This window comes from Methylorubrum populi, assembly GCF_002355515.1.
Taxonomy (GTDB): Bacteria; Pseudomonadota; Alphaproteobacteria; order Rhizobiales; family Beijerinckiaceae; genus Methylobacterium; species Methylobacterium populi_A.
In genome coordinates this window covers 1,512,501-1,625,422 of the sequence record NZ_AP014809.1, presented here as the reverse complement: position 1 = coordinate 1,625,422, position 112,922 = coordinate 1,512,501, and the positions used below count along the sequence as shown (strand labels likewise).

The 112,922-nt window shown below is 71.6% G+C and carries 106 protein-coding genes, 1 tRNA gene and 1 riboswitch (2 of these 108 cut by a window edge); of the genes, 66 read left to right on the top strand and 41 right to left on the bottom strand.

Features of this window, described 5'->3' with window-relative positions:
• Both MPPM_RS07465 and MPPM_RS07460 read right to left on the bottom strand, forming a co-directional pair.
• Positions 1 to 408, bottom strand: partial view of a bifunctional metallophosphatase/5'-nucleotidase gene (locus MPPM_RS07465; protein WP_096484506.1) — the 5' portion only. Its footprint begins 1,095 nt before the window's first position; 408 of the gene's 1,503 nt are visible here — the first part of the coding sequence; it begins with the start codon at positions 406 to 408; the stop codon falls past the left edge of the window.
• A gap of 7 nt (positions 409 to 415) precedes the next feature.
• On the bottom strand, positions 416 to 1,402 hold the full coding sequence (locus MPPM_RS07460) for a class I SAM-dependent methyltransferase (RefSeq protein WP_096484505.1): 987 nt from the start codon (positions 1,400 to 1,402) through the stop codon (positions 416 to 418).
• 218 nt (positions 1,403 to 1,620) lie between these two features.
• Between MPPM_RS07460 and hemH the strand changes: the two genes are divergently transcribed.
• The 6 genes from hemH to MPPM_RS07430 all read left to right on the top strand — a co-directional run bounded on the left by hemH (position 1,621) and on the right by MPPM_RS07430 (position 8,105).
• Positions 1,621 to 2,691: a ferrochelatase gene (gene hemH, locus MPPM_RS07455; RefSeq protein WP_096484504.1), complete on the top strand. Its 1,071-nt coding sequence runs from the start codon at positions 1,621 to 1,623 to the stop codon at positions 2,689 to 2,691.
• 304 nt (positions 2,692 to 2,995) lie between these two features.
• Positions 2,996 to 3,565, top strand: coding sequence for a F0F1 ATP synthase subunit delta (locus MPPM_RS07450; RefSeq protein ID WP_096484503.1), 570 nt, complete (start codon positions 2,996 to 2,998; stop codon positions 3,563 to 3,565).
• 71 nt (positions 3,566 to 3,636) lie between these two features.
• Entirely contained in the window at positions 3,637 to 5,166 is a 1,530-nt protein-coding gene (atpA, locus tag MPPM_RS07445; RefSeq protein ID WP_017484869.1) for a F0F1 ATP synthase subunit alpha, read from the top strand.
• Positions 5,167 to 5,257: 91 nt separating this feature from the next.
• On the top strand, positions 5,258 to 6,148 hold the full coding sequence (locus tag MPPM_RS07440; RefSeq protein ID WP_096484502.1) for a F0F1 ATP synthase subunit gamma: 891 nt from the start codon (positions 5,258 to 5,260) through the stop codon (positions 6,146 to 6,148).
• Between the two features lie 25 nt (positions 6,149 to 6,173).
• Positions 6,174 to 7,625: a F0F1 ATP synthase subunit beta gene (gene atpD / locus MPPM_RS07435; protein WP_096484501.1), complete on the top strand. Its 1,452-nt coding sequence runs from the start codon at positions 6,174 to 6,176 to the stop codon at positions 7,623 to 7,625.
• A 78-nt stretch (positions 7,626 to 7,703) separates the two neighbouring features.
• Positions 7,704 to 8,105 (top strand): F0F1 ATP synthase subunit epsilon, encoded by a 402-nt coding sequence (locus MPPM_RS07430; protein ID WP_096484500.1) that lies wholly within the window; start codon positions 7,704 to 7,706, stop codon positions 8,103 to 8,105.
• 348 nt (positions 8,106 to 8,453) lie between these two features.
• Here the strand turns inward: MPPM_RS07430 and MPPM_RS07425 are convergent, their stop codons facing one another.
• The 5 genes from MPPM_RS07425 to MPPM_RS07405 all read right to left on the bottom strand — a co-directional run bounded on the left by MPPM_RS07425 (position 8,454) and on the right by MPPM_RS07405 (position 11,849).
• Complete coding sequence (locus MPPM_RS07425; protein WP_096484499.1) at positions 8,454 to 9,719, bottom strand: CCA tRNA nucleotidyltransferase; 1,266 nt, start codon at positions 9,717 to 9,719, stop codon at positions 8,454 to 8,456.
• Positions 9,716 to 9,973, bottom strand: coding sequence for a DUF6111 family protein (locus MPPM_RS07420; protein WP_096484498.1), 258 nt, complete (start codon positions 9,971 to 9,973; stop codon positions 9,716 to 9,718). Before MPPM_RS07420 ends, MPPM_RS07425 begins: the two co-directional genes overlap by 4 nt.
• A gap of 82 nt (positions 9,974 to 10,055) precedes the next feature.
• On the bottom strand, positions 10,056 to 10,727 hold the full coding sequence (locus MPPM_RS07415; protein ID WP_096484497.1) for a CoA pyrophosphatase: 672 nt from the start codon (positions 10,725 to 10,727) through the stop codon (positions 10,056 to 10,058).
• Positions 10,724 to 11,317 (bottom strand): DUF1285 domain-containing protein, encoded by a 594-nt coding sequence (locus MPPM_RS07410; protein WP_096484496.1) that lies wholly within the window; start codon positions 11,315 to 11,317, stop codon positions 10,724 to 10,726. Before MPPM_RS07410 ends, MPPM_RS07415 begins: the two co-directional genes overlap by 4 nt.
• 115 nt (positions 11,318 to 11,432) lie before the next feature.
• Positions 11,433 to 11,849 (bottom strand): PaaI family thioesterase, encoded by a 417-nt coding sequence (locus tag MPPM_RS07405; protein ID WP_096484495.1) that lies wholly within the window; start codon positions 11,847 to 11,849, stop codon positions 11,433 to 11,435.
• 198 nt (positions 11,850 to 12,047) lie between these two features.
• On the opposite strand from MPPM_RS07405, the gene MPPM_RS07400 reads away from it, so the two are divergent.
• From MPPM_RS07400 to MPPM_RS07385, 4 genes are all read left to right on the top strand, one after another.
• Positions 12,048 to 13,058, top strand: a complete 1,011-nt coding sequence (locus MPPM_RS07400) for an AAA family ATPase (protein WP_096484494.1) — start codon at positions 12,048 to 12,050, stop codon at positions 13,056 to 13,058.
• Between the two features lie 11 nt (positions 13,059 to 13,069).
• Positions 13,070 to 13,984, top strand: a complete 915-nt coding sequence (locus tag MPPM_RS07395; RefSeq protein ID WP_096484493.1) for a DUF58 domain-containing protein — start codon at positions 13,070 to 13,072, stop codon at positions 13,982 to 13,984.
• 13 nt (positions 13,985 to 13,997) lie between these two features.
• On the top strand, positions 13,998 to 16,832 hold the full coding sequence (locus tag MPPM_RS07390; RefSeq protein WP_096484492.1) for a DUF4159 domain-containing protein: 2,835 nt from the start codon (positions 13,998 to 14,000) through the stop codon (positions 16,830 to 16,832).
• An 82-nt stretch (positions 16,833 to 16,914) separates the two neighbouring features.
• Positions 16,915 to 19,002: a hypothetical protein gene (locus MPPM_RS07385; protein ID WP_096484491.1), complete on the top strand. Its 2,088-nt coding sequence runs from the start codon at positions 16,915 to 16,917 to the stop codon at positions 19,000 to 19,002.
• Between the two features lie 182 nt (positions 19,003 to 19,184).
• Here MPPM_RS07385 and MPPM_RS07380 read toward each other — a convergent pair whose 3' ends face one another.
• The gene (locus tag MPPM_RS07380; protein WP_096484490.1) at positions 19,185 to 19,964 is read right to left on the bottom strand and encodes an alpha/beta fold hydrolase; all 780 of its coding nucleotides are present in this window, start codon (positions 19,962 to 19,964) and stop codon (positions 19,185 to 19,187) included.
• Between the two features lie 155 nt (positions 19,965 to 20,119).
• A complete protein-coding gene (locus MPPM_RS07375; protein ID WP_096484489.1) occupies positions 20,120 to 20,698 on the bottom strand; it encodes a DUF308 domain-containing protein in 579 nt (192 codons plus the stop codon).
• A 161-nt stretch (positions 20,699 to 20,859) separates the two neighbouring features.
• Between MPPM_RS07375 and MPPM_RS07370 the strand changes: the two genes are divergently transcribed.
• Positions 20,860 to 21,765: an AraC family transcriptional regulator gene (locus MPPM_RS07370; protein WP_096484488.1), complete on the top strand. Its 906-nt coding sequence runs from the start codon at positions 20,860 to 20,862 to the stop codon at positions 21,763 to 21,765.
• 71 nt (positions 21,766 to 21,836) lie between these two features.
• Positions 21,837 to 24,737: a PAS domain S-box protein gene (locus tag MPPM_RS07365; protein ID WP_173807890.1), complete on the top strand. Its 2,901-nt coding sequence runs from the start codon at positions 21,837 to 21,839 to the stop codon at positions 24,735 to 24,737.
• 96 nt (positions 24,738 to 24,833) lie between these two features.
• Here the strand turns inward: MPPM_RS07365 and MPPM_RS07360 are convergent, their stop codons facing one another.
• The 3 genes from MPPM_RS07360 to MPPM_RS07350 all read right to left on the bottom strand — a co-directional run bounded on the left by MPPM_RS07360 (position 24,834) and on the right by MPPM_RS07350 (position 28,284).
• A complete protein-coding gene (locus MPPM_RS07360) occupies positions 24,834 to 26,030 on the bottom strand; it encodes a YeeE/YedE family protein (RefSeq protein WP_173807889.1) in 1,197 nt (398 codons plus the stop codon).
• Between the two features lie 44 nt (positions 26,031 to 26,074).
• The gene (locus MPPM_RS07355; protein WP_096484485.1) at positions 26,075 to 27,055 is read right to left on the bottom strand and encodes a sulfurtransferase; all 981 of its coding nucleotides are present in this window, start codon (positions 27,053 to 27,055) and stop codon (positions 26,075 to 26,077) included.
• Between the two features lie 344 nt (positions 27,056 to 27,399).
• Positions 27,400 to 28,284: an alpha/beta fold hydrolase gene (locus tag MPPM_RS07350; protein ID WP_096484484.1), complete on the bottom strand. Its 885-nt coding sequence runs from the start codon at positions 28,282 to 28,284 to the stop codon at positions 27,400 to 27,402.
• A 241-nt stretch (positions 28,285 to 28,525) separates the two neighbouring features.
• On the opposite strand from MPPM_RS07350, the gene MPPM_RS07345 reads away from it, so the two are divergent.
• On the top strand, positions 28,526 to 28,972 hold the full coding sequence (locus MPPM_RS07345) for a hypothetical protein (protein WP_096484483.1): 447 nt from the start codon (positions 28,526 to 28,528) through the stop codon (positions 28,970 to 28,972).
• 36 nt (positions 28,973 to 29,008) lie between these two features.
• On the opposite strand, the gene MPPM_RS07340 is transcribed toward MPPM_RS07345, so the two are convergent.
• A complete protein-coding gene (locus MPPM_RS07340) occupies positions 29,009 to 29,266 on the bottom strand; it encodes a hypothetical protein (RefSeq protein WP_096484482.1) in 258 nt (85 codons plus the stop codon).
• 234 nt (positions 29,267 to 29,500) lie between these two features.
• On the opposite strand from MPPM_RS07340, the gene fae reads away from it, so the two are divergent.
• The gene (gene fae, locus MPPM_RS07335; protein WP_096484481.1) at positions 29,501 to 30,040 is read left to right on the top strand and encodes a formaldehyde-activating enzyme; all 540 of its coding nucleotides are present in this window, start codon (positions 29,501 to 29,503) and stop codon (positions 30,038 to 30,040) included.
• Between the two features lie 357 nt (positions 30,041 to 30,397).
• Here the strand turns inward: fae and MPPM_RS07330 are convergent, their stop codons facing one another.
• On the bottom strand, positions 30,398 to 31,288 hold the full coding sequence (locus MPPM_RS07330; protein WP_096484480.1) for a LysR substrate-binding domain-containing protein: 891 nt from the start codon (positions 31,286 to 31,288) through the stop codon (positions 30,398 to 30,400).
• Positions 31,289 to 31,364: 76 nt separating this feature from the next.
• Between MPPM_RS07330 and MPPM_RS07325 the strand changes: the two genes are divergently transcribed.
• Positions 31,365 to 32,003, top strand: coding sequence for a LysE family transporter (locus MPPM_RS07325; protein WP_244573504.1), 639 nt, complete (start codon positions 31,365 to 31,367; stop codon positions 32,001 to 32,003).
• Positions 32,004 to 32,130: 127 nt separating this feature from the next.
• On the opposite strand, the gene cobO is transcribed toward MPPM_RS07325, so the two are convergent.
• Both cobO and cobU read right to left on the bottom strand, forming a co-directional pair.
• Complete coding sequence (gene cobO, locus MPPM_RS07320; RefSeq protein WP_096484478.1) at positions 32,131 to 32,733, bottom strand: cob(I)yrinic acid a,c-diamide adenosyltransferase; 603 nt, start codon at positions 32,731 to 32,733, stop codon at positions 32,131 to 32,133.
• Position 32,734: 1 nt separating this feature from the next.
• Positions 32,735 to 33,268, bottom strand: a complete 534-nt coding sequence (gene cobU, locus MPPM_RS07315) for a bifunctional adenosylcobinamide kinase/adenosylcobinamide-phosphate guanylyltransferase (RefSeq protein ID WP_173807888.1) — start codon at positions 33,266 to 33,268, stop codon at positions 32,735 to 32,737.
• Between the two features lie 66 nt (positions 33,269 to 33,334).
• Positions 33,335 to 33,535, top strand: a riboswitch (cobalamin riboswitch).
• A gap of 40 nt (positions 33,536 to 33,575) precedes the next feature.
• Here cobU and MPPM_RS07310 point away from each other — a divergent pair.
• From MPPM_RS07310 to MPPM_RS07240, 15 genes are all read left to right on the top strand, one after another.
• Positions 33,576 to 33,755, top strand: a complete 180-nt coding sequence (locus MPPM_RS07310; protein WP_012453356.1) for a CbtB domain-containing protein — start codon at positions 33,576 to 33,578, stop codon at positions 33,753 to 33,755.
• A gap of 30 nt (positions 33,756 to 33,785) precedes the next feature.
• Entirely contained in the window at positions 33,786 to 34,544 is a 759-nt protein-coding gene (locus MPPM_RS07305; protein WP_096484476.1) for a CbtA family protein, read from the top strand.
• Entirely contained in the window at positions 34,537 to 34,944 is a 408-nt protein-coding gene (locus tag MPPM_RS07300) for a DUF1636 family protein (protein WP_096484475.1), read from the top strand. The genes MPPM_RS07305 and MPPM_RS07300 overlap by 8 nt, the downstream gene beginning before the upstream one ends.
• Entirely contained in the window at positions 34,941 to 35,975 is a 1,035-nt protein-coding gene (gene cobW / locus MPPM_RS07295) for a cobalamin biosynthesis protein CobW (protein WP_096484474.1), read from the top strand. The genes MPPM_RS07300 and cobW overlap by 4 nt, the downstream gene beginning before the upstream one ends.
• Positions 35,972 to 36,865 (top strand): DUF4349 domain-containing protein, encoded by an 894-nt coding sequence (locus tag MPPM_RS07290; RefSeq protein ID WP_096484473.1) that lies wholly within the window; start codon positions 35,972 to 35,974, stop codon positions 36,863 to 36,865. The genes cobW and MPPM_RS07290 overlap by 4 nt, the downstream gene beginning before the upstream one ends.
• A gap of 13 nt (positions 36,866 to 36,878) precedes the next feature.
• On the top strand, positions 36,879 to 40,304 hold the full coding sequence (gene cobN, locus MPPM_RS07285) for a cobaltochelatase subunit CobN (RefSeq protein WP_096484472.1): 3,426 nt from the start codon (positions 36,879 to 36,881) through the stop codon (positions 40,302 to 40,304).
• Complete coding sequence (gene cobG, locus MPPM_RS07280; protein ID WP_096484471.1) at positions 40,301 to 41,590, top strand: precorrin-3B synthase; 1,290 nt, start codon at positions 40,301 to 40,303, stop codon at positions 41,588 to 41,590. Before cobN ends, cobG begins: the two co-directional genes overlap by 4 nt.
• Positions 41,587 to 42,219, top strand: a complete 633-nt coding sequence (locus tag MPPM_RS07275; protein WP_096484470.1) for a precorrin-8X methylmutase — start codon at positions 41,587 to 41,589, stop codon at positions 42,217 to 42,219. The genes cobG and MPPM_RS07275 overlap by 4 nt, the downstream gene beginning before the upstream one ends.
• Entirely contained in the window at positions 42,219 to 43,016 is a 798-nt protein-coding gene (locus tag MPPM_RS07270; RefSeq protein ID WP_096484469.1) for a precorrin-2 C(20)-methyltransferase, read from the top strand. Before MPPM_RS07275 ends, MPPM_RS07270 begins: the two co-directional genes overlap by 1 nt.
• Entirely contained in the window at positions 43,013 to 43,789 is a 777-nt protein-coding gene (gene cobJ, locus MPPM_RS07265; RefSeq protein WP_096484468.1) for a precorrin-3B C(17)-methyltransferase, read from the top strand. The genes MPPM_RS07270 and cobJ overlap by 4 nt, the downstream gene beginning before the upstream one ends.
• 413 nt (positions 43,790 to 44,202) lie before the next feature.
• Positions 44,203 to 44,625, top strand: a complete 423-nt coding sequence (locus MPPM_RS07260) for a hypothetical protein (RefSeq protein WP_096484467.1) — start codon at positions 44,203 to 44,205, stop codon at positions 44,623 to 44,625.
• Positions 44,588 to 45,853 (top strand): DNA-packaging protein, encoded by a 1,266-nt coding sequence (locus MPPM_RS07255; RefSeq protein WP_096484466.1) that lies wholly within the window; start codon positions 44,588 to 44,590, stop codon positions 45,851 to 45,853. The genes MPPM_RS07260 and MPPM_RS07255 overlap by 38 nt, the downstream gene beginning before the upstream one ends.
• Positions 45,854 to 45,903: 50 nt before the next feature.
• Complete coding sequence (locus tag MPPM_RS07250) at positions 45,904 to 47,064, top strand: phage portal protein (RefSeq protein ID WP_096484465.1); 1,161 nt, start codon at positions 45,904 to 45,906, stop codon at positions 47,062 to 47,064.
• 57 nt (positions 47,065 to 47,121) lie between these two features.
• Positions 47,122 to 47,592, top strand: a complete 471-nt coding sequence (locus MPPM_RS07245) for an HK97 family phage prohead protease (protein WP_096484464.1) — start codon at positions 47,122 to 47,124, stop codon at positions 47,590 to 47,592.
• 30 nt (positions 47,593 to 47,622) lie between these two features.
• Entirely contained in the window at positions 47,623 to 48,888 is a 1,266-nt protein-coding gene (locus tag MPPM_RS07240; protein ID WP_096484463.1) for a phage major capsid protein, read from the top strand.
• A gap of 6 nt (positions 48,889 to 48,894) precedes the next feature.
• On the opposite strand, the gene MPPM_RS07235 is transcribed toward MPPM_RS07240, so the two are convergent.
• Both MPPM_RS07235 and MPPM_RS07230 read right to left on the bottom strand, forming a co-directional pair.
• Positions 48,895 to 49,743 (bottom strand): S1 family peptidase, encoded by an 849-nt coding sequence (locus MPPM_RS07235; RefSeq protein ID WP_096484462.1) that lies wholly within the window; start codon positions 49,741 to 49,743, stop codon positions 48,895 to 48,897.
• Positions 49,744 to 49,880: 137 nt separating this feature from the next.
• Positions 49,881 to 50,645 carry a trypsin-like serine protease gene (locus MPPM_RS07230; RefSeq protein ID WP_096484461.1) on the bottom strand — a complete coding sequence of 255 codons (765 nt, stop codon included), beginning with the start codon at positions 50,643 to 50,645 and terminating at the stop codon, positions 49,881 to 49,883.
• Positions 50,646 to 50,678: 33 nt separating this feature from the next.
• Here MPPM_RS07230 and MPPM_RS07225 point away from each other — a divergent pair, with 33 nt between their 5' ends.
• The 18 genes from MPPM_RS07225 to MPPM_RS07145 all read left to right on the top strand — a co-directional run bounded on the left by MPPM_RS07225 (position 50,679) and on the right by MPPM_RS07145 (position 63,468).
• Positions 50,679 to 51,254 (top strand): head-tail connector protein, encoded by a 576-nt coding sequence (locus tag MPPM_RS07225; RefSeq protein ID WP_096484460.1) that lies wholly within the window; start codon positions 50,679 to 50,681, stop codon positions 51,252 to 51,254.
• 22 nt (positions 51,255 to 51,276) lie between these two features.
• Entirely contained in the window at positions 51,277 to 51,618 is a 342-nt protein-coding gene (locus tag MPPM_RS07220) for a head-tail adaptor protein (protein ID WP_096484459.1), read from the top strand.
• Positions 51,615 to 52,034, top strand: coding sequence for a DUF3168 domain-containing protein (locus MPPM_RS07215; RefSeq protein ID WP_096484458.1), 420 nt, complete (start codon positions 51,615 to 51,617; stop codon positions 52,032 to 52,034). Before MPPM_RS07220 ends, MPPM_RS07215 begins: the two co-directional genes overlap by 4 nt.
• A 29-nt stretch (positions 52,035 to 52,063) precedes the next feature.
• The gene (locus MPPM_RS07210) at positions 52,064 to 52,474 is read left to right on the top strand and encodes a phage major tail protein, TP901-1 family (RefSeq protein ID WP_096484457.1); all 411 of its coding nucleotides are present in this window, start codon (positions 52,064 to 52,066) and stop codon (positions 52,472 to 52,474) included.
• A gap of 2 nt (positions 52,475 to 52,476) precedes the next feature.
• Complete coding sequence (locus MPPM_RS07205) at positions 52,477 to 52,803, top strand: gene transfer agent family protein (protein WP_096484456.1); 327 nt, start codon at positions 52,477 to 52,479, stop codon at positions 52,801 to 52,803.
• Positions 52,800 to 53,030 (top strand): phage tail assembly chaperone, encoded by a 231-nt coding sequence (locus MPPM_RS07200; protein WP_096484455.1) that lies wholly within the window; start codon positions 52,800 to 52,802, stop codon positions 53,028 to 53,030. Before MPPM_RS07205 ends, MPPM_RS07200 begins: the two co-directional genes overlap by 4 nt.
• Positions 53,030 to 53,656, top strand: coding sequence for a phage tail tape measure protein (locus MPPM_RS07195; protein ID WP_096487765.1), 627 nt, complete (start codon positions 53,030 to 53,032; stop codon positions 53,654 to 53,656). The genes MPPM_RS07200 and MPPM_RS07195 overlap by 1 nt, the downstream gene beginning before the upstream one ends.
• An 11-nt stretch (positions 53,657 to 53,667) precedes the next feature.
• A complete protein-coding gene (locus MPPM_RS07190) occupies positions 53,668 to 54,309 on the top strand; it encodes a DUF2460 domain-containing protein (protein WP_096484454.1) in 642 nt (213 codons plus the stop codon).
• 22 nt (positions 54,310 to 54,331) lie between these two features.
• Positions 54,332 to 55,225: a phage/gene transfer agent baseplate hub protein gene (locus MPPM_RS07185; RefSeq protein ID WP_096484453.1), complete on the top strand. Its 894-nt coding sequence runs from the start codon at positions 54,332 to 54,334 to the stop codon at positions 55,223 to 55,225.
• 22 nt (positions 55,226 to 55,247) lie between these two features.
• A complete protein-coding gene (locus tag MPPM_RS07180) occupies positions 55,248 to 55,712 on the top strand; it encodes a C40 family peptidase (RefSeq protein ID WP_096487764.1) in 465 nt (154 codons plus the stop codon).
• A gap of 27 nt (positions 55,713 to 55,739) precedes the next feature.
• Entirely contained in the window at positions 55,740 to 59,672 is a 3,933-nt protein-coding gene (locus MPPM_RS07175) for a baseplate multidomain protein megatron (RefSeq protein ID WP_096484452.1), read from the top strand.
• 50 nt (positions 59,673 to 59,722) lie between these two features.
• Positions 59,723 to 60,313 (top strand): DUF2793 domain-containing protein, encoded by a 591-nt coding sequence (locus MPPM_RS28830; RefSeq protein WP_244573503.1) that lies wholly within the window; start codon positions 59,723 to 59,725, stop codon positions 60,311 to 60,313.
• Positions 60,310 to 60,804, top strand: coding sequence for a hypothetical protein (locus MPPM_RS28825; protein ID WP_244573502.1), 495 nt, complete (start codon positions 60,310 to 60,312; stop codon positions 60,802 to 60,804). The genes MPPM_RS28830 and MPPM_RS28825 overlap by 4 nt, the downstream gene beginning before the upstream one ends.
• Positions 60,805 to 60,950: 146 nt before the next feature.
• Complete coding sequence (locus tag MPPM_RS07165) at positions 60,951 to 61,523, top strand: hypothetical protein (protein WP_096484451.1); 573 nt, start codon at positions 60,951 to 60,953, stop codon at positions 61,521 to 61,523.
• Between the two features lie 62 nt (positions 61,524 to 61,585).
• Positions 61,586 to 61,939: a hypothetical protein gene (locus MPPM_RS07160; RefSeq protein WP_096484450.1), complete on the top strand. Its 354-nt coding sequence runs from the start codon at positions 61,586 to 61,588 to the stop codon at positions 61,937 to 61,939.
• Between the two features lie 20 nt (positions 61,940 to 61,959).
• Complete coding sequence (locus MPPM_RS07155; protein WP_096484449.1) at positions 61,960 to 62,193, top strand: hypothetical protein; 234 nt, start codon at positions 61,960 to 61,962, stop codon at positions 62,191 to 62,193.
• 188 nt (positions 62,194 to 62,381) lie between these two features.
• Positions 62,382 to 62,753 carry a PepSY domain-containing protein gene (locus MPPM_RS07150; protein ID WP_096484448.1) on the top strand — a complete coding sequence of 124 codons (372 nt, stop codon included), beginning with the start codon at positions 62,382 to 62,384 and terminating at the stop codon, positions 62,751 to 62,753.
• A gap of 37 nt (positions 62,754 to 62,790) precedes the next feature.
• Positions 62,791 to 63,468, top strand: a complete 678-nt coding sequence (locus tag MPPM_RS07145; protein WP_026105562.1) for a response regulator transcription factor — start codon at positions 62,791 to 62,793, stop codon at positions 63,466 to 63,468.
• A 4-nt stretch (positions 63,469 to 63,472) separates the two neighbouring features.
• On the opposite strand, the gene MPPM_RS07140 is transcribed toward MPPM_RS07145, so the two are convergent.
• Together MPPM_RS07140 and MPPM_RS07135 are read right to left on the bottom strand one after the other, a co-directional pair.
• Positions 63,473 to 63,784 (bottom strand): type II toxin-antitoxin system VapC family toxin, encoded by a 312-nt coding sequence (locus MPPM_RS07140; protein WP_244573501.1) that lies wholly within the window; start codon positions 63,782 to 63,784, stop codon positions 63,473 to 63,475.
• Positions 63,785 to 63,871: 87 nt separating this feature from the next.
• Positions 63,872 to 64,108, bottom strand: coding sequence for a type II toxin-antitoxin system VapB family antitoxin (locus MPPM_RS07135; RefSeq protein ID WP_096484447.1), 237 nt, complete (start codon positions 64,106 to 64,108; stop codon positions 63,872 to 63,874).
• A 92-nt stretch (positions 64,109 to 64,200) separates the two neighbouring features.
• Between MPPM_RS07135 and MPPM_RS07130 the strand changes: the two genes are divergently transcribed.
• From MPPM_RS07130 to MPPM_RS07095, 8 genes are all read left to right on the top strand, one after another.
• Complete coding sequence (locus MPPM_RS07130) at positions 64,201 to 65,616, top strand: ATP-binding protein (protein ID WP_096484446.1); 1,416 nt, start codon at positions 64,201 to 64,203, stop codon at positions 65,614 to 65,616.
• Positions 65,617 to 65,764: 148 nt separating this feature from the next.
• A complete protein-coding gene (gene ccmI, locus MPPM_RS07125) occupies positions 65,765 to 67,303 on the top strand; it encodes a c-type cytochrome biogenesis protein CcmI (protein WP_096487763.1) in 1,539 nt (512 codons plus the stop codon).
• A gap of 169 nt (positions 67,304 to 67,472) precedes the next feature.
• Positions 67,473 to 67,982, top strand: coding sequence for a cytochrome c maturation protein CcmE (gene ccmE / locus MPPM_RS07120; RefSeq protein WP_096484445.1), 510 nt, complete (start codon positions 67,473 to 67,475; stop codon positions 67,980 to 67,982).
• Between the two features lie 46 nt (positions 67,983 to 68,028).
• Entirely contained in the window at positions 68,029 to 70,029 is a 2,001-nt protein-coding gene (locus MPPM_RS07115) for a heme lyase CcmF/NrfE family subunit (RefSeq protein WP_096484444.1), read from the top strand.
• Entirely contained in the window at positions 70,026 to 70,484 is a 459-nt protein-coding gene (locus MPPM_RS07110; RefSeq protein WP_096484443.1) for a cytochrome c-type biogenesis protein, read from the top strand. The genes MPPM_RS07115 and MPPM_RS07110 overlap by 4 nt, the downstream gene beginning before the upstream one ends.
• Before the next feature lie 86 nt (positions 70,485 to 70,570).
• On the top strand, positions 70,571 to 71,248 hold the full coding sequence (locus MPPM_RS07105; RefSeq protein WP_096484442.1) for a DUF1007 family protein: 678 nt from the start codon (positions 70,571 to 70,573) through the stop codon (positions 71,246 to 71,248).
• On the top strand, positions 71,239 to 72,252 hold the full coding sequence (locus MPPM_RS07100) for a nickel/cobalt transporter (RefSeq protein WP_096484441.1): 1,014 nt from the start codon (positions 71,239 to 71,241) through the stop codon (positions 72,250 to 72,252). Before MPPM_RS07105 ends, MPPM_RS07100 begins: the two co-directional genes overlap by 10 nt.
• Positions 72,253 to 72,315: 63 nt before the next feature.
• On the top strand, positions 72,316 to 73,038 hold the full coding sequence (locus tag MPPM_RS07095) for a hypothetical protein (protein WP_096484440.1): 723 nt from the start codon (positions 72,316 to 72,318) through the stop codon (positions 73,036 to 73,038).
• Here MPPM_RS07095 and MPPM_RS07090 read toward each other — a convergent pair.
• Positions 73,029 to 73,637, bottom strand: a complete 609-nt coding sequence (locus tag MPPM_RS07090; protein ID WP_096484439.1) for a histidine phosphatase family protein — start codon at positions 73,635 to 73,637, stop codon at positions 73,029 to 73,031. The genes MPPM_RS07095 and MPPM_RS07090 overlap by 10 nt on opposite strands.
• A 242-nt stretch (positions 73,638 to 73,879) precedes the next feature.
• Between MPPM_RS07090 and MPPM_RS07085 the strand changes: the two genes are divergently transcribed.
• From MPPM_RS07085 to MPPM_RS07075, 3 genes are read left to right on the top strand one after another with little or no spacing between them, the layout of a single operon-like run.
• Complete coding sequence (locus MPPM_RS07085) at positions 73,880 to 76,084, top strand: marine proteobacterial sortase target protein (protein WP_096484438.1); 2,205 nt, start codon at positions 73,880 to 73,882, stop codon at positions 76,082 to 76,084.
• Positions 76,081 to 76,692, top strand: a complete 612-nt coding sequence (locus MPPM_RS07080; protein ID WP_096484437.1) for a class GN sortase — start codon at positions 76,081 to 76,083, stop codon at positions 76,690 to 76,692. Before MPPM_RS07085 ends, MPPM_RS07080 begins: the two co-directional genes overlap by 4 nt.
• 50 nt (positions 76,693 to 76,742) lie before the next feature.
• Positions 76,743 to 77,543, top strand: a complete 801-nt coding sequence (locus tag MPPM_RS07075; RefSeq protein WP_096484436.1) for a helix-turn-helix domain-containing protein — start codon at positions 76,743 to 76,745, stop codon at positions 77,541 to 77,543.
• 4 nt (positions 77,544 to 77,547) lie between these two features.
• On the opposite strand, the gene sugE is transcribed toward MPPM_RS07075, so the two are convergent.
• From sugE to MPPM_RS07060, 3 genes are all read right to left on the bottom strand, one after another.
• Positions 77,548 to 77,868 (bottom strand): quaternary ammonium compound efflux SMR transporter SugE, encoded by a 321-nt coding sequence (gene sugE, locus MPPM_RS07070; RefSeq protein ID WP_096484435.1) that lies wholly within the window; start codon positions 77,866 to 77,868, stop codon positions 77,548 to 77,550.
• Positions 77,869 to 78,006: 138 nt separating this feature from the next.
• Complete coding sequence (gene pbpC / locus MPPM_RS07065) at positions 78,007 to 80,268, bottom strand: penicillin-binding protein 1C (protein ID WP_432419841.1); 2,262 nt, start codon at positions 80,266 to 80,268, stop codon at positions 78,007 to 78,009.
• 1 nt (position 80,269) lies between these two features.
• Positions 80,270 to 85,576: an alpha-2-macroglobulin family protein gene (locus MPPM_RS07060; RefSeq protein WP_096484434.1), complete on the bottom strand. Its 5,307-nt coding sequence runs from the start codon at positions 85,574 to 85,576 to the stop codon at positions 80,270 to 80,272.
• Between the two features lie 322 nt (positions 85,577 to 85,898).
• Between MPPM_RS07060 and MPPM_RS07055 the strand changes: the two genes are divergently transcribed.
• Entirely contained in the window at positions 85,899 to 87,344 is a 1,446-nt protein-coding gene (locus MPPM_RS07055) for a trypsin-like peptidase domain-containing protein (protein WP_096484433.1), read from the top strand.
• Between the two features lie 15 nt (positions 87,345 to 87,359).
• Here the strand turns inward: MPPM_RS07055 and MPPM_RS07050 are convergent, their stop codons facing one another.
• The 7 genes from MPPM_RS07050 to dctP all read right to left on the bottom strand — a co-directional run bounded on the left by MPPM_RS07050 (position 87,360) and on the right by dctP (position 93,066).
• A complete protein-coding gene (locus tag MPPM_RS07050; RefSeq protein WP_012453303.1) occupies positions 87,360 to 87,512 on the bottom strand; it encodes a DUF3309 family protein in 153 nt (50 codons plus the stop codon).
• Positions 87,513 to 87,619: 107 nt separating this feature from the next.
• Complete coding sequence (locus tag MPPM_RS07045) at positions 87,620 to 88,666, bottom strand: cysteine synthase A (RefSeq protein WP_096484432.1); 1,047 nt, start codon at positions 88,664 to 88,666, stop codon at positions 87,620 to 87,622.
• Positions 88,667 to 88,722: 56 nt separating this feature from the next.
• Positions 88,723 to 89,235, bottom strand: coding sequence for a hypothetical protein (locus MPPM_RS28820; RefSeq protein WP_244573499.1), 513 nt, complete (start codon positions 89,233 to 89,235; stop codon positions 88,723 to 88,725).
• A 270-nt stretch (positions 89,236 to 89,505) separates the two neighbouring features.
• Positions 89,506 to 89,703 (bottom strand): hypothetical protein, encoded by a 198-nt coding sequence (locus MPPM_RS07035; protein WP_096484430.1) that lies wholly within the window; start codon positions 89,701 to 89,703, stop codon positions 89,506 to 89,508.
• 269 nt (positions 89,704 to 89,972) lie between these two features.
• A complete protein-coding gene (locus MPPM_RS07030; protein ID WP_096484429.1) occupies positions 89,973 to 91,325 on the bottom strand; it encodes a TRAP transporter large permease in 1,353 nt (450 codons plus the stop codon).
• Complete coding sequence (locus tag MPPM_RS07025; RefSeq protein ID WP_096484428.1) at positions 91,322 to 92,047, bottom strand: TRAP transporter small permease; 726 nt, start codon at positions 92,045 to 92,047, stop codon at positions 91,322 to 91,324. Before MPPM_RS07025 ends, MPPM_RS07030 begins: the two co-directional genes overlap by 4 nt.
• Positions 92,044 to 93,066 (bottom strand): TRAP transporter substrate-binding protein DctP, encoded by a 1,023-nt coding sequence (gene dctP / locus MPPM_RS07020; protein WP_096484427.1) that lies wholly within the window; start codon positions 93,064 to 93,066, stop codon positions 92,044 to 92,046. Before dctP ends, MPPM_RS07025 begins: the two co-directional genes overlap by 4 nt.
• A gap of 177 nt (positions 93,067 to 93,243) precedes the next feature.
• On the opposite strand from dctP, the gene MPPM_RS07015 reads away from it, so the two are divergent.
• Positions 93,244 to 93,903, top strand: coding sequence for a GntR family transcriptional regulator (locus MPPM_RS07015; RefSeq protein ID WP_173807887.1), 660 nt, complete (start codon positions 93,244 to 93,246; stop codon positions 93,901 to 93,903).
• A gap of 161 nt (positions 93,904 to 94,064) precedes the next feature.
• On the top strand, positions 94,065 to 95,489 hold the full coding sequence (locus MPPM_RS07010) for a carbohydrate porin (protein ID WP_244573563.1): 1,425 nt from the start codon (positions 94,065 to 94,067) through the stop codon (positions 95,487 to 95,489).
• Between the two features lie 45 nt (positions 95,490 to 95,534).
• On the opposite strand, the gene MPPM_RS07005 is transcribed toward MPPM_RS07010, so the two are convergent.
• The 7 genes from MPPM_RS07005 to MPPM_RS06975 all read right to left on the bottom strand — a co-directional run bounded on the left by MPPM_RS07005 (position 95,535) and on the right by MPPM_RS06975 (position 101,538).
• Positions 95,535 to 95,867 carry a type II toxin-antitoxin system VapC family toxin gene (locus tag MPPM_RS07005; protein ID WP_280176357.1) on the bottom strand — a complete coding sequence of 111 codons (333 nt, stop codon included), beginning with the start codon at positions 95,865 to 95,867 and terminating at the stop codon, positions 95,535 to 95,537.
• 102 nt (positions 95,868 to 95,969) lie between these two features.
• Complete coding sequence (locus MPPM_RS07000) at positions 95,970 to 98,147, bottom strand: TonB-dependent receptor family protein (protein WP_096484424.1); 2,178 nt, start codon at positions 98,145 to 98,147, stop codon at positions 95,970 to 95,972.
• Positions 98,148 to 98,190: 43 nt separating this feature from the next.
• Entirely contained in the window at positions 98,191 to 98,547 is a 357-nt protein-coding gene (locus MPPM_RS06995) for a hypothetical protein (protein WP_096484423.1), read from the bottom strand.
• A 143-nt stretch (positions 98,548 to 98,690) separates the two neighbouring features.
• Positions 98,691 to 99,338: an SCO family protein gene (locus tag MPPM_RS06990; protein ID WP_096487761.1), complete on the bottom strand. Its 648-nt coding sequence runs from the start codon at positions 99,336 to 99,338 to the stop codon at positions 98,691 to 98,693.
• Positions 99,328 to 99,873, bottom strand: coding sequence for a copper chaperone PCu(A)C (locus tag MPPM_RS06985; protein WP_096484422.1), 546 nt, complete (start codon positions 99,871 to 99,873; stop codon positions 99,328 to 99,330). The genes MPPM_RS06990 and MPPM_RS06985 overlap by 11 nt, the downstream gene beginning before the upstream one ends.
• Positions 99,874 to 100,011: 138 nt before the next feature.
• Positions 100,012 to 101,088 carry a copper chaperone PCu(A)C domain-containing protein gene (locus MPPM_RS06980; protein ID WP_244573496.1) on the bottom strand — a complete coding sequence of 359 codons (1,077 nt, stop codon included), beginning with the start codon at positions 101,086 to 101,088 and terminating at the stop codon, positions 100,012 to 100,014.
• Positions 101,089 to 101,136: 48 nt separating this feature from the next.
• Entirely contained in the window at positions 101,137 to 101,538 is a 402-nt protein-coding gene (locus tag MPPM_RS06975; RefSeq protein WP_096484421.1) for a hypothetical protein, read from the bottom strand.
• Positions 101,539 to 101,881: 343 nt separating this feature from the next.
• On the opposite strand from MPPM_RS06975, the gene MPPM_RS06970 reads away from it, so the two are divergent.
• From MPPM_RS06970 to MPPM_RS06955, 4 genes are all read left to right on the top strand, one after another.
• Positions 101,882 to 103,198: a L,D-transpeptidase family protein gene (locus MPPM_RS06970; RefSeq protein ID WP_096484420.1), complete on the top strand. Its 1,317-nt coding sequence runs from the start codon at positions 101,882 to 101,884 to the stop codon at positions 103,196 to 103,198.
• Between the two features lie 247 nt (positions 103,199 to 103,445).
• Positions 103,446 to 104,018 carry a sigma-70 family RNA polymerase sigma factor gene (locus MPPM_RS06965; RefSeq protein WP_096484419.1) on the top strand — a complete coding sequence of 191 codons (573 nt, stop codon included), beginning with the start codon at positions 103,446 to 103,448 and terminating at the stop codon, positions 104,016 to 104,018.
• 83 nt (positions 104,019 to 104,101) lie between these two features.
• The gene (locus tag MPPM_RS06960; protein WP_096484418.1) at positions 104,102 to 104,872 is read left to right on the top strand and encodes an anti-sigma factor family protein; all 771 of its coding nucleotides are present in this window, start codon (positions 104,102 to 104,104) and stop codon (positions 104,870 to 104,872) included.
• 907 nt (positions 104,873 to 105,779) lie between these two features.
• Positions 105,780 to 109,640, top strand: coding sequence for a glycosyltransferase (locus MPPM_RS06955; protein ID WP_096484417.1), 3,861 nt, complete (start codon positions 105,780 to 105,782; stop codon positions 109,638 to 109,640).
• A 95-nt stretch (positions 109,641 to 109,735) separates the two neighbouring features.
• Here MPPM_RS06955 and MPPM_RS06950 read toward each other — a convergent pair whose 3' ends face one another.
• The 3 genes from MPPM_RS06950 to MPPM_RS06940 all read right to left on the bottom strand — a co-directional run.
• Positions 109,736 to 112,072, bottom strand: a complete 2,337-nt coding sequence (locus MPPM_RS06950) for a xanthine dehydrogenase family protein molybdopterin-binding subunit (RefSeq protein ID WP_173807886.1) — start codon at positions 112,070 to 112,072, stop codon at positions 109,736 to 109,738.
• A gap of 212 nt (positions 112,073 to 112,284) precedes the next feature.
• A tRNA-Arg gene (locus MPPM_RS06945) sits at positions 112,285 to 112,361 on the bottom strand.
• A 132-nt stretch (positions 112,362 to 112,493) separates the two neighbouring features.
• Positions 112,494 to 112,922: the 3' portion of a YeeE/YedE family protein gene (locus MPPM_RS06940; protein WP_096484416.1), read on the bottom strand. The gene runs 15 nt beyond the window's last position; 429 of the gene's 444 nt are visible here — the last part of the coding sequence; the start codon falls outside the window, past its right edge — the gene reads right to left on this strand; the stop codon is at positions 112,494 to 112,496.

Genomic DNA, 112,922 nt, shown 5'->3' with positions numbered 1-112,922 from the left:
GGGGCCGCGCAGATTGGCGGCCAGGAACGGGAAGCGGGCCTCGCTCCGGCGCTCGGCGAACACCTTCGGCCCGAAATCGAACTCGTGGTTGCCCGGCACGAACAGGTCGGGCGGCGCCAGGTTCAGGAGCTCGACGATATGCGCGCCCCGGTCGAAGCCCGACATCAGCGAGGGCGAGAAGCTGTCGCCCGCATGGGCGTAGAGCAGCGGCACGCCGCGGGCGCGCTCGGCCTTCACCACCGCGTTGAGCCGGGGAAAGCCGCCGCGCCCCTCCACCGCGTCCATCGCGTAGATGTCGTTGACGAGGAGCAGGGTGAAGGTCGGCGTGCCGGCGAGCGCCGGGCCGGCGCCGGCGGCGAGGAGACCCGCGCCGAGACCGGCGACGGTCTGCCGACGGGTTGGGCGCATCACCGGCTCAGCGCCCGGCGTTTCCGTCCTTCGCGACCTCGTCCTTGGCCATCCCGTCCCGCACCGCCTTGGCATTGCGCCGGAGCGCCGGCAGGATCCAGGCGCCCGAGGCGAAGTAGAGCCCCGCCGACATCGGCTTCAGATCGACGGCGAGCCGGTCGGCGAGACCGGGGTTCGTCAGCGGCACGGCGGGCGCATCGGTCTTGCGGTAGACCACCGTGGTGTCCTCGCGCCAGTACTCGGTATGCGGCACGAGGCCGGCGCGGCGGGCGAGGAGATCGAAGGTCTCGCGCACGTAGCCGTGGACATGGGCGAAGTGGAAGCGCTCGTGCGGCGGCTTGCCGGTGGCGGCCATGTTCGGCACCGCGGCGTAGAGAATGCCGTCAGGCTTCAGCCAGCGGGCCAGCCGCTCCATCGTCTCGGCCGGGTTGCGCAGGTGCTCCAGCACGTGGTGCGTGGAGATCACGTCGAAATGGCCGGCGGGGAAGCGGTTCGGGTCCTCGGCCTCGTCGAGCACCTCGACGCCGTGATGGGTGCGGGCGTAGGTGGCGTAGTCGCGGCCCGGCTCGACGCCGATCACCTCGCAGCCGCGCCGCTTGGCCTCCGCCAGGAACTCGCCCGACCCCGAGCCGAAATCGAGCAGCTGCGCGCCGGGCGTCAGCTTCGGCGCCAGCAGGTCGGCGCGGAACCTGGCCTCGCGGGCCGAGCGGTTGAGGTGGTGGCGCGGCGGTCCGCCGGCGAAGGCGAGCTGGTAATCGGCCCGGTAGGCCGAGGCGTAGTACTCGGCCAGCTCGTCCGGCGTCGGCATCGGATCGGTGCGGATCAGGCCGCACTGGGTACAGGCGATCGAGCGCAGAATCTTGAGGCGCCGGTCGGTCTCGGCCACGGTGACGGCGTCGCGACATCCGCACAGGTTGCACGCGGCCGGCGCTCCCTCGTAGGGATAGCCGGTGAACGGCACGAAGTGCTTCAGGAAGTAGCGGGGGGACGGCATGTCGCGCTGGCCTCCGGAGCGATTTCGGGCAAAGGGTTTGCGCAAGATACAGGCCGGGCTCTCCCGCGAGAGTCTTCTCTTCCGGGAGGGTCTTGGCCTTGGAAAGCCGCCTGCTCTAGATCGAACGGCCGGCCCGCACAACCGGATCGCTTGCCGCCATGAGCTTGCTGCCATGAGGCCGCGTTGAGGAAGGCGGGACGCCCGTGACCGGAAATCCGATGAACCAACGCGTCGAACCTGACACCCTCCTGCGCAATCCCGTGCGGGTTGCGCCCACCGCCCTGCCGCCCGACCATCCGGCCGTAAGAACCGGCCGCGTCGGCGTGCTGCTGATGAACCTCGGCACCCCCGAGGGCACAAGCTACTGGCCGATGCGCCGCTATCTCAAGGAGTTCCTCTCCGACCGCCGGGTGATCGAGGTGCCGCGGCTGATCTGGTGGCCGCTCCTCAACCTCATCATCCTGACCAAGCGTCCGGGGCCGAAGGGTCGCGACTACGCCAGCATCTGGAACAACGAGCGCGACGAGGGACCGCTCAAGACCATCACCCGCGGCCAGTGCGAGAAGCTTCAGGCGGCGATGGGCGATTCCGTCGTGGTCGATTGGGCGATGCGCTACGGCAAGCCGGAGGTGAGCCTTCGCATCCAGGCCCTGCTCGACCAGGGCTGCGACCGCATCCTGCTCGTGCCGCTCTATCCGCAATATGCGGCGGCGACCTCGGCCACCGCCTGCGACCAGGCCTTCAAGGCGCTGATGCAGATGCGCTGGCAGCCGACCGTGCGGGTCTCGCCGCCCTATCACGACGACCCCGTCTACATCCAAGCCATGGCGGATTCGATCCGCGAGGGGCTGGCCAAGCTCGATTTCGAGCCGGAGGTGATCCTGACCTCCTTCCACGGCGTGCCGAAGAGCTACCTGCTCAAGGGCGACCCCTACCATTGCCAGTGCCTCAAGACCGGCCGGCTGATCCGCGAGGCGATGGGCTACACTCCCGAGCAGATGCGCGTGACCTTCCAGTCGCGCTTCGGCAACGAGGAATGGCTCAAGCCCTACACCGACGAGACCGTGCAGGCGCTGGCCAGATCCGGCGTGAAGCGCATGGCGATCGTGGCGCCGGGCTTCACCGCCGACTGCCTGGAGACGCTGGAGGAACTCGACGGCGAGAACCGCCACTATTTCGAGGAGAACGGCGGCGAGAAATACGCCTTCATTCCCTGCCTCAACGATTCCGACCTCGGCATGCGGGTGATCGAGCACGTGGTGCGGCGGGAGCTGCAGGGCTGGATCTAAAGACGATGGGCCGGCCGGATCGAACGACCCCCGCGCGCCGCCCGCGCGTAGGGATAAAGATCCGAGCCGGCTTCCCGTCCATCGTCATCCATGCGCGCGGGGCGGACGAAGCGCTCAACCATCGCCCTAACGTTGCCTTGCGCCCCCTCGGAACGCATGCTAGGCGACAGCCGCGCCGCGGGGAGACCGATCAAGGCCTTCCGTGCCCGGTGCAATTCCAATCCCCACGGGTCTCACGCCGTCGCCGTCACCAGGCGAGTTCAGGCTTGAGGGGCCGGCGGGCAAGGATAAGAGAGAGCGACGGGTGGCGCAGAACGGTTCCGAGGGTCCCCTGCTGGCCGGTGTGGCGGGCCGCTACGCTTTGGCTCTGTACGAGCTGGCCCGCGACGAGGGTCAGGTCGACGACGTTGCCAAGAACCTCGACGCGTTCGATGCGCTGTATCGCGAGAGCGCCGACCTTCGCCGCCTCGTGAAGAGTCCGGCCTTCTCGGCCGAAGAGCAGACGGTCGCCGTCGGCGCCCTGCTCGACCGCGCCGGCATCACGGGGCTGGCTGCCAACTTCATCAAGCTCTCGGCCGCCAACCGCCGCCTCTTCGCGTTGCCGGACATGATCCGCGCCTATCGCGAGAAGGTGCGCGAGGCCAAGGGCATCGTCCGCGCCGAAGTCCGCGTGGCGGAGAAGCCCTCCGACGCGGTCATCGAGGACATCAAGGCCTCGCTGCGCGACGTCGCCAAGTCCGAGGTCGAGATCGACCTCCACATCGACCCGAGCCTGATCGGCGGCCTCGTCGTCAAGATGGGCTCGCGCATGGTCGATGCCTCGCTCCGGACCAAGCTCAACAGCATCCGTCTCGCCATGCGGGAAGCCCGCTGAGGGGCCCGACCCCTCGCGAACTGACCCGACACCCGAACAGACACGCACCCGACCTTTAAAGAGGCCCGACGATGGACATCCGCGCCGCCGAGATCTCCGCGATCCTGAAAGAGCAGATCAAGAATTTCGGCCAGGAGGCCGAGGTGACGGAAGTCGGGCAGGTGCTCGCGGTCGGCGACGGCATCGCCCGCGTCTACGGCCTCGACAACGTCCAGGCCGGTGAGATGGTCGAGTTTGAGTCGGGCGTGCGCGGCATGGCCCTCAACCTCGAGCAGGACAATGTCGGCGTCGTGATCTTCGGCTCCGACCGCGAGATCAAGGAAGGCCAGACCGTCAAGCGCACCGGCGCCATCGTGGACGTACCGGTCGGCAAGGGCCTGCTCGGCCGCGTGGTCGACGGCCTCGGCAACCCGATCGACGGCAAGGGCCCGATCCAGTCGACCGAGCGTCGCCGCGTCGACGTGAAGGCGCCGGGCATCATTCCGCGCAAGTCCGTGCACGAGCCGATGGCCACCGGCCTCAAGGCGATCGACGCCCTGATCCCCGTCGGCCGCGGCCAGCGCGAGCTGATCATCGGCGACCGCCAGACCGGCAAGACCGCGATCGCGCTCGACACCATCCTCAACCAGAAGCCGGCCCATTCGGGCACCGACGAGAACGCCAAGCTCTACTGCGTCTACGTCGCCATCGGCCAGAAGCGCTCCACCGTCGCCCAGTTCGTGAAGGTGCTGGAGGACCAGGGCGCGATGGAATACTCCATCGTGATCGCCGCCACCGCCTCCGACGCCGCGCCGATGCAGTTCATCGCCCCGTTCGCCGGCTGCGCCATGGGCGAGTACTTCCGCGACAACGGCATGCACGCCGTGATCGTGTACGACGACCTCTCCAAGCAGGCGGTGGCCTACCGCCAGATGTCGCTGCTGCTGCGCCGCCCGCCGGGCCGCGAGGCCTATCCGGGCGACGTGTTCTACCTCCACTCGCGCCTGCTCGAGCGCGCCGCCAAGATGGGCGACGCCGCCGGCAAGGGCTCGCTGACCGCGCTTCCCGTGATCGAGACCCAGGCCAACGACGTCTCGGCCTACATCCCGACCAACGTGATCTCGATCACCGACGGCCAGATCTTCCTCGAGACCGACCTGTTCTACCAGGGCGTCCGCCCGGCGGTGAACGTCGGCCTCTCGGTCTCCCGCGTCGGCTCCTCGGCCCAGACCAAGGCGATGAAAAAGGTCGCCGGCAAGATCAAGGGTGAGCTGGCGCAGTACCGCGAGATGGCGGCCTTCGCCCAGTTCGGCTCCGACCTCGACGCCTCGACCCAGCGCCTCTTGAACCGCGGCGCCCGCCTGACCGAGCTCCTGAAGCAGCCGCAATTCTCGCCGCTGAAGATGGAAGAGCAGGTCGCGGTGATCTACGCCGGCGTCAACGGCTACCTCGACAAGCTCCCGGTCAACCAGGTCCGCGCCTTCGAGGACCAGCTCCTGAGCACGCTGCGCTCGAAGCACCAGGATTGGCTCGACTCGGTGCGCGACTCCAAGGACCTGTCGGACGCCAACGCCAACACGCTCAAGGGCGTGATCGAGACCGTCGCCAAGTCGTTCGCGTAAGGCGGTCGATTAGAAGAGTAACGCCAGACGGCCGCTTTCCCCGGGGAGCGGCCGTCGCCGAGACGTCCGCGAGCGATCTGGAAATCCGCCGATGCCGAGTTTGAAGGATCTGCGCAACCGCATCACCTCGGTGAAGGCGACGCAGAAGATCACCAAGGCGATGCAGATGGTCGCCGCCGCCAAGCTGCGGCGCGCCCAGAACGCCGCCGAGAACGGGCGCCCCTACGCCGAGAAGATGGCCCAGGTGCTCGGCAACCTCGCCGGCAACCTGATCGGCGGCGTCGGCGCCCCGCGCCTGCTCTCCGGCACCGGCCAGGACCGGGTGCACCTGCTCGTGGTCTGCACCGGCGACCGGGGTCTGGCCGGCGCCTTCAACTCCTCGATCGCGCGTCTCGCCCGCGACCACGCCAACCGGCTGATGGCCGAGGGCAAGACCGTCAAGATCATCACGGTGGGCAAGAAGGGTCTCGACATCCTGCGCCGCCAGTTCCGCGACCAGATCATCGCCTCGCGCGATATCCGCGGCAACCGGCCGGTCGACTATCCCTTCGCCGCCGAGATCGCCGACGACATCCTCGCCCGCTTCGAGGCCGGCGAGTTCGACGTCGCGACCCTGTTCTACTCGGAGTTCCGCTCGGTGATCTCGCAGATCCCGACGGCGCAGCGGATCATCCCGGCCGAGCTGCCGCAGACCGACGCGGCCGCCGCCAAGGCGCCCGGATCGGACGCGGCGATGGAGTTCGAGCCGAATGAGGAGACCATCCTCGAGACGCTGCTGCCGAAGAACCTCACCGTCCAGGTCTTCCGGGCGCTCCTGGAAAACGCCGCCTCGGAGCAGGGCGCGCGCATGAGCGCCATGGATTCCGCGACCCGCAACGCGGGCGAGATGATCAAGAAGCAGACGCTGGTCTACAACCGCACGCGTCAGGCCATGATCACCAAGGAACTCATCGAGATCATTTCGGGCGCGGAAGCGCTCTGACCGCCGCATAAAAGGATTGATCGCAATGGCGAACACCGCTTCCCCCACGGCCTCCAACTCCAAGGGCCGCATCACCCAGGTCATCGGTCCGGTCGTGGACGTGCAGTTCGACGGCTACCTGCCGGAGATCCTGAACGCCCTGGAGACCAAGAACCAGGGCAACCGCCTCGTGCTCGAGGTGGCGCAGCAGCTCGGCGAGAACACGGTGCGCTGCATCGCCATGGACACCTCGGAAGGCCTCGTGCGCGGCCAGGAGGTCTCCGACACCGGCGCGCCGATCAAGGTGCCGGTCGGCCACAACACGCTCGGCCGCATCATGAACGTCATCGGCGAGCCGATCGACGAGGCCGGCCCGATCCAGGCCGACACCTTCCGCGCCATCCACCAGCCGGCCCCGTCCTACGACGAGCAGTCGACCGAGGCGCAGATCCTCGTCACCGGCATCAAGGTGGTGGACCTGCTCGCCCCCTACGCCAAGGGCGGAAAGATCGGCCTGTTCGGCGGCGCCGGCGTCGGCAAGACCGTGCTGATCATGGAACTGATCAACAACATCGCCAAGGCGCACTCGGGCTACTCGGTCTTCGCCGGCGTCGGCGAGCGGACGCGCGAGGGCAACGATCTCTACCACGAGATGATCGAGTCCAACGTCAACAAGAACCCCAAGGAGAACAACGGCTCGGCCGAGGGCTCCAAGTGCGCGCTGGTCTACGGCCAGATGAACGAGTCGCCCGGCGCCCGCTCCCGCGTGGCGCTGACCGGCCTGACCATCGCCGAGCAGTTCCGCGACGAGGGCCAGGACGTGCTCTTCTTCGTCGACAACATCTTCCGCTTCACGCAGGCGGGCTCCGAGGTGTCGGCGCTCCTCGGCCGCATCCCCTCCGCGGTGGGCTACCAGCCGACGCTCGCCACCGACATGGGCGCGCTGCAGGAGCGCATCACCACCACGACCAAGGGCTCGATCACCTCGGTGCAGGCGATCTACGTGCCGGCGGACGACCTGACCGACCCGGCCCCGGCCACCTCCTTCGCCCACCTCGACGCCACGACCGTGCTCTCGCGCTCGATCGCCGAGAAGGGCATCTACCCGGCGGTGGACCCGCTCGACTCCACCTCGCGCATGCTCTCGCCGGCCATCCTCGGCGAGGAGCACTACGAGGTCGCCCGTAAGGTCCAGCAGACCCTGCAGCGCTACAAGTCGCTCCAGGACATCATCGCGATCCTGGGCATGGACGAGCTCTCGGAAGAGGACAAGCTGACGGTGGCCCGCGCCCGCAAGATCGAGCGCTTCCTCTCCCAGCCGTTCCACGTCGCCGAGGTGTTCACCGGCTCGCCGGGCAAGCTCGTCGCGCTCGAGGACACGATCAAGGGCTTCAAGGGCCTGGTCGAGGGCAAGTACGACGACCTGCCGGAGGCCGCCTTCTACATGGTCGGCTCCATCGAGGAGGCCCAGGAGAAGGCCAAGAAGCTCGCCGCCTAAGAGCGGCCCACGCTTCCCATCCGGCGCGCGGGACGGAGACGACCCGCGCGCCGCTCAACCTCTCGCGGACACTGACGCATGGCCACCTTCCAGTTCGATTTCGTCGGCCCCGAGCGGACGCTGTATTCCGGCGAGGTCGAGGCGGTGCAGCTTCCCGGCGTCGAGGGTGAGATGACCGTGCTGCCGGGCCACGCCCCGGTGCTGACCGCCCTCAAGGTCGGCGTCATCACGGTCACCGAGACCGCCGGCAACGGCAAGCGCATCTACGTCCAGGGCGGCTTCGCCGATATCGGTCCGACCTCCGTGACAGTGCTCGCCGAGCGCGCCGCGCCGATCGAAGAGCTGACCCCCGCCCTGCTCGACAAGGAGATCGAGGCGGCGGAGTTGGCCCGCGACGCGACCCAGGACTACGCCAAGCGCGAGGCCCTGAACGCCCAGATCGTCCAGATGCAGGAAGCCAAGCACACGCTGAGCCTCTGATTTTCGCGAACATTTCGATCTTCGAAGGGCGCTGGGAAACCGGCGCCCTTTTTTCATAGCTCGGCGGATGTGCCGGCCGTCTTTCGATCCGGCCCCAGGCCCGTCGCTAGACATGAAAAACCCCTCGCTCCAGGGGAGGAGGGGGTTATCACTCGCCGAAGCCCTTGAGTATCTCGCGTTGCGCGTGGACCGAAGCGGTTGCCCGTATCGGCGGCCCGGGGCTGTCTCAGGCGATCCGTCCCCGTTGATCGGGATAATAAGGGCTAACGCTTGGAGTTCAACCGCTTTGCCTCCTCGGCCGTCCCCGAACGGTGCTATGCCTGAACGTGCATCAGCGCTCGAAGCCAATCACGCCAGTTCCTTGGCAGCCTCCAGCGCCCGCGCGATCAGCCGTTCCCGCGCCTCCGCATCGTCCGGGCAGCCCTCGGCGAGCCAGAGTTCACGGGCGGCCTTGAGGCCGATGCCGACCCCCCGGCCCGGCGGCAGACCGCGCGCCACGAGGTCGGCGCCGGTCACGGGGAAGACCGGTCGGGTGCCCGCACGAGCCATCCGGTCAAGCGCCGCGCGGGCCTCCGCCGTGGCGCGGGGGCGCGGCTCGCCGTCGAGGGCGATCAGAAGTTCGCGGAAGAGTTCGGCGCCGTGGGTCGCCACCAGGGCCGGCACCGCCTCCGCCTCGATCACCGGCCGGTCGTGGAGCAGCGCCAGCGCCGCGGCGTAGCCGGTGAGGCGCGCGTGCTCGGCCCGCGACAGGCGCAGGCTCGCCTGCAGGCGGTCCGCGTCCTCGCTGGTGCGCACGGCCAGCGCCGCGAAGCGGGCGACGGCGTCGAGGGGCGGTTCGGCCGCCGCGGCGCGGGCGAGGCGGCCGAGTTCGCCGATGCCGCCGAGGATGCGCAGCAGCAGGCCGGTCTCGCTCAAGCACGCCACCGCCGCGACGGCGCGGGGGGCGAGCAGCAGCTTCAGGAATTCGGCCCGCACCCGCTCCCGCGAGAGCCGGTCGAGGCTGTCGCGGGCCGCGACCGAGGCGGCGAGTCCCTCGGCATCCGGCGCGCCGCGCCCGTAGCGGGCGTGGAAGCGGAAGAAACGCAGCAGCCGCAGGGCATCCTCGCGCAGGCGGGTCGCGGCGTCGCCGATGAACCGCACCCGGCCGGCGGCGAGGTCGGCGACGCCTCCCGTGGTGTCGTGCAGGCGCCCCTGCGCATCCAGCGAGAGCGCGTTGATGGTGAAGTCGCGCCGCTCGGCATCGCGGGAAAAATCGCGGCCGAAGCGCACCACCGCATGGCGCCCGTCGGTCTCCACGTCCTCGCGCAGGGTCGTCACCTCGTGCGGCGCGCCGCCCACGACGAGGGTGATCGTGCCGTGCTCGATCCCCGTCGGCACCGCCTTGATCCCCGCGGCACGGGCCCGCTCCATCACCGCCTCCGGCAGGAGCGTGGTGGCGAGATCGATATCGCTGACGGCCGACCCGAGCAGCGCGTCGCGCACGCAGCCGCCGACGAGGCGCGTCGCCTCGCCCGGTGCGTCGAGCGCCGCGAGGCAGGCCTGCACGCCCGCCCGCGCCAGGAGGCGGCCGGGGCCGTCCGCGTCGAGGGGCGGGGGAATCGCGTCGGCGCTCATCGGAAATGGCCCGGCACCAGCCGCCCGTCCTCGAAGCGCGGCAGCACATAGCCTCCGTCGTGGCGCGGTGCGGTCAACCCGGTCATGACCAGGGAGGCGATGACGATGAACGAGCCGGCCAGCACCAGCCGCGTCCATTGCGGCTTCCACTCCGCATGGTCGAGCGGCGAGCGCCGGGCGAACAGCAGCCACGCGGCAAACGCCAGGAAGGGCAGGGAGAACAGGAGAATTTCCTGGAGGACGAGGCGGAGCATCGAGGCTGCGATCTGCGGCGGGGGCGGCGGGTCGCCCAGGTGTTAGGACGAGTGGTCGGACGGGTGTTCGGAGAGGACGCCCTCAGGCGTAGAGACGTTCGTAGAGGTTATGCACGATCCCCGCCGTGACGCCCCAGATCAGGTGCTCCGCGAAGGGGATGGCGTAGAAATAGCGCGTCCGGCCCTTCCATTCCGCCGAACGGACGAGATGCCGCGCCGGGTCCATCAGGAAGGCGAGCGGCACCTCGAACACCGCCGCCACCTCCGCCGAGTTGGGGCGCAGCACGGCCTCGCGCGACACGAGGCCGACCACCGGCATCACGAGGAAGCCGGTGCCCGAGAGATAGGGGTCGAGATAGCCGAGCGGGCGCACCGCCCCGCTCTCCAGCCCGATCTCCTCCCACGCCTCGCGCAAAGCCGTGTCGATCGGCGAGGTGTCCTCGGCATCGACCTTGCCGCCGGGAAAGGCGACCTGTCCCGAATGCTCGCGCAGATGCGCCGCCCGCTTGGTGAACAGCAGCGTCACGCCGTCCGGCCGGTCGATCACCGGCACCAGCACGGCGGCGGGCCGGTGCGGCGTGGCCGGCGCGACGGAAAAACCCTCCGGCTGGAGATCGTGGTCGCCGCGCGGGTTCGACAGCGGCACGCCCGGCCCCGGCGCCACGTGGCTCAGCCGGTTCTCCGCCCGCGCGAGGAAGGCGTCGAGACCGGGATCGTCCGCGGGCGCGCCGGCGGCGCCTTCGGGCAGCCTCACGCGGCCTCCGCCGGGGCGATGCGGTGGAAATGCCCACCCGCCCAGAGGCCGAACCATCGCTGTCCGTCGATCGCGCGCTCCTCGCCCATCTCCACGAGGTCGTAGGTGAGGGGGCGGGTGACCAGGGCCCAGAGGTCGCGGCGCACGTGGAGATAGGGCTTCAGGCCCTCCGCCCCGTCGGCGAAGCGGAGAGGGTGCTCGGCATCGGCCGGAACGAGATCGTCCACGTTGGTGCGGAAGGCGAGGCGGCGCCCCTCGCCCTCGCCCTCCACCGCCATCTCGACCGCGGTGAAGGGCGCGTCGTCCACCTGGATGCGCACCCGCTCGGCCGGCGTGACGAGCACGATCGAACCGTCGGGCTCCTTGCGCAGGATCGAGGCGAACAGTTTGACGAGCTTGGGCCGCCGGATCGGTGAGCCGTTGTGGAACCACGTGCCGTCGGCGGCGATGCGGATATCGATCGCGCCGCAATGCTCCGGGTTCCAGCGCTCCACCGGCGGCAGCCCGCGCTTGGCCGTATCCTTGCCGATCTCGCCGAGGGCGGCGCTGAGGCGGGCCAGCGCCGGATCGTCGGAGGCGGGTTGGGTCATGATGTCTCGCCGGGCTAGAGCATCGTCCCGAAAGGCGGCTGCCGGCTTTCGGAAAAAACGATGCAAAAACGAGAGCCTAGAGCATCGTCCCGGATCCGATATCCGGGACGATGCTCTAGTCCCTCAGAACCTTCCAGATTCCCGTCACCGCCGCCAGCGGCCGGCCGCCGCTGGTCAGCGTCCCGCGCACGAAGACGAGGGAGGCCGTCTTCCGCACGATCTCCGGCACGGTCTCGACGAGATCGCCGATCTGCGCCGCGCCAACGAACTGGCTCTGCATCTCGATGGTGACGGCGCGGGCCCCGTCGCAGGCCTCGCGCACGACGATGCTGAGCGCCCGGTCGGCGAAGGTGAGCAGCATGCCGCCATGGACGATGCCGACGAGGTTGCCGTGCCGCTCGTCGGTCCGGAAGGCGAACTCCTTCGTGCCCGCGACCGTGCGGTGATAGACCGGCCCGACATGGGCGATGAAGCCCGGATCGGTGAAGGCCTCCCAGCCCTCGGGAAAGACCACGCGCTCCTCGTCCGTCATCCGCTCTCGCCTCCCGAGCCGCAGGGCGGAAATCGCGCCCGCGATGCACGATGTCGCGGGCATCCTGCTCTGCCCGCACGGCCCGCCATATAGTGCCGAACTGCCGCGCGGCAGCGCCGCGCTTGCGTTCGGCCGGCGTTCGGCGCCAGACTCAGGCACTTTCGGGCCATCGCGCCCGGTCATCGCAAGGTTCACTTCATGGCACAGGGCGCCGGACCGGCCAGCACGACGAGCCTCGACGACGGCATCGTCGCCACCGCCGAGACCTGCCTCGCCGCGATTCATGAGGCGCGGGAGGCGATCCACGGAGTCATCTTCGGCCAGGAGAAGATCGTCGATCTGGCCCTGGTCACGATCCTGGCCGGCGGCCACGGCCTGCTCGTCGGCCTTCCCGGTCTGGCCAAGACCAAGCTGGTCGAGACGCTCGGCACCGTGCTCGGGCTCGATGCGCGGCGGGTGCAGTTCACGCCCGACCTGATGCCCTCCGACATCCTCGGCACCGAGATTCTCGACGAGGATGCCGAGCGCCGCCGCTCGTTCCGCTTCGTCAAGGGGCCGGTCTTTACCCAGCTCCTGATGGCCGACGAGATCAACCGCGCCAGCCCGCGCACGCAATCGGCCCTGCTCCAGGCGATGCAGGAGCATTTCGTCTCGGTGGCGGGCGAGCGCCACGACCTGCCGCGCCCCTTCCACGTGCTGGCGACGCAGAACCCGATCGAGCAGGAGGGCACTTACCCGCTGCCCGAGGCGCAGCTCGACCGTTTCCTCCTGGAGATCGACGTCGGCTATCCCGACCGCGCCGCCGAGCGCCGCATCCTGATCGAGACCACCGGCGTCGAGGATGCGCGGGCCAAGACCGTGATGAACACCGAGCAACTGCTCACGGCGCAGCGCCTTGTGCGGCGCCTGCCGGTGGGCGATGCCGTGGTCGACGCCATCCTCGACCTCGTCCGCTCGGCCCGTCCCGAGGGTGGTGATCCGGCGATCGCGAAAAAGCTGCTCTGGGGGCCCGGCCCCCGCGCCAGCCAGGCGCTGACGCTGGCCGTGCGCGCCCGCGCGCTGATCGAGGGCCGCGTCGCCCCGTCCGTGGCCGACGTGAAGGCGCTGGCCGAACCGGTGCTCAAGCACCGCATGGCGGTGACCTTCGCAGCGCGCGCCGACGGCGAGACGGTGACCGGCCTGATCGGCCAGCTCGCCGCGAAGCTCTGAGTTCCGCGCGGATGGCCTCCACCCGGCTCGTCGAAGCCGAGAGCCGCCGCCCCGGCGGCGCGCAGACCGGTGGTGCGCTCGCGCTCGCCGAGGTGATGCCGCGGCTCGTGCTCGAGTCGCGTCGCGTCTCCGGCACCCTGGCGCACGGCCTGCACGGGCGGCGCCGGGCCGGGCCGGGCGAGAGCTTCTGGCAGTTCCGCCCCTTCGTCACCGGTGAGGCGGCGGCGCGCATCGACTGGCGCCGCTCCGCCCGCGACGACCGGCTCTACGTGCGCGAGCGCGAGTGGGAGGCTGCCCACAATATCTGGATCTGGATCGACCGCTCCGCCTCGATGGGCTTCGCCTCGGATCTGGCCCAGACCTCGAAGGTCGAGCGGGCCCTGGTGCTGGGGCTGGCGCTCGCCGACACTTTTGTGGAGGGCGGCGAGCGCGTCGGCCTGCTCGGGCTCAACCGCGCCAGCGCCTCCCGCGGCATCGTCGAGACCTTGGCTCAGGCGCTGGTCAACGACCGGGCCGGGCTGAGCCAGGATCTGCCGCCGCACGCGAGCCCCGGCCGCTTCGACGAGGTGGTGCTGGTGAGCGATTTCCTGACTCCCCTCGACCGGGTACGCGAGGCGGTGCAGGCCAATTCCGTCCACGGCAACCGCGGCCATCTCGTGCTGGTCGTCGACCCGGTGGAGGAGACCTTCCCCTTCACCGGCCAGGCGGTGCTGCACGATCCGGAAGGCGGCCTGAGCCTCGATATCGGCGAGGCCGGCGCCTGGGGCGAGGCCTATCGGAGCCGCATCGCGGCCCATCGCGACGGCCTGTCCGAGATCGCCCGGCAGCGGGGCTGGACGCTGACGATTCACCGCACCGACCGGCCGGCGAGCGAGGCGGCCCTGCGCGTCCTCACCCTCGTCGCCGCCGCGCGCGGGCTCGGCTGAAAGGCGAAGCGCATTGCTCGGGATTCCGCTCACCTTCGCCGCCCCCCTCGCGCTCGCCGCGCTCGTCGCGCTGCCGGCCCTGTGGGTGCTGCTGCGGGTCACGCCGCCGCGCCCGCGCCGCATCGCCTTCCCGCCGCTGGCGCTCGTCGCCGACCTGCTGCCGAAGCGCGAGACCCCGGCCCGCACCCCGCCCTGGCTGCTGATCCTACGCATCCTCGCCGCCGCCTGCCTGATCCTCGCCGTCGCCGGGCCGGTATGGAATCCCGGCGGCATCGGCGCCGCCGCGGGGCGCGAACCCCTGCTCCTCATCCTCGACAACGGCTTCGTCGCCGCCCACGATTGGCGCGACCGCCTGCGCGCGGCCACCGACGAGATCGAGGCCGCCGCCCGCGACGGCCGCCCGGTGGCCCTGGTCGCGAGCGCCGACGCGCCGGCCCCCTTCGAGGCGAAGGCCCCGGCCGCCGCGCTGGAGCGCCTGCGGGCGATCAAGCCCCGCCCGCATCTCGGCGACCGGGACGCGCATCTGGCCTCGATCGGCACCTTCCTGGAGCGGATGCCCGGCGCCTCGATCGTCTGGATCAGCGACGGCGTGCGCGGCACCGGCAAGGGTGATTTCGCGACAGCACTCGGGGATCTCGCCAGCCGCCACGGCAGCGCGATCACCGTGCTCAAGGCCGAGCGCTCCCCGGCGCTCGCCCTCGAAGGCTCGCCGATGCAGCCGGGCGAAAAGCTCTCGGCGCAGGTGCTGCGGGCCGCAGGCAACGGCCGCGATGCCGGGCTGGTGCGCGCCCTCGACCAGAAGGGCCTGCCGCTCGCCGAGAGCCGCTTCATGCTGGAGCCCGAGGCGCGGGAGACGAGCGTGAGCTTCGATCTGCCGGTGGAGCTGCGCAACGCCATCGCCCGGCTCGAGATCGAGGGCGAACGCTCGGCCGGCGCCGTGGTGCTGATGGACGAGCGCGGCAAGCGGCGCCGGGTCGGCCTCGTCTTCGGCGGCACGCTCGATCAGGCCCAGCCCCTGCTGGCGCCGACCTACTACCTTGCCAAGGCGCTCGCGCCCTTCGCCGACGTGCAGCAGCCCCGCGGCGGCCAGGGCACCGCCGAATCCATCGGCCAGATGCTCGACAACCAAGTCTCGGTGCTGGCGCTCGCCGATGTCGGCGCGCTGGACGAGCGCACCCTGGCGCGGGTCGAGAAATTCGTGGACGAGGGCGGGCTGCTGCTGCGCTTCGCTGGGCCGCGGCTCGCTGCCGGCAACGACCCGCTCGTGCCGGTGCGCCTGCGCCGGGGCGGGCGCTCGCTCGGCGGTACCCTCTCCTGGGACCGGCCGAAGACGCTCGCCGCCTTCGCCCCCGAGAGCCCCTTCGCCGGGCTGAGCCCGCCGACTGACATCGGCGTGCGCCGCCAGATCCTGGCCGAGCCCGACGGCGACCTGCCGGGCAAGACCTGGGCCTCGCTACAGGACGGCACGCCGATCGTCACGGCGGAGAAGCGCGGGCAGGGGCTGGTGGTGCTGTTCCACGTCACCGCCGACACCACGTGGTCGAACCTGCCCCTGTCGGGCCTGTTCGTCGACATGCTGCGCCGGGTCGTCGGGCTCGCCGGCCCCTCGGCCAAGCTCGGCGAGGGCGACGGGCGGCAGGCCAAGGCCGCGCTGCTCGCCCCGCGCCTGACCCTCGACGGGTTCGGCGCGCTCGGCTCGCCGCCGGCCAGCGCCACCGCCGTGCCGGCCGATTTCGCTGACCGCGCCGGTCCCGAGCACCCGCCGGGCTTCTACGGCACGGCGGAGGGCGGCATCGCCGTCAACGCGCTCGTGCCCGGCGACCGCCTCGAACCCCTCGACTTCACCGGATTGAAGGGCGCCCGCACGGGCTCGCTCGCCGGGGCCGAGACGCTGGATCTGCGCGCGCTGCTGTTCAGCCTCGCGCTGAGCTTGCTCGCCCTCGACACCCTGGCCGGCCTCTGGCTCGGCGGCTTTTTTCGGAATTTCGGCCGCAGCGGTGGCGGCCGGGCTGCGCCCGCCGCTTGGCTCCTGCCGGTGCTGCTCGGCCTCGCCCTCGTCTTCGCGCCGCCCCCGGCGCGGGCCGAGGCGCCGCCGGCCAACCGGCCGAACGGTATCGAATCGGCGCTGGCCACCCGGCTCGCCTTCGTCGTCACCGGCGACGCCGCGACCGATGCGGCGAGCCGCGCCGGCCTGTCGGGCCTGAGCCAGATGCTGGCCGCCCGCACCGCCCTGGAACCCGGCGAGCCCGCCGGCCTGAACCTGGAGAAGGACGAACTCGCCTTCTACCCGCTGATCTATTGGCCGATCGTCGCCGGGCGCCCGCAGCCCAGCGAGGCCGCGATCCGCAAGATCGACGCCTTCATGCGAAATGGCGGCACGGTGATCTTCGACACCCGCGACGCCCAGACCGCCCGCGCGAACGGCCCGCCGACCCCGGAGACGGCCTACCTGCGCAAGATGCTGGCGACCCTCGAAGTGCCGGAACTCGAGCCGGTGCCGCAGGACCACGTGCTGACCAAGGCGTTCTACCTCGTCGATTCCTTCCCCGGCCGTCTCAGCACCGGCCAGACCTGGGTCGAGACGATTCCCCCCGCGGGCGAGGGCGGCGAGCGCCGCCCGGCCCGGGCCGGCGACGGCGTCACGCCGATCATCATCACCGGCAACGATCTCGCCGCCGCCTGGGCGGTCGGGCGCAACGGCGAGCCGCTCTATCCCGTGAGCGGCGACCAGCGTCAGCGCGAGATGGCGTTCCGCGGCGGCATCAACATCGTGATCTACACGCTGACCGGAAACTACAAGGCCGATCAGGTCCACGTGCCGGCCCTGCTGGAGCGGTTGGGACAGTGACTTTGTTCAGCTCACGATTTCCTTCCTCTCCCTGCCCGGCGGGGAGAGGGGTTTTGCGCTTCATCACAGCAGGCCCTAGCCCATGCTGAGCCTCAGCTTCACCCCCCTCGTCCCCTGGCCGGTGCTCGCCGCCTTCGGCGGGCTCGCTGCGATCCTCGCCGTGCTGGCGGTGCTCGCCCGCGGGCGCACGGCGCTGCTGCGGGCGATCGCCCTCGGCCTCGTCCTCCTGGCGCTGGCCAACCCCTCGCTGGTGCGCGAGGACCGCGACCCGGTGAAGGACGTGGCCGCCATCGTCGTCGACCGCTCCGGCTCGCAGGCGCTGGGCGACCGCCCCGCCATGACCGACGCGGTCAAGGCCGAGCTGGAGCGCCGCTTCGGCACGCTCGCCAATATCGAGCCCCGCTTCATCGAGGTCGGCGACGCGCAAGGGGCGGAGGGCGACGACGGCACCAAGCTGTTCACGGCGCTCACCCAGGCGCTCGCCGACGTGCCGCCCGAGCGGATCGCCGGCGTGGTGATGCTCACCGACGGCGTGGTGCACGATATCCCCGCCTCCCTGGCGACGCTGGGGCTGAAGGCGCCGCTGCACGTCCTCGTCACCGGCCGTCCGGACGAGCGCGACCGCCAGATCAAGATGCTGGAAGCCCCCCGCTTCGGCATCGTCGGCCGGGACGTCACCCTGCGCGCCGAGGTGATGGAGCGCGGCGGCACCGGCACGGCGGTCGTCACCGTGCGCCGCGACGGCGAGGAGATCGACCGGCAGAGCATTGCCACCGGCGTGCCGTTCTCGCTCACCACGCATATCGAGCATGGCGGCCCGAACGTCGTGGAGATCGAGGTCGAGGCGCTGCCGGGCGAACTCACCACGGTCAACAACCGCGCCGTCCTTCCCATCGAGGGCATCCGCGAGAAGCTTCGGGTGCTGCTCGTCTCCGGCGAGCCGCACCAGGGCGAGCGCACGTGGCGCAACCTCCTGAAGTCGGACGCCTCCGTCGATCTCGTCCACTTCACGATCCTGCGCCCCCCGGAGAAGCAGGACGGCACGCCGATCTCCGAACTCTCGCTGATCGCCTTCCCGACCCGCGAGCTGTTCGTCCAGAAGATCAAGGACTTCGACCTCATCATCTTCGATCGCTACGCCAACCAGAGCGTGCTGCCGCAGGCCTATTTCGACAACATCGTCCGCTACGTGCGCGAGGGCGGGGCGCTGCTCATCGCCGCCGGACCGGAATTCGCCGGCCCCGCCAGTCTCGCCCGCACCCGGCTCGCCTCGATTCTTCCCGGCGACCCATCAGCCAAGGTGGTCGAGCAGCCGTTCAAGGCCGCGCTCACCGAGACGGGGCACCGCCACCCCGTGACCCGGGCGCTGCCGGGCTCGGAGGCCAACCCGCCGGCCTGGGGCGACTGGCTGCGCATCATCTCGGCCCAGACCCGGGCCGGCGTGCAGCCGATCCTGTCCGGCGCCAACGGCCTGCCGCTCCTGGCGCTCTCCCGCGAGGACAAGGGCCGCGTCGCCCTGATGCTGTCGGATCAGGCCTGGCTCTGGGCCCGCGGCTACCAGCAGGGCGGCCCCTATCTCGACCTGCTGCGGCGCCTCGCCCACTGGCTGATGAAGGAGCCGGCCCTCGAAGAGGAGGCTCTGCGGGCCCAGACCACGGGGCGCGGCCGCGAGGTGCGCGTCGAGCGTCAGACCATGGCCGAGGAGGCCGGGCCTGTCACGATCACCGGCCCGACCGGCAAGGAGCGCCAGCTCGACCTGTCGAAGGCGGAGACCGGCCTGTTCACCGCGACCTTCGAGGCGGAGAGCCTCGGGCTTCACACCCTCCGCTCCGGCAACCTCGTCGCCTTCGTCAGCGTCGGCCCGGCCAATCCGCGCGAACTCGCCGACGTGTTCAGCGATACCGAGCGCCTCAAGGGCGTGGCGGAGGGCTCCGGCGGCACCGTGCGCCGGGTGGCGGCCTCCGGCGGCATCGAGGTGCCGCGCCTCCAGATCACCCGTGGCGGGCGCCTCGGGGGCGCCGACTGGATCGGCTTCCGCCCGAGCGACAGCGCCACAATCCGCGGCGTCGAGGTCTATCCGCTCGGCATCGGCCTGTGGGCGCTCGCCGCGCTCGCCGCCGCCGTACTGGCGATGTGGCTGGTCGAGGGACGGCGCGGGCGCGCGGCTTAGAGCATCATCCCGAGAGGTGGTTTCCGGCTTTCGGAAAAAGATGATGCAAAAACAATAATCTAGCGCATCGTGCTGGATCCGATATCCAGCACGATGCGCTAGCAAGACCTGCCACCCTTCGCCCGGGAGGAGGGGTGAGCGACCGTCCCGGCAGGCGTTCGCACCGTCCGGTCGCGCGCTCCTCACGGGCGGTGTCGGGGCTGTCCGGCGGCCTCGAGGATGAGGTCTGCGATCGCCTGCGGCTGCGAGATCAGTGCCAGATGGCTCGCGGCCAACTCGATCGTGCGCGCCTTCATCCGGCCGGCCATGAAGCGCTGAAGGTCCGGGTTGATCGTCCGATCCTGCGTCGACACGGCGTAGAAGCTCGGCTTCGCGCGCCACGCGGCCTGTGTCGTCCGTGCCTGGAGCAGCTCTTTGCGGAACGGCTGCTGGACGGCGAACAGCACCTTCGCCCGCTCCGGGGGCAGGTCGCCGGCGAAGTCCTTCAGGAAGGCGGCTTCGGTGAGGCGCCCCTCGTCGCCGTCGAAGACGATCCCGGCGGAGGCTGGCGGCGTCGGATAGGTCTTGGCCAGTGCCGTGTAATCCTCGCCGGCATCGGGGGCCCGCGCCGCGACGTAGACCACGGCTGAGACCTTCGGATCGGCGCCGGCCTCGGTGACGATCATCCCGGAGAAGGAGTGCCCGACCAGGACGGTCGACCCCTCCTGCCGCGCCAGCACCCGCTGCGTGGCGGCGAGCGCCTCGTCGAAGGTGGTCAGCGGGTTCTGCACCGAGGTGACGGTGAGGCCCGCCGCCTGCAGCCGGGGGATCACCTCCGACCAGCACGAGCCGTCGGCGAAGAGGCCGTGTACGAGCACGACATTGCGCGCCCGCGGCGCGTCCTCGGCTCGGCTCGATCCGGGCAGCAGCGCCGCCGCAGTGAGGGCCGCGAGCGATCGGTTCAGGGTTCGGCGGGTCAACATGCCTGCAGCTCCTCTCAGGATCGGGATCGTTGCGCTTTGCGCCGGCCGGGCTCGCCGACAGGGGGGCGCCCGACGGCCTGTCCGCGGCGCCCCGGCGATGGCGGCCTCAGCGGCTCGCATCCCCGGTCGTCGTTCACGCTCGTCATTCACGCGCGTCATGCGAGATGTTCGGCCGATGCCTTTCGGAACATCGCAAGCCTCAGCCACACGGCGGAGACGAGGAAGTAGAAGGCACCGAACGCGGCATAGGGCGCAATGTCCGTGATGCCGGGGCTCGCGGCGCCCGCGGCCAGCGTGACGAAGAACCCGCCCGCGAGCGTCGACTGGGCCCCGCTCAGCACCATCGCCCATTGGGCACCCGCCTTCCAGCGGCGCAGACCGGTGACGAGCTGCAGCAGGCCCGAGAGGATCGCCCAGACGCCGAAGACCGCCAGCACCGCGTGGAGGCTCCAGCCGAGCGCGACGACGACCGCGACGGCGACGATGCCGCTGACCGCCGCGTTGAGGGACTGGCTGGGATTGGCCGCCAGACCGCCGCTGCGCCGCGCGTCGATGAGGTTGGCGGCGGCATCCCAGGCGGGATAGGCGACCAGAAGCACCGCTGCGGCGGGCGGCACGGCTTGTCCGATGGTGAGGGCCGCCGCCACCCAGCCGGCGGAAACGCCGGCGCGGAGGAAGGAGTAGGAACTCAGCCAGCGCGCGGTATCACGCTCAGAGGGCTGGACGATCGGCATCGGCGTATCCTTCATGTGCGTGCCGTGAGCGGCGCGGGGCAGCGGGCGACCACAGGGCAGACCGGCCGACAGGATTGCCGGCCTGCGCGAAAGAGGTGTTCTTTCAGGGCGTTACGCGCTGCGTCAGGGGCCATGTGTACAGCCGGGGGCCGACGACACCCATGACCGGATCTCTGGAAAACTTGACCGATCTTCCGGAGGGCGGACTGCGCGGCGGCGTCTCCGGCGATCTCCTCTCGCATGTGCTGGCGCAGATCCGGCTGACCGGGGACCATGTCCGCTCGCGCGAGATCGCGGCGTCCGAGCGTCTGGATCTGGAGGCCGGGGCGGCGCATGTCCTGGTGCTCGCCGACGGCGCGCTTCACATCGAGGACGCCGGCGAGGCGCCGGTCGTGATCGACGGGGGCGACCTCCTGCTTCTGCCCCGCGGGCTCGGCGCGGCGCGGCTGGTGGCGTCGCGGGCGCCGGCATCGGTGATCCTGTGCCGGTTCTGGTTCGATCCTCACAGCCTGCGCGGCATGATCGCGGCCCTGCCCGAGCGCATCCACATCCGGCGCGCGGAGGGCGCGGGCTGGCTCGACGGCATCGTGCCCTTCCTGATGGTCGAGGTGACCGACGACGAGCCCGGCGCGGCCCTGATGATCTCGCGGATCATCGACGTAATCGTCATCCGCACCCTCCGGACATGGGTGCAGCGCGGGCACACCACCGGATGGCTGGGCGGGCTGTCCGACGCCCGCATCGCCAGGGCGCTGAAGCTCGTGCACGAGCGGCCGCTGCAGCGATGGAGCATCGATGCCCTCGCCGACGCGGCCGGCATGTCGCGCTCGAGCTTCTGTGAACGCTTCGCCGCGCTCGTCGGCCGCTCGCCCCTGCGCTACCAGAACGAGTGGCGGCTCAACCTGGCCCGGGCCATGCTCGCCGCGGGCGACGCGCGGGTCGGCGAAATCGCATTGCGTGTCGGCTACGAGTCCGAATCCGCCTTCAGCCGTGCCTTCAAGGCCATGTTCGGCTACCCGCCGAGGGACGAAGCGCCATCGCCGGGCGAGGAACGGCGTCACGACTAGAAACGTGACCGGCCGAACCGGAACACTGCTCAGCTCTGGTGGCCGGGCGCGACCTGTGCAATCCCGGCTCGATGACCGAATCCCTCCCGTTCCTGGCCGGGGGCGGCGAGGCCGCCCGCATGATCGCCGAGCGCGACTGGTCGGATCACCCGCTCGGAGCTCCGCAGACCTGGCCCGAATCGCTGCGCACGGCGCTGAGTCTCATCCTGAATTCGCCCGAGAGCATGATCCTGGCCTGGGGGCCGGAGCTGCACTTCTTCTTCAACGACACCTACTTCCCGCTGCTGGGCCCTCGCCTGTCCTGGGCCATGGGCGAGCGCTTCGACCGGGTCTGGGCCGATGGCTGGGACCAGGCCAAGCCGATCATCGACGACGCCTTCGCCGGGAAGAGCCGCCGCTTCGAGGATCTGCCGTGGAAGCTCGCCACAGACCGGGGCGAGGCCGAGACGTGGTGGAGCTTCTCCTACTCGCGGGTGCTCGACGGCGAGGGCCGCATCGCCGGCCTGTTCATCTTCACCAACGAGACGACCAAGCGCGTCCGCACCGAGGCCCTGCAGCGGGAGAGCGAGGCGGCCCTGCGCCGCAGCGAATCCCTGCTCTCGGCGACGCTGGAGGGGCTCCCGGTCGGCGTGATCATCGCCGACGCGGACGGGCGGATCGTGCGCGACAACCCCGCCAACCGCGAGATCTGGGGCATCCCGCCGGAAACCGAGAGCTGGGAGGGCTACGGCGACTGGATCGGCTACTGGCCGGAAACCGGCGAGCGCCTGCGCGCCGAGGATTGGGGCATGGCCCGCGCCCTGCTGCACGGCGAGACCGTGCGCGGCGAACTCGTGGAGATCGAGCGCTTCGACGGCGGCGGGCGGCGGCTGTTCCTCAACAACGCCGCGCCGATCCGCGACCGCTCGGGCACCATCGTCGGCGGCGTCGTGGCCGAACTCGACGTGACCGCGCGGATCGAGGTCGAGCGGCGGCTGCGGGAGAGCGAGGCGCTGGCCCGGGTCAATGCCGAGCGGGTCCAGCTCGCCCTCTCGGCCGGGGCGATCGTCGGCACCTGGCTCTGGGACCTGCCCACCGACCGCTTCACCGTGGACGAGGCCTTCGCCCGCGCCTTCGGCCTCGATCCGGCGCTCGGCCGCGAGGGCCTGAGCCTCGCCCAGGTGGTCGAGACGGTCCATCCCGACGACAAGGCCGGGCTGGCGCAGGCGATCGGCGAGGCCATCGCCCGCGGCGGCGCCTACGCCCACCAGTACCGGGTGCGGCGCGCCGACGGGCGCTATTACTGGATCGAGGCCAACGGCCGGGTCGATCACGCGCCCGACGGCACGCCGCTGAGCTTCCCCGGCGTCCTGATCGACGTGGAGGAGCGCCGCGCCGTGGCAGAAGAGCGCGACCGGGCCATCGTGCTCCTGCGCCGGCTCAATGAAACGCTTGAGGAGCAGGTCGCCGCGCGCACCGCCGAGCGCGACCAGATCTGGCAGGCCTCCAGCGACCTCCTGGCCGTGGCCGATTTCGAGGGCCGCTTCGTCAGCCTCAACCCGGCCTGGAGCGCCACCCTCGGCTGGAGCGAGGCCGAGCTGAAGGCCGTCCCCTTTCTCGACTTCGTCCACCCCGAGGACCGGGATCAGACGCTTGCCGCCGCCGCCGACCTCGCCCGCGGCGAGATGCGGCTCGGCTTCGAGAACCGCTACCGCACCCGCGACGGCAGCTATCGCTGGTTCTCTTGGAACACCGTGCCGCGCGGAGGACTCATCTACGCCTCGGTGCGCGACGTGACCGCGATTAAGGAGCAGGCGCGGGCTTTGGCCGAGGCCGAGGAGGCGCTGCGCCAGAGCCAGAAGATGGAGGCGGTGGGCCAGCTCACCGGCGGGCTCGCCCACGACTTCAACAACCTGCTCGCCGGCATCTCGGGCAGCCTGGAGCTGATGCAGACCCGCATTGCCCAAGGCCGGCTCAAGGACGTCGATCGCTACATGGGCGCCGCGCAGGGCGCCGCCAAGCGCGCCGCGGCGCTGACCCACCGCCTGCTCGCCTTCTCCCGCCGCCAGACCCTGGATCCCAGGCCCACCGACGTGAACCGGCTGGTGATGGGGATGGAGGATCTGATCCGCCGCACGGTCGGCCCCACCATCACGATCGAAGTCGTGGGCGCGGCCGGGCTCTGGCCTTCCCTGGTCGATCCGCCGCAGCTCGAGAACGCGCTTTTAAACCTCTGCATCAACGCCCGCGACGCCATGCCGGAGGGCGGGCGCATCACCATCGAGACCGCCAACAAGTGGCTCGACGCGCACGCCGCGCGCCAGCACGAGGTGCTGCCCGGCCAGTACCTCTCGCTCTGCGTGACCGATACCGGCACCGGCATGAGCCCGGACGTGCGGGCCAAGGCGTTCGAGCCGTTCTTCACCACCAAGCCCACCGGCCAGGGCACGGGGCTGGGGCTGTCGATGATCTACGGCTTCGCCAAGCAGACCGGCGGGCAGGTCCGGATCTATTCCGAGCTCGGCGAGGGCACGACGGTCTGCCTCTACCTGCCGCGCTACCACGGCGAGGCCGAGTCACCGGATTCCCTCGGCCCGCTGGTGGATGCGCCCCGCGCCGAGCAGGGCGAGACGGTGCTCGTGGTCGATGACGAGCCCACCGTGCGGATGCTGGTGACCGAGGTGCTGGAAGACCTCGGCTACACCGCGATCGAGGCCGCCGACAGCGCCTCCGGCCTCAAGGTGCTGCAATCGGACGTGCGCATCGACCTGCTGATTTCCGATGTCGGGCTCCCCGGCGGCATGAACGGCCGCCAGATGGCCGATGCCGCCCGGGTCTCGCGGCCCGATCTCAAGGTGCTGTTCATCACCGGCTACGCCGAGAACGCGGCGGTGGGCAATGGCCAGCTCGATCCCGGCATGGCGGTGCTGACCAAACCCTTCGTGGTCGAGACGCTGGGCCTGCGCATCCGCGAGATTATTTCGCGGAGGTAGCCAGCCCGACGGCGAGGACGTCGTCCGAGGTCATGCCCCGAGGCATGCCAGAGGATCGCGGATCGGGAGCGGGACGGGAAGCCGCGCGGGTCGCCGTCAGGCGAGGAGCCCTGTTCGCCGCCCCAGCCACAGCGTCCCCGCCGCTCCGGCGAACATCGTCGCGCCGAACACCCAGCCCGACACGGCCCCGGCCATGATGCCGGAGAGCAGCGTGCCGACGCTGCAGCCGAGTCCCGTCATCGCGCCCCAGCCGAGCAGCACGCCGCCGGTCAGGCCGCGCACGACCTGTCCCCGCCGCGGCAGGGCGGGCCGGAACTGGCCGGCGACGAGCGCTGCGGCCAGGGCGGCGAGCACGAGGCCGCCGACGAACAGGCCGTTCGGCGTGAGAAGGGCATCGCGCACGGCCGTGGCGCAGCCGCGGAAGGTGTCGAGCCCCTCCAGCCGGTCGGGCAGCAGGCCGAGCGCCCCCGCCGCCTGCCGGGAGCGGCCGCCGATCTCCGCGGTGACGCCGAGCGGGCCGACCCGCAGATAGGCCAACGTTCCGAGCGCTCCGACCGCGAGGCCCCCGAGCCAGACCGGCCAGCGCGCCACGAACACGGCGTGCAGCGGGTCGCGCCGGACCGGCGCGTCCGGTGCGGGCAGTCGGCGCAGGAGCGGCCAGGCCAGGGCGGCGAGCAGGGCCAGCGAGAGCGCGAGGCTCGGCCCGTAGCCGAGATGGCGCGGCAGCCACAGCACGGGCGCCTCTGAGACGCTGGCGAGGTAGAGCGGGTTCCAGCTCGCGAAGCCGAGGACGAAGCCGAGGCCGGTGCCGATCAGCGCGAAGGGGGCCGTCGGCGAGCCCTCGCCGAGGCGGTAGAGATGAGCGCTGATGCAGGAGCCCGAGATCGCCATGCCGGCGCCGAAGGCGAGGCCGGCCAGGGCCAGGACCGGCCCGACGGGACCGATATGCGCGTCCGGCGGCAGGCGGGTGCCCGACGGGTCCGGCATCCAGGCGCCGAGCACCACGGCGTAGCCGGCCGCGCCGGCGGCCAGCGCCGCCAGGATGCCGAGCATCCCGCGCGGATCGCCAGCCACCAGAAGATCGCGCCACTGGCAGTAGAAGCAGAAGCGGCTGCGCTGGAGCACGAAGCCGAACACTGCGCCGAAGACGAGCGACAGGGCGAGGCGCGTGCCGCCCGGCTCGCCCGAGAGGCGCCAGGCCGCCGCGGCGAGCCCGGCGGCGATGGCGACGGCCACCGCCTTGGCGGCGACCGTCCGAACGGGGAGCGCGCGCCCGGTTCCGGGCGCGCCCACGCTTCGCGGCGGGAAAGGCAGCGCCTCGCCCGGAGGCGCGGTCGTCACTTGCCGCCCCAGACGGTGCCGGCGAGGTTGACCACCGGCACGCCGACGGCGTTGCCGTACTCGGTCCACGAGCCGTCGTAGTTGCGCGCGTCGTAGCCGAGGATGCGGCTCAGGACGAACCAGGAATGGCTCGAGCGCTCGCCGATGCGGCAGGAGGTGATGATCGGCTTCGACCCGTCGATTCCGGCCGCCGCGTAGAGGGTCTTCAGTTCCTCCTTGGACTTGAGCGTGCCGTCCGGATTCACCGCCTTGGCCCAGGGGATGTTGACCGAGCCGGGGATGTGGCCGGCGCGGATCGCGAGTTCCTGGATGCCGGGAGGCGCGATGACCTTGCCGCTGAACTCGTCGGGCGAGCGGATGTCGAGGATGTGCTCGTCGCGCTCCCGCTTGGCGACCGCCAGCACGTCGGCGAAGCGCGCCCGCAGCTTGCCCGAGGGCGCCTGCGCCGTGAAGGCCGAGGGGGCGACCTCGGCGGTGCGCGTGTCGAGGGGGCGCTTCTCGGCCTCCCACTTCTTGCGCCCGCCGTCGAGGAGCTTGACGTTGTCGACGAGGCCGTACTGGGCGAGCACCCAGGCGCCCCAGGCGGCGAACCAGTTGTTGTTGTCGCCGTAGAGCACCACGGTCGTGTCCCGGTCGATGCCGAGGCGGCGGGCGAGCGCCGTGAACTTCTCGGGCCCGGCGATGTCGCGGCTCACCGTCTCGACGAGATCGGTGTGCCAGACGACGTTCTGGGCGCCCGGGACGTGGCCGCGCTCGAACACCCCCGGTTCGACGCTGACCTCGACGATCCGGAGGTTCTTGGCGTCGAGGTTCTTCTCCAGCCACTCGGTCGAGACGAGGGGGCTATCCTGCGCCGCATTCGGTTTGGCCGCGTTCTCCTTGGGCGGTTTGGCCGCCGGGTCCGGCGCGGCGGACAGACCCGTCGGTGCGAGGAGGCCCGCGGCGATCGTGAGCAGGAAGGCGGATGTGCGCAGCACGGGACAAGCTCCGGAATGGGCAGCCGAGGTCGTCCGGAGTCGCAGGGGCTCCGGGAGGGCGTATTCGGTGAGGTTGGGGCCGTCCGGCGTCGCGTCTTCCTGCCGGAGATCAGTCCCGCTCGGAGGCTGTTCCGGGTGAATGCAGTCGAGGCCGGACCGCACCTCAATGTCGCCGTGTCGAGCGCATCGGGTCAACGGAATAATGATCCGTTTATCTCGTGCGACCGGCGAGATCGGTCCCGCAGACCCCGTTCGAAAATGAAGGATTATCTTGGGCCTTCGAACGTGCGGCCGGTTTCGTGCGATGGCGCCGCCGCGACCGCCCGCCTCGCACGGGGCACCTGTCAGCCGCCGATCCGCTCGAAGAAGTCCGCGATCGCCCGCGCCGCCGCGTCCGGCCGTTCCCGGTGTGGGAAGTGCCCGGCCCCCGCGAAGGGCGCGAGATCGAGATCGGAGAACGTCTCGCCGAGGCGATCGGTCCAGGCGTAGGGGAAGAGCGGGTCCTGCGTGCCCCAGCGGATGCCCGTCGGCACGCGGATCGGCGGCAGGGCGGGGGCCTCGCCCCGCAGCATGGCGAGCCGGGTCGCCTGCTGGCTCAGATACCAGTTGAAACCGCCCTGCAGGTTGCCCGGCGCGAGGAAGTTGTCGGTGAAGGCTTCGAGCACGTCGTCGAAGGCGGCCGGATTGCCGCCGGCCCAGTGGTGCAGGAAGTGGCCGATATAGGCGCGGCAGCTCTCGCGGCTGGCGCCGACCACCTGCGCCGCGAACGGCTTGAGGTGGAAGGACTGGTACCAGATCTCGGCCAGCATCTCCGGCTGCGCCAGCCGCGGGCCGATGCCGGGATAGGGGCAGTCGAAGAAGAACAGCCCGGTGAGCCGGTCCGGGTTCGCCCGGCCGAGAACCTGCCCGATGAAGGCGCCGACATCGTGCCCGACGACGCCGACGCGCCCGATGCCCAGGACATCGAGAAGGCCGACGATATCGGCGGCGTGAACCTCGGGTCCGGCCCTGTCGGAGGGGCCGTGATCGGGCTTCTCGCTGGCACCGAAGCCGCGCAGATCCGGTGCGATCAGGCTGAAGCGGTCGGCCAGCCGCGCCATCACCGGTTCCCAGGTGAGCCAGAATTCCGGCCAGCCATGCAGGAGCACCAGAGGCCGACCCGCGCCCGCTCGGGCGACGTGCAGCTGCACGCCGTTGGCCGTCACCGTGTCGTGCCGGATCTCCACCATGCCGCCCGTCCCTCTTCCCCGCGACGCCGTCCGTCCGGCAACGCGGCGGTCCCGCCCACCCGTTCCCCGGTGCCCGTCACTGGCGCGTCACAGGCGCGGGCGGCCGCGCCACCGCCAGAGGAGGCGGAAGGAACTCGGGCGCTGTCGCGCGCGCGACAGCTTGACCGGGCAAGCTGGACTGTTTCAATGCGCCGGTTCCCGCCCCGCGCGGGCGGGTATCGGCGCGCGTATGAGGCGGCAGATGGCGACGACAGTTCGGCGACTCGCGCTCCCGCTCGCGCTGGGCGCCAGCCTATCCGTCTCGGGCTGTACCGGTTTCGGCTACATCTCCCAGACCTACGTCTCCCAGGTGCCGCAGGTCGTCACGATCGGCTGCAACGAGCCCTACGAGATCTACGACAACCGCCAGCGCCGCCGGGTTCTGGTGGTCTCGAACGCCCTGCGCGAGGTGACGGGCTGCGATGTCGGTCAGGTGGGGGCCGGGCGTCCGCCTGCGGAAACGCGTGCCGCACGCTTCCGCACGGCGGCGCGCACCTATCTCGACGAGACCGTGCGCGAGGATTGCAAGATCACCGGCGAGACCGTGTTCAGCGACCTGCAGACCGAGTTCGCCTACGCCTGCGACGCGCCGGTGGAGCCGCGCGGCACGGTGGTGCCCCGCCTGCCCGGGCGGCGCACGCAGCGCTGATCCGAGCGGCGGTCCGGCCTCCTCCGGGCTCCTGCCTCAGGACTCGTGAGGGCCGACGAAGGTGCGCTCGGTGGCGTCGCCCGCCGCGGCCAGGAGCGCCCGGGCGAAGGCCCGCGCCTCGGCGCGGTCGAGGCTGATCACCGCGGTGACGGGGCGCCCGCCGAGGTCGGGCAGACCCAGTTCCAGGCGCACGCCCTCGCCCTCCGCCGTGGCGGAGAGGGTCCAGCCCGCGTCGCGTCCGGCCCGCTCGCCGCGCGTCGCGCCCCGTCTGTCGCCCTGGCCGCGCTCGCTCATCGAATCGGTCCTTTCGCTTCCGCGCGACCCTGTCATGGGCGATTCATGGGCGATTTTCCGGTCGCAGACCAGGGGAGGCGCCCGGGCGGCACGTCCGGCCGGCCCGGTCCCGCACGCGCCGCCGGGGGGGCTGCCGAGCGTCGGCAGGTAATTGACGCGCGGGGCCGGGGATGATGTCTGCGCGCCGACCGCCCGCCGGGCGCGACGTCACACGACACCTAAGGGATGACAGACATGTCCGAGATCTGGTTTCGCACCGGCGAGGCGACGGTGCTCGCCGCCGAGGGGCAGTTCACCGACGCGATGCCGGAGGTGCTGATCGGCTCCACCCGCGGCCCCGTGGGCCACGCCTTCGCCGGCATGCTCGGGCAGGTTCAGGGCCACACCCGCATGTTCGTGGTGCGCGACCTCAACCAGCTCGTGCGCCCCTCCACGATCATGACCACCAAGGTCACGATCCACACCGCCGAATACGCCGAGCTGCTCGGCGGCGTGGTCCAGGCGGCCACGGGCGACGCCACCGTCGATTGCGTGATCGAGGGCATCCTGCCGAAGGACGGCCTCGACGAGCTGTGCATGATCATCACGATCTGGCTCGACGAGCGCTGCGGCAAGGACGAGAACCTCGACCGCAAGGATCTCTACCGCACCAACTACGAGGCGACGAAGCTCGCCATCGCCCGCGCCATGAAGGGCGAGCCGACGATCGACGAGCTGATCGCCAACCGCAAGACGGTGAAGCACTACGCGCTCGAAGACATCATCGAGTACTGATTTTTTCGAAGACGGGGCGCGGCTCGGGCCGCGTCCCGGCCGTCCTGCCAGCGCCCCATCCCGCCGCGGGCGAAGCGGGGGATCCCGACGGGGGGCGCTCCCCGGCACCGGATGATGCGCCCGCTCGTAGGCCTCCGCGAGCGCGGCCAGCACGTCGAGCCTGTCGCCTTCCGGCGGGTCCCGCGGGGGGCGCCCCACAGCCGGTCGATTTCCTGCAAGGCCTCGGTCAGGTCGGCGGACGTGCGGATACCAATGGCAGGCTCCCGGCGTTCAAACCCAATCGGCTCGACCATATGAGGGAGCCGCTTTCGATCCTTCTGACGTTTCGGCACCGGGCCGGACGCATCGAATCCGGGATCAGCCAATGCCGGCCATCCAGGACCCGATCATCTCTCGTGCCCGGGCGACGCGTGACGGCGCCCCCTCGGACGATAGGAGAAGGTAGCGCGACCCGTCGGTCGTGAAACCGGCGGGCGCGGCCAGCACGCCGCTCGCGATGTCATCGCGCGCCATGTGCCATGACCCGATCGCGACCCCCAGGCCCGCGGCGGCGGCTTGCAGGGCGAGATAGAAGTGCTCGAACCTCCGAGTTGCGCTGGTGGGCAGTTTTGCGCCGGTGCTGCCGCTCCAGTTCGCCCATGCTTCGGGGCGCGACTGCGAATACAGGAGCTTAGCATCGGCTCGCAGCGTCGGCGTCGGACCGCTCCGGTCGAAGAAGTCGTCAATCATGTCGGCGCGGCAGATCGGTCCCATGCGCTCCTCGAAGAGGTCGTCTGCCCGGATGCCCGGCCCCAGAGGGAAGTCCGACCGCCGGATCGCCAGATCAATGCCGCCGCCGAACGTAACCGGCCCACCCGCCGCCACCAGATGCACGTCGATCTCCGGATGCGCCCGGTGGAGCGTCGATAGACGGGGGATGAGCCAGCGCATCAGAAGCGTCGGCTCGCAGGACAGCGTGACTGGTCCTGCCCGGCCCTGATGCCGCAACTCATCGGCCGCCGTAGCGATGAGGTCGAGTCCGTCGCGCACGGCTTTCGCCAGACGCCGCCCCTCCTCCGTCAGGTAGACGCGGCGGCTGCGGCGCTCGAACAGGGCGACGCCGAAATCGGCCTCGATGAGGCGCACCGCGCGGCTGACCGCGCCGTGTGTCAGGTGCAGGGCGTCGGCGGCACGGCTGAAGCTCTCCAGACGTGCTGCCGCCTCGAAGCAGCGGAGCGCTGCCAGCGGCGGGAGGCGGCCGGCGCCCATCTGTCAGCCAAACTCACCAACACGGTCAGCATTTATCATTTTTCCAGCCATGTCCAAAAGTCTAGCGTGAGCCAGGATGATCCCTTGGAGCGCATCTGTGGCCGAACTGCTCGCCGTCGTCACCATCACCCTCTTGGCCGTCGTCAGTCCCGGCCCGGATTTCGCGATGGTGACGCGCAACAGCCTCGTGCTCTCGCGGCAGGCCGGACTGCTGACGGCGATCGGCATCGGCGGCGGCGTCCTCGTCCATGTCGCCTACACGATCCTCGGTGTGGGCCTTCTGATCCAGCAGTCGATCTGGCTCTTCAACGCACTGAAGCTTGTCGGCGCGGCCTATCTCGTTTGGCTGGGCTTCGGGATGCTGCGGGCGAAGCCGGTAAAGGACGAGCCGAACGCTCCCGTGGCAGCGCTCTCCGACATGATGGCAATCCGGGTCGGGTTCCTGACCAACGCGCTGAACCCGAAGACGACGATCTTCATCGTCAGCCTATTCATGCAGGTCGTCCAGCCAACGACGCCGCTCAGCATCCAGATCGGCTACGGTGCCTTCATCTCGGCCGCGCACATCGTCTGGTTCGTGCTCGTCGCCTTCTTCTTCTCCGCCGGGGGCGTCAAACGCCGCATCCTGCGCGTGCGGCACTGGATCGATCGGGTGTTCGGTGGGATGCTGGTTCTCTTCGGGGTATTGTTGGCGCGGACGAGCTTGGCACGCTAACTTCTCGTCCCGTCGCCGCCGGCTTTCCGTGCAGCCCGTCCAGAAACCGGACGGGAAGCCTCCACAGCCCTTCGCAGCGACAATCTGATTGGGTTGGCATCCCAGTCTCACGAGACCACACGCACCCTCAGAACTCGATCCCCTCCTGCGCCTTCACCCCCGCCGAAAAATGGTGCTTCACGCTGCCCATCTCGGTGACGAGGTCGGCGGCCTCGATCAGGGCCGGCTTGGCGTTGCGGCCGGTCACCACGACGTGGAGGTCGGGGCGGCGCGCCTGCAATTCGGCGACGACCGCGTCGAGGTCGAGATAGTCGTAGCGCAGGGCGATGTTCAGCTCGTCGAGGACGAGCAGGCGGATGCTGGCGTCCGCCATCAGCGCCCGCGCCGTCTCCCAGGCGTTGCGGCAGGCGGCGATGTCGCGGGCCTTGTCCTGGGTCTCCCAGGTGAAACCCTCGCCGAGCGCGTGCCACGCGATCCGGTCGCCGAAGCTCTTCAGGGCGCGGGCCTCGCCGGTGTCCCAGGCGCCCTTGATGAACTGCACCACCCCGACCCGGTGCCCGCGCCCGAGCATGCGCAGCACGAGGCCGAGGGCGGCGGTCGTCTTGCCCTTGCCGGGGCCGGTATGGACGATGAGCAGACCCTTCTCGATCTTTTTGGACGCGACCTCGGCGTCCTGCACCGCCTTGCGCTTGGCCATCTTTTCGCGGTGGCGCGTATCGTCTTCGCTCATCTCAAGGATTCTCGCGTGAGGGTTTGACCGTCAGCGGCAGCCCGGCGACGGTGAGCACGACCCGGTCGGCGTCGCGGGCGAGCCGCTGGTGCAGCCGCCCGGCCGCATCGCGGAACCGGCGGGCGAGCGCGTTGTCCGGCACGATGCCGAGACCGACCTCGTTGGCCACCAGCACCAGCGGGCCCGCCGCCGCGGCGCAGGCCCGCGCCAGCGCCTCGGTGGCCGCGTCGAGATCGGCCTCGGCCAGGAGCAGGTTGGTGAGCCAGAGCGTGAGGCAATCGACCAGCACCGGCCCGGTCGCGGCGGCCACCGCCTCCGGCAGCGCCGTCGGCACGTCGAGGGTGCGCCACGATTCCGAGCGGCGCGCGCGATGTTCGCCGATGCGGACGCGCATCTCGTCGTCCCAGGCCTGCGCCGTGGCGATGTAGAGCCAGGGGGCGGGGCAGGCCTCGATCAGCCGCTCGGCAAAGGCGCTTTTGCCCGAGCGCGCGCCGCCGAGCACCAGCGTCATCCGGTCGGGTGCAGCCTCCGTCATGGCCGTCCGTTTGCACCGGGCTGAGGCCCTCACGCAATGGCGCTTTGCATGGGCACCGACTCCGCGTTACAAGCGGCGGGTGACGGTGCCCCGGCGACGGGGTGAAAAGGGAATGCGGTGAGAGGCTTTTTCGAAAGTCCCGATTCCGCGGCTGCCCCCGCAACTGTGAGCGGCGAGTTCCTGCCACGAGCCACCGGGTGTTCCGGGAAGGCGGCAGGCACGATACCAGCCGCGAGCCAGGAGACCTGCCGTCTGAAACGTTCTGTCCTCGAACGCCGCCGGTGGGGCGGCCGGAGCCCGTGACCCGATGACGACTGCGACCCTTCAGACCCAGGCCACCACCCGCTCGGCCGAGGGCGCCCGCGCGCTCATCGTCGCCGCCTTCCTCGGCCTCGGTCTCGTCTTCGTGGCGGGCTTCGCCCCGGCCACCGTGCTGCACAACGCGGCGCACGACTTCCGCCACGCGCAGAACTTCCCCTGCCACTGATCCGCGCATCCAGCGGCTCAAAGCGGTTCCATGATCACCCGGTTGCTGTCGGCGGCGCTCGTCGCCGGCTTTCTCGCGTCCGTCGTCGCGACGGGCCTTCAGCTCGCGCTGACCTCCCCGCTGATCCTTCAGGCGGAGACCTACGAGGGCGCGCATGCCGCCCTCGCGCCGTCCCCCGCCGCCCCCTTCGCCTCGCTGATCGTCCCGGCCCATGCCCATTCCCACGGCGAGGGTGGGCATGACCACGGCAAGGCGGACGAGTGGCAGCCCGCGCCGGGCCTGCAGCGCATGGCCTTCACCGGGCTCGCCACGCTGGTCGGCGGCGTCGGCTACGCCCTGCTGCTCGCGGCGGTGATGCTGGCGCTTCGCCGCGATCCGACCCCGCAGGGCGGGCTCGTCGTCGGGATCGCCGGCTTCCTCGCGGTGGCGCTCGCCCCCGCCATCGGCCTGCCGCCGGAACTGCCCGGCATGGGCGCCGCGCCGCTCGTGCTGCGCCAGTCCTGGTGGCTGATGACGGTGATCGCCACCGGCCTCGGCCTCTACCTGATCGCCGTGCGGCGGGTGCCGCTGACGATCCTCGGCGGCCTCGTCCTGATCGTCGCGCCGCATCTGGCGGGCGCGCCGCAAGCGATCGACACGGTCTCGTCGCAGGTGCCCCCGGCGGCGGCTGCGCAATTCGCCGCGCGCTCGCTCGCCATCGGCTTCGTGTTCTGGGCGGTGATCGGGCTCGCCTATGGCTGGGCCTGGGGGCTGTTCGGCCGCGAGGCGGGTGCGCGTGCGAATGCCTGATCCCGACACCGCGGTCCTGTCCGTCTGCACCACCTGCCGCGCGGCGGGGGACACCTCCGAGCCGCGCGCCGGGGCCAAGTTTCTGGCCGCGCTGCTCGCGGAGGCCGAGCGCGAGCCGGTGCCGGGCCTGACGATCGAGGGGGCCGAATGCCTCTCGGTCTGCAAGCGGCCCTGCACCGTGGCGGTCGTCTCGCCCGGCCGCTGGACCTACGTCTACGGCGACTTCGACGCCCTCGAAGATCCCGACACCTCCGCCCGCACCATCCTGGCGGGTCTGCGTCGCTACCTCGAGACCCCCGACGGCGTCGTGCCCTGGCGCGAACGGCCGGAGGCGTTTCGCAAGGGCGTCGTCGCCCGCATCCCGCCGCTCAAGGCGGCCCGAGGGGAGACCCCATCATGAGCCTCGTCGAAAAGATCCCCTGCACCATCGTCACCGGCTTCCTCGGGGCCGGCAAGACGACGCTCGTGCGCCACACCGTCGAGAACGCGGGCGGGCGCCGCCTCGCCATCATCGTCAACGAGTTCGGCGATCTCGGCTTCGACGGCTCGTTCCTCGCCTCCTGCGGCATCGAGGGCTGCGACGAGGATTCGGTGGTGGAGCTGCCCAACGGCTGTATCTGCTGCACGGTCGCCGACGACTTCGTCCCGGCGCTGACGAAGCTTCTCGACCGGCCCGAGCCGCCGGAGCACATCCTGATCGAGACCTCCGGCCTCGCCCTGCCCAAGCCCCTGGTCCAGGCGTTCCAGTGGCCGGCGATCCGCTCGCGGGTGACCGTGGACGGCGTGATCGCCGTGGTGGACGGCCCGGCGGTCGCCTCGGGGCTGTTCGCGGAGGATCCGGACGCGCTCGCCAACCAGCGCGCGGCAGATCAATCGGTCGATCACGACAACCCGCTGGAGGAGGTGTTCGAGGACCAGATCCTCTGCGCCGACCTCGTGGTGCTCAACAAGTCCGACCTTCTGGATGAAGCGGGCCGCCAGAAGGTTCGCGCCGAGATCGAGGCGCATCTGCCGCGCGCCGTCGAGATCGTCGCGACCGAGCACGGCCGCCTCGACCCGCGGGTGCTGCTCGGCATCGCCGCCGCGGCCGAGGACGACCTCGACGCCCGCCCCTCGCATCACGGCGAGGGCGAGGACCACGATCACGACGACTTCGAATCCGTCGCCATCCCCGTCGGCGTCGCCGGGAGCCCGGAAGATCTCTCCGCCCGCGTGGAGCGGGCGGCCGAGACCGAGGGCGTGCTGCGGATCAAGGGGTTTGCCGAAGTGAAGGGCAAACCGATGCGCCTCGTGGTGCAGGGTGTCGGCCGGCGCGTCGCCGCCCATTACGACCGCCCGTGGAAGGGTGCCGAGCCCCGCGACGGGCGCCTCGTCGTCATCGGCCTCAAAGGGTTCGATCAGGACGCGGTGGCGGCCGCTTTGCGCGGATGAGCCGGGGTGGGGCCGAAGGTCGGCGGCTGCGCGGGCGATGGCGCGCGCTTCTGCCGGCCATCGTCCTTCTCGCCGGCTGCTCCGACAACCGGCGCGAGGCGGCCGATGACCTGCGCATGGCCGCAGCGCCCGCGCCCTTCGTCTCCGCCGCGCGCGAAGGGAGCACGGCCAAGCTCGCCTATCGCCACGACCTCACCGTCGGCCTCGCGCCGGACCGGGTGGCGCCGCACTTCGCCGCCGCCCGCGACCGCTGCCTCAACGAGACCGCGGGCTGCACCCTGCTGAATGCCTCGATCCGCGACGGCGGCGGCACGCGCCAGCCGCAGGCGCAGGTTAAGGTGCGGCTGCCGCACGCCGCGGTCGCGCCTTACGTCGCCTTCGTCACCGCGCCCCTGCCGGGGGAGGCGGCGGGCGACGTCGCGCTGATCGAGCAGGCGACCCGCGCCGAGGATCTCACCGCCGCCCTCGCCGATACCGGCCGGCGGCTGACCCAGCTCAACGACTACCGCACCCGCCTGACCGCGCTCGCCGAGAAGCCGGATAACCGCGCCGAAGACCTGATCAAGATCGCGGGGGAGCTGGCGCAGGTCCAGAGCCGGATCGAGGAGACGGAAGCGGCGCGCCGCGGCCTTGATGAGCGCGTGGACACCGAGATCGTCACGGTGGATTTCCGCACCAGCCGGGCGCGGGCGGGGGCCTTCGCCCCGGTGCAGGAGGTCTGGTCCCGCAGCGGGCCGATCCTCGGCGAGAGCGCGGCCTCCGCCCTGCGGTTCACCGTCGCGAGCCTGCCCTGGTTGCCCCTCGTCCTTTTTGCCGCCTTGCTCCTGCGGCTGGTCTGGCGCATCCGGCGCAAGCGGGCGCATCCGGCCCGCGTCCGCCTGGAGCCGTGAGGGCGCCCGCGCCATGCACCTGATCCGCCTCGATACGGTCTCCCTCGACGAGGGCGAGGCGGCGGTCGATCTCGGCCAGAGCCCGGGCGAGATCGTCTTTCTGTCGTTTACCGATACGGACCTCGCGGCGGTCGCGCGCGCGCATGCGGCCGAGCCCGGCCTGCCCTCGCTGCGGCTCGCCAAGATGGCGCAGCTGCGCCACCCGATGTCGGTCGATCTCTACATCGACGCGGTGATCGCCCGCGCCAAGGTCTGCGTTATCCGCTGCCTCGGCGGGCTCGATTACTGGCGCTACGGCATCGAGCGCGCCGCCGCGGCGGCCCGGGCCCACGGCGTGCGGCTCGCGGTGCTGCCCGGCGACGACCGGCCGGACCCGGGCCTCGACGCCTTCTCCACCCTGCCGCCGGAGACCTGCGCCCGCCTCGACGCCTATTTCCGCGCGGGCGGGTCGGACAACCTGAAGAACCTGCTGCGCGGCCTCGCGGCGGAGGCCGGCGCCGCCTTCGAGCCGGAGCCGCCGCGGGCGCTGCCGCGGGGCTTCGCGTGGTGTCCCGGCTGCGGGCCGCTCTCCGTCGAGGCGGCGATGCGGGCCGCTGGGCCGGGGCCGCTGGCGCTGCTGCTGGTCTACCGCTCGGCGGTGCTCTCCGGCGAGACCGCGCCCGCCGCCCGGCTCGCCGCGGCCCTCACCGAGCGCGGCATCGGCTGCGTCACGCTCGCCGTGTCGAGCCTGAAGGACCCGGAAGCGGTCGCGACCTTGCGCGCGGCGCTGGCCCTGCGCCGGCCCGACATCGTGCTCGCGGCCACCGCCTTCTCCGCCCGCGACGATGCCGGCTTCGTGCTCGATGCCGCCGACTGCCCGGTGCTGCAGGCCTACACGATCGGCGCGCCCCGCGACGCCTGGGCCGCCTCCGGCCGCGGCATGAACGCGGCCGATCTCGCCATGCAGGTGGCACTGCCGGAATTAGACGGGCGGCTCTCGGGCTTCCCGATCTCCTTCAAGGAGGAGGCCGAGGCGGTCGAGGGGTTTTCGGAACGCCGCGCCGTGCCCGATTCCGCCGGTATCGCCGCGCTCGCCGACCGCGCCGCTGCCTGGATCCGTCTGCGGCGGACGCCGCGCGAGCAGCGCCGGCTCGCGATGGTGCTGTCCGATTATCCCGCCCGCGGCGGCCGGGCCGGCTACGCGGTCGGCCTCGACACGCCGGACAGCGCCCGCGCCATCGCCGCCGACCTCGCCGCGGCAGGCTTTGCCGCGGGCGAATTGCCGGAGGCGGGTGCGCTGATGGCGGCGCTCACCGCGGGCGAGCCGGGCTTTTCGGTCCCGCTCGCCGATTACGCGGCATGGTTCGAGGGATTGCCGGCGGAGCGGCGGACTGAGCTGACCGAGCGCTGGGGCGCGCCGGAGGCTGACCCGGTGTGCCGTGATGGAGCGTTCCGGTTCCGGATGGTGCGCGCCACCAAAAGCCATCCCCCCTCTGCGGGGGAGGGTGGCCCGCGGAGCGGGTCGGGAGAGGGGAGCGCGCTCTCCGGAAACGTCGCCCCCTCTCCCGCCTGCTCCGCAGGCACCCTCCTCCGCAGAGGGGGGAGGGTTGGTGAGTTTGCGATCGTCCTCCAGCCCGACCGTGGCCGTGCCGCCGACCGCAAGGCCGGCTACCACGACCCCGACGAGCCCCCGACCCACGCCTATCTCGCCTTCTACCTGGGCATTCGGCAAACATTCGACGCGCTGATCCATCTCGGCACCCACGGCACCACCGAGTGGCTGCCCGGCAAGGCGGTTGCGCTCTCGGCCACCTGCTGGCCGGCGCTCGCCATCGGCGCGTTGCCGGTGGTCTATCCGTTCATCGTCGATGATCCCGGCGAGGCCGCGCCAGCCAAGCGCCGGCTCGGCGGAATCGCCCTCGGGCATCTCACCCCGACGATCGACGCCGCCGGGCTCACCCCCGAGGCCGCGGCCCTGCGCGAACTGGTGGAAGAGTATTCCGCCGCGAGCGTGCTCGATCCGCGCCGGGCCGGGCTGATCGCCGAGGCGATCCTCGATGAAGCCGCCTCCGCCGGCCTGCTCGCGGGCGCAGGCATCGACGGCGACACGCCGATGGCCGACGCGCTGACCGCCCTCGACGCGCATCTGTGCGATCTCGGCGAGACCCCGTTCCGCGACGGCCTGCACGTGTTCGGCCGCGCGCCCGCCGATGCTGCCGAGCCGGTCCGCGCCAGCGCCGAGGCCGAGCGCGCCGCCCTCATTGCCGCCCTCGACGGTCGCTTCGTCGCGCCGGGCCCCGCCGGCTCGCCCTCGCGCGGGCGGCAGGACGTGATGCCGACCGGCCGCAACCTGACCACGCTCGACCCGCGCAGCCTGCCGACCCGCGCCGCGACGATGCTCGGCACCAAGGCCGCCGACGCCGTGGTGCGCCGCTACCTGCAGGACGAGGGCGAGTATCCCGCCCGCATCGTCATGGATCTCTGGGCCTCGCCGACCTTGCGCACCGGCGGCGAGGACGTGGCCCATGCCCTGGCGCTGATGGGCGTGCGCCCGGTCTGGGATCACGCCTCGACCCGCGTCACCGGTTTCGAGGTGCTGCCGCTGGCCCTCCTCGACCGGCCGCGCATCGACGTGACCTGCCGCGTCTCCGGCGCCTTCCGCGACACCTTCCCCGAGACCCTGGCGCTGCTCGACCGCGCCGCCCGCGCGGTGGCCGCCCGCGAGGAGGAGGACGAGGAGAACCCGCTCGCCGCCGCAAGACGCCGGGGCGAATCCGCCGCCCGCATCTACGGCGCCGCGCCCGGCCGCTACGGCGCGGGGGCGGCCGAGACGGCGCTCGACGGCGCCTGGGCGGCGCGCACCGATCTCGGCGCCGCCTATCTCGCCGCCACCACCCACGCCTACGGCGATGCGGAAGCGCCGGACGCGGATTTCGCCGCCCGGGTCGCGGCGGCGGACGCCTATGTCCACGCCTTCGATGTCGCCGAGCGCGACCTGCTCGACGGCGATGCGGCGGCCGACGCCATGGGCGGCTTCTTCGCCGCCGCCGCGTCCGGGGGGAGGGCACCCGCCCTCTACAGCCTCGACGTCTCGAACCCGGAGGCGCCGCGCACCCGCACCGCCCGCGAGGACGTCGCCCGCCTGATCCGCGGCCGGCTCGCCCATCCGCGCTGGATCGTGGCCCAGCTCCGCCACGGCTACCGCGGCGCGCAGGAATTCGCGCAGGGGATCGATGCGGTGTTCGTCCTCGCCGCCGCGACGGAGGCCGTGACGAGCGCCGATCTCGATCGGCTCTACGGCGCCTGGATTGCCGACCCGGAGACCTTCGAGGCCTTGAAGGCGGCCAACCCTGAGGCGACCCGCGCCATCCTCGAGCGCTTCGAGGATCTCCGCGCCCGCGGCCTGTGGCAGAGCCGGCGCAACGCGGCGCCTGCCGACGCGATGATGGCTGCCGAATGACGACCCGCCGCACCCTGCCCGAGGGCGCCCGACGCGGCTGGTGCCCCTCGCTCGCCCGGCCGATGCCGACCGGCGACGGACTGCTCGCCCGGGTTCACCCGCCGCTCGGACGCCTGACCCCCGCGCAGATGCGGGCGGTCGCCGCGGGGGCGCGCGCCCACGGCAACGGCCATATCGACGTGACCGCCCGCGGCAACCTCCAGATCCGCGGCGTCAGCGAGGCCAGCGCGCCGCACCTCGCCTGCGCCCTGGCGGAAGCGGGCCTCGGCGACACCCGCGACGACGGCGGCCCGCAGCGCCTGACGCTGACAGCGCCGCTCGCCGGTCTCGATCCGGCGGAGCGGATCGACGTACCGGCGCTTGCCCGCGCCGTGGAGGCCGCGGGCCGTGCCGTGCCGGGCCTGCCGCCCAAGACGCTGGTGGCGATCGACGGCGGCGGCGGCCACGGCCTCGGCGCGGTGGAGGCCGACTTCTTTCTGTTGGCTGAGGGGCCGGGGCAGATCGCCTTCGGGCTCGCGGGCGAGAGCGGCCCCTTGCGCTGCGGCGTCCTGCCCGAGCGGCGGGCGGCGGGTGCCCTCGGCCTCGCGCTGGCAGCCTTCGCCGAGATCGGCGGACGCCGGATGCGCGATCTCGACCCGCGCCAGCGGGCCGTGGTCGCCGCCGTGGCCGGCTTCTTCCCGTTCGAGCCGATGCCGCTCGCGCCGGCCCCCGCTCCGGCCGCGCCGGGGCTCGTGACCCTGTCCGGGGAGACCGCGGCCCTCGTCGTCCAGGCGCCGTTCGGCCGCTGCACCGCCGACCGGCTGGAGCGAGTCGCGGCCCTGGCCGGCCCGGACGGCGTGCGGCTGAGCGCCGAGCGCGGGTTCGCCCTCATTGCCCCCCCGAGCCGCACCCCCGACCTTCAGGCGGAGCTGGCGGCGGCCGGCTTCATCGTGGCGCCGGACGATCCGCGCCGCCGGATCGCCGCCTGCCCCGGCGCGCCGGCCTGCCGCTCCGGCACCACGCCGGTGCCCGACCACGCCGCCCGGCTGGCGCAGGCGTTGGCCCCGCTCGCCGGGCTCGGGCTGACCGCGCACGTCTCGGGCTGCGCCAAGGGCTGCGCCCATCCCGGCCCCGCCGATCTCACCCTGGTGGGCCGCGACGGCGCCTACGACGTGGTGCTCGCCGGGCCTCCCTCTGCCGAGCCGGCAACGCGTCTCGCTTTCGAGGCGGCGCTGGACCGGATAAGGAAGGCCGCAGCCGCCGGGCGTCCGGCGCTGGATTCCGTGTTTCAGGACGACGTGAGATGAGTGCCCGCCACGACTACATCCGCGACGGCGGCGCGATCTACGCGCGCTCCTTCGCGATGATCCGCGCCGAATCCGATCTCGCCCGCTGGTCCGGCGCGGCCGAGCGCGTCGTGGTGCGGATGATCCATGCCTGCGGCATGACCGACCTGCCGCGCGATGTGGAGATGTCGGACACGTTCGCCGCGGCCGGCGAGGCGGCGCTGAAGGCCGGCGCGCCGATCCTGTGCGACGTGCGCATGGTCGCCGACGGCGTCACCCGTGCCCGGCTGCCGGCTGGTAACGATGTGATCTGCACGCTCGGCGATCCGCGCGTGCCGGAGCTGGCGGCGCAGATGAACACCACCCGCTCGGCCGCGGCGATGGAATTGTGGCGGGACAAGCTGCCCGGCAGCGTCGTCGCCGTCGGCAACGCGCCGACTGCCCTGTTCCGCCTGCTCGAACTGCTGGACGAGGGCGTCGCGCCCCCGGCGGCGGTGATCGGCATCCCCGTCGGCTTCGTCGGCGCGGCGGAATCCAAGGAGGCTCTGGCGCGGGACGGGCGCGTGCCCTTCGTCGTGGTCCATGGCCGCCGTGGCGGCAGCGCCATGACGGCGGCCGCCGTCAACGCGCTCGCGAACGAGATCGAGTGATGGAGGGGAGCGTGCGCATCGACGCCCCGGTCGAGACCCCGGACGGCGCGGGCGAGACGCCCGCCGCCGCGAAGACCGGAACGCTCTACGGCGTCGGTATGGGGCCGGGGGATCCGGATTTCCTCACCGTGAAGGCGATGCGGGTGCTGGAGCACGCCCCCGTGCTCGTCCACTTCTGCAAGCGGGGCAAGCGCGGCAACGCCCGCACCATCGCCGACGCGGTGGTCTGCGACCCGACCCGCGAGTTTCCGCTGGCCTATCCCTACACCACCGAGCTTCACCCCGATCATCCGGAATACGTCGCCGCGCTCGCCGGCTTCTACGACGAGGCGGCGGGGCGCCTCGCCGACCATCTCGGCGCGGGCCGCGACGTGGCGATCCTGTCGGAGGGCGACCCCTTCTTCTACGGCTCGTTCATGCATCTGTGGCGACGCCTGAAGGACCGCTTCCCCGTGGAGGTGATCCCCGGCGTCACCGGCATGTCCGGCTGCTGGACCCGGGCCGGCACGCCGATCACCTGGGGCGACGACGTGCTCACCATCCTGCCCGCGACCCTGCCGCGGGCGGCGCTGGTGGAGCGGATGAAGGGCACCGACGCCGCCGTCATCATGAAGCTCGGCCGCCACCTGCCGAAGGTGCGTGGCGTGCTGGCCGAGACCGGCTTTCTCGCCCGCGCCGTCTATGTCGAGCGCGGCACCATGGCCGGCGAGCGGGTGGTACCCTTGGCCGAGAAGGAGGACGACGTCGCGCCCTACTTCTCCATGGTGCTGGTGCCCGGTGAGGGCCGCCGCCCGTGAGCGCGGAAGAGGCGGGGGCGAAGGGCAGCGTCACGATCATCGGCCTCGGGCCGGGTGATCCGCGCCTGCTCACCGAATCGGCCCATGCCGCCCTCGACCGGGCGCAGGATCTGATCGGCTACATCCCCTACGTCGCCCGCGTGCCGGAGCGCGAGGGACTGGTCCGCCACGCCAGCGACAACCGGGTCGAGGTCGACCGCGCCCGCCACGCGCTCGAACTGGCGATGTCCGGCCGCCACGTCGCCGTGGTGTCCGGCGGCGATCCCGGCGTGTTCGCCATGGCGGCGGCCGTGTTCGAGGCGGTGGAGCAGGGACCCGCGGCGTGGCGTAACCTCGAGATCCGGGTCGAGCCTGGCATCACCGCGATGCTCGCCGCCGCCGCCCGGCTCGGCGCGCCGCTCGGCGGCGATTTCTGCGCGATCTCGCTCTCCGACAATCTCAAGCCCTGGGAGGTGGTGACCGCCCGGCTGGAAGCGGTGCTGCGGGCGGGCCTCAGCGTCGCGCTCTACAACCCGATTTCCTCCGCACGACCCTGGCAGCTCGGCCGGGCGCTTTCGCTCGCCGCCGAAATTCTTCCCTCCACGACGCCGGTGATCTTCGCCCGCGCCGTGACCCGGCCGGATGAGGCGCTGCGGGTGCTGAATCTGGACGAGGCCCGTACCGCGCCGGCCGACATGGCGACCATGGTCATCATCGGGGCGCCGACGACCCGGCTGATCGAGCGGGAGGGGCGCCTGCCGTTCGTCTACACGCCGCGGAGCGTCACCGCCTGAGGCGGCGGATGGAGCCTCGTCAAAGACGAGAAGAGCGCCGGCCGAGATGTGAAGCTCGCTTCCGGCGCTCGCGAGGCTTTAGAACACCCCGAAGAACCACAGCAGAAGGATGATCGGCAGGGGGATGCCGATCAGCCAGAGAAGTCCACCTTTGAGCATCGTGCTGGCTCCCATCCGATGGCGTGCCGAGGCGCGCGCCTTACTTCAAAGACCAGCGAAGCTCGATTTGCGTTCCTCTTTTATGCAAAAAATCATAATCGGCGGCTTCGAGACCGTCAGCAGTGCGTGAATGAGAGGCGAGTGTCTGGAAGAAATTCCTTTTTGCGGAGGAAATAGGAATTAAGAGATTGACACCGCGACGCTCCTCGGGTAGGTAGAGGGCACGCTCAAGAACTGTGAATGGAGACGCCGCGATGCCGGACCCCTCCGAGCCACGCGGTGAGCCGAGTATCCTTCCAAAGCCGAACACCAGAACAACCCGCAAGCGGGCGCCCGATGCCAGGAGGCTGCGGGCGCAGTTGCGCGTCCATATCGAGCGGCAGATCGCGCGGTTCGATGCGGCGCTCGACGCCGAGCCGCCGCCGGCCGGGTTCGACTCGGGCAAGGTGCTGCGCGATCTCGGCGGCCTGAAGAACCTGCTCGACGACATGAAGGCGCCCGATCGGGCCGCGGGGAAGGGAGAGGCGGATGGCGCAACCGGCCGGCCTTCCCTGTCCGCCGCCGGTCTCGTGGCGATGCGCGCGGATATCGCGCGCCGCTATGCTGCATTCGCGGCGACGGAGCCGGACGACGGCGTTCTTGACCCGCCTCTCTCCGGACCATCTGCGCCTGCTTGAGGCCGACTGGCTCCATCGTGCGCGGCACGACCAGCTTCCGCCGCCGGGGCGCTGGACCACCTGGGCGGTGATCGGCGGGCGCGGCTCCGGCAAGACCCGGACCGGCGCCGAGTGGGTGCGCGGCCTCGCCCTCGGCGATCCAGTCTTCACGCCGGAACCGGTCGGGCGCATCGCGCTGGTCGGCGAAACCTTCGCCGATGTACGCGACGTGATGATCGACGGGCCGTCCGGCCTCCTCGCCCTGCCGCGGCTCGGCGGTGCGCCGCCGGTCTGGCAGCCGTCGCGGCGGCGGGTGGTGTTCGGCAACGGCGCCGTGGCGCTCGCCTTCTCGGCCGAGGAGCCGGATTCGTTGCGCGGTCCCCAGTTCGGCGCGGCGTGGTCCGATGAGGTCGCCAAGTGGCGCGAGGCGGAGACCGCCTACGACATGATTCAGTTCGGCCTCCGGCTCGGGGCGCGGCCCCGCGGCCTCGTCACCACGACGCCGCGGCCGGTGCCGCTGATCCGGCGGCTGCTCGCCGACCCGCGCACGGTGGTGACGCGCTCGCGCACCGCCGACAACGCGCAGAACCTCGCGCCGAATTTTCTGGAGGATGTTGTCGGCCGCTATGCCGGCACCCGGCTCGGGCGCCAGGAACTCGACGGCGAGCTGATCGAGGATCGGCCGGACGCGCTCTGGACCCGCGATGATATTGAGAGGGCGCGCGTCCGCGAGGCGCCGCCGCTGCAGCGCGTCGCCGTGGCGGTCGATCCGCCGGCCTCGTCCCGCGCCGGAGCGGATGCCTGCGGTCTCGTCGCGGCCGGGCTCGCGGCGGATGGTACCGCCTATGTCCTGGCGGACGCGACCCTGGAACGGGCGGCGCCTGCGGCTTGGGCGAGGGCCGCGCTCGCGCTCTACCATCGGCTGAAGGCCGACGCGCTGGTGGCGGAGGTCAACCAGGGCGGCGAGATGGTCGTTGCGGTGCTGGCCGAGGCCGATCCGAGCGTGCCGGTCGTCACCGTGCGGGCGACGCGGGGCAAGCTGCTGCGGGCCGAGCCGGTCTCGCTGCTCTACGCCCAGGGACGTGTGCGTCATGTCGGGCCGCTGCCGGCGCTCGAAGACGAGATGTGCGCCTTCGGTCCCGGCGGCCTGCCGGGCGGCGGCTCGCCGGACCGGCTCGATGCGCTGGTCTGGGCGCTCACGCATCTGATGCTCGCACCGGGCGCGGAGCCGCGCATCCGCCGGCTCTGAACGTCGGCGCGGTTAATTTCACGTGAAACATTGTCAGCGGGGAACGTCCCATGGCTGGATTCATCGCGCGCCTCGCGCGGGCCGCAGGCTATGTGCCCGCGACCAAAGCCGCGGCGTCGGTCGCGCTCTACGGCGAAGGACGGGCGGTCTGGACCGCGCGCGACTACGGGGCGCTCGCCCGCGAGGGTTTCCAGCGCAACGCCATCGTCCACCGCGCCGTCCGGCTGGTCGCCGAGGCCGCGGCATCCCTGCCGCTGACGCTGGCCGGCGCCGACGAGGCGCATCCGCTGATCGGTTTGCTCGCCCGGCCGAACCCTCGCGAGGGCGGGATGCGCTTCCTCGACGGCGTCTACGGGCACCTTCTGGTCTCGGGCAACGCCTATCTCGAAGCGGTCGAGATCGACGGGCAGCCCCGGGAGCTGTTCTCCCTGCGCCCCGACCGGATGCGGGTGATCGCCGGGACCGACGGATGGCCGGTGGCCTACGAATACACCGTCGGCAGCCGCCGCATCCGCTACGAGCAGGCCGGCGCGGTGCCGCCGATCCTGCACCTGACGCAGTTCAACCCGCTCGACGACCATTACGGCCTCTCGCCGATGGAGGCGGCGGCCGTGCCGCTCGACATCCACAACGCCGCCGGGGCCTGGAACAAGGCGTTGCTCGACAACGCCGCGCGTCCTTCCGGCGCCCTGGTCTTCGCACCGACCACGGGCGCAGCCCTCAGTGACACGCAGTTCACCCGCCTCAAGGCGGAGCTGGAAGCGAGCTACCAGGGCAGCGCCAATGCCGGCCGGCCGCTCCTTCTCGACGGCGGGCTCGACTGGCGCCCGCTCTCGCTCTCGCCGAAGGAGATGGACTTCGTCGAAGCCAAGGCCGCGGCCGCCCGCGAGATTGCCCTGGCCTTCGGCGTGCCGCCGCTGCTGCTCGGTCTTCCCGGCGACAACACCCACGCGAACTACGCCGAGGCCAACCGCGCCTTCTACCGCCAGACGGTGATCCCGCTGGTGCGCCGCACCGCCGACTCCCTCGCCCGCTGGCTGGAGCCGGCCTTCGGCCCCGCCCGGCTGGAGCCGGATCTCGACGCCGTCGAGGCGCTGGCGACCGAGCGCGAATCGCTGTGGCGTCGGGTGCAGGGCGCCGATTTCCTCTCGGCGGCAGAGAAGCGCGAGGCCGTGGGCTACGCCCCGCAACTGCCGGGGTCCGGGGCCTGAGGCCCCGGCGGGATCCGGGCAGAGCCCGCTCTTCCTTCCCTCTCCAAGGTTCGTTCGATGGATGGCCATTTCACCGGCTACGCCAGCCTGTTCGGCGTGCCCGATCTCGGCCGCGACACCGTCGCGCCGGGCGCCTTCGCCGCGAGTCTCGCCCGGCGGGGCGCGGCCGGGGTGCGGATGCTGTGGCAGCACGATCCGGCCGAGCCGATCGGCTCCTGGCTCTCCCTCAAGGAGGATGGCCGCGGCCTGCGTGTCGCGGGCCGGCTCAACCTCGCGGTCCAGCGCGCCCGCGAGATCGACGCGCTGATGCGCGAGGGCGCCCTCGACGGGCTCTCCATCGGTTTTCGCGTCGTGCGGGCGGCGCCCGAGCGCGGCGGGCGCCGGCTGATCGCCGTCGATCTGTGGGAGGTCTCGCTCGTGACCTTCCCGCTCCAGCCCGACGCGCGGGTGGTCCGCGCCGCGGCGCCGCGCCCCTTCCTCCCGCCGCGCCCGCGCCTCGCCGCCCTGCCGCGCGCGGCGCGGTCCTGAACCCTTTCCTGTCCCACCGATGAGGATGCCATGACCGACATGCGTTTCGAGACCAAGGCCCCCGCCGGCCTGCCCGAGAACAAGGCGGCGATGTTCGGCACCGAGGCGGTGCTCGACGAGTTCGCCCGCGCCTTCGAGGCGTTCAAGGAGGCCAACGACACCCGGCTCGCCGAGATCGAGACCCGCCTCACCGCCGACGTGGTGACCGAGGAGAAGCTCGCCCGCATCGACGCCGCCCTCGATCAGGCGAAGACCCGCCTCGACCGGATCAGCCTCGACCGCGCCCGACCGCCGCTCGGCGGAGCGGAGCCCCCGCGCGATGCCTCGGCCGCAGAGCACAAGGCCGCCTTCGATCTCTATGTTCGCGCCGGCGAGAGCGGCGGCCTCAAGCGGCTGGAGGAGAAGGCGCTGTCCGCCGGCTCCGGCCCGGATGGCGGCTACCTCGTGCCGCCGACGATCGAGCGCGAGGTGCTGCGGCGCCTGGCCGAGATCTCGCCGATCCGCGCCATCGCCACGGTGCGGACCGTCTCCGGCGGTCAGTACAAGCGGGCGGTCTCCGTCAACGGCCCCGCTGCCGGCTGGGTCGCCGAGACGGCGCCGCGGCCGCAGACCGACGCGCCGAGCCTGTCCGAGTTGAGCTTCCCGGCGATGGAACTCTACGCCATGCCGGCGGCGACGCAGACGCTGCTCGACGACGCGGTGCTCGATATCGATGCCTGGCTTGCGGAGGAAGTCGAGACCGCTTTCGCCGAGCAGGAGAGCGTCGCCTTCGTCACCGGCAACGGCGTTGGCCGGCCGAAGGGCTTTCTCAGCTACGACACGGTCGCCAATGCGAGTTGGGCGACGGGCAAGCTCGGCTTCATCACGACGGGGGCCTCGGGGGCCTTCGCCGCGAGCAACCCGAGCGACGTGCTGTTCGACCTGATCTACGCGCTGCGCGCCGGCTACCGCCAGGGTGCGAGCTTCGTGATGAACCGGCGGGTGCAGAGCGCGATCCGCAAGTTCAAGGACGCGGACGGCAATTACCTCTGGCAGCCGCCGCTCGCCGCCGACCGGATGGCGACCCTGATGGGCTTCCCTCTCGTTGAGGCCGAGGCGATGCCCGACATCGGTGCGGGCAGCCACTCCATCGCCTTCGGTGACTTCAAGCGCGGCTACCTCGTGGTGGATCGCGTCGGCCTGCGGACCCTGCGCGACCCGTACTCCGCCAAGCCCTACGTGCTGTTCTACACCACCAAGCGCGTCGGCGGCGGCGTGCAGGACTTCGCCGCGATCAAGCTGCTACGGTTCGCCTGAGCCGTCTCAGTACATCCGCCGCCGGGCGGGCCGGGCCATCCACTCGGTGCGCCCGGCCTGCGCCGCCGCCATGTCGGGGCTCATCGCCTCCATCTCGGCCGCGCGAGAGGAGATCCAGCTCGCGTGTTCCCCGGTGGGCGTCACGGCGGTGAAACCGCCGCAGGCGGTGCGGGCGCGCCGGTCCTGGCGCATGGCGCCGCTCGACCAGCTCACCACGCCAACCATCTGGCCGCCGCGCAGGATCGGCCCGCCGGAATCGCCCAGGCAGGCGCCCGCGCCCGCGGTCTCGGCCAGGCGCCGCGCGTCGGTCACGACGGTGACGCGGTTGGCGACCTGCAGCGAGCCGATCGAGACGAGATGCGCCGTGCGCAGCGTCCGCGCGGTGTTGCGGCGGTTCTCGGCGAGCACGCCGAAGCCGGCGATGTCCACGTTGTCGCCGGTGGTGATCGCGCCGCCGCGGGGATCGAGCGGGCGGAAGCCGGGACCGACCGGCTGTTCCAGCTTGATCAGGGCGAGGTCGATGCCCGGCTGCTCCTCCGGCGTCGTGCCGGGGACGAATTCGGGATGCATCGAGACCGCGACGGCGCGCAGGCGCCGCTGGCGGAAATTCGGATCAACCACGACCACGTTGTAGCCCGCCTTGTGCATCACGCAGTGCGCCGCGGTGAGCACGATGTCCTGCGTGATCAGGGTGCCCGAGCAGATCTCGCCCTGCGTGCTCTCGATGCGCACCACCGAAGCGCGCAGGCCGCCGGGATCGCGCGAGGTGCGGCCCTCGACCACAGCCTGCGCCGAGAGCGGGACAAGTCCCAGCAGGGCACCGAGCAGGCACGCGCGAAGGGGGCTCGCAACCATCGTTTCCGTTCTCCAGGGCCAGGGAGTGTTCCGCGGGGTGCCGCGGCCGAATCCCGGACCGGTTGAAGCGTATCCGAAGGCAATTCGGCGGCCAAGCTCCGGTTCCTTGACGGCGTCGGCGCCGGGATCACGATCGGTTAAGGATGTGACCAGCGCGCGGAGGTGCGCCAGCCGGCGAGGGTCCGGTCGATCCAGTCCCGCTGCGGCCCGAGCAGGATGCCCTGCGTGAGGCCGCCGCAGGCGTCCTTCACCCAGGCGGCCACCGCCACCACCGCCGCGCCATCGAGGATCGGTCCGCCAGAATCACCCTGGCAGCCGCCGGCTCCCTTCGCCTGCATCCAGACCAGGATGCGGCTCGGGCCGTAGGGCTCGACCACCGTGAGGGCCGCGCCGCGGTAGCGGCCGATCGAGCGGCGGTCGCCGCCGCGAACCGCGCCGTAACCGGCGAGCGTCAGGCTCTCGCCCGCCCGCGGCATCGCGGCGCTCAGAGCGGCCGGCGCGAACCGGGCGGGAAGGAGCTCGCGGGTGCGCAGAAGCGCGAGATCGATGGAGCGAGTGCGCCCGCGAACGGCATCGCCGTCATAGGCCGGATGCAGGCTGCGGGCGGCCGTCTCGATCAGGACGGGGCGGCCCGTCTCATCGCGGAAATGGACGCGGTTCTCGCCCACGCCCGCCACGCAATGGCCGGCGGTGAGCACCGCGTCGGGAGCGACGACGATCCCGGAGCAGACCCCGCCGCCCGACGTCAGCACCATCACCACCGAGGCCGCGCCGGGTACCTCGGCGCCCTCCCGGCCGCCGACGATGGCCGCCGCCGGCGTCGCAGCGAGCAGAAGCGCGAGTGCCGCCGCGCGGAGGGCAGGGCGCGCCGCGCGCGCGGGAAATGGGTTCGGCGCGCGCATCGATGGCGAAGGACGCTTTCAGGAGAAGACGGCATGATCCCGATACGCGTCGAGGAGACCGGCGTCGAGCCGGTGAGCCTGCCGGAGATGCGCGCCTATCTCCGGCTCTCCTCCGACGAGACCGCCGAGGACGGCCTGATCACCCGCCTGATCCCCGCGGCGCGGGCGGCGGTCGAGACGGCCGCCCGCCGTCTGCTGCGGCCCGCCCGCTTCCGGGTCGTGCTGTCGGATTGGCCCCGGCTCGGCCTGCTGCCGCTGCCGCTGAGCCCGCTCGTCGCCGTTCTGCGCGCCGGCCGGGTCGATGCGCGCGGCGGCGTCACCGCGATCGAGCCGGGACCGATCCGGATCGGCCCCGACCCCTGGGAGGCGCCCTGCCTCCTGTTCGGACCGGACCTCCCGCCGCTCGGCCCGGCCTCGGCGCTGGTCGAGGTGAGCGCCGGCTGCGGCGGCGAGGGGCCGCCGGTGCCCGAGCCGCTGATCCAGGCCCTGCGCCTGACGGTCGCCGACTGGTTCGAGAACCGCGGCGATGCGGGCCGCGACGGCGCGCCGCGGCCGCTGCCGCCCGAGGCGGCGGGACTCGCCGACACCTGCCGCCGGATGCGGCTCTGATCCTACGCCAAGGAGACCGACGATGACTCGCAGGCCGCTCGGCACGCGACGGCGGCGCCTCGTGCTCGAAGTGCCGGTGGACGAGCCCGACGGGTTCGGCGGCCGGCTGCGCCGCTACGTCGCCGGGCCCGTGATGTGGGGCTCGCTGGAGGCCCTCGGCACCGCCGCCGCACCCCGCGGCGGGCGCCTCGACCGGCCCGGCCTCTACCGGGCCCGCCTGCGCTATAGCCCCGGCGTCACCTCGGCCACGCGCCTTGCCGACGGGACGCGGCGCTTCGCCATCCGCTCCGCCGAAGACCCCGACGGGTGCCGCCGCGATCTCGTCTGCGAGGTGGAGGAAGTGCTCGAGGAGGCCTCCCCGTGACGCGACCGAGTCCGCTGCTGGCCCTGCGTGCCGGCCTTCTCGCCCGCCTCGGCGGTGACGCGCGGCTCACCGCGCTGATGGGCGGCCGGCTGCGGCTCTACGACGAGCCGCCGCGGGGGGCCGCACCGGTCTACGTGCTGTTCGGACCGAGCGAGGTGAGCGACGATTCCGTCGACGGCGCCCGGCGCCACCGCCACGCCTTCGCGCTGATCGTCCTCGCCAAGCCGGGCTCGGTCCGCTCGGCCCTGGAAGTGGCCGAACACATCGCCGCCAGCCTCGACGAGGCCGACCTCGTCTTGAGCGGCCACGTGCTCGTCCTGCTGCGCCTCAGAAGCCTCGCCGACCTGCGCGACGAGCGAACCGGCGAGGCGCGCGCGACCCTCTCCTTCGAGGCGGTGACCGAAGTCGCCGCCTAATCCGTCCCGAGAACGCCGGAGCCGCGAGCATGAGTGCACAGAAGGGCAGCGACCTGCTGGTCCGAGTGAGCGGCGGGGCCGGCGGCTTCGTCGCGGTGGCGGGCCTGCGTGCCCGGCAACTCGCCTTCAATGCCGAGACGGTAGACGTCACCAACGCCGATTCCGCGGGGCGCTGGCGCGAGCTGCTGGCCGGCGCCGGGGTGCGCCGCGCCGCGGTCGCCGGATCGGGCGTGTTCCGCGACGAAACCTCCGACGCGCGCCTGCGCCAGATGTTCTTCGAGGGCGCAATCGGCCTGTTCCAGATCGTGGTGCCGGATTTCGGCACGATCGAGGGATTGTTCCAGATCACCAGCCTCGAGTACCGCGGCGAGCATGCGGGCGAGGTGACCTTCGACATCGCCCTCGATTCCGCCGGCGCCTTGAGCTTCGCGGCGGCGTGACCATGGCCAACCGCCGACGCGGCGAGGTGCCGCTCACTCTGGGGCAGGGGCGCTACACGCTCTGCCTCACCCTCGGAGCGCTGGCCGAACTGGAGGATGCGCTCGGCGCGAGCGATCTCGCCGGTCTTGCCGAGCGCTTCGCCGGCGGGCGGCTCGCCGCCCGCGACGTGATCGCGCTGCTCGGCGCGGCGCTCCGCGGCGGCGGCCACGCCCTCGACGACGAGGCGGTCGCTCGCCTGCCCCTCGATGGCGGCCTCGCCGCGATCACCGCGGCGCTCGGCGAGGCGCTGGTCGCGGCCTTCGGCGAGGCCCCGCCCGCGGACCCTTGAGACCTGCGGGGAGCGACGCGCCGGGAACGCCCGTTCCCGGCTTCCCGTGGGACGCGGTGCTGGCGCTCGGTCTTGCGACCCTGCGCTGGCGCCCGCGCGACCTCTGGGCCGCCACGCCCCGCGAACTCGCCACCGCGACCGGCCTGGTCCGGCCGGCGCCCGATGCGCCGAGCCGAGCCGATCTCGACCGCCTGCTCGCCGCCCATCCCGATCCGGGGGCTCCATGATGACCGACAGCGACCGCAGCACGGCCGAGCGGGCCAGGCAGCTCGAAACCCTCGACCGGCTGGCCCAGCGCTTCGGCCAGAGCCTGTCCTCGGCCTTCGACCGCAACCTCAATGCCGGGCGCCAGCTCGACGGCGTGCTGGCCTCGCTGGCGAGCAAGCTCTCCAACGTCGCGGTCAAGGCGGCACTCGCTCCCGTGAAGGCGGGGGTGAAGAGCCTCGTCAACAGCCTGCTCAGCGCGGCCTCCGAGGCCGGCGGCACCACGGCACTGGCCAAGGGCGGCCTCGTCTCGGACGGGCGGATCGTACCGTTTCGCCTCGGCAGTGCCTTCGCCGAAGGGCGGGTGCGGCCCTTCGCGGCCGGCGGCGTCGTCGCGGCGCCGACCTACTTTCCCCTCGCGGGCCCTCCAGGCGGCACCGGCCTGATGGGCGAGGCCGGCCCCGAGGCGATCCTGCCGCTCAGACGCGGCAGCGACGGCCGCCTCGGCGTCGCCGCCGGAGGAACGGAACGGCCGGTCGCGGTCACCATCAACATCGCTACCCCGGACGTCGAAGGCTTTCGCCGCTCCGAGGCCCAGGTCGCGGCCCGCCTGGCCCGTGCGGTCGCCCGCGGCCGGCGCGCTCTGTGAGGGGAAGCGCCATGACATCCGACTTCCACGAGGTGCGCTTCCCCCTCGACGTCGCCCTGCGCGGCAGCGGTGGCCCGGTGCGGCGCACGGAGATCGTCACGCTCGCCTCGGGGCGGGAGCACCGCAACAGCCGCTGGGCGGATTCGCGCCGTCGTTACGATGCCGGACTCGGCATCCGCACCCTCGACGCGCTGCACGCGGTGCTGGGCTTCTTCGAGGAGCGGCGCGGCCGGCTCTACGGCTTCCGATACCGCGACCGCGTCGATCACCGCTCCGGCCCGCCCTCGCGTCCAGTCGCGCCGATCGACCAGCGCATCGGCACCGGTGACGGCGCGACCCGCGACTTCACCCTCATCAAGACCTACGGAAGCGGACCGGAGGCCTACCGCCGGATCATCGCCAAGCCGGTGGCCGGCAGCGTGCGCGTGGCGGTGAACGGGATCGAGGTGCCGCCGCGGAAGGTCACTTGCGATCCGGCGACGGGGCAAGTCAGCTTCGCCGCCGATGCGGTGCCGCCGCCGGACGCTGCCGTCACCGCTGGCTACGAGTTCGACGTACCGGTCCGCTTCGACACCGACGAACTCACCATCGATCTCGCTGCCTTCACCGCCGGCGAGGTGCCGCGGATCCCGCTGATCGAGATCGTGCCCTGACGAGCCCTGAAGGGGGAAGCCGATGCGCGCCGTCCCACCCCGTCTTGCCGCCCGCCTGGAGGGCGGCGCCACGACGCTCTGCCGCTGCTGGGCCCTGCATCGCCGCGACGGCCTCGTTCTCGGCTTCACCGACCACGATCGCGATCTCGTTCTCGGTGGCGTGACCTACGCCGCCCGCAGCGGGCTTGAGGCGGCCGAAGCGAGCGCGGAACTCGGCTTTGCCGTCGGCGGCGGCGAGGTGGCCGGGGCGCTGACCTCGGCCGGAATCACCGAGGCGGAGGTCGCAGCGGGACTCTATGACGGGGCCGGGGTCGAGACTTGGCTGGTCGATTGGGCCGAGCCCGAGGCGCGCCTGCTCCTCGACGTGGCGACCCTGGGCGAGATCCGCCGGGAGGGCGCCGCCTTCGTCGCCGAACTGCGCGGGCTGATGCACCGCCTGGACGTCACCGTCGGTCGCAGTTTCCGCACGGCCTGCGATGCGGAACTCGGCGATGCCCGGTGCCGCGTCGATTCGACCGACCCGCGCTTCCGCACGGTCGGCACGGTGCGGGCCGTGTCCGAACCCGGCCAGCTCACCGTCGCGCTGGCGGGAAGCTTCGCCGCGGGCTGGTTCACCGGCGGACGCCTGACCTGGGATGCGGGCGCCAATGCCGGACACGCCGCCGACCTGCGCGGCCATGACCGCGACGGCGAAACGGTGGGCCTCGACCTGTGGGACCCGCCGCCGCGTCGGCCCGTGCCCGGCGATGTCTTCACCCTCGTCGCCGGCTGCGACAAAAGCCTCGCCGCGTGCCGCGACAAGTTCGCCAACACCCTCAACTTCCAGGGATTTCCGCACATGCCGGGCAATGATTTTGTGCTGCGCGCGGGCCCCGAGGCCGGGGCCCGCCTCGACGGCTCGAGCCTGTTCCGGTGAGCCCATCATGGATGAGGTCACCATGGATGAGGGGGCATCGCCGCTGGCCGGCCGAATCGTCGCGGAGGCCCGTGCCTGGGTCGGCACGCCCTACCGACACCAAGCCTCCCTGAAAGGCGTCGGCTGCGACTGCCTCGGCCTGCTGCGCGGGGTCTGGCGCGCGGTGCTCGGCCCCGAGCCGGAAGAGGCACCGCCCTACGCCGCCTCCTGGGCCGAGTCCGCGCTCGATGGCAGCGACCCGCTCCTGGCCGCCGCGCGCCGGCATCTGGTGCCGATCGCCGGACCGCCGACGGCCTATCGACTTCACGCCGGTGAGGTTCTGCTCTTCGCGTTCCGCACACATTTGCCGGCAAAACACTGCGCCATCGTCACCGGGCCGGCGGCGATGATCCACGCTCATGACGGTGCGGCGGTGACCGAGGTCGCACTGACAGGATGGTGGCGCCGCCACCTCGCCCACGCCTTCCGCTTTCCCGATCCGCCCTGATCCCTCGCGCTCGCCGGAGGCCGACCCATGACGACGCTCGTCCTGCAAACCGCCGGCGAAGCGGTCGGCACCGCACTCGGCGGCCCTATCGGCGGGATGATCGGGCGCGTGGCCGGTGCGGCCGGGGGCGCTGCGCTCGATAATGCCCTGTTCGGTACCGGCACGCATCCGCGCTTCGTCGAGGGACCGCGGCTGAACGAACTCGGGGGCCTCGCCTCGACTGAGGGCGCACCGGTGCCGCGGGTCTACGGACGCGCCCGCATCGGCGGCACCTTGATTTGGGCGACGCGGCCGCTCGAAGTCGCCAACACCGCGGTGGAGCGCTCCTCCTCCGGCTCGAAGGGAGGATCCGCCGGGCAGAAGACGGTACGCACCGCCTACAGCTACTTCATCGATCTCGCCGTCGGGCTCTGCGCGGGCGAGATCGCCCTGGTGCGCCGGATCTGGGCGGATGGCCGCGAACTCGACCTGACGACGCTCAACCTGCGCATCCATGCCGGAGCGGCGATGCAGGCGCCCGATCCGCTGATCGTCGCGAAGGAAGGCGCGGACAACGCGCCGGCCTATCGCGGCCTCGCCTACATCGTGTTCGAGCGGCTACCGCTCGCCGACTACGGCAACCGCATCCCGCAATTCGCCTTCGAGGTGATCCGACCGGTCGCGGGGCTGGCGAACCGGATCCGTGCGGTCTGCCTGATCCCCGGCTCCACCGAGTTCGGCCTCGACCCGATCGCGGTGCGGGAGGATGCCGGATTCGGCTCTACCAAGCCGGCTAATCGTTTTCAGTTCCAGGGCGCGAGCGATGTCGTCGCCTCCCTCGACGCGCTCCAGGCGCTGTGCCCGCGACTCAAGCGGGTCTCGGTCGTGACGAGCTGGTTCGGCGACGACCTGCGGGCCGGGCAATGCACCGTGACGCCACGGGTCGACGCGACAGCGAAGGCCACGACCGGCGAGCCCTGGGCCGTCGCCGGGCTGAACCGCGCCGCGGCGCGGATCGTCTCCCGCGCCGGCGGCACGGCCGCCTATGGCGGCACGCCGTCCGATGCCGGGCTCGGGCGCCTGGTGGCGGACCTGAACCGCCGCGGCCTCGCGGTGGTGCTCTACCCGTTCGTGATGATGGATGTGCCGGCCGATAACGTCCTGCCGGATCCGTACCGGACCGGTGAGACGCAGACCGCCTCTCAGCCAGCCTCGCAGCCCGCCTATCCCTGGCGCGGGCGCATCACCTGCGATCCCGCTCCCGACCGGCCCGGCAGCCCGGACGGCACGGGCGCCGCCGCCGATCAGGTCGCGGCCTTCTTCGAGGGCCCGCGGGGCTACCGGGCGATGATCCTGCACTATGCCGCCCTCGCCGCCGGCTGGGCGGCGGCGGGAGCCCCGCTCGCCGGCTTCATTCTCGGCAGCGAGTTCGTCGGCCTCACCCGGGTGCGCGGCCCGGACGGGCGCTATCCGGCGGTCGAACAGCTCCGGCGACTCGCCGCGGAGGTCCACGCGCGCCTCGGCAGCGGCGTGAGCCTCGTCTACGCCGCCGACTGGACCGAGTACGGCGCCCATGTCCGTGAGGGCGGCGCCTCCGTGCGCTTCCCCCTCGATCCGCTCTTCGCCGACCCGGCCATCGCCGCAATCGGCATCGACTACTATCCGCCGATCTCGGATTGGCGCGACGGTCTCGATCACCGCGACGCCGCGGAGGCCGCGAGCCTCTACGATCACGCCTATCTCAAGCATCGCCTCGGCGCGGGCGAGGCTTTCGACTGGTACTATGCCAGCCCCGAAGATCGGGCCGCGCAACGCCGCACGCCGATCACCGACGGCGCCTACGACAAGCCGTGGATCTACCGGGCCAAGGATCTCGTCGCGTGGTGGTCGAATCCGCATGTCGAGCGGCAGGGCGGCGTCGAGACCGGGCCGACCGCCTGGGTGCCGAAGGGCAAGCCGATCTGGCTCACCGAGATCGGCATTCCGGCGGTCGATCGCGGCACAAACGGACCCAACGTCTTCCCCGATCCGAAATCGTCGGAGAACGCGCGTCCGCCCTTCTCCCGCGGCACCCGCGACGACCTGATCCAGGCCCGCGGCCTCGACGTGATCCTCTCGCGTTTCGATAGTGATGCCGCAGGTTTTGAGCCGGCTCATAATCCGATCTCGCCGCTCTACGGCGGACGGATGATCCCGGCCGAGAACATCTATGTCTGGGCCTGGGACGCACGGCCCTTCCCGGCCTTCCCCGACTTCACCACCGTGTGGTCGGACGCCGCCAACTGGGCGTTGGGCCACTGGATCACCGGACGGATCGAGGGCCTCGAACTCGACCGGCTGATCGCGGCGATCCTTGCGGATCTCGGCATCGACGCGCCGGCGGAGATCGAGGCCGCCGGCTTCCTCGACGGCGCCGTGCTCGATCGGCCGCTCTCCGCCCGCGAGGCGCTGGAGCCGCTCGCCCGGCTGTTCGGCCTCGACGTCTCGGTCTCCGCCGGAACCCTGCGCATCCGCGACGGGCGGATGCGCAGGCCCGCTCCGCTGGACGCGGGCGCCCTCGTCTCCGGCGAGGGCGCGGCGGCGCCCCTGCGCCGGGTTCGGGCGCAGGAGAGCGAGCTGCCCCGCTCCGTCGCGATCGGCTTCTCCGACAGTGAGAGCCCGGATTACCGCCGCGCCGCCGTCGCCGCCGAACGCCCGGCCGGGGCGCGGCGGCCGGAGGTGCGCGTCGAGGCGGCGGTCGTCACCCGGCGCGAGGCCGCACAGAGGCTGGCGGAAGCCGTCTTCGACGCGGCGCTCGCCGCCCGCGACACGGCGGCCTTCGGGGTGAGCCCGCGCCGGATCGACCTGGAGCCCGGCGACCTCGTGGCCCTGCCCGGCGAGACCCGCGGGGCGCTCCACCGGATCGTCCGCATCGACGACGGTCCGGCGGGACGCCGGGTCGAAGCCCGCGCCGTACCGCTTTCCCGGCCCGATCCCGCGCCCGGCGCACCGGCCCCGCGAGCCGGCCGGACGCCGCCCTCCCTGCCGGGGCCGGTCTTCGCGGTCCCGCTGGTTCTGCCGGTGGAGCGGGGTGAGCCGGTGCCGCTCTCCTACCTCGCGGTCTCCGCCGATCCCTGGCCCGGGGCGGTCGCGGTCTGGCGTTCGGCCGGCGAGGGGGCGCCATTCGGGCTCCACCGCACCCTCGACCATCCGGGCTGCCTCGGCCGCACGCTGAACCCGCTGCCGCCGGGGCCGCTCTGGCGCTTCGACCGCAATACTCGTCTCGACGTCGCCCTGCGCCACGCGGACGGCTTGAGCGCGATCGGCGAGGCCGCGGCGCTGGCGGGCGGCAACCTGTTCGCCGTGATCGGCGAGGACGGGGCGGTCGAGATCCTGTCCGCGGCGAGAGCCGAGCTGATCGGAACCGGCACGTGGCGGCTCTCGGGCCTGCTGCGGGGGCTGGCCGGCAGCGAGGCGGCCGCGGGCCGGGCAGCGGGCGCGGGCAGCCTGATCGTGCGCCTCGACGACGGCGCCGTCCGGCCGCTGATCGACCGGCTCGATGAGGCCGGTCGCCGCTTCCTCTACCGGGTCGGCCCGGCGGGGCGCGATCCGGCCGACTCCGCCTTCGTCGGCTTCGCGGCGGCGGCGGACCTGACCGCCTTCCTCCCCTTGAGCCCGGTCCATCTGCGCGGGCGGCGCGAGGCGGACGGCATCCGCTTCAGCTGGACCCGGCGGGCCCGGCGCGACGCCGATGCCTGGGAGCCGGCCGACCTGCCGCTGGACATGGACAGCCGGGGCTACCGCCTCGACATCCTCGCCGAGGACGGGCGCACCCTGCGCAGCCTGAGCGCAGACACGACGAGCGCGCTCTACGCGGGCGCCGACGAGATCGCCGATTTCGGCGCGGCCCGTACCGAGATCGACGTCGCGGTGGCGCAGGTCGGCCGGCTTGCCGGTTCCGGCCCCGCCCGCCGGGCGCGGGTGAGCCTGCGGACCGTCTGACATCCGGTCGCGAACTGCGATCCTGAACTGCATCCATGCCGGAGTGGCCCATGGCCGACACGACCCCGAGTCTCGCCCTGCCGCTGATCGCCGGCGGGCAAGCCCAGAAACACGTCACCCACAACGAGGCGCTGGCGCAGCTCGACGCGCTGGTTCAGCTCGCCGTTCTCGACAAGGACCGCACCGCGCCGCCCGCGAGCCCCGCCGAGGGCGACCGCTACCTGATCGCCGCGCGCGATCCGAGCGGCGCCTGGGCGGGGTGGGCCGGCCGCATCGCCCGGTTCCAGGACGGCGCGTGGCTGTCGCTGACGCCGCGGGCGGGCTGGACCGCCTTCGTCGCCGACGAGGCCGAGCCCTACCTCTTCACCGGCTCGGCCTGGATGCCGCTGCGGGCCACGCTGACCGCCCTGCAAAACCTCTCCCGCCTCGGGATCGGCACGGGGGCGGATGCGGACAACCCCTTCGCGGCCAAGCTCAACAAGGCGCTCTGGACCGCGCTGACGAGCGCCGAGGGCGGCAGCGGGGATCTGCGTTACACCCTCAACAAGCAGGCGGCCGGCAACGTCCTCTCCCTGCTATGCAGACCGGGTTCTCCGCCCGCGCCGAGATCGGTCTCACGGGCGACGACGACCTTCGCGTGAAGGTCTCTCCGAACGGCGGCGACTGGTTCGAGGCCCTGCGGATCGACCGCGCGACGGGGCGGGTCGCCTTTCCCGGCCGGGTCAGGGTCGCGGACCTGCCGGTGCTGACCGCACAGGTGCTGGCCGGCAACAGCGGGTCGGGCGCCGTCGCGGCAGGGGCGACCCGGTACTTCACCAACGCCCTCGTCGGCGGCCACCCGAGCGAAGTCTATGCCGCCGCCGGCCGGCGGGGACGATTCCGGGATCTGCGCGTGGTGACACAGGGCGCCCCGGGCGACGGCCAGAGCTGGACCTTCACGCTCCAGAAACTGTTCGCCGACACGCCCCTGACCTGCACGATTTCCGGGGCCGGCTCCAACGCGGCGGCCGACCTCGTCAACGGCGCGGTCTTCGAGGGATCGGACCGCTGGTGCCTCAAGATCGTGTCGAGCCGCGGCGCACCGGCCACGTCCAACATCCTGTTCTCGCTGCTGTTCGAGGCCTTGGATTAGGCCGCCGACGACGGCGTCGCCGGACCGCCCGTGGCACAGCCGCTGCACGCCCTCGCACCAGTCCCGCTCCGGCGCTCCACGAGGCCGCGGGCACGGCGCCACCCGCTGAACCCTTCCCTTCCGCCCTCCGAGACAGGATCGCATCCATGGCGCCCACCGCTCTCCTCGCCCGAACCATCGCCCGCTTCGTTCTCGCCGCGCCCGTCCTCCCGTCGCTCCTTCTCCTTGGCGGCTGCGCGCCCGCGCACGCGACGCCGCTTCCCGCCGCCGATGCCGCGCTCGTCCTGCCCTGGGGCGATGCCGTGCTGGCGCTCGTCCAGGGCGTGGCCGCGCTGCTGACGCCGGTGCTCGTCGCCGCATTCGCGGCGGCGCTCGCTCGCTTCGGCGGCCCCTTGCGCCTTCTCATCACCGACGCGCTCGTCGAGCGCTTGGTGCGCAACGCCACCGACTACGCCCTGAACGCCGTGGCCGGTGCCGTCCGCGGGCGCAGGTTGACCGTTTCCGTCGGCTCGGCGGTGATCGCGCGCGCCGTGCAGCGGGCTCTCGATCAGGCACCGGCCTGGCTGCTCCGGGCAGCGGGCGGCGGCGAGGGCGTCGCGGAGAAAGTGTTCCGTTCCCTGCCGCTGGAAGCCGCGGCGACTGCCGACAACACCCTCGAGCCGGCGCTGGAGCGCGCCCTGAGGCGCGGGCCCGCACGGGAGGCCCACGCGACGGTCTGACCCGCCGGCGTCGCGAAACCCCGCGACCGACGATCCGGCGGCTCATGTCGGGAGCAGGACCCATGGACAAGATCGCCGCGGAGGCCGCGCGCCTCCTCTTCGCCGATGGCGGCGCCGGCTGGATCGTCGCGGTGCTGCTGGGGCTGGCCTGCCTCCACCTCTACCGCGACGGCCTGCGCGTGCTGGAGGCGCGCATCGCCGAGACGGGGGCCACCGCCGCGGCCCTGGAGCGCGCGTCCCAGACCAACGCCGCGGTGGCCGCCGCCCTGGAGAGCCGTACCCGCGTGCTCGAGGATCTGGTCCGGCTCACGGGCGAGACCGCCCGGACGGTCGCGCACGGCGACGAGCGCGCGCGGGAGCGGTTCGAGGATCTCCTGCGGCGCATCGGCGAGTTGCAGCACCGGCCGAATCCCTGACCCGCCACCGGGAGAATTCCATGCCTGCCCGAGCGACCTCTAGTCCGCCCCCGCCCCTGCGGAGGGGCTCGCGCCGAAGCCGGTCCCGCGCCGCCGCCGGACGCCTGGAGGCGGCGCGCCAGGGCTTCGAGCGCTCGCTGATCGCCCTGCGCCGGGCCGCGCTCGATGCGATCGACAGCGGAGATCTGGCCAGCCTCACGCTGCGCGTGTGCGGCGAGCGCCGCCTTCGCGCGAAGGCCGAGCGGGTGGCGTGAGGCGGATTTCCGGCCCGTCCCGACGGGGGAACTCCGGGGCTGGTCCCGCCTTGTCTCCGGCAACAGCGCCGACTTGGGACATGGCCCCCGACCGTAAGACAGCTTTCACGCCGAGCACATCATCGAGGGTGCCTGCGCTTGCGAACATTCAGGGCGCATTCAGTGCACGGGCACGACAGTCATCCTCGATGCGCCAAGCTCTCGCCCTGCTGATCGTCGTTTCGACCGCCGCGGTTCTCGCGGCGGGGGCGGTCGGCCCGCTTGCCGAGGAGACCGGGGCCCTCGCGCCCGTGCCGGCGCAACGGGAGCCGCTGAACCGCGGCGACGATTGCCTGTCGCCCGCCGACTTGCGCGAGGCGGTGGCCGAGAAGCGCGTCGTGCCGCCCATCGCCGCGATCCGCGCGGCGCGCCAGATCGTTCCCCGCGCCGAAATTCAGCGGGCGAGCCTGTGCCGCCATGAGGCGGGACTCGTCTACCTGCTGACGGCCTTGCGCCGGGACGGGCATTTCATGCACGTCATGGTCGATGCCCAATCGGGACAGGTGAGCGGGCAATGGTAAGGGCGTCCTTCGCCGCCCCGGATGAGGAGTGACGACCGTGCGTCTGCTCGTGGTCGAGGATGACCGTGACATCAACCGGCAGGTCGTGGCCGCGCTCGAAGAGGCCGGCTACGTCGCCGACAAGGCGTTCGACGGCGAGGAGGGCGGCTATCTCGGCGAGAACGAGCCCTACGACGCGATCATCCTCGATATGGGCCTGCCCAAGGCCGACGGCGTCACCGTGCTCCAGAACTGGCGCCGGGCCGGGGTGAAGACCCCCGTCATCATCCTCACCGCCCGCGACCGCTGGTCCGACAAGGTCGACGGCTTCGATGCCGGCGCCGACGACTACGTCACCAAGCCCTTCCACATGGAGGAGCTGATGGCCCGGGTGCGCGCCATCCTCCGCCGCGCGGCGGGGCATGCGTCGAGCCAGATCGCCTGCGGTCCCGTCACCCTCGACACCCGTTCCGGCCGCGTCTTCGTCGACGGCGCCCCGATCAAGCTGACGAGCCACGAGTACCGGCTGCTGTCCTACCTGATGCACCATACCGGCCGCGTCGTCTCCCGCGCCGAGCTGACCGAGCACCTCTACGACCAGGATTTCGACCGCGATTCCAACACCATCGAGGTGTTCGTCGGGCGGCTGAGAAAGAAGCTCGCCGTCGATCTGATCCAGACGGTGCGGGGCCTGGGCTACCTGATCGATCCGAACCAGCCGCCGGGGCGGGGGTGAGACCCTATGGGCCGCCGAGGTCGGTGAGCGCGAAATCCTCTCCCTTGTAGAGGAGCGGAACGCCGTGACCTTGCGCAACCGCGTTGGCGAAGCCGTCGCTCATATTCAGGCGGGCCGGATGCCCCGTTCCCTTGCCGTAGCGCCCGAAGGCGTCCAACGCCCGCTCCGCATCCTCCGGCGTGATCGGGACGAGACTGATCCGGGCGAGATCGAGCAGCATCGCGATATCCGCTCTGGCCGCCTCGAGCCCACCCTGCTTCTTGCGGGCGATGCCGAGGGCCGCCCCGTAGACGGCAACCGGCGAGGTGATCGGCACCTCCGCCGCTTCGAGACGTTCGGCGGAGAGCCCGTCCTTCCGGCTCTTCCGTGATGATCGCGATCAGGGCGGAGGCATCGACGAACATCACTCGTCGTTCAGCCCGTCGAAGAAGGCTTTGTCGGCCTCGAGACCCGTGGAGGGCCGCGCGGCCACGCGCTCGTGCAGAGGTTTCAGCCGCTCCCACAGGCCGGGGCGGCGCTCCTCCCGCTCCAACTCGTTGCGGACGGCGAGCTTGACGGCTTCGGTGAGCGGAACACCCTTCCGCTCGGCCGGGAGGCGGACGAGGCGGTCCGTCTCCGCATCGCGGATATGCAGGGCCATGAGCGTCTCGCCGGCGGGCGGTGTAGAAAGTCGGTGCGCATGATGTACATGCCCGCGCCTATGCGAGCGAGCCGAGATTCGAGCCAGGATTCATGACCGACCGTCTCGCCTGGCTCCCCTTGCGCCGCCGCTCCATCGCGGTCCGGCTCGCGGTCTCCTCGTTCCTGTCGAGCACCGCGATCCTCGTCATCGCGGCCTTCATCCTCACCACGCTCTACCGCGAGAACACCGAGCGCGCCTTCGACAGCCGCCTGCTCGTCTTCGCCAACAACCTCGCCACCGATCTCGTCAGCCCGAGCGAGCCCGAGACGCGCTCCTTCTCGCTCGGCGATCCGCGCTTCGACCTGCCGCTCTCGGGCTGGTACTGGCAGGTCGGGCGGCCCGACGCCAAGCCGCGGGACCTGCGCACCTCGCGCTCGCTCGTCGGCGTGCCGTTGAAAGGGCCGGATCAGGCCGGCACCGCCACCATCGGCCAGATCCGCCAGGGCTACGGCCGGGGCCAGGACGACCGGACGCTGCGGATCGTCGAGCGCGACGTCGATGTCGGCGCCGACGGGCGCTACACCGTGCGGGTGGCCGGCCCCGCCGACGAGATCGTCAACGACGTCGAGCGCTTCCGCTTCTCGCTGTTCATGACCTTCGCCCTGCTCGGCTTCTCGCTCGCGGCGACCGCGCTGCTGCAGATCCGCTTCGGCCTTGCCCCCTTGCGCAAGCTGCGCACGGCGCTCGGCACGATCCGCCGCGGCGAGGCCGACCGGATCGACGGCGAGTATCCACGCGACATCGCCCCGCTGGCGGGGGAGATCAACCTCTTGATCGAGACCAACCGGGAGATCCTGGAACGCGCCCGCACCCAGGTCGGCAACCTCGCCCACGCCCTCAAGACGCCGCTCTCGATCATCGTCAACGAGGCCGGCGGCAGCGACGCCCCGCCCGAGTTGTCAGAGAAGATCCGCGAGCAGGCGGCGGTGATGCGCGACCAGGTGAACTACCATCTCGACCGCGCCCGCGCCGCGGCGCTCGCCGGCACCCTCGGCACCTCCACCGAGGTCGAGCCGGCGCTGGCCGGCCTCGTGCGGACATTCGGCAAGATCTACCGCGACAAGGACATCGCCTACGAGGTCCACGTGCCGCCGGGCCTGCGTTTCCGCGGCGAGAAGCAGGATTTCGAGGAGATGATCGGCAATCTCGTCGACAACGCCTCGAAATGGGCGACGGGCCGGGTCTCGATCTCCGCCGCGCCGACGGGCGAGCACGATTATCCCCACCTCCTCGTCGCGGTGGAGGATGACGGACCGGGCCTGCCGGAAGAGGACCGGGCGGCGGTGCTGAAGCGCGGCCGGCGCCTCGACGAGACCAAGCCCGGCTCCGGTCTCGGCCTGTCGATCGTCGCCGATCTCGCGGCCCTCTATCGCGGCCGCTTCCGGCTGGAGGCGGCGGCCCTCGGCGGCCTGCGCGCCGTGATCGAGGTGCCGGGTGACGCGCCGGCCGGGGTCGGACAACGTTGAGTGGCACCGGATCGGCGAAGGTTACGCCGCATCCCGCCTGTGCTATGGCCCTGCTTCACCCGCGCGTGACGACGTGTCACCCGGAAGCGATGTCGTGCAGGCCCCGCTCGGGCTCTACACGGGGCCGAGCTTAAATCTTTTGGGTCTGATGACGGCGATCTGGTTCATCCTGGCGGCCATGACCGGCGCAGCTGTGTTCGCGCTGCTCTGGCCGATGTCGCGCCGCCGCCGGCAGGGAGCCGGCCCGGAGGCGCAGGGCGACGGGCTCGCCACCGAGACCGGGTTCTACGAGGATCAACTCGCCGAGATCGAGCGCGATCTCGGCCGCGGCCTCATCGCGCCGGCCGAGGCCGAGGCCGCGCGGGCCGAGGCAGCACGCCGGCTGCTGCGGGCGAGCCGCGAGGAACAGGCCGACGCATCGGGCGCGGCGCCGATCGCCGAGCCGCATCTGCGCCAGCGCCGGGCGGCCTCCGCCTTCGCGCTCTCGACCATCCCCCTCGTCGCGCTCGTCGTGTACGGCCTCTACGGCTCGCCGAACCTTCCCTCGCAGACCGACGCCGACCGCAAGGCGACCCGGGCGGGCGCGCAGGATCTGATGACCGCCATCGGCCAGATCGAGGCGCGGCTCGCCAACCATCCGGACGACGCCCGTGGCTGGAGCGTGCTCGGCCCGGTCTACATGCGGCTCGGACGCTTCGACGATGCGGCGCGCGCCTACGCCGCCCTCGTGCGCCTCAAGGGCGAGGACGCCCAAGCCCTGTCCGACTGGGGCGAGGCGCTGGTCGCCGCGGCCGACGGTACGGTCTCGCCTGAGGCGCGCAAGGTGCTGGGCCGGGCGCTCACCGCCGATCCGAAGGCAGCCAAGCCCCAGTTCTATCTCGCCCGCGGCGACGAGCAGTCCGGCGACGTGGCCGGCGCCGTGCGGCGGCTCGAGGCGATGGCCGCCGCCGCGCCCGCGGATGCGCCCTGGCTGCCGACGGTGCGGGACAACCTCGCCCGGCTGAAGGGTGAGACCGCCGCCGAGCCCAAGGCCGAGGGGAGCGGGGAGGGGCCGAAGGTCGATGCGCCGGTGGCCGGGCCCGGCAGCAACATCCAGGCCCTGCCGCCCTCCGAGCGGATCGACGCGATCCGCGGCATGGTCGAGGGGCTGGAGCGGCGCCTGGCCAAGCAGGGCGGCTCCGCCGACGAGTGGCTGCGCCTCGTGCGCTCCCACGCGGTGCTCGGCGAGCGCGACAAGGCGCTCGACGCCCTGGAGCGAGCGCGCAAGACGTTCCGCGACGACCGCGAGGCCCTGGCCCGCTTCGACGCGCAGGCCCACGAACTCGGTCTGCCCGGGGCCGGCGCGCCGCCGAAGCCGGAGGCCGGCGACAGGACCAGCGACAAGCCCGGTGACAAGCCCGCGGCCGAGCCCGACGCCGCGGCGGCCGCGATCAAGGCGATGCCGCCGGCCGAGCGCGAGGCGGCGATCCGCGGCATGGTCGCGAGTCTCGACCGGCGGCTCGCCGCCAAGGGCGGCTCCGCCGACGAGTGGATGCGGCTCGTGCGCTCCTACGGCATCCTCGGGGACCGCGCCGCCGCGACCCAGGCCCTCGACCGGGCCAAGATGGCGCTCGCGGCCAACCCGACCGCCGTCGAGCGCCTCGATGCGCTCGGCAAGGAGCTCGGCCTGAGCCCCGTCCAGCCCTAGCGGGACCGCGGCGGACCGCGTCCCCTGACAATCGGTCCCGCCCGTCCAACCTTGACCCGGCGGGCGGTCGGGCCGAAACCGGTCTCGATCAATCGCAGACGTCGGACCGCCTTCAGGCTCTCGTCAGCCTGACGGGGAGAAGAAGCCGACGAACCGGGACGGAACCGTCGTGACCCGCAAGAGCCGCCGCCTGATCCTCATCGCCGCCTGCGGCGCCGTGCTGGCGCTGGCGCTCGGGCTGATCCTGTCGGCCATGAGCGGCTCGATCGTGTTCTTCCGCTCCCCCGCCGAGGTGGCGGCGCAGGGCGTCGCGCCGGGCACGCGGTTCCGTCTCGGCGGCCTCGTCAAGGACGGCTCGGTGAAGCGCGGACCCGACCAGAACGTCGAGTTTTCCGTGACCGACACCAACGCCACGGTTCCGGTGCAGTATCGCGGCCTGCTGCCCGATCTGTTCCGCGAGGGCCAGGGCATCGTCGCCGAAGGCATGCTCGATGCCGGCGGCGTGTTCCGGGCCGACACCGTGCTGGCCAAGCACGACGAGAACTACATGCCCCGCGAGGTTGCCGACGCGCTCAAGGCGCAGGGCCGCTGGCAGGAGGGCGGGGGCAAAGAGGCTCCGAAGGATGCGGCGAAGCCGGCCTCGGCCGACGCCACCCTGGGCCAGCGCAGCGAGCGGTGAGAGATCCCATGACCATCCGCACCGAAACCGCGCGAGGAGACCGCCGGTGATCGTCGAGATCGGCCACTACGCGCTGGCCCTGGCGCTGGCTCTCTCCCTGGTTCAGGCGGTGATGCCGGCCTGGGCGGCCCGCTCGGGCGACGCGGCTTTGCGCGAGGTGGCGGGTCCCGCCGCGCTCGGCACCTTCGCCTGCATCCTGTTCGCCTTTTGCGCGCTGACCTACGCGCATGTGACGTCGGACTTCTCGGTCCAGAACGTCATTGAGAACTCGCATACCGCCAAGCCCCTGATCTACAAGATCTCCGGCGTCTGGGGGAACCACGAGGGTTCGATGCTCCTCTGGGTGCTGATCCTCGCCCTGTTCGGCGCCTGGGTCGCCACCGCCAAGACCTCCGTGCCGCCGGTGCTGCGCACCAACACGCTGATGGTGCAGGCGAGCGTCACCTTCGTGTTCGTGCTGTTCATCATCACGACCTCGAACCCGTTCGCCCGCGTTGCGCCGGCACCGCTGGAGGGCAACGACCTCAATCCGCTGCTCCAGGATCTCGGCCTCGCGATCCATCCGCCGCTGCTCTACCTCGGCTATGTCGGCTTCTCGGTCACCTTCGCCTTCGCCGTCGCCGCGCTGATCGAGGGGCGCATCGATGCCGTCTGGGCGCGGGCGGTGCGGCCCTGGGCCCTGATCGCCTGGAGCTTCCTGACGCTCGGCATCGCCATGGGCTCGTACTGGGCCTATTACGAGCTCGGCTGGGGCGGCTGGTGGTTCTGGGACCCGGTCGAGAACGCCTCGCTGATGCCCTGGATCGCCGGCACCGCGCTGCTGCACTCCATCGTCGTCATGGAGAAGCGCGACGCGCTCAAGGTCTGGACGGTGCTGCTCGCCATCCTCACCTTCTCGCTCTCCCTGGTCGGCACCTTCATCGTCCGCTCCGGGCTCCTCACCTCGGTGCACAGCTTCGCCTCCGATCCGAGCCGCGGCGTGTTCATCCTGGCGATCCTCGCGCTGTTCATCGGCGGCGCGCTGAGCCTGTTCGCGTGGCGCGCGCCGACCCTGCGCCAGGGCGGCCTGTTCGCGCCGATCTCCCGCGAGGGCGCCCTGGTGATGAACAACCTGTTCCTCGTCGCGGCCTGCGCCACGGTGTTCGTGGGCACGCTCTACCCGCTGCTCCTGGAGATGCTGACCGGCGAGAAGATCTCGGTCGGCCCGCCCTTCTTCAACTGGACCTTCATCCCCCTGGCGCTGCCGCTCCTCGTGATCGTGCCGTTCGGGCAGGCGCTGGCCTGGAAGCGGGGCGACGCGGCGGCGGCGGCGCAGCGCCTGCTGGCGGCCTTCGCGGTGGCGCTCGTCGTCGCGCTCGCCGCCGCGGCTCTGGCCTGGGGCGGTCCCGTGATGGCGCCAGTCGGCCTCGGCTTCGGCGCCTACCTCATCATCGGCTCCGCGCTCGAGATCTGGTCGCGGGCCCGCGGCTACGGCCAGAACCGGACCCGCGATCTCGGCACGACCTGGCGCCGGGCGATCGGTCTGCCGCGCTCCGCCTGGGGCACCGCCCTGGCCCATGCCGGCGTCGGCGTCGTCGTGCTCGGCATCGCCGGGCAGGGCTGGGCGACGGAGGGCCTCGCGACGATCCGGCCGGGCGGACAGGTCGCCTCCGGCCCCTACACCGCCACCCTCGACCGGGTCGGTCCGACCAAGGGCGAGAACTACGAGGAGACCACCGCCTTCCTGACCCTGCGCAACCGCGCGGGCGACTATGTCGGCACGGTCGAGACCGGCAAGCGCTTCTATCCCTCCCGCCGCATGACGGTGACGGAATCCGGTCTGAAGACGGTCGGCGTGAGCCAGATCTACGCCAGCCTCGGCGAGGTGCTGCCCGACGGCTCCATCGGCATGCGGCTCTACTTCAAGCCGCTGGTGCTGCTGATCTGGATCGGCTCCATCATCATGGCGGCGGGCGGCGGCCTCTCGCTCACCGACCGGCGCATGCGCGTCGGCGCCCCGGTCAAGGCACGCGCCAAGCTGCCCCCCTCCGCGGTGCCCGCCGAATGAACCGCCTTCGCTCCGCCCTCGTCGCCCTCGCCCTGAGCCTCACGGCCCTCCCGGCGCTCGCCGTGCAGCCGGACGAGGTGCTGAAAGACCCCGCCATGGAGGCGCGGGCGCGGGAGATCTCGGAAGGTTTGCGCTGCCTCGTCTGCCAGAATCAGTCGATCGACGATTCCGACGCGCCGCTCGCCAAGGATCTGCGCGTGCTGGTGCGCGAGCGGCTCAAGGAGGGCGACAGCAACGGCCAGGTCGTCGATTACGTCGTGGCCCGCTACGGCGAGTTCGTGCTGCTGCGCCCCGTCTTCGGCTGGCACACGCTGCTACTCTGGCTGAGCCCGCTGCTCGCGGTGGGCCTCGGCGCCTTCGGCATCTGGCGCCTGTCGCGCCGCCGTGCGCCGAGGGCGGACGGCCTCTCCGCCGCGGAGAAGGCCGAAGTCGAGGCGCTGCTCAAGCGGCCGTAGAGCGGGCGCGCCCTGCTTTCGCCCGATCGGCCGGGCAGGGTCATCGGCATCGTCGTCACCCTCCGACCCGCTTCGCCCCGAGCGTCATGCCGATCGCCGCCTCTTTCCGACGTCTCGCCCTTGCCGCCGCGTTCGGCCTCGCGGCCGGTCTTGCCGCTTCGAGCCCGGCCTCCGCCCACCCCCATGTCTGGATCACCGCGAAGGCCGAACTCGCCTACGAGGCGGGCCGCGTCACCGGCATCCGCCACGCCTGGACCTTCGATCCCGAATACACCGCCTTCCTGACGCAGGGGCTCGACGCCAACGGCGACGGCACGGTCTCGCCCGAGGAGCTTCAGGGCTCGGCCAAGGAGCACGCCGCCAACCTCGCCGAGTTCGCCTACTTCACGAAGCTCAAGGTGGCGGGCAAGGAGCAGGCCTTCGCCGAGCCGCAGGAGGCGCGCATGGCGATGGAGGGCGGCAAGCTCACCTTGAGCTTCCTGCTGCCGCTCAAGACCCCCACCGCCCAGGGCCGGGGCGTCGCGGCGGTCGAGATCTACGATCCCACCTACTTCATCGCCTTCAGTCTTGCCGAGGGGGCCGATGCGCTGCGTCTGGCCGGCGCCGCCTCCGGCTGCAGCATGACCATCACGCGAGCGAAGAACACCGAGCCGGCGGTGGCCTCCGCCGGACAGTCTATGACGGAGGCGATGTTCGAGGCGCTCACCGCGGCCTCGAATTACGGCGAGCAATTCGCCAACCGAGCCATCGTCGCATGTCCCTGACCGCCTCCCTGCGTCCCGCGGGCTTGGCGGCTGGCCGCTGGCCGCGCCGACTGGCGCTCGCCGCCGGGGCGGTGCTGGCGGCCGCCGGCCTCCTCGCCGCACTTGCCGCCGCGCTCGGCCCCGTCGCCGCGCCGCCGCCGCGCTCGCCCTTCGGCATCGGCTTTCGCGAGGCCGCCCCGCCGACGACCGGGCTCGGCAGCTGGCTGCTGGCGGTGCAGTCCAACTTTTCGAGCCAGCTTCGGGCGGCCGTGTCGGCCCTGAAGGCGGGCGGCTCCTGGACGCCGCTCGTGGTGATGGGCTTCGCCTACGGCGTGTTCCACGCCGCCGGGCCCGGTCACGGCAAGGCGGTGATCGCCGGCTACATCGTGGCGGGCGAGCGCACGCTGCGGCGCGGCTTCGCCCTGAGCGCCGCCGCCGCCCTGCTGCAAGCCTGCGTCGCCATCGCCATCGTGCTGGTCGGCGTCTTCATCCTCCGGGCGACCGCTGCCGGCATGACGCGGGCCGGCACCCTGATCGAGACGGTCAGTTTCGCCCTCGTGGCCGGGCTCGGCGCCGCGGTGACGTGGCGCAAGGCCGGGCGGCTCGCCGGCCTCGTCACCGACACCCCGGCCGAGGCCTGCGGCCCCGGCTGCGGCCACGCGCACCTGACGGATGCCGCCGCCCTCGACCGGCTCGGCGGCTGGCGCGAGCGGGCCGGCGTGGTGCTCGCCGCCGGCTCCCGGCCCTGCGCCGGGGCGGTGCTGATCCTCGTGTTCTGCGCCGCGCAGGGCATGCTCTCCGCCGGCATCGCCGCGACCTTCGCCATGGCGCTCGGCACCGCGCTCACCACCGGAGCGCTGGCGAGCCTCGCGGTCTTCGCCAAGGCTCTGGCCCTGCGGCTCGCCGGCGGGCGCGGGCAGGCTGGCGCCCTCGCGGTCGGCGGGCTCGAACTCCTGGCAGGGGCCTTCGTGCTGGTGCTGGGGCTCGCTATGCTGTCGGGGCTGGCCACGGGCATGGGTGGCTAAACGCCCCCTCGCCAAGTCCCTCTATGCCGTGGCAGGTTCGTCCTCGATCGGGAGGAGCCCTGCTTGAGCGAACATGCCCTCGACGCCTTCGCGCCCATCCTCCACTGGCGGCTGCTGAAGGGCTCGCATGCCTTCCCGGGGCCGGACGGGGGCACCTGCATCAACGAGGCGGCGATCGTCGCGGCGGGACTGCCCTACCGCACGATCACCGCGACCGAGGATTGCCCGCCCTGCTTCTCGCGCCCACTCGCGGCCTACGCGCTCGGCCTCAACGACGCCATGCCGGAGGCCGAGCGGCAGGGGCTGATGGCCTTCGTGCTGCGGCTCTCCGGCTCGGCGGACGCGCCGGCCATCGAGGCGGCCCGCACCGGCTTCCTGGCGCTCGAGAGCGTGCGCCGCATCCTGCCCCCGCTTCTCGACGCGGCCGGCCTGCCGGCACTCGCCGCCCGCTGCGAGACGGCGTCCGATCCCCACCGCGCCGTCGAGACCCTGCGCACCGCCGAAGGTCAGGGCGGCGCGCTCTCGCACGACGCCGCCGGCCGTCAGGCCTGGATCGCGGGGGCCCGCGCCTCGGCGGTCGCACGCACCGCCACCGCCGCGATCCGCGCCTTCGCCGATCCGCGCAGCGCCGCCGAGGTGGCGGAGGGCGCCGCCCCCTTCGCCGAGGGCACGTGGCGCATCGCCCTCACGATCCTCGACGAGGCGCTCGGCATCGGCCGGCAGGCGCCGGCGATCGACCTCGTCTCCGCTCGCGACCGGCTGGAGGCGGCCCGGATTCAGCCGTAGGCGCGCGGGAGCGGCTCGTCCGCGAGGTCGATGTCGAGCGCCTCGCAGTTGGCGAGCCAGCGCCCGGTCAGATGGTAGAAGAAGGTGCAGTGGCCGATGACCGCGATGGTCCGCTCCGGCCGCGCCCGCAGCCAGTCGCGGAACCCCGAGACCCGCTGGTCGAACAGGGTCCGGGGCTCGACATGCCAGCCCTCCGGCCCCGCCTCTCCGTCGGCGTACCACCACGTCTCGGGCAGGTGATCGACCCGGAAGGCCGGGAATTCCCGCGCCAGAACGGAGGCCGCCCGGCCGATGTCGCAGCTGCTCTCCTGGCATTCCCGGTGGAGCACCTCGACCAGCACGTCGGGCCGGGCCGGGTGATCGGAGAAGATCCCGGCGGTGGTCTGGAGCGCCCGGGTCAGCGGCGAGGTGACGACGAGTTCGAAGGGAATGTCGCGCAGCGCCTTGCGGGCCGCCGCGACCTGGGCGTGGCCACGCTCGGACAGGCGGGCATCGATATGGCCCGGATCGCGCCCCGTCGCCTCGTGATGCGCGTTGAAGGTCGATTCGCCGTGGCGGATGCAGACGATGCGGGTGGACGGCGCAGACAAGCGGGACATGGGCGAGCGGGACATGGACCCGATGTAGGCGGTTCGCGCGTGCCGAACAGCGGGCCGCGACGCCGCGCCCCGCACCGAGGCGGACGAAGCGTCACCGTCGGGGGCGAACTGCGCCGCTTTCCGGACATCGGCCGCCGTTCCGGTGCGGCGCCGGGCCGAAGGTTGGCGAAGCGTCCCGTGGCGGCGCGACCCGCGCTGGAGGAGCCTTGGCAGGAGCCGGCCGACCGCGCCGGCATCCACCGATGGAGGCTCCCGTGCTCCGACTCCCCCTGTCCCCGCATCATCCGACACCGCTTCCGTGCCCGGCTCCGGGCCTGACGCGCAACCTGCTGCTCGGCCCGCTGATCGCCCTCCTGCTCGCGCTCGTCGCCGGGATCGCGCCGGCACGGGCGCTGGAGGGCAAGGATGGCAGCGGGACGCTGCTGCTCCGCTCCGAGGGCGGCGCGCCGGTCGAGGCGCCTCGCCTGAGGGCGGATGCCGCGATCACCGTGAGCGGCCCGACCGCGCGGGCGACGATCACCCAGGCCTTCCGCAACACCACGGCGGAGTGGGTCGAGGGCACCTACCTGTTCCCGCTGCCGGAGGATGCGGCGGTCGACACGATGAAGCTCGTCGTCGGCGACCGGGTCATCGTCGCCGAGATCCGCGAGCGCGAGGCGGCGCGGCGCGCCTACGAGGCGGCCAAGGCCGAGGGCAAGGCCGCCGCATTGACCGAGCAGCAGCGGCCCAACCTGTTCACCAACGCGGTCGCCAATATCGGCCCCGGCGAGACGGTGCTGGTGCAGCTCGAATATCAGCAGCCGGTGCGGCAATCGGGCGGCACCTACGCGCTGCGCCTGCCGACCGTGGCCGCCCCGCGCTACAGCCCGGCCCCGCCGGCCGTGACCGCCGTCGTCGACGGGGTCTCCGCCGCCGATCCCGTCCCCGACCGCCGGACGATCGCGGCGCCGGTGCTCGATCCGGCCCGCCACGCGCCGATCAACCCGCTGACGCTCACCGTCGATCTCAAGGCCGGCTTCCCGTTGGGCCCAGTGCGCAGCGCCACCCACGCGATCCGCGTCGAGGAGGTGTCCGGCACCAAGCGCCGGATCACGCTCGCCGACGGCGCCACCGCCGCCGACCGTGATTTCGAGCTGACCTGGGCCGCCGCCGCGGGCGCGGCACCCTCGGTCGGCCTGTTCCGCGAGCGGGTCGCGGGCGGCGAGGCGGTCCTCGCTGTGATCACCCCGCCGGAATCGGCGAGCCCGGTCGCGCCCGTGCCCCGCGACGTGGTGTTCGTGATCGACAATTCTGGCTCCATGGGCGGCGCCTCGATGCGCCAGGCCAAGGCGAGCCTGCTGATCGGTCTCGACCGGCTGGGCGCGAGAGACCGCTTCAGCGTGATTCGCTTTGACGACAGCTTCGACACCCTGTTCCCCGATCTCGTCCCGGCCGACGAGGCCCATCTCGACCAAGCGAAGCGCTTCGTCGCCGGCCTGGAGGCTCGCGGCGGCACGGAGATGCTGGCGCCGCTGCGCGCCGCGCTGCGGGACACGACGCCCGAAGAGACCGGCCGCCTGCGGCAGGTCGTGTTCCTCACCGACGGCGCCATCGGCAACGAGGCGCAGATCTTCTCCGCGATCGCGGCGGAGCGCGGGCGCTCGCGGCTGTTCATGGTCGGCATCGGCTCGGCCCCGAACGGATATCTGATGCGCCACGCGGCCGAACTCGGCCGCGGCAGCTTCACCGAGATCGGCACGCCGGATCAGGTGACCGAGCGGATGCGTGCGCTGCTGCTGAAGCTGGAGAGCCCGGCCGTCACCGACCTGACCGCAACCTTCTCCGAGCCCGGCGTCGACGCCGCGCCCGCCCGCCTGCCCGACCTCTACCGCGGGGAGCCGCTCGCCCTGCCGGCCCGGATGGAGCAGGCCCGCGGGACGCTCACCCTTGCCGGCCGGATCGGCGGACAGCCCTGGCAGAAGATGTTGCAGCTCGATACGGCTGAGGCCGGCGCCGGCATCGGCAAGCTCTGGGCGCGAGCCAAGATCGCCGAGGCCGAGACGGCGCGGCTGACCGGCCGGCTCTCGGCGGAGGCCGCCGACGCCGCGATCCTGCGGCTCGCCCTCGACCACGGGCTCACCACCCGCCTGACCTCGCTGGTGGCGGTGGACGCCACCCCGCGTCGGCCGGAGGGTGCGCGGCTCGTCAGCACCGACCTTCCGCTCAACCTCCCGGCCGGCTGGGATTTCGAAAGCGTGTTCGGCGAGGGCGAGGCGCAGCCGCTTCCCACGCCGCCGCGCCAGCGCCGCGCCGCGCCGGCCAGCCCGTTCGCCACCCAGTTCGCCGCCGCGCAGCCGGTCGCGCTGCCGCAGACCGCCACGGATTTCGAGATCCGCGCATGGCTCGGCGGCCTGTTGCTGGCGCTCGGCCTGGGCCTGTCCCTCTGCCGCCGCCGGATCGCGGCGTGAGCGGGATCGCGAAGCGGGATGCCGTCGCGCGGCGTCCCGGCCGGCGGAGCATCACGGCCCTGCCGGCCCTCCTGCTCGTGGCGGCCGGGCTGGTGCTGCTCGCGCAGGCCGCCTGGATCCCGGCCAAGGCCGCCCTGGCGCAGCGGCTGCTGGAGCGCGCCTTCGCCCGGAGCCTCGCCGAGGGAAGCGGCGTGCGCCCCTGGCCCTGGGCCGACACGGTGCCGGTCGCGCGCATCGTCTTCCCGGATCTCGGCGTGAGCTACGTGGTCCTCGCCGGATCGAGCGGGCAGGCACTGGCCTTCGGCCCCGGCCATGTCGAGGGCACCCCCGAGGCGGGCGAGCCCGGCACGGCGGTCTATGCCGCCCACCGCGACACCCAGTTCCGCAGCCTCGGCCGGCTCGCCGCCGGCGATCCGATCGAGGTCGTGCGCCGTGACGGCCGCAGCGTCCGCTTCCGGGTCACCGGGCGCCGGGTCGTGCGCTGGGACGCCTCCGGCCTCGACCCCGACGCGCCCGGCCGCCGCCTCGTGCTCGCCACCTGCTGGCCGCTCGATGCGATGACGCCGGGGCCGGAGCGTTTGCTGGTGGAGGCGGTGGCCGAACCTTGACGGTTCCCACCCCGGTGCGGTTCTGTGCGGATCCGTCCGGAACCCGCACCATGCCGCCGATCGAGGCCGAACTTCCCGAGACCGAGCTGCCCGACGGGCAGAGCCGTCTCATCGCCGCGGCGGTGCGCGAGGCGCTGGCCCGCCGCCGGATGTCGCGGCAGGCGCTGGCGGACGCGGCCCGCATCAGCATCTCGACTCTGGAAAAGGCGCTGTCCGGCCGTCGGCCCTTCACGCTCGCGACCACGCTGCGCCTGGAGGAGGCGCTGAGTCTGCCTCTGAGGGTCCAGGCCACCGCGCCGCCGGCGGCGCTCGCCGAGAAGGCGCGCCACGCGCCGGAGGAGTTCGGCTCCTATACCCGCGAGGCGGTGGCCTTCCTCGAAGGCCGCTACCTGACCCTGCGCCCCTCCTTCGGGCAGGCGGGGGCGATCTTCGCCTACCGCACCGAGATCGCCTGGGATGCGGACAGCGCCCGCCTCGTCTTCCGCGAGGCCGAGCGGCTCGACGCGCCGTTCGCCCAGTCCGGCACCGTCTCGGTGCCGAACCAGTCGGGTCAGATCTATCTCGTCACCAACTTCCTGGGGCAGTACCGCCTCGCCGTGCTCGGCCGCCCGACGATCCAGGGCGAGATGTTCGGCATTCTCACCACCCTGTTCTCCGGCCGCGGCACGCAGCTCACGCCGGCCGCGACCCCGCTCGCCCTGGTGCCCGAGCGCGGGGCCCTGGCCGAGGGCGCGCAGTACGGGCGCATCGCGGCCGGGATGGCCTGCGAGCCGACCTATCGTCGCATCCTCGACCGGGTGCGCGAGGACGTGTTCGCGGTGTTTCCCGGCTGCGGGGAGGGGACGGCCTGAGACGTCAGGCGGTGCTCGACAGCTTCATCAGCACGAGGCCGCTGACGATCAGCCCCGCCGCCAGGATGCGGGTGGCGCTCATCGCCTCGCCCAGGAAGGCGATGCCGACGATGAAGGCGCCCACCGCGCCGATGCCGGTCCAGATCGTGTAGGCGGTGCCGAGCGGCAGGCTGCGCATCGACCAAGCGAGGCAGGCGAAGCTCAGGCCCATGGTGACGAGGGTGACGACGCTCGGCCAGAGGCGGGAGAACCCCTCCGACTGCTTCATCGCGAAGGCCCAGACGACCTCCAGCAGACCGGCGACGACGAGAACGATCCAGGCCACGGCAGCCTCATGCGGTTCATGAGCCGGGCCGTCCCGGACTTGGACCCTGATGGGGGAGGACGTTGCCTCGCGCGGGCTGAGCTAAAGTCCGGGGCGCAGGAGTCACGTGTGCCATCGCACGGGCGGCGGGCGAGGGCGCTATTCCAGCCGCACCACCACGCTGTCGCTGGCGCCCGCCGCATCCATCACCGAGATGCGCGCGAAGCCCGCGCCCTCCGGGCTCCACTCCGATTGCCGGCGCATCGCCTCCGCCACCGGCAGGCCGTCGACCATCCAGGTCAGCGGCGGCTGGCCACCGAGCGCCTTGAGGGCGAGGCGGGCCTGCGCGCCGTCACTGAGGCCGAGATCGACCCGGGCGCCGTCCGGTGGATAGGCGATCTTGAGCGGCACGCCGAGCGTCGCCGCGAAGGTCTTGGGGGCGTCGCGGCGGATGTGGCGCAGGGGCGGAGGCAGGGCGGCGGTGGCGACAACGAGGGCGTCGCGGGGGCGGGGCAGGGCCTCCGGCTCGCCGCCGAACCGGGCGAAGGCGTCGAACAGGATCGGGGCCGCGTGGCTGCGCCCGACGAGGCCGGGCACCGAGGCGCCGTCGGGGCGGCCGATCCAGACGGCGATCGTCACGCGGGCATCGAACCCCACCGCCCAGGCGTCGCGGTAGCCGTAGGAGGTGCCGGTCTTGAAGCTGATCCGGCCGGGCAGGGCGTTCTCCGGCGGCGGGGCGCCGCGCAGGATGTCGGCGACGTACCAGGCGGCGACCGGCTCGGCGATCCGCCGCTCCGGTCCGGGCGCGGCGGCGGGTCCGTCGAGGCGCCGGGTCAGCGCCGGCACGCTGCCCCCACGGGCGAGCCCCGCGTAGAGCCGGGCGAGGTCGCTCAGCGTGATGCCGAGGCCGCCCAGCGCCACCGGCAGGCCCGGCGCGGTGTCGCGCGGCAGCAGGATCGTCGCGCCCGCGCCCCGCAGCCGGGCGACGAAGCGGGCGGCGCCGACCGCATCCAGAAGATCGACGGCGGGCAGGTTCAGCGATTGCTGGAGCGCCACCCGCGCCGTGACCGTGCCGCGATAGCCCATGTCGAAGTTTTCCGGGGCGTAGCTCGCGGCGAAGCGCGCCGGGCGGTCGTCGAGCAGCGTTTCCGGGTGGGCGAGACCGTTCTCGAAGGCGAGCGCGTAGATGAAGGGCTTGAGCGCGGAGCCCGGCGAGCGCACGGCCGCCGTCGCATCGACGGCGCCGGCGCGGGCGGCGTCGAGATAGCCGGCGCTACCGACATGGGCGAGCACCGCGCCGGTGCGGTTGTCGAGGGCGAGGATCGCGGCGGAGAGCGCCGGGCCGGCGGCGGCCGCGCGCTCGGCCGCCAGCGCTTCCAGGCTCGCCTGAAGGCGTGCATCGAGCGTCAGGTGCTGCACCCGTGCTTCCGGGTCGGCGGCGTGGGCTTGCTCGGCGGCATGGGCCGCGAGCATCGGGAATTGTTTTCGCGCAACCGGCACCGGCTCGGCCTTGGCGGCGCGGGCCTCGTCGGCGGTGAGCACGCCGCGCGTGGCGGCGATGTCGAGCACCCGGTCGCGGGCGCGCCGGGCGTTGGCGGCAAAGCGGTCGGGCCGGCGTGCCTCCGGCGCCTGCGGCAGGGCGACGAGGAGGGCGCTCTCGGCGAAGGACAGGCGGGCCGGCTCACGGCCGAAATAGGCGAGGCTCGCCGCCCGCACCCCCTCGACCGGGCCGCCATAGGGGGCGAGCGCGAGGTAGAGGTCGAGCACGCCCGCCTTGCCGAGCGTACGCTCCAGCGCGACCGCGCGGACCATCTGCCGGAGCTTGGCGGGCAACGAGCGCTCGGCCCGCGGCTCGACGAGGCGGGCCACCTGCATCGACAGGGTCGAGCCGCCCGACACGATCCGCCCATGGGTGAGCCATTGCCACGCGGCGCGGAGCGTCGCCGCCGGATCGAGGCCGGGATGGCTGTCGAAGCGGCGGTCCTCATAGGCCTTGAGCATGGCGAGGTATCGCGGATCGACTTCGCCCGCGGTGACGGGCAGGCGCCAGCGCCCGTCGGCGGTGGCGAAGGGGCGCAGCAACTGGCCCTTCCGGTCGAGGATGACGGTGGAACGGAGCGAGGCCTGGGTCAGATCGAGGGGCGGAAGGGTGGCGGCGTAGCGCCAGAGGGCGCCCACCAGCAGACATGCGAGGGTGAGGAAGAGGGCCAGAAAAACCCTCCCCCCTCTGCGGGGGAGGGTGCCTGCGGAGCAGGCGGGAGAGGGGGCGACGTGTCCGGAGAGGGCGCTCCCCTCACCCGATCCGCTTCGCGCGCCACCCTCCCCCACCCAAATCGGGCTTGCCCGATTTGAGCAGACGCTTGCGGATCTCGGGCAAGCCCGAGATCCGTCGGGGGGAGGGGAAGCGGCGTCGCGCCTCATCTCACTTCGCCGAGATCACCTCGACCGATCCGAACGCGGTGCGTCCGAACCGCTCGGGGCGATACATATCCTCAACGCTAGCGCCCGGATGGACGTAGTGGCCCGGCGAGACCACGCGCACGGTGTAGGCCGCCGAGAAGAAGGCCGATTGCTCCGGCGTGCGGTCGTAGGCGGCCACGAACCGGTCGTCGCGGAACTCGGTATGGACCGGGGCCACCTCGGACTTCGCGAAGCTGAGGCCCGAGAGCGCGTCGGCGTCGAGCAGCTTCGGGTTGTCGATCTCCAGCCCCGCGGGCAGGCGATCGACCAGCAGCAGGCGCCCGGCGCTGGCCTTGGCCTCGGTCACCTTCAGCACCACGACGAAGCGGTCGTTCTGGCGCAGCGGCTTGGCGAGGTCGACCGGGCTGCTGTCGAGCCGGTAGAAGGCACGCTCGACCGTGAAGCCCTGGGAGGCCGCCGGCTCCGGGGCGATCGGATTGCCCTGGACGCCGATGGTGACCGGCACCGACTCGCGGCCGGCATTGACGATCCGCACCGGCCGCGCCTCCAGGGCGGGTGCCCGGTAGAGCCGCGACAGCGGACCGGTCTCGGTCTTACCGTCGACAGTCAGCGCGAGGCTGTCGGATTCCTTGGCGAGGCTTTGGGCTGCCAGCACCATCCAGGCATTCTCCTGGGTGCTGGTGGAGCGGCCCTCCGCCCGCTCCTGGCCGAGCACGGCGGCGACCGGCTGGAGCGTCGCTTGCGAGAACCCAGCTTCGGTCGAGAGCGCCAGCAGGGCGGCGCCGTCGCGCAGGCGCGAGCCGTAATCGGCGCGGTAGGCGCCCCGGTCACGCTCGGCCTGGAGCGCCTGCAGAGCCGCCTCGAAGCCTTTTTGCGCCCGGCCGCGATCCCCCAGCAAAGCGAGGGCCGCGGCGAGCTGCCCGCGGCCCAAGGGGGTGGCGAAGTCGGCGAGCTTGGTGTCGGCGAGGTAGCGCAGGTCGCCCATCACCGGGCGGCCGTTCCGGGCGAGCACGTAGGCCGCGTAGGCGAGGTCCATGCCGCCGTTCTCGACGTTGGTGGTGTTGGCCACCGTGTTGCGCAGGCGGTCGAGGGCGCTGTTGAAGGCGGTCTGCGGCACGGCGAATCCGCGCTCGCGGGCGCGGGTGAGGAAGTCGGTGACGTAGGCGGTCAGCCACGTGTCGCCGGCATTCTCCGTGGACCACGCACCGAAGGCGCCGCTCGAATCCTGGCGCGCCAGCACCCGCTCGATCGCTCCGCGCACCCGTTCGTCGAGCCCACCGTCGAGGCCGAGCTTCTCACCGGCCGCCAGCGCGTTGACGTAGAGGAGCGGCATCGCCCGGCTGACGATCTGCTCGGAGCAGCCGTAGGGGTAGCGGTCCAGCGATTGCAGCAGGGCGGCGACGTCGATGCCACCCAAGCGGTTGGCCGAGACGGAGACCGCCCCGGTACCGGGTAGGATGTCGGCGAGAAGGTCGGGCGTCAGGTCGAGACCGGCGCCGGGCTCCAGCGGGCGCACGTTCCGGCGGACCAGCGCGCCGGTGCCGGGATTGATCCCGAGCGCGAAGGACTGGCCGGCGCTGCCCTGGATGCCGGGGCCGGTGAGGCGCAGGTCGAGCCGGGCCGTGCCGGGACCGGCGGCGGTGATCGGGATCACCAGCTGACCCTTGGCCCCGGCCTCCAGCCGCATCGTCGAGCGCACCGCCTCGCCCGCCACCACGACGGGGCCGGTAAGGTCGAGATCGACGGTGTAGTCGCCCGCTCCCCCTTCCACGTTGTCGAGGGCGACGAAGAAGCGCGAGCGATCGCCGACATTGAGGAAGCGCGGCAGGGTGCCGGTGAGCACCACGGGGTCGCGCACGATCACGTCGGCCTGGGCCTGGCCGACTTTGGTCTTGGTCCAGGCGGTCGCCATCAGCCGGGCGGTGCCGTTGAAGGCGGGCAGTTCCAGCGGGATCCTCGCCGTGCCGTCGGCGCCGACCGTGACCACGCCCGAATAGAGCGCGAGCGGCGCCTGGGTCGGCGGCGCGTCGGCGAGTTCCGCCGCGCCGCCGTCGCCGCCGGAGCGGATCGCGCCGAGCGTGCCCTGCATGCCGTCGATCAGGTAGCCGTAGAGGTCGCGAACCTCCGGGCCGAGGGCCTTCTGGCCGAAGAAGTACTGGAACGGATTCGGCGCCTCGTAGCGGGTCAGGTTGAGGATACCGACATCGACCGCCGCCAGCGTCACCCGCGCCTCCTCACCGGGGCTGAGGCCGGCGAGTTTTACGGGCACGGTGAGGGTGCCGCGGGGGCGCACCTTCTCCGGTGCCTCGATCGACACCGCGAGGCCGCGCTTCTCCTTGTCGACCGAGAACCACGCCACCCCGAGCGCCCGGCCCGGCATCCGCTTGGCCGATTGGTCGAGCGGCCGGTAGGCCGTGGCGACGAGGTAGGCGCCCGCGCCCCATTCCGCCTTGACCGGGATGTCGACGCTGGTGCCGCCCTCCGCCACCGTCACGTCGCGGATCTCGTGGACGCGGTCGCTGACGATGGCCAGCGTCGCCGTGCCGGCGAATTTCGGGGCGAGCCGGGCGCGCAGCCGCTCGCCCGCGGCGTAGGCCGGCTTGTCGAGGGTGAGGTCGAGGAGGTCGGGCACGTCAGCGGTCTCGGAGCCGCCCCAACCGACGGTGAAGGACACGCTCGCCGCCGCCTGCGGCTGACCCGGCACGCTGGCCTCCAGGCGGTACTGGCCGAAGCCGACGGGCACGGCGATGCGCGCGGGCGCGTCGGCGGTGGTCGCCACGCGCCCGTCTGCGACGCGGCGGCTCGACTTGACCGGCTCGAAGCTCCAGCGCCCGTCGGCGCGGTACCATTGGTAGGTCCGCTCGACCTTCGAGAGCGTCCAGGCCACGCCGTCCTGCGGCAGGCGCCGCCCGTCGGGCGCGGCCATCACGACGTCGAAGGTCGCCGTCGCGTTCTCAGCGAGATCGCCGCCGAAGTTTTTGCGGATCGCCAGCACGGGCTGGGTCGGCAGGATGGGCAGCGTCACGCTGCGGCTCAGCGCCCGGCCGCCCGGCTCGCCGACGGCGAGGGTGATTTTTGCTTCGAGCGCGCGGGGGGCGGCGACCTCCTGCACCGGCACGGTGATGCTGGCTTTTCCCTGCGCGTCGGTGGTGGCCTTTCCGTCGATCTCGGCGGTCGTCGCCTCCACCGCCTCGTCGTCGAGGCCGATGGAGAAGCCCTCCAGCCCCTTGATGCCGGGATTGGCCGCCGCCTGCACCGCCACCGAGCCCGAGACGTCGAGCCCCGAGCCCGGCGCGCCGTAGAGGTAGCGCGCGGCGACATCGATGACCGCCGGTTCGCCGCGGGTGAGCGTCGGCGTCTTCGGGGTGAGGCTCACCTCCAGCCGCTCGGGGACGTAATCCTCCACGAGCCAGCTCGCCTCGCCGACCGGCGGCGCCTTCGGATCGGTATAGGCGGAGACGCGCCACGTGCCGTGCATCGCGCCCGCCATCAGCGGCAGGGCGAGCGAGCGCCCGCCGAGCCCCTCGTCGGCAACGGCAGCACGGCGGTACTCGACGCCGTCGGGCCGCTTCACCACCAGGGTCAGCGGCAGGCCGGCGACCGCCGCCCCCTGCGGGTCGCGCAGGAGCGCGGTGAGCTGCACCGTCTCGCCGGAGCGGTAAACGCCGCGCTCGGGGAAGACATAGGCCTCGGCCCCGCCCGGTGCCGGGCGGCCCTTCACCCCGCGGTCGGAGAGATCGAAGGCGCCGAGCGCCAGATCGAGGAAGCCGTAATCGTCGCCGAGTTGCGCCACCACGAGGCCCGGCGCCAGCCCGCCCTCGCCGCGGGCGAGGCCGGCGGGGAAGGCGGCGTGGCCCTGGCCGTCGGTCTTGGTACTGGCCAGCACGTCGTTGTTGCGGGCGACCAGCCGGATCTCGGCGCCGGAGACGGTCTTGGCGCTGGCGAGCGAGCGGGCGAAGACGTGGACGCCGTCGCGGCCCTTGAAGGCGGTGAGCCCGAGATCCGAGACGACGAACCACTGCGTCGCCTGCGCCTCGTAGCCACCGTACTCGTCCTCCGACGAATCCGTGGTGCCGGTGGGCTTGGCCAGCATCAGGTAGAGGCCGGGCTCCAGCTTACCGACCGCCTGGAGCACGGGGAAGGCGGTCACCGCCTCGCGGTTGGTCTCGGCCTTGGCGGTGTCGAGGGTGCCCTTCCAGACGCGCTGGCCCTTCTGGTCGGCGATGGTCCTGGCCGTCGAGCCGCTGAGCTGGCTCAAGAATTCCTCCGAGCGCAGCGCCGGCAGCAGGCCGCGGTCGCCGATGCGCAGCACCTCGACGTCGAGCTTGGCCGCATTGACCGAGACCAGCGGCACGCCCGCCTGTCCCGTGCGCGGCAGGACGTAGTTGCGCCCAGTGAAGCGCACCTGGGGCGAGCGGTCGCGAACGTAGACCTCGTAATCGGCCGATTTCAGCAGGTTTTCGCCCACCGCGGAGGGCAGGCCCTGGCGCACGACGAAGGCGTAGCGCTCGGAATGCTTGAGCCCGTCGACACAGACCTGGGAGCCCTCCGCCGTGACGGCGGCGTTAGCCGCACCGGAGACGGCGATGTAGGGGGCATAATCGGTCTTCGGGACGAGGCTTTCGGAGAAGGTGAAGCAGACCCGCGGCGCGGCGGCGTCCGAATCGACCTTGTAGTCGAGGATGCGGAAGCCGTGCTCCTCGCGCAGCCGCTCGTAGGCCGCGCGGGTCTGCGGGTCCTCCTTGATCCCAAGGCTCGCCCGGTAGGCCTCCAGCGCCGGCCGCCAATCGGACTGGGCGGCCTGGATCTCGCCGAGCCGGGCCAGCGCCCGCGCCTCGTCCGCCGGATTCCTGGCACGCAGGTAGCCCTGATAGGCGGCGGCGCTCGCGCGGCCCTTCAGCTTGAACCGGGCGGAATAGTCGGAGCGCTCCTCGTCGTTGCCGGCCGCAATGGCCGCGCCGGCGTAGTCGAGCCAGTTGCGGACGTCGTTCGGGTCGGCCGCGACGGCGGCGGCGTAGGCGTTCAGCTCGGCATCCGGCTCGGCCCCCTCGCTCCGCGCGGCCACCTCCGCCTCGCGGCGCCACTGCGCCGCCGTCTTGGCGCCGGGGGGCGCCTCGCTCCTGAGCGCGGTCTCGAGCCGGACGCCCGCACTCGCCAGCGCCTCGCGCGTGAAGGTTTTCGTGACCGGGGCGGTCGCCGATTTCGGCGGCGCGACGGGGCGCGGCGTCTGAGCCGGGGCCGGGACAGCGAGCAGCGACGCGCCGACCAAGGCTGCGCCGAGGAACCCGAGACTTCTGCCTTGGGACATGCGCTCGTTTCCTCCGACCGGTGCGCCCGAAGCAGGGGCGTCAGCGGCCGGCAAGCTATCACTTGCCGCGCCGGCCGCAACGCTTGCCGGCGTTCCGGCCGGGACGACGCCCGAGGAGATGCTCCGAAGGCGGCAAACCAGGGCCGCGGCGACGGGAGCGGCGGCGCGCCGAAGCGACCACCCTGCCGGCGATTGCGATGGCGCCGGGCGGCCGCGACCGGTCGCGACTTGAAGGCACCCCCTTCCCGCTGGCATCATCACCGCGAGATTCACCGGCAGATCCACCTGCACATCGAACCGAACGGCGGCGATGACGGTACGGATGAACGCTTTTCGCACCGGCTTGCCGGCCCTGCTCGCCGCCGGCCTCGCGTCGGGAGCAATCGCGCAGACGCCCGCGCCACCGGCCCCGGCGGTCCGGCCAAGACCTGCTGCCCCGATCCCGCCCGCGCCCGATCCCGCCTTCGAGGCGGCGCGGACGGCCTTCGAGGCCCTGCCCGAGGCGGAGCGACGGGGGCTGCAGGACGCGCTGGTCTGGACCGGCGACTATAACGGCGTGACGACCGGCGCCTTCGGCAAGCGCAGCTTCGAGGGCATCCAGACCTACCAGACCCGCACCGGCGCCACCCCGACCGGCCTGCTCACGCCGCCGGAACGCGTCGCGCTCAAGCGCGAGGCGGAGGAGGCGCGGCGGGCGGCGCGGTTCAGGGTCCAGCCCGATCCGGCGAGCGGCGCGGTGGTCGGCGTGCCGGAGGCGCTCCTGCCGAAGAAGAGCGCGATCCCCGGCGGCACCCGCTGGCAGAGCGCCGACGGGCGGGTGACCCTCGACACCAAGTCGTTCCCGCAGGGCGAGACCAGCCTCGACGCCCTGTTCGAGCGGGCCACCGCCGCGATGCCGGGCCGCAAGGTCACCTACAAGCTCAAGAAGCCGGACTTCATCGTCGTCACCGCCGAGACCGCGGGCGGGCGCTCCTACATCCGCTATGCCGAAGGCCCGCAGGGCATCCGCGGTTTCACCCTCGGCTACGACCGGGCCCTGGCGGAGACGGTCGACCGTCTCGTCATCGCGGTCGCCAACAATTTCACCCCTTTCCCCGAGGCGACGCCGGCTGCCTCCGCACCGGCCGCTCCGACGACGGCCGCCAGCCCGACCCCGCACGCGCCCGCCGCGCCGCCGTCGCCCGGCGCGCAGGCCGAGGTGCGTCCGGCCGGGACGGGCCTGCTTCTCGGCGGCGGGCGGGTGCTGACGGCGGCCTCCACCCTCGAAGCCTGCGCCGTGCCCCGTGTCGCCGGTGCGGCGGCACGGATCGAGCGGCGCGATGCGGCGGGCAGCCTCGCGCTGCTCTCCGCCGAGGGGCTCGCTGGCGCGCCGCCCCCGCTGCGCACTGAGGCCGTGAGCGAGGGCGAGGCCCTGCTCGTGCTCGGGGCCCAGGCCAAGGGGCGCCCCAGCGTCGCGCCCGCCGCCGCCGCGGTCGACGGCGTCTACGCCCCGCTCCAGCCCGGCGCGGCCGGCGCGCCGGTGCTCGACCGGTCGGGCCGGCTCGTCGGGCTGGTGGCCCGGTTTCCCGCCGCACCCCGCCTGATCGCCGGGGTGATGCCGCCGACGCGCTACAGCATCGTGCCGGGAAAGGTCGTCGCGGCCTTCCTCGGCGAGAGCGGCGTGCCGGCCGCGACGGGCGCGCCGCCCGCGAAGGACGCCGCGACCACGCTGGGCGGGGCGGCGGCGCCCGTTCTCGGCGCGGTCGTGGCGATCACCTGCGCCCGGTGAGCGGCGGCGAGGGGCTCAGATCCGGCCCGTCGCCAACAGGACGATCAGGATGATGAGCAGGATGCCGCCCAGCCCGAAGCCGGGGCCGCGGAAGCGCCCGCCGCCGTAGAAGTTGCCGCCGCCGAACAGCAGCAGGATCAGCAGGATGAGCAGAATGGTGGTGAGCATCGACGGCACGTCTCCCGATCGCTCAAACACCGTCGCTTGAGCACCGACAGCAACGCTTCCGCCGGCGATTTCGTTGCCGGCTCAGTGCGGATCGTGCCGTCGGCGGCTCAGGCCCTCCAGTCGGGCAGCGCGTCGCCGGACGGGGCGAGCCAGTCCGGAACCGGCAGGCCGCGCTCGCCCAGGAAGGCGGGGTTGAACAGCTTCGAGGCGTAGCGCGCGGCCCCGTCGCAGAGGATCGTCACGATGGTGTGGCCGGGCCCGAGTTCCCGGGCGAGCCGGATCGCGCCCGCGACGTTGATGCCCGACGACCCGCCGAGCGAGAGCCCCTCCTCGCGCATCAGGCCGAAGATGATGCCGAGCGCTTCCGTGTCCGGGATCCGGAACGAGAGATCGGGGGTGAACCCTTCGAGGTTTCGCGTCACCCGCCCCTGGCCGATCCCTTCCGTGATCGAGGAGCCTTCGGCCTTGAGCGTGCCGGTGCTGTAATAGGCGTGGAGCGCCGAGCCCTCGGGATCGGAGAGAGCGATCTTCACCCCCGGTTTGGCCGCCCGCAGCGCCTCGGCCACGCCGGCCACCGTGCCGCCGGTGCCCGCGGCGCAGACGAAGCCGTCCACCGCGCCGCCGGTCTGCGCGAAGATCTCGGGACCGGTCGCCTCGATATGGGCGCGGCGGTTGGCGGTGTTGTCGAACTGGTCGGCGAAAAAGGCGCCGGCCGCTTCCGTCCCCGCCAGCCGCTCGGCGAGGCGGCGGGCGGCGTGGACGTAGTTGTTCGGGTTGGCGAAGGGGACGGCGGGCACCTCGACGAGCCGGGCGCCGGCCAGCCGCAGCGTCTCCTTCTTCTCCGCCGACTGCGTCTCGGGAATGACGATGACGGTGCGGTAGCCGCGGACGGACGCCACCAGCGCCAGCCCGATCCCGGTATTGCCCGCCGTGCCCTCGACGATGGTGCCGCCGGGCCGGATCAGGCCCCGCGCCTCGGCGTCCCGCACGATCGAGAGCGCGGCCCGGTCCTTCACCGACAGGCCGGGATTCAGGAATTCCGCCTTGCCGAGGATGGTGCAGCCGGTCTCCTGCGAGGCGCGGCGCAGCCGGATCAGGGGCGTGCCGCCGATGGCGGCGAGCACGTCGGACGAGACGGCGGGGGATGCGGACATGCGGCCTTCCTGAACGCCCGCGACGGGCGGGTCAGGCAGGCTTAATCAACCGATTTTCAGGAATCCAGGTAGCCCGCCTCCCGCAGGGCATCGGCGACCGCAGTAAAGAAGGGATCATCCGCCGCGGCATCCTCCGGCGACGGGTTTCTTTCCCCGGAGAGGGACGAGGCGTCGTCCGGGGAGAAGTCCGTGAAGGCTCCCGACTCCGCCTGGCTCCCGACCGGTGCGGTGGACGCGCCGAGACCGAACAGGCCGGCGGCGGTGAGAAGGGTCTCGTTCAGGGAGATCATGGCCGGATCCTGTCTCGAAACGGGACGTCGCGAGCCTAGTCCGTTAACCAAATCTTGGCAATATTGCGGGGGCGGATGAAAAACAGTGAATCGGTTTTCGCCGATGCGGCGGCTGTGGCTGCTTTGCAGCATCGGACCGCGCTGTGGACAAACCCCATGGAGAGCGCTGCGGTTCAGCACCGGTTCAAGCGCGGCGGTGCAGGACGGTCCCTGTGATCTTCCTGCATCGGTTTCGACGAACCGGGCCGCGCCGGCGCCGCAATCGGGCGGGATGAGCACTCCGTCAAGCTTCTCTCGCTAGACGCTCTCCTCCCGGCGGTTCTCACCGCCCTCGACGCCTGCCCGATTTCCTCTCAGCCGCGAAGCCAATCCATGACGGTCGTCGTCCTCATCGCCTGCAACCTGCTGCTCGCCGGTCTGTTCTCCCTGGTCGCCGTCGCTCTCGACTGAGCGCGCCGCGGCGCCCCGCAAACCCGCACCGCAGAATTCGTAGGCCCCGGTCGCCCCGTCGCGGCCGGGGTTTTCGGCTTGGGCGGTCTCGTCGGGCGGTCAGGGGCGCGTCGCGCGGCCCTTCGGCGTGTCCAGGCGGCCGATGAGGGCTTCGAGACGCTCGCCGACCGGTTCAGTCAGACTGTCGGCGAAGTGACTGCGCAGGCTCTTGCCGAGGTGGCGGCGCACGCTCGGGCTCAGCGGCGGCGCGGTGCCCGTGCCCGTGGCGGGTTTCGTCTCGGCGACTGGCTTCGTCACGGATCGTCTCCCGTCCGGTGCCGGAAGCGGCTGAGATGCAGCATCCGCCTGATCCGAGCGGACGCCGTAACGGCCAGTCCGCGCGGCGCTCGAGCGAAGCCCAGATTCGCCGTCCCGAAAGACCGGCCGGATCTGGTCTGCGGCAGTGATTTTGGACGCCGGAGGGTTAAGGCGAGTTTTACCGCCGCCGCCAAGAAACGATTAACCCTCCGTGCTCGGGGCACGGAGGGTTTCTCCTCGACGGCGTCGTGTCCGCGCGGCTCGCGTCCCTACCGTGTCGTCGGCAGGAGGATGTCGGGCAGCCACATGGCGATGCCCGGCACGAGGCAGAGCAGGACGATCGCCACACCCATCAGGATCACGAAGGGCAGGGTGCCCCAGATGATGTCCTTGAGCGGGATGTCGGGGGCGATGTTCTTGATGACGAAGATGTTGAGGCCCACCGGCGGGTGGATCAGCCCCATCTCCATGGTGATCGTCATCACCACGCCGAACCAGACGAGGTCGAATCCGGCGGCCTTGAGCGGCGGCAGGATGATCGGCGCCGTCATCAGGATGATCGAGACCGGCGGCAGGAAGAAGCCGAGGGCGATCACCAGGGCCAGGATGGTGGCGAGCAGGACCCAGGGGGAGAGCTGCATCGCGACGATGGCCTGGGCCGCGGCCTGGCTGATGTGAAGGTAGCTCATCACGTAGGCGTAGAGGAGCGACATGCCGATGATCAGCATCAGCATGGTCGATTCCCGCAGCGTCGCCGTGAGGATCGGGTCGACATCGCGGAAGCGCCACACGCCGTAGATCACCGCGATCAGGGCGAGCGCCAGCAGGCCGCCGAGGCCGGCGGTCTCGGAGGGCGTGGCATAGCCGCCGTAGAGCGCGACCATGACGCCGGTGAGCAGCACCACGAAGGGCAGCACCCGCGGCAGCGTCGAGAAGCGCTCGCGCATGCTGTAGCTGTCTTCCTTGAGGATCGGATGCTGCGCACCCGTCCGCTCGTAGGCGAGCTTCGCCGCCGCGAATTCCGAGCGGAAGCGGAACATCGACCAGCCGGCGAACAGGGCGACCAGCAGGAAGCCCGGCCCGATCCCGGCGAGGAAGAGCCGTCCCAGCGACTGCTCGGCGGCGACCGCGTAGAGGATCATGGTGATCGAGGGCGGCAGCAGGATGCCGAGCGTGCCGCCCGCGGCGATGATTCCGGCGGCGAAGCCCGGCGAGTAGCCGCGCTTGCGCATCTCCGGGATGCCGGCCGAGCCGATCGCCGAGCAGGTGGCGGGCGAGGAGCCGGCCATCGCCGCGAACAGCGCGCAGGCGAACACGTTGGCGATGCCGAGGCCTCCCGGGATGCGGTGCATCCAGGCGTGCATCGCCGAGTAGAGATCCTGGCCGGCCCGGCTCCGGCCGATCGCCGCGCCCTTCAGGATGAAGAGCGGGATCGAGAGCAGGGTGATCGAGGCCATCTCCTCGTAGACGTTCTGCGCCACCGTATCGAGCGAGGCGGCGGGCATGAACGCGTACATGAAGGCGAGCGCCACGAAACCCAGCGCGAAGGCGATGGGAATCCCCGAGAGCATCGCGCCGAGCGTCGCCCCGGCATAGAGGAAGCCGATCGCGGCGGTGCTCATGCCTTGCCTCCCGTCGTCGTGACCGGCCGGATCGGGGCCGCTTTCGGTGTGATCGTGCTCTCCAGGGGATCCGGCCCCTCGGGGGTCAGATCCGGGCGGTCGCGCATGTCGCGGTTGACGTCCGCCCCGATGCCGATCTTCGGCTTGGCCCAGCCGGCGCTGCGGGGGCCGTAGAGGACCGCTTCGGCGATCTGCAGCACGAATTGCAGGCTGAGCAGGCTCATGCCCGCGGCCATCAGCAGGTAGGGGATCCAGAGCGGCGGCCCCCAGGTCGATTGCGAGATCTGGCCGTCCTCCCAGGCCTCGTGGAACAGGCTCCAGCTCTTCCAGGCGAAGAACGCCACGAAGGCGAGGCTGACGATGTCGACGAGGACGAGGCGCATCCGGTTGACGGCCGGTGAGAGCAGGCCGGTGAGCGCCTCGATGGCGACGTGGCCGCGCTTGGCCTGGACGCCGGCCGCCGACAGGAAGGTCGCGCCGACGATCAGGAACACGGCGGTCTCGTCCTGCCACTCGGTCGGCTCATGCAGGACGTAGCGGATCAGCACGGAGTAGCTGAGCACGAGGCAGGCGGCGACGAGCGCGATGCCGCCCAGCACCAGGATGAGGTGGTTGAGCCGGCGCGTCGTCCGGTCGATGACGCCGAGGAGACCCGGAATCCGGGCCTCCTCGACCTTGTGGGTCTCGGAAGCGGCCGAGGCCGCGTCGAAGGCGTGGCTCATGCGACCTTCTCCGCCAGCTTGAGCAACTCGGCGCAGCTCGCGTTCTTGTTGGCGAAGTCCTTCCAGGCGGTGTCGCGGGCGATGTCGCGCCACTTGCCCAGATTCGCCTCGTCGAGCTGCACGACCTTGGCACCGGCCTTGCCGAACACCTCCTCGACGCGGCTGTCGTCGGCCTTGGCGCCCTCCTGGCCGAAGCTCTCGAGTTCGGCGCCGACCGCCATGATCAGGTCCTGCTGGTCCTTGGGCAGGCCGGAGAACACGATCTTCGACATCATGATCGGCTCCAGCATGAACCAGTAGGAGCGCTCGCGGCCCGAGGTCAGGGCCTTCGAGATCTCCTCCAGGCGGAACGAGATCAGGCTGGTGGAGGAGGTCAGCACCGCGTCGCAGGCGCCGGTCTGCATCGCGGCGTAGGATTCGTTCGAGGGCAGGGAGAGCGTGGCCGCGCCCGCCTGCTTCATCATCAGGTCCATCTCGCGCGAGCCGCCGCGGACCTTCATGCCCTTGGCATCCTCGGGCGTGAGCAGCGGGCGCTCGCGGCTCGCTACGCCGCCGGCCTGCCAGACCCAGGAGACGAGAACGACGCCCTTGGCCTCCAGGATCTCGGTGATCTTGCGGCCCACGGGGGCGGTCTTCCAGGCGACGGCCTGCGCGTAGGAGGGGACCAGCGCCGGCATCAGGCCGATATTCATCTCCGGCACCTCGCCCCCGGCATAGGGGGAGGGGTAGAGCGTCATGTCGAGTGCGCCCTTCCGGATCGCACTGAACTGGGCGTTGGTCTTCATCAGCGAGGAGCCGGGATAGACCTGCACCTCCAGCGCGCCCTTCGAGCGCTCCTTGAGCGCCGCGGCGAACTTGCGGCACATCCGATCGCGGAAATCGCCCTCGTCGATCGAGCCGCCGGGGAACTGATGCGAGAGCTTCAGGGTGGTGGCGGCCCGAGCCGAGCCGGTCCCGAGCTTGAGCAGAGCAGGCGCGGCAAGTCCGGCCGCGAGGAGGTGGCGGCGGTTCAGCGTCATGGCGTGTCCTCTTCGAATGCCGCTTTCGCGGATTCTGATCTCGTCCGTTGCTTCGGACTTTTGTGCGGCGCACAATATACGTTTCAGCGCAGCATTTAATGCAAGATCGCGTCATCTTGCATATTTTGTCAACGCCCTTGAATATGGATCGGCAGGAATTCGCCGATGACTCGACCGATGAATCAGACCCAGCGCCTCAGGCAGACGATCGAGGACGAGATCGTCGAGGGGCGTCTCGCCCTCGGGGCGCGGCTCGACGAGACCCAACTCGCCGAGCGCTTCGGCGTCTCGCGCACGCCGATCCGCGAGGCGCTGCTGCAGCTGGCCGCGACCGGCCTCGTGGAGACCAAGCCGCGCCGCGGCATGGTGGTGAGCGCCCCCGAGCCGGGACATCTTCTGGAGATGTTCGAGACGATGGCGGAACTGGAAGCCGCCTGCGGCCGGCTCGCTGCGCGCCGTCTCACGCCGGAGCTCGAGGCGGAGCTCAAGGGGGCGCTCGCGGCCTGCATCCGGGCGGCCTCGGCGGGTGATCCGGAATCCTATTACGGCGAGAACTACGTCTTCCACACCGTGATCTACCGCGCCTGCCGCAACGACTTCCTGTGCGGGCAGGCGCTGGCGCTGCACCGCCGCCTCTCCCCCTACCGACGGCTGCAGCTGCGCACCCGCCACCGGGTGGCGCAGTCGCTCGCCGAGCACGAGGCGGTCGTCACCGCGATCCTCGCCGGGGACGGCGCCGCGGCGGCCGACCAGCTCCGCCGCCACGTGCTGATCCAGGGCGACGGTTTCTCGGAGCTGGTGGCCAACCTGCGGGCGCTGGACCACAGCGCGGCGTGAGGGCCGCCGGCGAGATCGGCGGAGTCGCGTCGCGATCGCCGCCTCCGCCGCACTGGCAGGGGCGGCGCGGAGACCGTAAGCTCAAGCTTCGCGGTTCGCCGTAGAGGTTTCCCTTGTTCGCCCGCCCCCATTCAGGCGCCCTGTCCGGCGCGCTCGTCCTGATGGCTCTCGCCTGTCCGCCGGCCCGCGCACAGCCCACCGGACGGCCGGTCTACGAGGGCGCAGGCGGTGATCCGCGAATCTCGGTCTCCCAGCCGGAATCGACGAGCCAAGCCTCGGGCGGCTACGTGCGCTCGATCGAGCCCTCGCTCGGACCGCTCGGCGACCCGTTCGGCCTGCGGCCCCTGCTGAAGCAGCGGGGCATCGAGTACAGCCTCACCTACATCGCCGAGACTTTGGGCAATCCCGTCGGCGGCATCCGCCAGGGGGCGATCGTCGAGGACCGGCTGAATCTGCGGCTCAACCTCGACCTGCAGCGGCTCGCCGGGTGGGACGGCGCCACGGTGCACGCCAACGCCTACTTCATCCACGGCACCGGCCTGTCGCGCTACTATGTCGGCAACCTGTTGGCGACCAGCGTGATCGAGGCGCTGCCCTCATCCCGCCTCTACGTGCTGTGGCTCGACCAGCAGCTCTTCGACGGCCGGCTCGGCATCAGGGTCGGCCAGCAGGCAGCCGATACCGAGTTCTTCGTCAGCCAGACCGCGACCCTGTTCGTGAACTCGACTTTCGGCTGGCCGGCGATCACCGGGCTCGACCTGCCGAGCGGCGGTCCAGCCTATCCGCTCGCCGCACCCGCGATCCGGGCCAAATACGTGCCGGGCAACGGCTTCTCGCTCCAGGCCGGGCTCTACGACGGCGACCCGGCCGGCGCCAACCGCCCCGGCGACGACCCGGAGGCGCAGCGCCTCGACCGCACCGGCACCAACTTCCGCACCCGCGATCCCGCCCTCCTCGTGGCCGAGGCGACCTACGCCTTCAACACGGAGAAGGATGCGAAAAGCCTGCCCGGCGACATCACGCTGGGCGGCTGGCAACATTTCGGGCGCTTCGAGAGCTTGCGCATCGACCAGACCGGCCTGCCGCTCGCCGACCCCAACTCGACCGGCATCGGCCGGAAGCTCCGCGGCAATGCCGGGATCTACGCGATCTACGACCAGACGCTCTACCGCAAATCCGGCAAGGACGACGAGGGGCTCGGCTTCTTCGTGCGCGCGGCGTGGTCGCCGACCCGCTCCAGCCTCGTCTCGGCCTATCTCGACACCGGGCTCGCCTACAAAGGCCTGTTCGAGGGCCGCGACGACGACACGGCCGGCCTCAGCCTCGCCTATGCCCGCCTCTCCGACGACGCGCGCCGCTCCGACATCGACACCATCGTTCTGACCGGCACGGCGATGCCGCGTCGGCGGGCCGAGACGGTGATCGAGGCGACCTATCAGGCGGTGGTGGTGCCGGGTTTCACCGTTCAGCCGGACGTGCAGCTGATCCTGCATCCGGGCGGCGGCATTGCAAATCCGCGCGACCCCGAAGGCCGCCGGGTGCGCAACGCCGCCGTACTGGGGTTGCGTGCGACGGTTCAGTATTGAGGGGCGTCTCTTCGAGGCTCGGAAGACACCATCCCGCTTCGTACCCTACGATGCGACGTCCAGATCCGTGTGGATGAAGTCCCGACCTTTGAAGAGAATCGGGACTCTGTGACAAGCGGCGCAGGCGTAGGAGAGGCAGTCGGCGAAATTGAGCTGCGCCGGGTGGCCCCGACCCTTGCCGTATGTATCGAAGGCATCGACCGCTCGGCGGGCGACGGCATCGTCGATCGAGACGACGGTGATCCCCGCCGTCGCCAGGAATGCGTCATACATCTCCTGGGCCACCGCGATCGGAAGGCCGAGGATGCGCGCGAGGTTGATCGTCGCCTCAAGGCCGACATGCGGACCGGTTTCCCGACGGCCGGCAGCGGTTGTGATTGTTCATACGGGACTTCGCGCCGCTGCGGACCGATGGTGGTCGTTCTCGCACACCGGTATCGGCGCCGGCCGAGCACCGACACCAATTCCGGGCTCTCACCCTCAGAACGAGGCCCGCACGCCCCCGAACACGCTGCGCCCGTTGCCCGGAAAGAACGCCGCCGGCCCGCCCGCGACCGTCGCGGCGTTGGTCACCACCGCGATGTCGGAGATGTAGCGCTCGTCCGTCAGGTTGCGGGCATCGACGAACAGCGAGACGCCGTTGGAAAAGTCGATGCCGGTCTGGAGGCCGAGCAGGGCGTAGCCCGGCACCTTCAGCGTGTTGGCGTGGTCGGCGAAGGCGCCCTGCGGCACCCAGTCGAGGGCGGGAGCGAAGTAGAAGCCGCTCGGATGCCGGTAGCCGAGCACCGTGCGCAGGACGTCGACCGGCACGCCGGCGATGCGGTTGTTGCCGAAGACCGGGTCGCCGACGAAGCGGAAATCGTTGTGGGTCCAGATCTGCGTGAGGGACAGCCGGTCGCCGTGGCCGGTGAGATCCTCGGTGAGGTCGAGGGTCAGCGCCGCCTCGACGCCTTGATGGCGGGTGCGCGGGGCGTTGAAGGTCGCCGCCGGAATGTTCAGGCCGGGGTTGGGCGTGAAGTTGATCAGCGCGTCGCGCAGCTCCGCCCGGTAGAGCGTCACGTCCCAGGCCAAGCGGTCGATCCGGCCGCGCGAGCCCGCCTCGTAGGTCCAGGCGCGCTGGGCCGCGAGCGGCACGAAGGTGGTGCCGAGCGTATTCGCCTGCACGAGGTCGGAGAAGTCCGGCACGTCGCGTGAGCGGGTGACGTCGGCGAACAGCTGGATGTCCGGCAGCGGCTGCCACAGCAGGCCGAGCTTCGGGTTGATGCCCTCGTAGGTGATGTTGGCGAAGCGCGCCGTGGGGCTCGCCGGCAGGCCGCCCCTGTTGCTGAAGGTGCGATTCGAGGAGAACAGCTTGGCGCCGGTCATCAGCGCCACGTCCGGCAGGAACCAGAACCGGTTCTCGGCATAGGCCTCGTAGTTCGAGGCGCTCTGGCGGGCGTCGAGCGTCTGGCCCCCGCGCAGGCCCGCCACGTTCACGAATTGCCGCGCCTCGTTGATGCCGGCGAACGCCCGCAGGCCGAGGATCAGGTCGTTGCGGAAGCCGCCGAGATCGAACGTGCCGGCCCAGCGCGGCGCGACGCCGTAGGTCCAGCCGTCCTGATCGATCACCTGGAAGATCGGGTGGTAGAGGTTCTTGTGAATGGCCCAGGAATCGATGTCGAGGCGCCCGACCTCCAGCTCGAACGAGGTGCGGTTGGCGATCCGCTCCGTCGTGACCTTCCGCGATTGGTTGCCGGTGATCGCCGTCGGGTTGGCGATGCGGGGATTGTTCAGCGCGTCCAGCAGCGAGAGCGAGCCGGGCAGCTTCTGGTCGGTGTCGTAGAAGCCGAGATAGAAGCGGGTCTCGACGCCCGGTGCGAGGCGGTAGCCGAAATTGGCGTTGAGATTGCGCGTGCGCTGCGTCTCGTGATCGCGAAATCCGTCGGAATTGGTCGCCGTGCCGGAGATCAGGACATCGGCCGGTCCCGAGATCCGCGAGACCTGAAAGTGCTCGCGGAGGGTGTTGAAGCTGCCGCCGTCGATCCGCAGGATGTTGGGCGCCAGCGCCGTGTAGGCGGTCGGCGTCACGAAATTCACCGCGCCGCCGAGCGTGGTCGCGCCGAAGGTCAGCGCGTTGCCGCCCTTGTAGACCTCGACCGAGCGCAGGCTCAGCGGGTCGATCTGATAGAAATCGCCGCTGCCGTCGGCGAGGTTGAGCGGGATGCCGTCCTGCAGCAGCTCGATGCCGCGGACATGGAAGCCGCGGGCGATGCCGGAGCCGCGCACCGAGAGGCGCATCTCCTGGCCGTAGCGCTCCTGCACGAACACGCCGGGCACGTCCTTCAGCACGTCGCGCACGGTGTTGGCGTAGCGGTTCTGGAAGGTGGCGGCGTCGACGAAGGCGACCGAGCCGACGGTGGCGTTCACCGCCGCCCGCTGCGCGGCGATGCTCGGCACGGTGAGCGAGCCGGCCGTCTCGGCGGGACTCGAGGCTTGGCCGGGACCCGAGGCTTGGCCGGAGCCGGAGACGCTGATCTCGGAAAGGGTGGCCGCGCTCTCCGCCGAGGCGCGGGGCTCGGCAGCGGACCGGGCAAGGGCAGGGACGGCGAGGGTGAGGCCGGCGGCAAGCAGCGTCGAGGACAGGGCGGCACGCGGCACGGCCCGTTGACGGGAAGGCATGAGGAAACGTCCGTTGTCTGAAGGATCGGGAGGGGGCGATCGATCAGACGACGGGGGGCGCGCGTGGGCTCGGGCGCGTGCCGGGCGGCGCGCGGGGGAGGGGCCCGATCTCAGGCCGCGGCGCGACCCGGACGATCCTCTTCGGCGGCCAGACGATGACGGCGTGCGCCGGTTCCGGGACGTCGAGGCTCGGCAGGACGTGCGCGGCCTGGCAGCAGGGCAGGTGGCCATGCGCCGGATGCGGCTTCGAGGCGCCGTTGGTCTCCCCGGCATCGGGGGCGCAGAGGATGTGGACGAGGCCGCCGTCGGGGCCGACGGTGCCTGCGAGCGCGGCCGCGCCGAGGACGACCTGCAGGGCGAGCGCGTAGAGCGCGGCCACGGCGATGACCGCGCGGCACACGGACCATCCCGGCAGGCGCCCTCGCATGGCCGCCAGCTACGGCCAAGCTCGCGCCGAGGTCAATGGATGCGCGATCGGGACAGGTCCGTTTTCCGTGCGGCCGAGGCGGAGTCGGCCGGACTCCGTGACGCGGCTCGCGGCGATCAGGTGTTGCGGCCGTCGGCGACCAGTTTCCGCAGCTGTTTCAGCGCGAGCGCGTGCCCAGCATTCAGGTCGAGCGGTCCGGCGAAGCCACTGTTGCGGTCCATCATGTAGACCATCAACGTGTGCTCCAGGGTGTAGTCGCCACCGGGCAGCGGCACCCGCTTCACGAACGCGCGGTAGTCGCGGATCACCCCCTCGATCTGCTGCGGCGTGCCGGTCAATCCGGTGATCCGGTCGGTGAATGAGGCCATGTACTCGCGCATCACCTCCGGCGTGTCCCGCTCGGGATCGAGGGTGATGTAGTAGGCCTGGAGATCGCCGCCCTCGGCGGCGAATTCGTCGAGCAGGGTGCCGAGATCGGCCAGCGTCGTCGGGCAGACGTTCGGGCACTGGGTGAAGCCGAAGAAGACGAGGAAGGGCTTACCCTTCAGCGCACGCGAATCGACGGTGCCGCCCTTCGAGGATTCGAGCCGGAACGGGCCGCCCACCACCGACAGGGCGGAGGGTTTGTCCCCCCGTGGCAGGAAGGCGACCGTCGCCGCCACGATGCCGACGAGGCTGAGCGCGAAGGCGATCAGGATCAGCGTGCTCCCCCGCTTCGCGGCGGGGGAGGGGGCGGCCAGGTCCGGTCGAGGCTCAGTGGCCATGGTCATGCCCCGCATGATCGTGTCCGGAAGGGTCGTGCGTGCCGCCCGCCGCATCCGGCGCCTTGGCCGCGAGGCTTTCCACGGCGAACTCGACGGGGACGCGGCCCGCCCGCTCGAAGCTCAACGTCCCCTTCACCCGCTCGCCCTTCTTCAGCGGGGCCTTCAGGTCGAGGAACATCAGGTGGTGGCCGCTGGGGGCGAGCGTCACCGTCTGGCCCGGCGGGATCTCCAGGCCGTCGGCGAGCGGCGCCATCTTCATCACGCCGCCCTCCATCGACATCGTGTGCAGCTCGCCGCGCCCGGCCGCCGCGATCGTGCCGCCGGTGAGCCGGTCGGGCTCGGTGCCGGTATTCGTGACCGTGAGATAGCCGCCCGCGACCTTGGCCCCGCCCGGCGTGGCGCGCGACCAGGGATGGCCGATCTTGAGCGGGCCGGCGGCGTAGTCGTGGGCGTGGGCCGGATTCGTTGCGGCGGGGCTCGTCACGGCGAGGCCGAGGGCGAGGCCGAGGGCGGACGGGAAAGCGTGAAGGCGCATGGTCGTGTCTCCATTCGCGGAGGAGAGGGAGTGCGCGGGACTCGGCCCCCGGATCCCGCCCCGATGGCGGTTCTCCGATGGGGCCTCTGCCCGCACGGATGACGTCGCCGGCCGGTGCGGCCGGTCAGTGATGGCCGGTCAGTGGTGGTGCGCGTGGCCGCCGGTCTCGGACGCGGCGGCGGATCCTTGCTCGCCGGGTCCTTGCGCGCCGATCGGAGCCACGGTGAAGCTCACCGGCACCGTCCCGGCCCGCTCGAAAGTCAGCGTGCCTGTGACCGTCTCGCCCGCCTTCAGACCGTCCTTCAGGTCGAGGAACATCAGGTGGTAACCGCCGGGCTTGAGCGCGACACTGGCCCCCGGCGCGAGGGCGAGGCCGCCCTCGACGGGCGCCATCTTCATCACGCCGCCCTCCGTCGTCATCGAGTGGATCTCGGTCCGGCCGGCCCGGGGGATCGCCGCGCCGGTCAGGCGGTCGGGCTCGGTGCCGGTGTTGCGCAGCGTGACGTAGCCGCCGGCGACCTTCGCCCCGGCCGGCGTCGCCCGCAGCCAGGGCGCCTCGATCGCGATCGCCCCGGCCCGCGCGGCAGGCGCCGCCGGAGCCTGTGACGCCTGACCCTGCGCCGCCTGGACCGCGGCACCTGGGGCGGCGACGATCCGCACCGCCGGGGCCGGCGCCTTCAGTGCCCGCGCCGACGCGCCCTCGGCCGGAACCTCGCTCCAGCGGTAGCTGCCCTCGGTGCAGTCCTGCTCGACGGGAAAGTAGAGGGTCGCACCGGGCGCGAAGGCATCCGAGACCCGGGCGAAGAAGGTGAACTCATCGACCTGGTCGTCGGGCAGGTTGCCGCCGGTCCAGGTGATCCGGGTGACGCCCTCCGACACCTGTCCGTGGAAGGACGGATAGGCGCGGGCATAGGCCGACTTGACCGTGCTGATGGTCCAGCCGGGCTTCGGCATCGGCTTGGCGCCGGTCACGCCCTCGGGGATGGTGACGCTGACGCGGGTGGTCGGGCGGCCGTCGCAGCCGTGCATGATCTGGATGACGCCGCGATAGGCGGCGTTGGGTGCGGCCTCCTTGCGTTCCAGCACGGCATGGGCCGAGGCGGTCGAGACGAGCGCAGGACCGATCAGGACGAGCGGCAGGGCGGCGCGAAGGGATGCGCGGAGGCGTGCATGAAGGGGCGCGCGAAGAGAGGCGCGGGGGCGAGAGCGGGGCATGGAGGGTTCCGGTTGTCTGACATCGAAGGATCGCGGCGATCGAGCGGGTCAGGCAGCCGGCGGTGCCCGGGCATGGGCGAGGGTGAAGGGCGGAGGCCGGCCGGCCCGGCGCTGGGCGCCGGACCAATCGGCGCGCACGGCCTCCCGCTCGGGCCAAGCGATCGCGGCCGACGGGGGCGGCGGAAGCGCGGCGGCGGGCGGGTGGTGCGCGGCGGTGCAGCAACCGGCGTGATGGACATCCGGAGCCGGAAGCCCGTCCTTTGCGGCTTCGGCGGAGACGGCCTCGCCCGTACTCGACAGGCAGAGGAAAGCGGGAGCGCCCGCGATGGGGAGCGCCGCGATGCCGCCGAGCAGGGCCTGGAGCACCAGCGCGTAGAGCGCGGCCACGGCGGTCAGCCCGCGCAGGACGCGCGGCGCTCCTCCGGTCCGGTCGCGGCGTGGGCTCGGCATGGGCACGAGCCTTACGCCGCTTCGCGCCGCTCCGGTAGGGGCCGGGCCGGTGCCATTCCGCCGCTCTTCGCGCCGCCCTCCGCCGCTGCCCTTGGCCGCCGCGCCGCGTCCGGGTGAAACCCTCGCGGAAGCGGTTCCGGATCTCTTTGCGTGCGCCGCCACACCCGGACGCCACAATATGGCCCGGAACGGCATGGCTTCTTAACCACGAGACCGCAACAACCGCGGCACGAGAACTTGGCCGAGACTTGGTCTCTCACGCCCTGGTTTAGACACCCGGGGCGTTCGAACCGGGACCTCGGTCGATTTCACCGACCGCACCCTCAATCCAGAGCCCGGATCGATGCTGCAGACCGCGCGCCAACCCCGTTTCCGTCCCTTTGCCCGTCCTTTCGCCGCCGCCCTGCTGGGGGCGACGCTGCTCGCCGGCCCGGCGCTCGCGCGCGAGGCCGGCTTCGCCCAGGCCGAGTGGGCGCAGGACTATTCCTCGCCCACCACCATGCAGGTGCACCGCTCCTCGACGCCGATCCTCTCGCCCGACACCATCGCGGCGACCGAGGCGATGGTCGAGAAGTACCGCGCCATCGTCTCGCGCGGCGGCTGGCAGGCCGTGACCGGCGCGGCCGGCCTTCGCATCGGCTCCCGCGGCCCGGCGGTGGCGGCGGTGCGCCAGCGCCTGATCGTCACCGGCGACCTCGATGCCACGGCCGGCGGCGCGGGCACCTACGATTCCTACGTCGCGGCCGGCGTGAAGCGCTTCCAGGCCCGGCACGGCCTGTCCCAGACCGGCCAGATGAGCCCGGCGACGCAGGCCGCGATGAACGTCCCCGCCGACGTGCGCCTGCGCCAGCTCGAGACCAACGTGATCCGCCTGCGCTCCTATTCGGGCGATCTCGGCCGGCGCTTCGTCATCACCAACATCCCCGCCGCCCTGGTGCAGACGGTGGAGAACGGCCAGGTCGTGACCCTGCACGCCGCCGGCGTCGGCAAGATCGACCGTCAGTCGCCGATCATGAATGCCAAGGCGGTCGAGATCAATTTCAACCCGACCTGGACGGTCCCGGCCTCGATCGTGAGGAAGGACCTGATCCCGAAGATGCAGAAGGATCCGAACTACCTCACGGACAACAAGATCCGCATCCTCTCGGGGGGACAGGAGATCTCGCCGCGCTCCGTGAACTGGAACTCGGACGAGGGGACCCGCTACACCTACCGCCAGGATTCGGGTGCCGACTTCAACTCGATGGGCGTCGTGCGCATCAACATCCCGAACCCGCACGGCGTGTTCATGCACGACACCAATTCCCGCGGCGTGTTCGGCGACGACTTCCGCTTCATTTCCTCGGGCTGCGTGCGCGTGCAGAACGTGCGCGAATACATCACGTGGCTCCTCAAGGACACGCCCGGCTGGGACCGCGCCCATGTCGAGCAGGCGGTGGAGAGCGGCCAGCGCATCGACGCCCGCCTCACGCAGCCGGTGCCGGTCTACTGGACCTACATCACCGCCTGGGCGACCCCGGACGGCACGGTCCAGTTCCGCGACGACATCTACAAGCGCGACGGCGTGAACGTGCCCTCGACCATCGAAGCGCCGACCCCGGTCGCCAGCGCCGCCTCGACCCAGCCCGAAGTGTTCGAGCCGGGCGACGAGGAGAACTGAGGATCCCTCAAAGCCTTCGCCCCGTCGCCGCAACCGGTCGGGGTGACCGGAAAGTACACGAAGACGAACGCGACCCCGGGCCGGATTCGACATCCGGCCCGGGGTCGTGTCTTTTCACCGGCGTTGATTCCGTTGCAGTGCCCGGCTTGGACCAGGCTCCGAGCAGCTCGCCGGAATTTTTTTCGCGAAATTTCGCCTTCGCAGCGGAATGGGGGGATGAAAGTCCCCGGACGAACGTCAACGGTTTATGGTGCTCGATCGAACGCGCGCGCAACGCTCCGATATCGTCGATCTGCTGGTGCCCCTGCGGCGCTACGCTCGATCGCTGACACGAGATTCGCTCAAGGCGGATGATCTCGTTCACGACACAATGGTTCGCGCTCTTGAATCGCGTGCGAACCTGAGACCCGACACGAATCTCCGCACCTGGATGATGACGGTGCTGCACAACGTCTTCATCGACGAGCAGCGCCGCAAGCGGGTCGAGGCGCGCCATGCCGATGTGCTGGTGCAGCTCTCCGAGGAGATGGCCCCGCCGGCCCAGGAAGGGCAGGTTCGGCTGATGCAGATCCGCAAGGCCTTCGAGAGCCTGCCCGAGGAGCAGCGCGCCGCGCTTCACCTCGTGACCCTCGAAGGCATGGCCTATGCCGACGCCGCCGCCGTGCTGGGCATCCCGATCGGCACCCTGATGTCGCGGCTCGGCCGCGGCCGGGCAGCCCTGCGCGCCTTCGAAGAGGGGCACCGCAAGGGTAAGGCCGGCGCGTCCGACGACGGGCCCGACCGCGGCCGTTCACATCTGCGTGTCGTCAGCGGGAATTGACGGCCTCGATGAAGCGTTGAAAGAGCAGCACCGACGAGCGGCAAGGCTGGGCGGTGGGCAAGCAGGACAGTCGGAGTGGGCTGATGCTCGATCCAGTCACGGAAACCGATCTTATCGCCTATGTCGATGGCGAGCTCGACCCGATGCGTCGCCTGGAGGTCGAGGCGCATCTCGCGCGCAATCCCGAGGATGCGCTGCAGGTCATGGCCGATCTGCGCGACCGCGACGCCCTGCGCGAAGCCTTCCTGTCGGTGCCGAGCCTGCCGCCGGAGCGGTTGCGCATGGGCGCGCGCCGGATCGACCGCGCCTTCGCCTGGCAGCGGGTCCGCTCACGCCTGCGCCGGGCGGCGGCGGTCGTGGTTTTGGTCGGGGCAGGGTGGCTCGCCCACACCGAGAGCGGCAGCTTCGGCGTGCCCGGCTCCTTCGCCTCGCCGATCGATCCCTCCCTGGCCGAGGAGGCGAAGCAGGCGCGCGAGGCGGTTCAGATCCGTGCCCGTACGACCAGCCAGCCCATGGCCTCGGTTTACGATCCCGCCGATCTCGAAGCGGCGACCGGCGTCGATCTGCCGCCACTGCCGGAGGGTTGGGTGGTCCGCGACGTACAGATCTTCCCGAGCCGCAAGGGCACCGGGATCGAGATCTCGATCCAATCGGCCGAGATCGGTGAGCTCGCCCTGTTCGCCAAGAACAGCAGCGGATTGGCGCTGGCCGAGGGCGGCGAGCCGGTGGCCCGTTCGAGCGACGGGACGACCGCCTATTGGCGCAACGGCCGGACGGCCTACGCCCTGAGCGGCTCGCGCGACGATCCGGCTCTGCACGCCGCCGCGGCCCGCCTCGCCGCGATCCGGGAATAGGACGCGGCCGAAGGCGGCCGCCGGGTTACTGGCTCATCGGGACGCCGTGAATGAGCCGGATCCGATCCGCGCAATGCGGTCGATCGGCGCGCGCCTGAAGGCTCGAGAGCGGATCTGAGGAGCACAGCGCGTTCCCGTTCCGGATGGGCGGTGCTCTCGAAGTTCCGTGGTTTGACCAGGACACGGCCGGAGGCATCCGTTTTACGCGAAGTCAGAGCCCGTTCCGGCGCTCGGCGTTGGGGTCCTCGTGGCACTCCCGCAAAGGCTTGGATCTAGCCTTCACAGTATTGACATTACGATCCCATTTTATTGAAAAACCCAGAAATCAGATGTTGCATTTCTTTTATGGCTAAAATTTTGTTATTTTCCAATCAAGTAGTAATTTTTTAAAATATACCGACCGCGGTGATCAATCGATCTTCGCGAGAGATCGATTGTCAGATTTTCAGCTGAGACGTCGTGATTCATTGCCGTTGAACAGTTAGGAGCCTCGGTCGCGACTCTGAGAATCGGGCAGCTTCGACCTGACCGACGCGATCTGTGCTTGGAAAACCGGACGTCGATTGTGCAACGATGGCGTTTCGTCCGCGCCAATCGATTCCCGTTTTCTGGTTGTCGGGTGGGAGGATTGCCCCGGATCGGCGCAATGGCTACTGCTTGGCTTGTTGCAGTGCGGTCGAGAGGCACGATGTGAGGCTTGGCGATCCGTTCAGAGACCTGGGGCAGGCATTCCCCCCGCTCGATGCTGCCCTGCGCGGACGCAGCGCGCGGGAGGCGATAGGATCCTGTCCCATGCATCGTCCGGATTGATGCTGCATCCACCCATCGGTCATCTGATCCGTCCGGGAACCTCGGCCGGGTTCCTGCCTGAAAATCGTGGATCAATCGACGCGCGAGGTCGCTGACGGTGCTCAGGCGCAGCTTGCAATTGCTCTCGAAACGGGTCGGGCTCGCGAAGATTTCGCGTGGACCGCGGCTGCGAGGGTCCGGAACGCTGACAGGCGAAGGCGGCTTCGATCCCGTCTTCTATCGGCGCTACTATCCGGACCTCGCCGTTCTGGGCTCCGACGGCAAGGTGCTCAGGGAGCATTACGTCAAGCACGGCCGAAAAGAGGGGCGTGCTCGCAACGCTGCAGCCCTCATCGCTGCCCTGGAGCGCGACAGCGGTTCGTTGCCGAAGGATTTTGTCCCGGAGCATTATCGGGCGCTCTACGACGATCTGGCCGGCCTGTCCGAGCCGTGGGAACTGAGCGAGCATTATCTGCGCTTCGGGCGGCTCGAGGGGCGTGCCTACCGGGCCGATCGACCGCTCCTTGATCAGGAATACGAGCGCCTGCTCGCGTCGAATAGCGCGTCGAGTGGGGGACGTCCCGCCGCACGCCGTCCTGAAAGCTTCGGCCACCTTCTGGTTGCCGCACGGGTCCTCCCGGGGCGGTGGCTCGACCTCTTCGTGCTCCACGAATTCGCGCTGCTGAACGAGGCGTGGCTGCCGCGCACGCCCACCTCGCGGATGGAGGGGCTCGTCGCCTTCCTCACGGATGGGGTGGACCGGCTCGCGCCGATCTCTCTGAGCTTGCGCTTCGACCCCGCCTTTTATCGCTCGACCAACCCGGAGGCTCCTGCCGGCACCAGTGATGCCGACCTGTACCGCCGCTGGCTCGGTCAAGGACTACAGAAGGGCGAGCCCGGCACCGAAGCGGCGGCGCTGCTCCAGCTGCTCGGGGAGGAGCGCTTCCCGGAGAGCTTCGACGAGACAGCCTACCGTTCCCTGCTCCCCGAAGGAATCACTCCACCGCCGTCCGGGCGGCTTAACGCCCTCCGCCACTTCATCACGGAGGGCTTCCGTCTCTGGGACCTTGAGCCGGTGCGGCAGGTCTGCTCGCCCCAACTGCTCGAGCGGATCGGCGAGTACCATCTCGTCCATGACAATGTTCTCACGGCCAAGGAAGCCTTCGACCGGGCGCTGAAGGCCGGCCTCGTCACCGGCCGCCTCCATCATCGGCGCGGCGACGCGCTGCGCGCCCTCAACCGCACGAACGAAGCCGCGCGCGCCTTCGTGAATGCGGCGGATGTGCCGGGCGCCGTCGTATGGAGCCACGTCCACGCGATCGACGGTCTGCTCGCGCGGCCGAGTGGTGTGGCCGAGGCGCTCGACCGCGTCCGGCACTCGGCCGAGGAATGGCATGCCAACGCGCATTGGCGCGCCGCCGCGCATCGCGCCCTCGTGGCGTCCTTCGCGCTCACGAGCGAGAAGGCGCGCGCTGACTACGCCGCCGGCCGGCGGCAGGAGGCGGACGACCGCCTCACCGCCTGCCTCGACCAGATCAGCAGCCTGATCGAGGCAATCGATCCGCTGCCGGCGCCACTCCCGGTTCCGGCGAACGGACACGTCGTCATCGTCGCCAACCGCGACCTGCCCCAATGCGACCATTACCGCGTCGTGCAGAAGATCCAGCAGCTCGAGCATGGTGGCTGGACGGTCGAGGTGTTCCGGCAGGATGAGGCGGCCGAGTGCCGGCCGGCTCTCGACCGCGCCTCGGCGGTGATCTTCTACCGCGTGGCGGCTTTTCCCGGCGTCCTGCACGCCATTCTCTACGCGCGGGCACTCGGCCTGACGACGATCTACGAGATCGACGACATCGTCTTCGACGCGACCATGTTCCCGGATCCCCTCGAAAGCTTCGAGGGCCAGATCACGCCCAAGCAATATGTCGATCTGCAATACGGCGTGCCGCTGTTCCGCTACGCCATGCGGGCCTGCGATATCGGCCTCGCCTCCACGCCGGCGCTGGCCGAACGGATGCGCCCGCTCGTCCGTTCGGGCGTCTGCCACGTCCTGCGCAACGGTCTCGATGGGCGCAATCTCCCCTTCCTGAAGCGCCCGCGCGCGCCCTTCTCGGAGAAGAGCCTGACCATCTTCTATGGATCGGGCACCCGCGCGCACAACAAGGACTTCAACGACCTCGCCGCGCCCGCGCTCCTCACGGTGATGGAGCGCAATCCTCATATCCGTCTCGTGATCGCCGGCTATCTGCGCCTCGGCGACGGCTTTCGGCGGTTCGCGCACCGGGTCCGCCAACTCGGCTTCACCGATGACGTGACGGCCTACTGGGAGGCGCTGTCGGGGGCGGACATCAACCTCGCGGTTCTCGCGCCCGGCCCCTTCGCCGATGCCAAGAGCGAGATCAAATGGCTGGAAGCCGCCATGTGCGGCATCCCCTCGATCGTCAGCGCGACGCGCACCTACCGGGAGATCCTCGTCGATCGGCAGGATGCCTTGCTCGCCGAAACGGTCCAGGACTGGACGAAGGCCCTCACCACGCTGATCGACGATCCGGCCCTGCGCCGGAGGATCGGGGATCAGGCGCGGGACAAGGCGTTGGCCGCCTACGGACTGGGCGCCGCCGTCGAGGTGCTTAAGGGCGCTCTCGCCGCTCCGCCCGTGCCGCACCGGCCGGCCGGCCCGCTGCCGGGCGCCTCCTTGCCCGCTGCCGAGGCGTGGGCCGGCCACACGGCCGAGGACGCGCCCGTACCGGCGGGCTTCGTTGCGCGCGCGCGCCGGGATGGCAAGCCGCGGATTCTGGTGATCAACGTCTACTTCCCGCCCCAGACCGTCGGGGGCGCTACCCGGGTCGTGCGCGACAACGTCGACCACATCCTCGATCATGCCGCGGACCGGTTCGAACTGGCGGTGGCCGCCTCCGACATGGAGGCCGAGCTTCCCTATCAGACCCGCATCGACGCCTATCGCGGCATTCCCGTGTTCCGCATCGCCACGCCGCATGGACGGAACATGGACTGGCGCCCGTTCAACCCGAGCGTACGCTCGGCGTTCGAAGCCCTCCTCGATCGCTTCGAGCCCGATCTCGTCCACGTCCACTGCGTGCAGCAATTGACGGCCAGCGTGGTCGAGGCGGTGCGTGACAGGGAGATTCCCTACATCGTCACCGTCCACGACGCGTGGTGGATCTCGGACTTCCAGTTCCTGATCGACGAGGACGGGCTGGTGCAAATGCCGACGCCCGACATCCTCGCCGATGCGACGAGCCGATCCGTCTCGCCCACCGGCTCCATTGCGCGCCGTCGCGGGCTGGCGCGGGTGCTCGATGCGGCGGCGACCATCGCCGCGGTGTCGGAGCCTTTCGCCGACATATATCGCAACGCGGGTTTTCCGCAGACGATCGCGATCCCGAACGGCGTCCCGCGCCTGACACCGGTCGCGCGGCGGGAGAGCGCGACGGGCCGCGTCCGCCTCGGCCATATCGGCGGCCGCACGGCGCACAAGGGCGCCACCCTGGTCGAGGCGATCCTGCGGGCCGGCCGGTTCTCGAATCTGAGCCTGACCCTCGTCGACCATGCCAGGGCGACCGATTACGTGAGCGACGAGATCTGGGGCGCCACCTCCGTCCGGATCGTCGGGAAGGTGCCGCAGGAGCAGATCGGCGAACTCTACGCCGAGATGGACGTGCTGCTCGCCCCCTCGCTCTGGCCCGAGAGTTTCGGGCTCGTGACGCGGGAGGCGCATGCGGCGGGCCTCTGGGTTGTGGCAAGCCGGCTCGGCGCGATCGGCGAGGATATCGACGAGGGCGTCAACGGCTTCCGGGTCGATGTCGGATCTCCGGATGGGCTGCGCGCGGTGTTCCAGCGCATCGATGCCGATCCCGAGCGGTTCCGTGCGAGCCCGCCGCAGCCCGCGCATCCGCGCCGGACGGCGGCGGATCAGGGCGAGGATCTGATCGCGCTCTACGACAGGCTGCTCGCGCGGTAGGGCGACGGGGCGGACCGGCCCGATCCGGCCTCGGCGCTTCACCGGCGCGCCTCCTTCGAAGCTTCGGCCGGGCTTCGACTGAGACGCGTCGCGGATTACAGCATGTCCTCGATGCGGATCGGGAGCCTGCGGATGCGGCGACCGGTGGCGTGGTAGACGGCGTTGGCGATCGCGGCGTTGACGCCGATGATGCCGAGTTCGCCAAGCCCCTTCACCCCGAGCGGGTTCACGGCCTCGTCGGGGTCCGGCACCAGCAGTGCCTCGACCGCGCCGGTGTCCATGGCGGTGGGGACGAGGTACTCGGCGAGATCGGGGTTGCGGTAGGCGCCCCCGTCGAGGACGGTCTCCTCCAGAAGCGCCGATCCCAGCCCCCAGATCATCCCGCCGAGGAGCTGGCTGCGCGACGTCAGCGGGTTGAGGATGCGGCCGGCCGCGAAGGCCCCGGTCAGCCGCGCCACCCGGATCTCGCCGGTCTCGGCGTGGACATGGACTTCCGCAAACTGAGCTCCAAACGCCCATTTGAGACTGTCACCCCCCGTACTCAGGCCGATATGTCCCGCGCGCAGAACGTCCAGCGCATCGGGGGCACTGCCCGGGGGCACGAACGCGGCAAGCGTTTCGACTCCGTCCGCGCCGATCAGGGCGACCGCCTCGGCGAGTGGCAGCGCGCCGCCGCCGGGCGCGGTAAGCCGGCCGCCGGCGAGGCGCAGACCGTCCGGGTTGCAGCCCGCCAGCGGACGGCCCGGAGCCGTGGCCTCCTGCGCCAGCCGCTCGCGCAGCTGCTCGCAGCCAAGCGCCAGCGCGCTCATCAGGCTCGTCGTGGTGCTCGATCCGCCCGAGAGGCCGGCCGCCGGAAGGGTGGTGTCGCCGAGCTCGACCCGGACCCGTTCCACCGGCACGCCGAGCCTCTCGGCCACTCCCATCGCCAGCAGCGTCGTGATGCCGTTGCCGATCTCGTGGTGGGCGCACGCCACCTCCGCCGCTCCGTCCGCGGAGAGGCGCAGCCGCATCGTCGCCGCGGCGATCTTCACCGGCCGCACGGAGGCGGCGCAGCCGAGGCCGACGCGCCAGGATCCTGCCTGCATCGATCCCACCCGCATCGTCCCGACCCGCGGCGACCGCCGCACCCAGCCGAAGGCGGCCGCTCCCGCGTCGAAGCAGGCCATCAGCGGCCGGCTCGAGAACGGCTTGCCCGAGACCGGATCGCGGGCGGTGTCGTTGCGGCGGCGCAGTTCGATCGGATCGAGCTCGAGCTGCCAAGCCAACTCGTCGACGGCGCTCTCCAGGGCGAACAGGTAGGGCACCTCCGGCGGCGCCCGCATCGGCCCGGGGGTGTTGCGGTCGACCCGGACCGCCCGCTCCCGCGTGCGGATCGCCGGGCAGGCGTAGAGGCTCGCGGTCACGTCCGCGCCCTCCATGGCGAAGGGGTCGAAGCGCGAGGTGACGACGTCCGCCGCGTGAACGAGGCCGGTGAACCGCCCGTCGCGGTCCGCCGACAGCCGGATGTCGTGGCGCGTCTCCGGACGGTGATTGGCGATGGTGAAGCATTGCCGCCGGGTCGGCACCAGCGAGACCGGGCAACCGAGCTTCCTGGCGGCGAGCGCGACGGGGGCGGTGTACTGCGCCAGGGCGAATTTCGAGCCGAAATGGCCGCCGATCGGACCGGAGACGACCCGCACCTGGGCCGGATCGAGGCCGAGCTGGGCCGCGAGCCCGTGCCGGACGGCGCCGATATAGCGGCTGGGCTCGTACACGGTGAGCCGGTCGCCCTCCCAAGCGCAGCACGTGGTGAACAGTTCGATCGGATTGTGATGCTGGATCGGCGTAGCGTAGCGCGCCGCCACCCGCGCCGCGGCCTCCCCCCAGGCGGCGTCGGGATCGCCCGTCGCGATGTCTTCGTGGTGGGCCTTGAGATCGGCAAGCCGCACGGTCTCTGCGCCCGGATCATCGAAGGTCGCGGCGGCGGATTCCGGTGCGTACTGCACGCGGACCAAGGCGGCGGCCCGGGCTGCCGAGTCCTGCGTCCGCCCGACCACGAGGGCAACGATCTGGCCGGCATAGGCCACCCGGTCCGACCCGAGCGGGAGATGGGAGGAGTTGGCGTAACCGCCGGCCATCAGATGCGGGACGGGCGCGATCGCGCCCGCGAAATCGCGATGGGTGAAGATCCCGAGCAGGTCCGGCACAGCCTCGGCCGCGGCGAGATCGAAGCCGCGGATCCGCCCGCGTGCGACCGTGCTGGTGACGAGGGCGGCGTGCGCGGTGCCGTGCTTGCGCCGATCGGACGCGTAGAGCGCCGCTCCGGTGACCTTGGCGCGTCCCTCGATCCGGACGTGCGGGCGCCCCAGGACCGGGCGCTCCAAAGCATCGTTCGGGTCTCCGTCCACGTCACCGTTCTTGGCAACGTCCATGGCTGTGTCGGCCTGATCCATCGCGGTCGTCTCCCGCACCGGAGGCTGTCCCGGCGGGGGGACCCGGCCGGGTGAGCGGCGTGCTTCCTGATCGCTTGGCAACGACGGCCGGACCGGTCGGTCTCCCCGCGGCGTCGAAACGACGCTCACCGGCGACGCACCCTCCCGCGCGGACGAGATCGGTGGCGCCGGGCGTTCCGCTCGACGGCGATGCATCGATCTTGGAGGGAGCCTGGCGACCCCGGTAGGGCTCGAACCTACGACCTGCCGCTTAGAAGGCGGCTGCTCTATCCAGCTGAGCTACGGAGTCTGGTACCAGGAGGGCCAAAAGGCACGGGACCGGGCCGGGGTCAAGCCTCGCCGCCATCGTGCGCTTTTCCCTCCGGAGAGAGCCCGGACGCCTGTCTCTCAGCCGCTTCCGACAGGCCGATCGCCCCCATGCTCACCGAGCGCTGCGGGTCACCGGCCACCGGCTGGCCGTCAGGCCGTGAAGCAGCATGCCGGCAAGCATCGCCGCGACGAACAGGGCCACCGGCGGCAGGCCGAGCACGAGGCCGGCGAGAGCCGGGCCGGGGCAGAAGCCCGCAAGCCCCCAGCCGATGCCGAACAGCACGGCACCGCCGATGAGACGGGTATCGAGCGTTGACTTCGTCGGCACCTCGAAGCGCGGGCCGAGCGCCGGCCGTGCCATCCGCGCCTTGATCAGGTAGCCGAGGCCCGAGACGCCGACCGCGCCGCCGAGGACGAAGACGAGGCTCGGGTCCCACGCCCCCGCAATATCGAGAAAGCCGAGCACCTTCTCGGGGTCCATCATGCCCGACAGGGCGAGACCGAAGCCGAAGAGCAGGCCGCTGACCAGCGCGGCCGCCGA

Coding starts and splice junctions, on each gene's coding strand:
- MPPM_RS07165 (WP_096484451.1), top strand. CDS start 60,951: ATGGCGCCCACCGCTCTCCTCGCCCGAACCATCGCCCGCTTCGTTCTC.
- cobG (WP_096484471.1), top strand. CDS start 40,301: ATGACGACCCGCCGCACCCTGCCCGAGGGCGCCCGACGCGGCTGGTGC.
- MPPM_RS07250 (WP_096484465.1), top strand. CDS start 45,904: ATGGCTGGATTCATCGCGCGCCTCGCGCGGGCCGCAGGCTATGTGCCC.
- MPPM_RS06985 (WP_096484422.1), bottom strand. CDS start 99,873: ATGCGCCTTCACGCTTTCCCGTCCGCCCTCGGCCTCGCCCTCGGCCTC.
- MPPM_RS07055 (WP_096484433.1), top strand. CDS start 85,899: ATGAACGCTTTTCGCACCGGCTTGCCGGCCCTGCTCGCCGCCGGCCTC.
- MPPM_RS07230 (WP_096484461.1), bottom strand. CDS start 50,645: ATGCGCGCGCCGAACCCATTTCCCGCGCGCGCGGCGCGCCCTGCCCTC.
- MPPM_RS07010 (WP_244573563.1), top strand. CDS start 94,065: ATGGCTCTCGCCTGTCCGCCGGCCCGCGCACAGCCCACCGGACGGCCG.
- fae (WP_096484481.1), top strand. CDS start 29,501: ATGTCCGAGATCTGGTTTCGCACCGGCGAGGCGACGGTGCTCGCCGCC.
- MPPM_RS07375 (WP_096484489.1), bottom strand. CDS start 20,698: ATGCCGATCGTCCAGCCCTCTGAGCGTGATACCGCGCGCTGGCTGAGT.
- MPPM_RS07425 (WP_096484499.1), bottom strand. CDS start 9,719: ATGAGCGCCGACGCGATTCCCCCGCCCCTCGACGCGGACGGCCCCGGC.
- MPPM_RS07410 (WP_096484496.1), bottom strand. CDS start 11,317: ATGACCCAACCCGCCTCCGACGATCCGGCGCTGGCCCGCCTCAGCGCC.
- MPPM_RS07025 (WP_096484428.1), bottom strand. CDS start 92,047: ATGAGCCACGCCTTCGACGCGGCCTCGGCCGCTTCCGAGACCCACAAG.
- MPPM_RS07045 (WP_096484432.1), bottom strand. CDS start 88,666: ATGTCCGCATCCCCCGCCGTCTCGTCCGACGTGCTCGCCGCCATCGGC.
- MPPM_RS07405 (WP_096484495.1), bottom strand. CDS start 11,849: ATGACGGACGAGGAGCGCGTGGTCTTTCCCGAGGGCTGGGAGGCCTTC.
- MPPM_RS07430 (WP_096484500.1), top strand. CDS start 7,704: ATGGCCACCTTCCAGTTCGATTTCGTCGGCCCCGAGCGGACGCTGTAT.
- cobO (WP_096484478.1), bottom strand. CDS start 32,733: ATGAGCGAAGACGATACGCGCCACCGCGAAAAGATGGCCAAGCGCAAG.
- MPPM_RS07305 (WP_096484476.1), top strand. CDS start 33,786: ATGATCACCCGGTTGCTGTCGGCGGCGCTCGTCGCCGGCTTTCTCGCG.
- MPPM_RS07195 (WP_096487765.1), top strand. CDS start 53,030: ATGACCGACAGCGACCGCAGCACGGCCGAGCGGGCCAGGCAGCTCGAA.
- MPPM_RS07150 (WP_096484448.1), top strand. CDS start 62,382: ATGCGCCAAGCTCTCGCCCTGCTGATCGTCGTTTCGACCGCCGCGGTT.
- MPPM_RS07225 (WP_096484460.1), top strand. CDS start 50,679: ATGATCCCGATACGCGTCGAGGAGACCGGCGTCGAGCCGGTGAGCCTG.
- MPPM_RS06990 (WP_096487761.1), bottom strand. CDS start 99,338: ATGGCCACTGAGCCTCGACCGGACCTGGCCGCCCCCTCCCCCGCCGCG.
- MPPM_RS07130 (WP_096484446.1), top strand. CDS start 64,201: ATGACCGACCGTCTCGCCTGGCTCCCCTTGCGCCGCCGCTCCATCGCG.
- MPPM_RS07400 (WP_096484494.1), top strand. CDS start 12,048: ATGGCACAGGGCGCCGGACCGGCCAGCACGACGAGCCTCGACGACGGC.
- MPPM_RS06960 (WP_096484418.1), top strand. CDS start 104,102: ATGCTCGATCCAGTCACGGAAACCGATCTTATCGCCTATGTCGATGGC.
- MPPM_RS07365 (WP_173807890.1), top strand. CDS start 21,837: ATGACCGAATCCCTCCCGTTCCTGGCCGGGGGCGGCGAGGCCGCCCGC.
- MPPM_RS07185 (WP_096484453.1), top strand. CDS start 54,332: ATGCGCGCCGTCCCACCCCGTCTTGCCGCCCGCCTGGAGGGCGGCGCC.
- MPPM_RS07190 (WP_096484454.1), top strand. CDS start 53,668: ATGACATCCGACTTCCACGAGGTGCGCTTCCCCCTCGACGTCGCCCTG.
- MPPM_RS07370 (WP_096484488.1), top strand. CDS start 20,860: ATGACCGGATCTCTGGAAAACTTGACCGATCTTCCGGAGGGCGGACTG.
- MPPM_RS07160 (WP_096484450.1), top strand. CDS start 61,586: ATGGACAAGATCGCCGCGGAGGCCGCGCGCCTCCTCTTCGCCGATGGC.
- MPPM_RS07440 (WP_096484502.1), top strand. CDS start 5,258: ATGCCGAGTTTGAAGGATCTGCGCAACCGCATCACCTCGGTGAAGGCG.
- MPPM_RS07220 (WP_096484459.1), top strand. CDS start 51,277: ATGACTCGCAGGCCGCTCGGCACGCGACGGCGGCGCCTCGTGCTCGAA.
- MPPM_RS06970 (WP_096484420.1), top strand. CDS start 101,882: ATGCTGCAGACCGCGCGCCAACCCCGTTTCCGTCCCTTTGCCCGTCCT.
- MPPM_RS07290 (WP_096484473.1), top strand. CDS start 35,972: ATGAGCCGGGGTGGGGCCGAAGGTCGGCGGCTGCGCGGGCGATGGCGC.
- MPPM_RS07270 (WP_096484469.1), top strand. CDS start 42,219: ATGGAGGGGAGCGTGCGCATCGACGCCCCGGTCGAGACCCCGGACGGC.
- MPPM_RS07105 (WP_096484442.1), top strand. CDS start 70,571: ATGCCGATCGCCGCCTCTTTCCGACGTCTCGCCCTTGCCGCCGCGTTC.
- hemH (WP_096484504.1), top strand. CDS start 1,621: ATGAACCAACGCGTCGAACCTGACACCCTCCTGCGCAATCCCGTGCGG.
- MPPM_RS07245 (WP_096484464.1), top strand. CDS start 47,122: ATGGATGGCCATTTCACCGGCTACGCCAGCCTGTTCGGCGTGCCCGAT.
- MPPM_RS06975 (WP_096484421.1), bottom strand. CDS start 101,538: ATGCCGAGCCCACGCCGCGACCGGACCGGAGGAGCGCCGCGCGTCCTG.
- MPPM_RS07300 (WP_096484475.1), top strand. CDS start 34,537: ATGCCTGATCCCGACACCGCGGTCCTGTCCGTCTGCACCACCTGCCGC.
- atpD (WP_096484501.1), top strand. CDS start 6,174: ATGGCGAACACCGCTTCCCCCACGGCCTCCAACTCCAAGGGCCGCATC.
- MPPM_RS07205 (WP_096484456.1), top strand. CDS start 52,477: ATGGCCAACCGCCGACGCGGCGAGGTGCCGCTCACTCTGGGGCAGGGG.
- MPPM_RS07100 (WP_096484441.1), top strand. CDS start 71,239: ATGTCCCTGACCGCCTCCCTGCGTCCCGCGGGCTTGGCGGCTGGCCGC.
- MPPM_RS07340 (WP_096484482.1), bottom strand. CDS start 29,266: ATGAGCGAGCGCGGCCAGGGCGACAGACGGGGCGCGACGCGCGGCGAG.
- atpA (WP_017484869.1), top strand. CDS start 3,637: ATGGACATCCGCGCCGCCGAGATCTCCGCGATCCTGAAAGAGCAGATC.
- MPPM_RS07310 (WP_012453356.1), top strand. CDS start 33,576: ATGACGACTGCGACCCTTCAGACCCAGGCCACCACCCGCTCGGCCGAG.
- MPPM_RS07180 (WP_096487764.1), top strand. CDS start 55,248: ATGGATGAGGGGGCATCGCCGCTGGCCGGCCGAATCGTCGCGGAGGCC.
- MPPM_RS07420 (WP_096484498.1), bottom strand. CDS start 9,973: ATGCTCCGCCTCGTCCTCCAGGAAATTCTCCTGTTCTCCCTGCCCTTC.
- MPPM_RS07135 (WP_096484447.1), bottom strand. CDS start 64,108: ATGGCCCTGCATATCCGCGATGCGGAGACGGACCGCCTCGTCCGCCTC.
- MPPM_RS07380 (WP_096484490.1), bottom strand. CDS start 19,964: ATGTTGACCCGCCGAACCCTGAACCGATCGCTCGCGGCCCTCACTGCG.
- MPPM_RS07090 (WP_096484439.1), bottom strand. CDS start 73,637: ATGTCCCGCTTGTCTGCGCCGTCCACCCGCATCGTCTGCATCCGCCAC.
- MPPM_RS07050 (WP_012453303.1), bottom strand. CDS start 87,512: ATGCTCACCACCATTCTGCTCATCCTGCTGATCCTGCTGCTGTTCGGC.
- MPPM_RS07260 (WP_096484467.1), top strand. CDS start 44,203: ATGCCGGACCCCTCCGAGCCACGCGGTGAGCCGAGTATCCTTCCAAAG.
- MPPM_RS28830 (WP_244573503.1), top strand. CDS start 59,723: ATGGCCGACACGACCCCGAGTCTCGCCCTGCCGCTGATCGCCGGCGGG.
- MPPM_RS07460 (WP_096484505.1), bottom strand. CDS start 1,402: ATGCCGTCCCCCCGCTACTTCCTGAAGCACTTCGTGCCGTTCACCGGC.
- MPPM_RS07385 (WP_096484491.1), top strand. CDS start 16,915: ATGCTGAGCCTCAGCTTCACCCCCCTCGTCCCCTGGCCGGTGCTCGCC.
- MPPM_RS07060 (WP_096484434.1), bottom strand. CDS start 85,576: ATGTCCCAAGGCAGAAGTCTCGGGTTCCTCGGCGCAGCCTTGGTCGGC.
- MPPM_RS07275 (WP_096484470.1), top strand. CDS start 41,587: ATGAGTGCCCGCCACGACTACATCCGCGACGGCGGCGCGATCTACGCG.
- cobN (WP_096484472.1), top strand. CDS start 36,879: ATGCACCTGATCCGCCTCGATACGGTCTCCCTCGACGAGGGCGAGGCG.
- MPPM_RS06950 (WP_173807886.1), bottom strand. CDS start 112,072: ATGGATCAGGCCGACACAGCCATGGACGTTGCCAAGAACGGTGACGTG.
- MPPM_RS07000 (WP_096484424.1), bottom strand. CDS start 98,147: ATGCCTTCCCGTCAACGGGCCGTGCCGCGTGCCGCCCTGTCCTCGACG.
- MPPM_RS07075 (WP_096484436.1), top strand. CDS start 76,743: ATGCCGCCGATCGAGGCCGAACTTCCCGAGACCGAGCTGCCCGACGGG.
- MPPM_RS07240 (WP_096484463.1), top strand. CDS start 47,623: ATGACCGACATGCGTTTCGAGACCAAGGCCCCCGCCGGCCTGCCCGAG.
- MPPM_RS07210 (WP_096484457.1), top strand. CDS start 52,064: ATGAGTGCACAGAAGGGCAGCGACCTGCTGGTCCGAGTGAGCGGCGGG.
- MPPM_RS07015 (WP_173807887.1), top strand. CDS start 93,244: ATGAATCAGACCCAGCGCCTCAGGCAGACGATCGAGGACGAGATCGTC.
- MPPM_RS07235 (WP_096484462.1), bottom strand. CDS start 49,743: ATGGTTGCGAGCCCCCTTCGCGCGTGCCTGCTCGGTGCCCTGCTGGGA.
- MPPM_RS07325 (WP_244573504.1), top strand. CDS start 31,365: ATGATCCCTTGGAGCGCATCTGTGGCCGAACTGCTCGCCGTCGTCACC.
- dctP (WP_096484427.1), bottom strand. CDS start 93,066: ATGACGCTGAACCGCCGCCACCTCCTCGCGGCCGGACTTGCCGCGCCT.
- pbpC (WP_432419841.1), bottom strand. CDS start 80,268: ATGAGGCGCGACGCCGCTTCCCCTCCCCCCGACGGATCTCGGGCTTGC.
- MPPM_RS07175 (WP_096484452.1), top strand. CDS start 55,740: ATGACGACGCTCGTCCTGCAAACCGCCGGCGAAGCGGTCGGCACCGCA.
- MPPM_RS07350 (WP_096484484.1), bottom strand. CDS start 28,284: ATGGTGGAGATCCGGCACGACACGGTGACGGCCAACGGCGTGCAGCTG.
- cobW (WP_096484474.1), top strand. CDS start 34,941: ATGAGCCTCGTCGAAAAGATCCCCTGCACCATCGTCACCGGCTTCCTC.
- MPPM_RS07330 (WP_096484480.1), bottom strand. CDS start 31,288: ATGGGCGCCGGCCGCCTCCCGCCGCTGGCAGCGCTCCGCTGCTTCGAG.
- MPPM_RS07345 (WP_096484483.1), top strand. CDS start 28,526: ATGGCGACGACAGTTCGGCGACTCGCGCTCCCGCTCGCGCTGGGCGCC.
- MPPM_RS07085 (WP_096484438.1), top strand. CDS start 73,880: ATGGAGGCTCCCGTGCTCCGACTCCCCCTGTCCCCGCATCATCCGACA.
- MPPM_RS07030 (WP_096484429.1), bottom strand. CDS start 91,325: ATGAGCACCGCCGCGATCGGCTTCCTCTATGCCGGGGCGACGCTCGGC.
- MPPM_RS06965 (WP_096484419.1), top strand. CDS start 103,446: ATGGTGCTCGATCGAACGCGCGCGCAACGCTCCGATATCGTCGATCTG.
- MPPM_RS07155 (WP_096484449.1), top strand. CDS start 61,960: ATGCCTGCCCGAGCGACCTCTAGTCCGCCCCCGCCCCTGCGGAGGGGC.
- ccmI (WP_096487763.1), top strand. CDS start 65,765: ATGACGGCGATCTGGTTCATCCTGGCGGCCATGACCGGCGCAGCTGTG.
- cobU (WP_173807888.1), bottom strand. CDS start 33,268: ATGACGGAGGCTGCACCCGACCGGATGACGCTGGTGCTCGGCGGCGCG.
- MPPM_RS07395 (WP_096484493.1), top strand. CDS start 13,070: ATGGCCTCCACCCGGCTCGTCGAAGCCGAGAGCCGCCGCCCCGGCGGC.
- MPPM_RS06980 (WP_244573496.1), bottom strand. CDS start 101,088: ATGCCCCGCTCTCGCCCCCGCGCCTCTCTTCGCGCGCCCCTTCATGCA.
- MPPM_RS07110 (WP_096484443.1), top strand. CDS start 70,026: ATGAACCGCCTTCGCTCCGCCCTCGTCGCCCTCGCCCTGAGCCTCACG.